Here is a 115,343-nt window from a genome sequence, read left to right on the forward strand (position 1 = left end):
GTCCGGGACGTTATTGGCCAAAATTGACGGCCACGCCGGATTGTGGGGATCAGCGAGGCCCGGGGCGCTGTGGCACTCCGGGCGCTGGCCGGGAGCTTCGGTGCTCCCACGGCATATCGCACTGATCACGGCCCCAGGCTATCTCGCCGCACCCCGGACCCGTCATGAACCGCATATGTACAAAAGAAGGGCGAGAAATTTGCCGGTCCGGCCAGTGACAAGTGGCGATCGGCTGTCGGTGACAGGTGGTCAGCGGGCGAGACTCTGAGCGAGGTCGACGGCCTCCGCTAGGCTGTCCACGACGGGAACTCCCGCCGCCTCCAGGCTCTTACGGCTGTGCGATCCCCCCGTGTAGAGGACCGCCCTGGCCCCCACATGGGCGGCGGCCAGGGCGTCGTCGACCGCGTCTCCGACCACCACCGTGTGCACGGGGGCTATCCGGCCCTCCTTGGCGAGCGCGGCCAGATGGCGCTCCATGTGCACGGCCTTCGTACCGCCGGACGGTCCCGTCCGGCCGTCGACCCGGACGAAGTGCTGGTGAATCCCGTAGTCCCGCACCACGGGCACCAGTTGTTCGTGCTCGTACATGCTGAGCAGCGACTGACTGCGGCCGGCCAGCACCCACTGCGTCAGCAGCTCCTCGACGCCCTCGGTGAGCCCGCACCCGACGCGCCGCTCCACGTAGTGCCGCTGGAAGGTCTCGTCCATGACGAGCCACTCGGCGTCCGTGGGCAGCCGGCCCATCAGACGCTCGTAGAAGACCGGGATCGGCATGCAGTACACATCCCGATAGCGCTCGGCGGTGATCGATTCGAGACCGATCTCCGCGAAGGCGGCGTTGGTCGCCCCGATGACCGCCTCGAAGTCGTCGAGCAGTGTGCCGTTCCAGTCCCAGACCAGATGCGTGTCGCGCTTCCCCATGCCGGAAACGTTACCGGGAGGGTCCGACAACGCGCCGCCGAACCCTACGCGACGATGCTCGGGATCTCCTGCACCCCGAACCAGAGCAGTTCGTGGTCCTCGGCCCCGTCCACCGTGAACTGCGCGTCGTCGTCGCCGTGGTCGGCCGCGCCCAGCGCCGCGGCGGCCGCGGACACGTCGCCCTCGGCGTCGTCGGAGTCGACGTGCACGGCGGCGGCCTTGGCCAGGGGGACGGCGGAGGCGATCCGCACCTCGCCGAGTCCGGCCGAGTCCACTCCTCGGTCGGGGTCGGCCGCGGCGTCCTTGTCCGGTACGTCGACGGCGACGACGACCCGGCGCCGCGGGGCCGACGGATCACCGGCGAGCTGCCGGAGCGAGGCGGCGGCGGCGCGGTTGAGGGCCGCGTACTCCAACTCCTCGATGTCGTCGGAGAGATACCACTCGCGCAGTCCGGGGGTCACCGCGTACGCGGTCAGCGGCCCCGGGCCCAGCTCGCCCGTCTTCTGCGCCTCGGCGAGACCGGGAAGGGTCAGAGGGACGTAGACGCGCATGCGATGACCGCTTTCGTAGTCGGGAGAGCCGTTCAAGGATACGTCCGGCGTATTCGGCCATTCCCTCGTCGGGGTGACACTGCGGAGCCGATTCACACCCTTCCGAATACGCAGAGTGACGCCTCCTGCCCCGGTCCGGCCTGCCCGGCCACTCGGACAGGTGACACCCGACACGGACACCGCCCGGGAATCCGGCCCTTGCGGCGATCCGGGATCACCCGTAGAAGATCCCCAACACAAGTTACCGCCCGGTAATGCAATAGGTGCCGGGCCGGCGGAACGGGGGCGATCTGCGTGAGCGGCACAGAGACCAGCAGGACGTACGACAGGGCGGCGGCCCGGACGGTCGCCGGCACCCGGCCACCGACCAGGCGCGACCCGCGCAGGCCGGGGCGGGTGGTCCCCCAGCGCCACCGGCCCTGGCTCCAGCCGCACGAGCGCTTCGCGGAGCAACTGCTCGCCGTTCTCAGCGGACTGCGCCCGGTCCACTCGATGCTCGGCCAGACGATCGGCGAGGCGTACGACCAACTCGTCCGCCTGGCCCCGACGACCCCGCTGCGGGCCCGCAACACCACCCCGGTGATCCGCACCTGCCGGGGCTTCCACCCCTGTCCGGGAGTGGTCGAGGCCTGGGCCAGCATCGCGGCGGGCGACCAGGTCCGCGCGATGGCGTTCCGACTGGAACAGGGCCCCGACCTCCGCTGGCGCTGCGCGGCGGTAGAAGTGGCCCCCCGCCCACCCAAACCCACTCGCCCCGCCCCCCACCCCGGCGCCTCCGGCGATTGAGGACACGCCCGGACGGGGCCGACACTCCACACCCGGCCGACACCCTTCGAGCCCGTCCGGACCATTCGAGCCCGTCCGGCGATTGAGGACGACCACCCACCGACCAGACCTCACCCAGCCCAACCGCAGCCAACTCCGGCCCGTCCGGCGATTGAGGACACCCCCGGACCGGGCCGACACTCCACACCCGGCCGACACCCTTCGAGCCCGTCCGGCGATTGAGGACGAACCGCCCGCCGGGCGGACCCGGCCGACACCCCGCCCGCGAACGGCGACGGCCGGGCCGGACACCTCGTGTCCGAACCCGGCCGTCCCAGCACGCAACAGATGGAGAGCGCGCGCGCCGCTTACTTCTTGCGGCGCCGCCCCCCACCCTTCTGCGCCTTGCGACGCTCCGCGCGAGTCGTCCCCGCCCCCGCCTCCGTACGGTCCGCCCCGCCGTTGCTCTCGAAGTCGCCCTCGACGACCCCGCCCTCACCGTCCACCGTCGGCGCGGAGAAGTGCAGCCGGTCCCGCCGCTGCGGAGCCTCCAGGCCCTTCGCCCGGATCTCCGGACGCGCGCCGCCCGCACGGGCACCCGCGTCCGCCTTCTCCAGCGACGTACGCTCCGCCGCGTCCTGCACCGGGACCTCCTCGACCTGCTGCTCGACCTGGACCTCCAGGTTGAACAGGTAGCCGACGGACTCCTCCTTGATGCCCTCCATCATGGCGGTGAACATGTCGAAGCCCTCGCGCTGGTACTCGACCAGCGGGTCCTTCTGCGCCATGGCGCGCAGGCCGATGCCCTCCTGGAGATAGTCCATCTCGTAGAGGTGCTCACGCCACTTGCGGTCCAGCACGGACAGCACCACGCGCCGCTCCAGCTCGCGCATCACGTCCGCGCCCAGCGACTTCTCGCGCTCGTCGTACTGCTCGTGGGCGTCGTCCTTGATGGACTCGGCGATGAACTCCGCCGTGATACCGGCACGGTCGCCCGTCGCCTCTTCCAGGTCCTCGACCGTGACCTTCACCGGGTAGAGCTGCTTGAAGGCGCCCCACAGCCGGTCCAGGTCCCACTCCTCGGCGAAGCCCTCCGCCGTCTCCTGGCGGATGTAGTCGTCGATGGTGTCGTCCATGAAGTGCCGGATCTGCTCCTGGAGGTCCTCGCCCTCCAGGACCCGGCGGCGCTCGCCGTAGATGACCTGACGCTGCCGGTTGAGCACCTCGTCGTACTTCAGGACGTTCTTACGCGTCTCGAAGTTCTGCTGCTCCACCTGCGACTGCGCCGAGGCGATGGCACGGGTGACCATCTTGTTCTCGATCGGGACGTCGTCGGGGACGTTCGCCATCGACATGACGCGCTCGACCATCTGCGCCTTGAACAGACGCATCAGGTCGTCACCCAGCGACAGGTAGAAGCGGGACTCGCCCGGGTCGCCCTGACGGCCGGAACGACCACGCAGCTGGTTGTCGATACGGCGCGACTCGTGACGCTCCGTACCGAGGACGTACAGCCCGCCGAGATCCACGACCTCGTCGAACTCCGCCTTCACCGCCTGCTCGGCCTTCTCCATCGCGGCGGGCAGCGCGGCGGCCCACTCCTCGACGTGCTCCACCGGGTCGAGCCCGCGCTGCCGCAGCTCCGCCTCGGCGAGGTCGTCGGGGTTGCCGCCGAGCTTGATGTCCGTACCACGGCCGGCCATGTTCGTGGCGACGGTCACCGCGCCCTTGCGCCCGGCCTGGGCGATGATCGGCGCCTCACGGTCGTGCTGCTTGGCGTTCAGCACCTCGTGCTGCACGCCCCGCTTCGAGAGCTGCTGCGACAGGTACTCGGACTTCTCCACGGAGGTCGTGCCGACCAGGATCGGCTGGCCCTTCTCGTGCTTCTCGGCGATGTCGTCGACGACCGCCGCGAACTTCGCGACCTCGGTGCGGTAGATCAGGTCGGGCTGGTTGACGCGGACCATCGGCCGGTTCGTCGGGATCGGCACGACGCCCAGCTTGTAGATCTGCTGGAACTCGGCGGCCTCGGTCATGGCCGTACCGGTCATGCCGGACAGCTTGTCGTAGAGGCGGAAGAAGTTCTGGAGGGTGATCGTGGCGAGCGTCTGGTTCTCGTCCTTGATGTCCACCCCTTCCTTCGCCTCGATCGCCTGGTGCATGCCCTCGTTGTAGCGGCGGCCCGCGAGGATACGGCCGGTGTGCTCGTCGACGATCATGACTTCGCCGTCGATGACGACGTAGTCCTTGTCGTTCTTGAACAGCTCCTTGGCCTTGATCGCGTTGTTCAGATAACCGACCAGCGGCGTGTTCACCGACTCGTAGAGGTTGTCGATGCCCAGCCAGTCCTCGACCTTCGCGACCCCGGACTCGTGGATGGCGACGGTGCGCTTCTTCTCGTCGACCTCGTAGTCGCCGGTCTCCTCGATGCCCTTGAGCTGGTTGCCCGCCTCACCCTTGGTGAGCCTGGTCACGAGCTTGGCGAAGTCGCCGTACCACTTCGTGGCCTGGTCGGCGGGACCGGAGATGATCAGCGGCGTACGGGCCTCGTCGACGAGGATCGAGTCGACCTCGTCGACGACCGCGAAGTTGTGACCGCGCTGAACGAGCTCCTCCTGGGACCACGCCATGTTGTCGCGGAGGTAGTCGAAGCCGAACTCGTTGTTCGTGCCGTACGTGATGTCGCGGTTGTACTGCTCACGGCGCTGCGCGGGCGACATGTTGGCGAGGATGCAGCCGACGGTGAGGCCCAGGAACTTGTGGACCCGGCCCATCATCTCGGAGTCGCGCTCGGCCAGGTAGTCGTTGACCGTGATCACGTGAACGCCCTTGCCGGACAGCGCGTTCAGGTAACAGGGCAGCGTGCCGACGAGAGTCTTGCCCTCACCGGTCTTCATCTCGGCGACATGGCCGAGGTGCAGCGCGGCACCGCCCATGAGCTGGACGTCGTACGGACGCTGGCCGAGCACCCGCTTCGCCGCCTCGCGGACGGTCGCGAAGGCCTCGGGGAGCAGGTCGTCCAGAGTCTCACCGTCGGCATAACGCTGCTTGTACTCGTCGGTGAGGGCCTGCAACTCGGCGTCGGAGAGGGCGCTGAAGTCCTCTTCGATGGAGTTGACCTGGTCCGCGATGCGGTGCAGTTTGCGCAGGATCTTGCCTTCGCCTGCACGCATGAGCTTGTTGAAGACGGACACTGAGGTTGGTCTCCTTGCCGGTCGGGCCTGGCACTGGGTCTGGTGAGGGACACTGGCGCGGGGGCGGCAGGCCGACCCCACCGCAACGGCCATCGTAAGCGAGGACCCGGCCGCCTCGGGAGGTCCACGTGACGCCCGGCCTCCTGTCACCCTCAAAGAGAACGCGCGGGACGCGTGGAAGGTGCCGGTGAGGTACGAAAAGCGCTCGCGCCGGCAAGCCCCGGTCACCACACTCCCCCCATGGAGCCACTCATCCCCCGGGCCGCCCCTCCGCAGACCTCCGCCACCTCCCTGATCACCGAGCGGCTGCGGCTGCGGCCCCTGGTGCCGCGGGACATCGACGCGGTGTACGCCGCCTGTCAGGATCCGGACGTCCAGCGGTGGACCACGATCCCCTCTCCGTACGAGAGACGGCACGCCGAGCACTTCATCGAGCGGATCGTCCCGGACACGTGGCGGGCCGGGACGAACTTCGTCTTCGCGGTCGAGCCGGTCGGCGGCGGCCCGCTGCTGGCCTCGGTCAACGCCCACGGCCACACCGGTGTGTGGGCGGTCGGTTACTGGACGGTCAAGGAGCACCGCGGCCGCGGCTACGCCACGGAGGCGCTGCGCGCCCTGACCCGCTGGATGTTCACGGAGCTGGGCGCCGATCGTGTCGAGTGGCGGGCCGAGGCCGGAAACGTGGGCTCACGGGCCGTCGCGCTGAGGGCCGGATTCGTCATGGAGGGCACCCTGCGCGCCGCCCTGCTCCTCAAGGAGACGACGCGTGACGCCTGGATCGGCGCGCTCCTGCCCTCCGATCTCGGCCTGCCCTCCAGGCACCCGTACTTGCCCGCGCGGCCCTGATGGCGGCGGCCGCCGGGCCCCGGTCCACTGTCAGTGGCGCCGTCTATCGTTCGGGGCATGACCACTGTGCCGCGCGCCGCCGCCGAGCTGTCCGCAGACGAAGCCCGCCGTATGGCGCTGCGCGCCCAGGGATTCCTCGGCGCCCCCGACCGCCGGGGCGGCGTGCGCGGTGTGCTGCGCCATCTCGGGGCCGTACAGCTGGACACGATCTCGGTGCTCGCCCGCTCGCACGAGCTGATTCCTTACGCACGGCTCGGCGCCGTGGGCCGCAAGACGGTCGAGGGGGCGTACTGGACACCGGCGGCCACCGCCGACGCCCCGCCCCGGCCGCACGCCTTCGAGTACTGGTCGCACGCGGCCTGCATCCTGCCGGTCGAGGAATGGCCGCATTTCGCCTTCCGGCGCCGCGCCTACCGCGCCCGCCCGCACTGGCACCACGAGCTGTCCGACGGGGCGTACGACGCGGTGATCAAGCAGCTGCGGGCCGAGGGTCCGCTCACGGCGACCGAGTTGGGCGGCGCCAAGAACGGCGGCGAGTGGTGGGACTGGTCCGAGGCGAAGGTCGCGGTCGAGCGGGCGCTGATGCACGGCGAGGTGGTGTGCACGGAGCGCCGGAGCTGGAAGCGGGTCTACGACCTCGCGGAGCGCGCCATTCCCGACGAGGTGCTGCACGACGATCTGGACGACACCGAGTGCCTGCGCCGGCTCGTACGGCTCGCGGGCCGGTCGCTGGGGGTGGGCACCCGCTCGGACATCGGGGACTACCACCGCATCAAGGGCGAGCAGGTGGACGCGGTGATCGCGGACTCGGGGCTGGTGCCGGTGACGGTCGAGGGCTGGGCCAAGCCCGCCTGGGCCGATCCGGAGGCGCTGGCGAGTGTCCCGCGCGGCCGGCACCGGACGACTCTGCTCTCGCCGTTCGACTCGCTCATCTGGGAGCGTGCGCGTACCGAGCGGGTCTTCGGCTTCACCCACCGCCTGGAGGCGTACGTGCCCAAGCCCAAGCGGATCTACGGGTACTTCGCGATGCCGCTGCTGTCGGGCGGGAAGCTGCTCGGCCGCGTCGACCCGGCGCGTGAGGGCACGACGCTCGTCGCCCGGCAGGTCTCGCTAAACACCCCCGCCGCCGTCGAGCCCATGGCGCGGGCGCTGCGGGAGGCCGCCGAGTGGGTGGGCTGCGACTCCGTACGGATCGAGCGCGTCGACCGCCCCGAACTGGCCGCGGCGCTGACGCGGGCCGTCATCTGATCGCCGGCGTCATCTGATTTCGAGGATCTTCTCCCGCATCGCGTAGACCACGGCCTCCATCCGGGAGTGCAGTTGCAGCTTCTCCAAAATGTTGCGGACATGGTTCTTCACGGTGTTCTCGGAGATGAACAACTCCTTGGCGATATCACGGTTGTTCATTCCCGTGGCGACCAGTTTGAGGACTTCGAGCTCGCGATCGGTGAGCTTCGGCGCCGGCACGAGCCTGCGCTCATCGGTGCGCTGAATCATCGACTTGAACTCGGTCAGAAGCTTGGAAGCCATGGAAGGGCTGATTTGTGACTGCCCGTCGGCCACCGCGCGAATCGCGGTGGCCACCTCGTCCGTCGAAATCTCCTTGAGGAGATAACCGGTCGCGCCCGCCTTGATCGCGTCGTAGAGGTCGGCCTCCTCGTCGCTGATCGTCAGCATGATGATCTTGGCACTGGGGGCCACCTCCTTGATGGAGGTGCAGGCCTCGATGCCGCCGCGCTTGGGCATCCGGACATCCATCAGCACGATGTCGGGGAGCAGGTCGGCGGCCTTGTCGACGGCCTCCGCGCCGTCCCCGGCCTCCCCCACGACCTGGATGTCCTCCTCCTGGGCGAGGACGATCTCCAGCCCCCGGCGAAAAAGGGCGTGGTCGTCCACGACGAGAACCCTGATCGGTTCCTTCCCGGGGTCGTCCGGGTCCGGGCCGGTGTCCGGTCCGGCACCGCCCGTCGTACCGCCGGCACCGCGCGCGTGGTGCACCGGCCCGAAGCTGTCCGCCATCGTTCCTCCCCCTGAAGGCCATGGGCCGATGTACATGCGAGCTACACCAACCGCTGGTCAGGGACCGGGGGTTGGCGTGCGTGGCCATGATTTCATGCCCGGCCGACAGAGCGGTGATCCAGTGGTCGCGCGGTGGTGCCCCCGCGGCCGGATCAGGGCCTGCGGGGGCACCACCGAGGGGTGTCTCTCTCAGTTGCCGAGCGCGCCACCAGCGCCCGCGGCCTCGGACTCGGCCAACTGGTCGGTCCTCAGATGGATGACGCCGTAGTCGTAGGCGTGGCGTCGGTAGACGACGCTCGGCTCCTTGGTCTCGGAATCCACGAACAGATAGAAGTCGTGTCCGACCAACTCCATCTCGTAGAGCGCCTGGTCGAGGGTCATCAGAGCAGCGGTGTGCGTCTTCTCGCGGACCACCAGCGGTCCTTCGCCCTGTACTTCGAGCGAGCCGATCCTGGTGGTGGGAATGCCGTTCGACGGCTCGTTCGCGGGGGCCGGACCCGATCCGTTCAGCTGGGCGACACCGGGGACGACGTCGACGACCTCGGCGGCCGAAAGCCTCCCGGCGCCACGGCGGTTGTGGCGCTTCTCGTGCTGCCTGCGCAGCCGCGCCTCCAACTTGCCGGTGGCCAGGTCGAGTGCTGCGTACGGGTCGGCGGCGGCGGCTTCCGCCCTGATGACGGGACCGCGGGAGCGGAGCGTGATCTCCACCCGGTCGCAACGGTCCGCCTGACGCGGGTTGTGCTCCTTGGACACCTCGACGTCGAGGCTGATCACCTTGCCGTCGAGCTTCTGGATCTTCTCCAGCTTCAGCTTCTCGGCCACGTGCTTACGGAACCGCTCGGGTACCTCTGTCTTGCGGCCCTTGACGACGATGTCCACGCAGAACTCCGTTCCCGGATTCGCTCCGCCGCGTTGCGGAGCTACTCCCTCTTGCACCAGACCTCGATGGGCACCGAGGCCTCGGACTTGGTGACTTTCACCTCCTCCTCCCCCGTGGGCAAGATCCCCATTCCCTCCGACTTCAAGGTCCTGGAAAACGCTCCCGCACACCACTGCATATCGACGAGGTACAGCTTTCGCTTTCCTCACAACCGAACATAGCTCGCTTGGACGGGTGTCGGCACCCGCTACCCGCGCGTACGTCCGTTCCGGTGTTTTACAACCCTCACCACCTGCAACGAAGCAAACTCGCGATCAGTTCCGGTTTATTTCGAAAGACAGCGGAGGTGCGGCGACCACGGCGGCGCTCACCTGTATGAATGCGGGGTACCCCGGTCTCGTCGCGGCATGCATCGCGCGGGACGCCTCGGCAAGCGAGGCACCGGTGGTCATGAGATCGTCCACCAGCACCACCCTGCCGCCCTCCAGGAGCCCCGCGCCCCCTGCGGCGACCTCCAGGGCCCCGGCCAGATTGGTGAGCCTCTGGCGGGCGTCCAGGCCCGCCTGATCGGCCACCACGCGCCGCTGCCGCAGCACCGGAAGCACCCGGGCGGAGCGCCCCGTACGCCGCAGTTCCCCGGCCGCCGCCAGAGCGATGCGCCGGGCGGCGTCGTGACCACGGGCGCCGACGGCACGCTTCGCCGACGGAACCGGCACGAGAATCAGCGGGCCGACACCCGTACCCGGCGGCACGGCGGCCCGCACCGCCCCGGCCAGCGCCCTGCCCAGGGGCGCGGCCAGCCCGAGGGCACCACGCTCCTTGTGCGCCAGCAGCACGGCCCGTACGGCGTCCTCGTACGGAGCGGCGGCATGCACCACCGGCAGCCCCACGGGCTCGGGAACCGGTCGCACCCGGCAGGGCCACGTCCCGTACAGCGCCCTTCCGCACGCGTCGCACAGCGGCGTCCTGGGACTCCCGCAGCCGCCGCAGGCGACCGGCAGCACCAGCCCGGTGATTTCCCGCCACCACGCCCGCATGTCACCCACTGTGCCAACGTCTCGGGTCCCCGGCCACCCCTGTGGATAACCGGGATCGAGATCCGGCCCGAATGCCGCCGCCGAAGGGCGTACGGGTGGAAGGCGACCAAGACAGGACCTAGCCGGGGTAGACCGGTGACGAGCCCTCTTGGACCATCGTCTGCCAGTTCGCACCGGTCGGCAGGCGCACGATGCCCGCGTCGTCCGAGTCGGCCACCAACGGCTGGTGTTCGTCGTCGGCCGCGGCGATCCCGGTGACCTGATTCAGACCTGGCAGCACGCCCGCCGCCGACGTCGAACCGTCCGTCTGGATGTAGCTCACCTGCTGCACCCCGCCGGCCTCCTTACCGACCACCACGAGCCTGCTGGGCCCCGCCCAGGACACGGCGGTCACCGTCTCCATACGAGGCGCCACGGCCTTCAGCTCCGTCACCGACACCGTCGGCTCCTCGGCCGGCCCGCGGCGCTCCACGCGGCCGATCTGGAGGGTCGTACGTCCGTCCTCGGTGAGCAGCAGCGCCACCCGTACTCCGTCGGCGGAGACCCGCAGCGCCTCGATGCGCACGTCGCCGAGCCCGTCGACCGTGACCTCCCGCGGCGCGTCGGCGCCGTCCGCCAGGCGCAGCAGCCGGGGCTCCTTCGGATCGCGGTCCGCTATCCACAGATCGCCGTTCCCGTCCCAACTCGGCGCCGACAGCCGGTCCTCCTTCTTCTCGGCCTTGCTGACGACGCGTGCGTCGCCCACCTCACCCGCCGAGATGATGGAGCCGACGTACAGGGACTTGCCGTCCTGCGAGACGCCCGCCGCGTACTTCTCGTCGCGCGCGACGGCGACTTGGCCGAGCGGCATCGTGCCGTCGCCGAACGGACCGCGCACACGCGGCGGGTCGATCGGCTCCTTGCTGCTCGCCGACAGCTGCGCGAGCCGGCCCTTGGCGTCGATGAAGTACGGGCTGTCCGAGCTGCCCGAGGTGCGGTCGGCGGCGAACTCCTCCGCCTGGTCCCCGCTCAGCACGCACAGCGAGGAGCCGTCCTGCCTGAGCAGTTCGACCTGTTCGCCCCGGGTGGACGTCAAGTCGCGGAGGGTGAAAAGCAGTTGCGCCGCCATTTTGCGGCACTGCTCCCGGCCGACGTTGTCGACCTTCGCGTTGAGCGGCACCTTGAGGGAGTTGCGGTCGTCGAATTCGAGGGTGCGGGTGCCGCGCTTCAGCTCCGTACCGGTCGGGAAGGGCGAGTCGACCACGGGCCGTATCCAGTCCGTCGGCCCGTCGAGCAGCACCTTGACCGCCTGGGTGACCGGATCCATCCGTGTCACCGGGTCTATGCGCTGCCTGATGTAGACGGGGTCGGCGACGAGCCAGCCCTGCCCGGAGGCGAAGTAGTACTTGTTCACGGCCCGGTAGTTGCGCTGGAAGTCGGACTCACCGAGGACGAGCCCCTGCGGGAGGTCGTCGATGCGCCACTCCTTGCCGTCCAGCACCTTCTCCTGGACGAGGCGGATGGCGCGGCTGTACGGCTCGGGCGCGACCGGCTGGTAGGCGTGCCCGGCGTCGACGGCGGCGATCTGCTCGCCGTAGAGCGGGTAGGTGAGGCCGGGGCCGTCGGGACCGGACGGCCCCTGGGGGTCGGCCGGGTCGGGGGCGGCGGCCAGCACCGTCGTACGGTCGGCCGGCCGCCAGTTCTGCGACGCCTGCTTCGTCAGATACTTCCTGGCCACCGCGAAGTCGGGGTCGTCGCTGGTCATCGCTTCGAGGAAGCCGTCGACGATCTCGTTCGGATCGGCCCCCTCGGCGGGCGCGACCGGGTACACCCGCACCTGGGAGTCCCCGCGTGGGGACGCCTTGACGGGCTCGACGTCCCCGCTGTCGGGGATCGAGGCGCAGCCGGTCAGCAGCAGGGCGCAGCACCCGAACACGACGGGCAGTCGCGGCACGCGTCCTCGGCCGTGACGAAGGCGGTCAACGCCCACGAGTCGTGTCCTCCCGCTCCGGTGCCTTGGGCGCGGACGTGACCGCGGAGGCAGTTGACGATGGTGTGTTCGGCGGCCGCGGCGGTTCCGAGGGCATGGCGGGGTCCTTCTCCGCGGGCTCCCCGGTGGAACGCGGCACCACCCGGGCACCGTTGCCGGGCAGCGCCGTCGGATCGACGACGCCCGCGGGCGGTGGCCCCGGCGCCCTGGCCGGCACCGGGAGGGACGTCCCCGACACGGACTGGGAGGGCACGCTCGTCAACCGGTGCGCGCTCTGCTTCGGGTCCCCGAAGGCGGAACGCTCCCGGCCGCGCCGCGAGTCCTCCGGCTCCAGCGGTATGGGCGAGCCCCGCAGCGGCTCGTCGGCGGTGCGCGGCAGCGTCAGCCGGAACTGTGACCCGCCGCCCGGCTCGCCCCACGCCTGGAGCCAGCCGCCGTGCAGGCGCGCGTCCTCGACGGCGATCGACAGGCCGAGGCCCGTACCGCCGGTGGTACGCGCCCGCGCCGGGTCGGCCCGCCAGAACCGGTTGAAGACCCGGGTCGCCTCGCCGGGCTTGAGCCCCACTCCGTAGTCGCGTACGGCCACGGCCACGGCTCCGCCCGCCACCGCCATCCGCACCACCACGTCCCGCCCCTCGCCGTGCTCGACGGCGTTGACGACCAGATTGCGAAGGACCCGCTCCACGCGCCGGGCGTCGGCCTCGGCGACGACCGGCTGTTCGTCCCCCATGACCCGGATCCGGGTGCCCTTGCGTTCGGCGAGCGGTTCGGCTCCGCCGATCACACGGCGTACGACCACCCGCAGGTCTATGGGCTCGGCCTCCAGGGCAGCGGCGCCGGCGTCGAACCGGCTGATCTCCAGCAGATCCGACAGCAGCGACTCGAAACGGTCGAGCTGGTCGCCCAGCAACTCCGCCGAGCGCGCCGTGACGGGGTCGAAGTCGACACGGGCCTCGTGGATGACGTCGGCGGCCATCCGGACCGTGGTCAGCGGGGTGCGCAGCTCGTGCGAGACGTCGGAGACGAAGCGCCGTTGCATCCTGGAGAGCTCCTCCAGCTGCTGAATCTTGAGCTGAAGATTCTGGGCCATCTTGTTGAAGGCCTCACCGAGGCGGGCGATGTCGTCCTCGCCGGTGACCTTCATACGTTCCTGGAGCCGACCGGTGGAGAGCCGTTCGGCGATCCCCGCGGCCATCCGCACGGGTGTCACGACCTGCCGTACGACGAGCCAGGCGATGGCTCCGAGCAGGACGACGACGAACAGCCCCGCCGTGGCGAGGGTGCCCTTGACCAGGTTGAGGGACTGCTCCTCCTGAGTCAGCGGGAACAGGTAGTACAGCTCGTAGGAATTGCCGTCGACATCGGTCAGCCGCTTGCCGACGACCAGGCCGGACTCGGACTCTCGGCCGTCCGTGTACTGGATCAGGGTGTAGCGCTGGAACGTGCCGGTGCCCTTGGTGACGGCCGACCGAAGATTCGCGGGGACGCTCGCGATGTGGTCCACGCCGCCGGAGGCGCGCGGGAAGCGGCTGCTGGAGCCCGCGCCGTTCTCGTCGGCGCTCAGCGCCACCACGTTGAACGCGCTCTGGCCGCCGCTGGCCAGCTGTACGACCAGGTCGGAGCGCCAGTTCACGGAGTTACGGCTCGACCTGCCGTCCCCCGAGCCGCCGTCCTGCCCACCCGGCTCGACCGGTGCGTCGGCCTTCTCCTTGGCGACGGTGAAACCACCGGCCGCCTGGCTCTGTGCCGCCTTCTCCTTGGCGTCCAGCAGACCGTTGCGCACCTGACCGATGACGACGAAGCCCAGCAGCAGCACGACGCCCAGCGACATCAGCAGGGTGGTGGTGACCACCCTGAGCTGGATGTTCCGCCGCCACAGCCGCACGGCGGGCAGCACCGGGCGCCTGGCCCAGCGCACGAGGAGCCGTGGCACGGGGCCGCCCGCCGCCCCGTCCTGGAGCAGCCGGCCACCCTGGAAGAGCCTGCCGAGGCGTGAGCCCCAGCGGCCCCGGTCGGCGGTCCGCCCCGTACGCGCTCCCGGCTCCCCGGGCTTCGGGGCAGAACTGCCGCTGGACATGTCAGCTCGGTCCGGCCTTGTAGCCGACACCGCGGACGGTCACGACGATCTCCGGGCGCTCCGGGTCCTTCTCGACCTTGGAGCGGAGCCGCTGGACATGCACATTGACCAGACGGGTGTCGGCCGCGTGCCGGTAGCCCCAGACCTGCTCCAGGAGCACCTCACGGGTGAAGACCTGCCACGGCTTGCGGGCCAGTGCGACGAGCAGGTCGAACTCCAGCGGCGTGAGGGCGATGGACTGTCCCTCACGCTTCACCGAGTGACCGGCCACGTCGATGACCAGGTCGCCGATGGCCAACTGCTCCGGCGCCGGCTCCTCGGACCTGCGCAGTCGCGCCCTGATCCTGGCGACCAGCTCCTTGGGCTTGAACGGCTTGACGATGTAGTCGTCGGCGCCCGATTCGAGCCCCACCACCACGTCGACCGTGTCGCTCTTGGCCGTCAGCATGACGATCGGTACACCCGACTCGGCCCTGATGAGCCGGCACACCTCGATACCGTCGCGGCCGGGCAGCATCAGATCCAGCAGCACCAGATCCGGCTTGGCCTCACGGAAAGCGGCGAGGGCCTTGTCGCCGTCCGCGACGAACGACGGCTCGAACCCTTCACCTCGCAGCACGATGCCGAGCATCTCGGCCAGTGCGGTGTCGTCATCGACGACAAGGACACGTCCCTTCATATCGACATCATCCCATTTTCATTTCCGTTACGTAGACTTGCGTGATCCAGCTCACTGACCTGGGACGACGTGGACGTATGCCCTTCACGGACCGTCGCGGCTCGTTGCTGTTGACGTCAACCACCGATGTCTCACCCTGCCTCGTTGACCGGGTCCTTGGACAGGAACCTTAGCGAGCCGCCCGCCCGGCGAATCCGACAGCGGCTCTCCCCCACCCCTCGCGCGCACGTCCCGTCAGCCCCGCCCCTCCTGCCGCGCCTGGGCGCACAGCTCCACGATCCCGTCCCGCGTCACCGGCGACAGCGCCCCGTACTCGGTGACCAGAGCCGTCACCAGTTCCGGCGGCGTCACGTCGAAGGCCGGGTTGTACGCCTGCGTTCCCAGCGGTGCCACCGGCATCCCACCGCCCACCTCCACGCCGGCCCCCGCCGCCTGCGGAGCCGTGAGCTCGGTCACCTCCTGCCCCGGCCGCTGCTCCACCTCGATCGACGCACCGTCCGGGGTGTCGAGGTCAAGCGTCGTCGTCGGCGCGACCACGATGAACGGCACATGGTGGTACCTCGCCTGCACCGCGAGCGGATAGCTGCCCACCTTGTTGGCCACCGAGCCGTCGGCGGCGATCCGGTCCGCCCCGATGAGTACGGCATCCACCTCGCCGGCCGCGAACAGCGAACCGGCGGCGTTGTCCGGGAGCAGCGTGAACGCCATCCCGTTGCGGGCCGCTTCGTACGCCGTCAGCCGCGCCCCCTGCAACAGCGGACGGGTCTCGTCCACCCACAGCCGCCTCAGCCGCCCCGCCCGGTGCGCCGACAGGGCCACGGCGAACGCGGTGCCCTCGCCGCCCGACACCAGTGCCCCTGTGTTGCAGTGGGTCAGAATCCGATGACTTCCGCCCGGCAGCAACTCGTCCAGGAGCGCCAGCCCCGATGCCGCCATCCGAGCGCTGGCGACAGCGTCCTCACGGTGCAGCTTCTTCGCCTCCGCCAGGGTGGCGACGGCCGCCTGCTCCTGATCGGCGCCTCCGGCGATCGCAGCCCGGTGCGCCTCCAGCGCCCGCCGTACCCCGTATCCGAGGTTCACTGCGGTGGGCCGGGCGGACTCCAGCAGCGCCGCCGCGTCGTCGACGTCGTATCCGCGTGCGGCGGCGAGGGCGACACCGTAGGCACCGGCGATGCCCAGGAGCGGCGCCCCGCGCACGGCGAGTGTCCGTATCGACTGGACCAGGGCCGGCACATCGGTGCAGACCAGCTCGGCCTCCTCGACCGGCAGTCTCGTCTGGTCGAGGAGCACCAGTACGGGCCCTTCCGGCAGCTCGTCCCAGCGCAGCGCGGGGGACATGGACGGCTCGGCCGTGAGCGGGGATGGTGCGTACTGATCAGTCATCCGCCCAGTCTGCCCGGTACCGCTCGGACTATGAAGGTGAGAAGGAGGTGGAGCACCCCGCCCACCGCTGGGCCACGCGTGGCACGATGGCTGCCAGCCTCCCGCTCTGCTCCGCAGACAGGCACCGTTGAAGCGCCGGCTCCCCGAGCCTGCCTCCGAAACCAATCCACGAGGTGGACGACCGTGAACGACACTCCGGGCTGGGCCTCGCCCGGATCTGCCCCGTCCGACGGCCAGGACGCCGGCGTGCCGCGGCCCGCCGAGCCCGCCGACGACATCGGCACGCCCTCGGACTCCCCCTCGAAGTGGTCCAAGACCCAGCCGCCGGCCGGACAGTGGTCCGCGCCCAGCGCGCCCGGTCCTGTTCCGCCCGCTCCCAGGTCCACACCGGGCTGGGGCGGCCCCGGACCCGGAGGACAGCATTCCGGCTGGGGACAGCCGCCCGTCGCGGCGAAGCCCGGTGTTATCCCCCTGCGCCCCCTGGGTGTGGGGGAGATCCTCGACGGCGCCGTGTCCACGCTGCGGGCCCACTGGCGCACCGTCCTCGGTGTCACCATCGTCGTCGCGGTCATCTCGCAGATCGGCGACATACTCGTCCAGCGCTATCTCCTGCCGGAGCCGGTGGACATCGACCCCAACGCGAGCCCGACGGAAGCGCTGAACCAGGCCGTCGACGCGATGCAGTCCAGCCTCCTCGCGCTCGCGCCGTCGCTTCTCATCACCATCATCGGCACGCTTTTCACCACCGCCGTGCTGACCGTGGTCATCAGCCGCTCCGTACTCGGCCGCGGCGTCACGCTGTCGGACGCCTGGGCGGAGGCCCGGCCCCGGCTGCTTCAACTCCTCGGCCTGACCCTGCTGTTGCCCGTCATGGGCGCCCTCGTCGTGACTGTGGGCATCCTCCCGGGACTGCTGATCGGTTCCGGTGCCGGGATCGCGCTGACGATGCTCGGCGGACTGGCCGCGCTCGTCCTGGTGATCTGGCTGATGGTCAGCTTCAGCCTCGCCTCCCCGGCCCTGATGCTCGAACGGCAGGGGATCGTCGCGTCGCTGCGCCGCTCCGCCAAGCTCGTGAAGGGCACCTGGTGGCGGATCTTCGGCATCCTGCTGCTCACGATGCTGCTGACCTTCGTGGTGTCCATGATCATCGCTGTGCCTTTCAGTCTCGTCGCCATGGCCGTGGACGGCGAAGGTGTCAGCGGGCTGTTCTCCGACAGCGGTCCGGACTTCGGCTGGCCTTTCCTGATCATCACCGGCATCGGCACGGTGATCAGCACCTCCATCACACTGCCGATCTCCGCGGGCGTCTCGGTGCTCCTCTATGTGGACCAGCGCATCCGGCGCGAAGCCCTGGACCTCGAACTCGCACGCGCCGCCGGCGTACCGGGCTACGACTCCGAGCGACCTGGCAACGACGCCCCCAGGGGCTGATGCGGTGTACGGAACGGGGGGCACGGCAACGGCGTGGCTGACGGCACGCACGAGCGACGACATACCGGTGGACACCTCGCGCGTCCCCGCCCGTGAGGCGGCCGAGGACGAGCTGTCCAAACCGATGTACCACGAGAACGACCCGAATCTGCTCCAGCGCGCGATGGACCGCTTCTGGGAGTGGATCGGAGATCTCTTCAACTCCGTGGCCGGTTCCGGAGTCACGAGTCCGGTCGGTCTCGCCGTCATCGCACTGATCGTCGCCGCGCTCGGCACCGCGCTCTGGTGGCGCCTCGGCACCCCTCGGCGCACCACCCGTCCCAAGGACGCGCTCTTCGACTCCGGACCGCGCGGCGCGGCCGAACACCGCGCCAACGCCGAGGAACACGCCGCGGCCGAACGCTGGAACCAGGCCGTCCAGGAACGGATGCGCGCCATCGTCCGCTCCCTGGAAGAGCGCACCGTGCTCGACCCGCGTCCCGGCCGCACAGCCGACGAGGCCGCCGCCGACGCCGGCCGGTCACTCCCGGAGCACGCGACCGCCCTGCGGGCAGCCGCCAGGGCCTTCGACGACGTCACGTACGGCGGACGCTCGGCGAACCAGCAGACATACCTGCGCCTGCGCGAACTGGACCTCGGCCTGGAGAACAGCAAACCCCAGCTGAGCGGCGCCACCCCGGGAGCCGCCGAATGACCGGCACCACCACGAACTCCCCGCCCCGGCCCGCGACCAGCTCCACCTCGATGTCGCCCAGCGCCCAGCAGGTCTGGAAACGTGTCCGTGGGCTGCTGATCGCACTCGCCATTCTTCTCGTGGCCGGGATCGCCCTGGCCGCCGTGCGCTCCGGCGACCAGCACGGCCGCCTCGACCCCCGCTCCGCCGGCCCGGTGGGCAGCCGAGCGGTCGCCGAACTCCTCAAGGACCGCGGTGTCACCACCCGAGTCGTCACGACTCTCGCCGGTGCGACCGAGGGGGCCGGCCCGGACACCACCCTGGTGGTCACCTCCCCCAACCTGCTGACCTTCCATCAGCAGCGCATGCTCCGAGACGCGACGGCGACCTCCGGGGGGCGTACGGTCCTTCTGTCGGCGGGACCGCCCTCCCTCGACATCCTGGCCACCGATGTCACCGCGGCCCCGGCTACATCGGTGGCAGCGCGAGAGCCCCGATGCTCCCTGCCCGCCGCCCGCAGCGCGGGCGCCGTCGACATAGGCGGAGTGCGCTACACCACGGACTCGCCGAACAGCCACGCCTGTTACCCGACCGGCGGGCTTCCGACCCTCCTCAGGGTCGATGCCACCGACGGCGGCGACACCGTCCTGCTCGGCTCCCCCGATCTCCTCTACAACGAGCGCCTCGCCAAACAGGGCAACGCCTCGCTGGCCCTTCAACTCCTCGGCTCGCGACCTCATATCGTCTGGTACCTCCCCTCGCTCAGTGATCCCTCCGCCACCGGATCCGGCAGCGGTAGTGGTAGTGGTGACGACAACAGCGGTGACAGCAGCGGCGACAGAGAGGAACAGGCGGGAGGCAACGAGTCGAGCTTCCTGGACCTGATCCCCTCCGGCTGGCTCTGGGGCACTCTCCAACTCGCCCTCGCCGCCGTACTCGCCGCCGTCTGGCGCTCCCGCCGACTCGGCCCCGTCGTCGCCGAACGGCTCCCGGTCGCCATCCGCGCCTCCGAGGCCACCGAGGGCCGCGCCCGCCTCTATCGCAAGGCCGACGCCCGCGATCGCGCCGCCTCGGTCCTCCGTACGGAGACCCGCACCCGCCTCGCTTCTCTCCTCGGTGTCCCACCGTCCGAGGCCCACACCCCGGAGGCCCTCGTCCCCGCTGTCTCCGCGCAACTCCCCGACAGCTCGCGGGACCCCCGCGCGCTGCTCTTCGGCCCGGCGCCGGCCGACGATGCCGCTCTCATCCGCCTGACGGATCAACTCGACGCCCTCGAAAGAGAGGTACGCACCTCATGAGTGCCCCGACCCCCGAGACCGCTACGAACTCGGACAGCGCCCGCGCCTCCCTGGAGGCCCTGCGCGCCGAGATCGCGAAGGCCGTGGTCGGCCAGGACCCCGCCGTGACCGGACTCGTCGTCGCCCTGCTCTGCCGGGGCCACGTACTCCTCGAAGGAGTCCCCGGCGTCGCGAAGACACTCCTGGTACGGGCCCTCGCCGCCTCTCTCGAACTCGACACCAAACGCGTCCAGTTCACCCCCGACCTGATGCCGAGCGACGTCACAGGCTCCCTCGTCTACGACGCGCGAACAGCGGAGTTCTCCTTCCAGCCCGGTCCCGTCTTCACCAACCTGCTGCTCGCCGACGAGATCAACCGCACCCCGCCCAAGACGCAGTCGTCGCTGCTCGAAGCGATGGAGGAGCGCCAGGTCACGATCGACGGAACACCCCGGATGCTCCCCGATCCGTTCCTGGTCGCGGCCACGCAGAACCCGGTCGAGTACGAGGGCACCTACCCCCTCCCCGAAGCACAGCTCGACCGCTTCCTGTTGAAGCTGACCGTGCCCCTCCCATCACGCGACGACGAGATCAGCGTCCTGACCCGCCACGCGGACGGCTTCAACCCACGCGACCTCCAGGCGGCCGGAGTACGGCCCGTCGCAGGCCCGGCCGACCTCGAAGCGGCACGCGCCGCGGTCGCCAAGACCTCCGTCTCCCCGGAGATAGCGAGCTATGTCGTCGATATCTGCCGTGCCACTCGTGATTCCCCCTCGCTCTCCCTCGGCGTCTCCCCCCGAGGAGCCACCGCTCTGCTCTCCACCGCCCGTGCCTGGGCCTGGCTCACCGGCCGCGACTACGTCACGCCCGACGATGTGAAGGCCCTGGCACTGCCCACCCTGCGACACCGCGTCCAGCTCCGCCCCGAAGCGGAGATGGAGGGAGTCACCGCGGACTCAGTCATCACCGCGATCCTGGCCCATGTCCCCGTGCCCCGATGAGGCGATGAACCATGGCCCTCACCGGACGAGCGGCTCTCCTCGCCGCTCTCGGCTCGATTCCCGTCGGCCTCCTCGCCCCCAGCTGGGCCGGGATGCTGGCGGTCAACGCGCCCCTCTCCCTCGCAATTCTGTGCGACTACTGCCTGGCCGCGCCAGTGCGAACGCTCCGGTTCACTCGAAGTGGTGATACGTCAGTTCGACTCGGAGAAAGTGCCGAGGTCCAGCTCACGGTCACCAATCCGGCGCGCCGCACGCTGCGCGCCCACATCCGGGACGCCTGGCCGCCGAGCAGTTGGCCGACCGGCACCGAACAGGCCGCATCCCGGCACGAGTTGACCGTCCCCGCCGGAGAACGCCGCCGGCTCTCCACGCTCCTCCGCCCCACCCGCCGAGGCGACAGGCGCACCGAGCGAGTGACGGTGCGGTCCTTCGGTCCCCTCGGCCTGGCGGCCCGCCAGGGAAATCACGACGTGCCGTGGACAGTCCGTGTGTTGCCGCCGTTCACGAGCCGTAAGCACCTGCCGTCCAGGCTCGCCCGACTGCGCGAACTCGACGGCCGGACAAGCGTGCTCACCCGCGGCGAGGGCACCGAGTTCGACAGCCTGCGCCCTTACATACCGGGGGACGACACCCGGTCCATCGACTGGCGCGCCACCGCCCGTCAGTCGGCGGTCACGATTCGTACCTGGCGCCCCGAACGCGACCGCCACATCCTCATCGTCCTCGACACCGGCCGCACCTCGGCCGGCCGCGTCGGCGACGTCCCCCGCCTCGACGCCGCGATGGACGCCACGCTTCTCCTCACAGCACTGGCCACCCGCGCGGGCGACCGGGTGGACCTGCTGGCGTACGACCGCCGGACACGCGCACAGGTCCGGGGCAGCGCGGCGAGCGACGTACTGCCCGCGCTGGTGAACGCGCTGGCCACGCTGGAGCCCGAGCTGGTGGAGACGGACGCGCGCGGCCTGGCCGCCACGGTCCTGAAAAACGCCCCGCGCCGATCACTCGTCGTCCTGCTGACCAGCCTCGAAGCGGCACCGGTCGAGGAAGGACTACTGCCTGTCCTCCACCAACTCACCCAGCGCCACACGGTGCTCGTCGCCTCGGTGGCCGATCCCCACACCCAGACCATGAGCACGGCCCGGGGCTCGGTGGACGCGGTCTACGAGGCCGCCGCCGGCTCCCAGGCACAGTCCCAACGACGCCGCACCTCGGAAAAACTCCAGCGCTACGGCGTCACAGTCGTGGACGCCGTGCCCGACTCACTGGCCCCGGCACTGGCGGATGCCTACCTGGCGCTGAAGGCCGCAGGTCGCCTCTGAATGGGTTGGGTGCGGAGAGGGAAACCGCTCCGTACCCGGAAAGGCCCCTGAACGCAGAAATGCCCCGCACCAGAGGTGCGGGGCATTCCCACAAAAATTGTTCGGCGGCGTCCTACTCTCCCACAGGGTCCCCCCTGCAGTACCATCGGCGCTGAAAGGCTTAGCTTCCGGGTTCGGAATGTAACCGGGCGTTTCCCTAACGCAATGACCACCGAAACACAATGAAACACATGAACAAACCGGATGTGAACACGGTCGTTCGTTGTCTCAGAACTAACACAGTGGACGCGAGCAACTGAGGACAAGCCCTCGGCCTATTAGTACCGGTCAACTCCACACCTCACAGTGCTTCCATATCCGGCCTATCAACCCAGTCGTCTACTGGGAGCCTTACCCCATCAAGTGGGTGGGAGTCCTCATCTCGAAGCAGGCTTCCCGCTTAGATGCTTTCAGCGGTTATCCCTCCCGAACGTAGCCAACCAGCCATGCCCTTGGCAGGACAACTGGCACACCAGAGGTTCGTCCGTCCCGGTCCTCTCGTACTAGGGACAGCCCTTCTCAAGACTCCTGCGCGCGCAGCGGATAGGGACCGAACTGTCTCACGACGTTCTAAACCCAGCTCGCGTACCGCTTTAATGGGCGAACAGCCCAACCCTTGGGACCGACTCCAGCCCCAGGATGCGACGAGCCGACATCGAGGTGCCAAACCATCCCGTCGATATGGACTCTTGGGGAAGATCAGCCTGTTATCCCCGGGGTACCTTTTATCCGTTGAGCGACGGCGCTTCCACAAGCCACCGCCGGATCACTAGTCCCGACTTTCGTCCCTGCTCGACCCGTCGGTCTCACAGTCAAGCTCCCTTGTGCACTTACACTCAACACCTGATTACCAACCAGGCTGAGGGAACCTTTGGGCGCCTCCGTTACTCTTTAGGAGGCAACCGCCCCAGTTAAACTACCCATCAGACACTGTCCCTGATCCGGATCACGGACCCAGGTTAGACATCCAGCACGACCAGAGTGGTATTTCAACGACGACTCCACCTGAACTGGCGTCCAAGCTTCAAAGTCTCCCACCTATCCTACACAAGCCGAACCGAACACCAATATCAAACTGTAGTAAAGGTCCCGGGGTCTTTCCGTCCTGCTGCGCGAAACGAGCATCTTTACTCGTAGTGCAATTTCACCGGGCCTATGGTTGAGACAGTCGAGAAGTCGTTACGCCATTCGTGCAGGTCGGAACTTACCCGACAAGGAATTTCGCTACCTTAGGATGGTTATAGTTACCACCGCCGTTTACTGGCGCTTAAGTTCTCAGCTTCGCCACACCGAAATGTGACTAACCGGTCCCCTTAACGTTCCAGCACCGGGCAGGCGTCAGTCCGTATACATCGCCTTACGGCTTCGCACGGACCTGTGTTTTTAGTAAACAGTCGCTTCTCGCTGGTCTCTGCGGCCACCCCCAGCTCAGAGTGCAAGACTCATCACCAGAAATGGCCCCCCTTCTCCCGAAGTTACGGGGGCATTTTGCCGAGTTCCTTAACCATAGTTCACCCGAACGCCTCGGTATTCTCTACCTGACCACCTGAGTCGGTTTAGGGTACGGGCCGCCATGAAACTCGCTAGAGGCTTTTCTCGACAGCATAGGATCATCCACTTCACCACAATCGGCTCGGCATCAGGTCTCAGACTATATGCACGACGGATTTGCCTACCGTGCGTCCTACACCCTTACCCCGGGACAACCACCGCCCGGGCTGGACTACCTTCCTGCGTCACCCCATCGCTTACCTACTGCAAGTCTGGTCCGACGGCTCCACCACTTCCCTTTGCCCGAAGGCTCCAGGACGGCTTCACGGTCTTAGCATCGCCTGGTTCGGTACTGGGCGTTTCAAAGCGGGTACCGGAATATCAACCGGTTGTCCATCGACTACGCCTGTCGGCCTCGCCTTAGGTCCCGACTTACCCTGGGCAGATCAGCTTGACCCAGGAACCCTTAGTCAATCGGCGCACACGTTTCCCACGTGTGTATCGCTACTCATGCCTGCATTCTCACTCGTGAACCGTCCACCCCTCGCTTCCGCGGAGGCTTCACCCGGCACACGACGCTCCCCTACCCATCCGCACGCCCGTTGGGGCTATGTGTACGAATGACACGACTTCGGCGGTACGCTTGAGCCCCGCTACATTGTCGGCGCGGAATCACTTGACCAGTGAGCTATTACGCACTCTTTCAAGGGTGGCTGCTTCTAAGCCAACCTCCTGGTTGTCTCTGCGACTCCACATCCTTTCCCACTTAGCGTACGCTTAGGGGCCTTAGTCGATGCTCTGGGCTGTTTCCCTCTCGACCATGGAGCTTATCCCCCACAGTCTCACTGCCGCGCTCTCACTTACCGGCATTCGGAGTTTGGCTAAGGTCAGTAACCCGGTAGGGCCCATCGCCTATCCAGTGCTCTACCTCCGGCAAGAAACACACGACGCTGCACCTAAATGCATTTCGGGGAGAACCAGCTATCACGGAGTTTGATTGGCCTTTCACCCCTAACCACAGGTCATCCCCCAGGTTTTCAACCCTGGTGGGTTCGGTCCTCCACGACCTCTTACAGCCGCTTCAACCTGCCCATGGCTAGATCACTCCGCTTCGGGTCTTGAGCGCGCTACTATACCGCCCTGTTCGGACTCGCTTTCGCTACGGCTTCCCCACACGGGTTAACCTCGCAACACACCGCAAACTCGCAGGCTCATTCTTCAAAAGGCACGCAGTCACGACTGACAGCACAAGTACTGCCAGCGACGCTCCCACGGCTTGTAGGCACACGGTTTCAGGTACTATTTCACTCCGCTCCCGCGGTACTTTTCACCATTCCCTCACGGTACTATCCGCTATCGGTCACCAGGGAATATTTAGGCTTAGCGGGTGGTCCCGCCAGATTCACACGGGATTTCTCGGGCCCCGTGCTACTTGGGTGTCTCTCAAACGAGCCGTTAATGTTTCAGCTACGGGGGTCTTACCCTCTACGCCGGACCTTTCGCATGTCCTTCGCCTACATCAACGGTTTCTGACTCGCCTCACAGCCGGCAGACTGTGAAAAAGAGATCCCACAACCCCGCATGCGCAACCCCTGCCGGGTATCACACACATACGGTTTGGCCTCATCCGGTTTCGCTCGCCACTACTCCCGGAATCACGGTTGTTTTCTCTTCCTGAGGGTACTGAGATGTTTCACTTCCCCTCGTTCCCTCCACACTGCCTATGTGTTCAGCAGCGGGTGACAGCCCATGACGACTGCCGGGTTTCCCCATTCGGACACCCCCGGATCAAAGCTCGGTTGACAGCTCCCCGGGGCCTATCGCGGCCTCCCACGTCCTTCATCGGTTCCTGGTGCCAAGGCATCCACCGTGCGCCCTTAAAAACTTGGCCACAGATGCTCGCGTCCACTGTGCAGTTCTCAAACAACGACCAACCACCCGCCACCCCACCGCATACACAGTGAGTTCACCGGGGCCGGCATCCCGAAGACACAGGCAGCTCACGCAGCCCGTACCCTCAGACACCCAACAGCGCGCCCGGCACCCTTCACCACCCCGTTCCCGTTCCACGCCCCGAAGAGCAGTACTGGAGAACCAAGCAGTCAAGAGTGCCGAATAGTCAACGTTCCACCCATGAGCAACCAGCACCGGACATTCGCCGGCGTACTGGCCCCTGACCAGACCCCCGAAAGGCTCTGGTGAGAAGTGCTCCTTAGAAAGGAGGTGATCCAGCCGCACCTTCCGGTACGGCTACCTTGTTACGACTTCGTCCCAATCGCCAGTCCCACCTTCGACAGCTCCCTCCCACAAGGGGTTGGGCCACCGGCTTCGGGTGTTACCGACTTTCGTGACGTGACGGGCGGTGTGTACAAGGCCCGGGAACGTATTCACCGCAGCAATGCTGATCTGCGATTACTAGCAACTCCGACTTCATGGGGTCGAGTTGCAGACCCCAATCCGAACTGAGACCGGCTTTTTGAGATTCGCTCCACCTTGCGGTATCGCAGCTCATTGTACCGGCCATTGTAGCACGTGTGCAGCCCAAGACATAAGGGGCATGATGACTTGACGTCGTCCCCACCTTCCTCCGAGTTGACCCCGGCGGTCTCCTGTGAGTCCCCATCACCCCGAAGGGCATGCTGGCAACACAGAACAAGGGTTGCGCTCGTTGCGGGACTTAACCCAACATCTCACGACACGAGCTGACGACAGCCATGCACCACCTGTACACCGACCACAAGGGGGGCACCATCTCTGATGCTTTCCGGTGTATGTCAAGCCTTGGTAAGGTTCTTCGCGTTGCGTCGAATTAAGCCACATGCTCCGCTGCTTGTGCGGGCCCCCGTCAATTCCTTTGAGTTTTAGCCTTGCGGCCGTACTCCCCAGGCGGGGAACTTAATGCGTTAGCTGCGGCACCGACGACGTGGAATGTCGCCAACACCTAGTTCCCAACGTTTACGGCGTGGACTACCAGGGTATCTAATCCTGTTCGCTCCCCACGCTTTCGCTCCTCAGCGTCAGTAATGGCCCAGAGATCCGCCTTCGCCACCGGTGTTCCTCCTGATATCTGCGCATTTCACCGCTACACCAGGAATTCCGATCTCCCCTACCACACTCTAGTCTGCCCGTATCGAATGCAGACCCGGGGTTAAGCCCCGGGCTTTCACACCCGACGTGACAGACCGCCTACGAGCTCTTTACGCCCAATAATTCCGGACAACGCTTGCGCCCTACGTATTACCGCGGCTGCTGGCACGTAGTTAGCCGGCGCTTCTTCTGCAGGTACCGTCACTTTCGCTTCTTCCCTGCTGAAAGAGGTTTACAACCCGAAGGCCGTCATCCCTCACGCGGCGTCGCTGCATCAGGCTTTCGCCCATTGTGCAATATTCCCCACTGCTGCCTCCCGTAGGAGTCTGGGCCGTGTCTCAGTCCCAGTGTGGCCGGTCGCCCTCTCAGGCCGGCTACCCGTCGTCGCCTTGGTAGGCCATTACCCCACCAACAAGCTGATAGGCCGCGGGCTCATCCTGCACCGCCGGAGCTTTCAACCGTCCCCCATGAGGGGCACAGTATTATCCGGTATTAGACCCCGTTTCCAGGGCTTGTCCCAGAGTGCAGGGCAGATTGCCCACGTGTTACTCACCCGTTCGCCACTAATCCACCCGAAGGCTTCATCGTTCGACTTGCATGTGTTAAGCACGCCGCCAGCGTTCGTCCTGAGCCAGGATCAAACTCTCCGTGAATGTATTCCCGACCCGAAGGTCAGGTGGACACCACGAGAGCGGAACAACCAGTCGGAATAAGACCAGTCGTTCACAGCGTCCTCGCTGTGTTTCTATCAAAGGAACCTCAACCCAATCCACAGAATGCGGACGAGGTCGGGGTATCAACATATCTGGCGTTGACTTTTGGCACGCTGTTGAGTTCTCAAGGAACGGACGCTTCCTTCGGTCCCGTCTCCGGGCCCCTCCGGGCTTTCCCTTCGGTCTTGCTGTCTTGCGTTCCCGACTCTATCAGAACCTTTTCGCGTCTTGCTTCTCATGGAGAAGCAGTCTCGATTAAGAGTCCTGATGGCCTTCGGAGTGGCCCTTTGCCTTTCGGCGAGCCCGACATTATCAGAAACATCCGGGCCGAACTAAATCGGCCGCTGCGATTCGGATGATGTATCGGAAAGCTCTGCGGAAATTCGATTCCCACTCAGAGCCGAGTAGACAAGCATGTCGCTCTCGAACATGTCCATATCCGAGGCAACCGTTCTAATCTACCTCCCCACGGGGACCGTGTCAATGATCGGCAGCGATCTTTGTGGGGCGGAGAGGAGACTAACAGGTCAGCGACACGTGACGCACATCAGGCTGCTGTGGGCAGTTGGGCGCTCTGGTCGGCGCTCTCCACGTCTCCCGTCTCGCCCGCGCGGGCCGCTCGGCCGCCGAGCACGTACACGTACACCAGGAAGGCCACCTCGGACAGGACGCCGATGGTGATGCGTGCCCATGTCGGCAGGCCGGACGAGGTGACGAAGCCCTCGATCAGGCCCGAGACGAAAAGGATCAGGGCGAGGCCGATGGCCATGCCCACGGCTGCCCGTCCCTGCTGGGCGAGCGCTGTCCGACGGGTGTGGGGGCCGGGATCGATCAGGGTCCAGCCGAGACGGAGGCCCGTACCCGCCGCGACGAACACGGCTGTCAGTTCGAGCAGACCATGGGGCAGGACGAGGCCGAGGAACGTGTCCAGGCGGCCGGCCGACGACATCAGGCCTATTCCTACGCCGAGGTTGAGCATGTTCAGGAAGAGGATCCAGATCACCGGGAAACAGAGGAAGGCGCCGAGGACGAGACACATGGCCGCCGCCTGGGCGTTGTTCGTCCACACCTGAGCCGCGAAGGACGCCGCGGGGTGACTTGAGTAGTAGGTCTCGTACTCACCGCCGGGCCGGGTCATCTGGCGGAGGTCCTCGGGCGCCGCGATCGCCGACTGGACCTCGGGGTGCGCCGATATCCACCAGCCGATGAGCGCGGCGACGAGCACCGAGAGCAGCGCGGTGGGTATCCACCAGTGCCGGGAGCGGTAGACGGCTGCGGGGAAACCGGCATAGAGGAAGCGGGCCGCGTCGCGCCAGCCCGCGCGGCGGGTGCCGGTGACCACCGAGCGTGCCCGCGCGACCAGCTGGGTCAGGCGCCCGATGAGCATGGGGTCCGGCGCGCTGGACTGGATCAGGGAGAGATGGGTCGCTGTGCGTTGGTAGAGGGCGACGAGTTCGTCCGCCTCGGCACCCGTGAGATGACGTCCTCGGCGCAGGAGAAGGTCCAGGCGGTCCCACTCGGGTCGGTGGGCCGTCACGAAGACGTCGAGATCCATGGTCGGCTGCTGCTCCAGGCACTGGGTGCGTACGGTCCGTACTACTGCGGCACGTTGCAGGCCAGCTTGGCAGACTGAGCGGTCCGGGGGCAGAGAAGGTCGGCGAAGGGTGGCACCGGTGAATGAGCTTGTGACGGGCGACGCGGTCGTACTGGGGCTGCGCCCCGCGAAGCTGCCGAGCCGGGCGTTGGCCGTCGTCATCGACCTGGTGGTGGTCTGGGCCGCGTACATCGCCGTCTCGATCGTTCTCGCCATCGCGACGGATTCGTTGGACACGGCCGCGGTGGCGGCGCTGGCCGTCGCGAGTTTCCTCTTGATACCGGTGGGTGTGCCGATCGCGGTGGAAACCCTCAGTCACGGGCGTTCGTTGGGGAAGCTGGCCTGTGGGCTGCGGGTGGTGCGTGACGACGGCGGGCCCATCCGGTTCCGTCACGCGCTGGTGCGTGGGGCGATCGGTGTGGTGGAGCTGCTGATGTCGTTCGGCGTCATCGCGTCCATCGCTTCGCTCGTGTCGGCGCGTGGGCGTCGGGTAGGGGACCTGTTCGCGGGGACGCTGGTCGTACGCGAGCGGGTGCCGGCGGATCGGGCCCCTGCCGTGCCGCCTCCGCCGCCGTGGCTCGTCGGTCGCTTCTCCGGGTTGGATCTGTCGTCGGTGCCCGACGATCTGTGGCTGGCGGTACGGCAGTACCTGACTCGGATGCGGCAACTCGACCCCGGCGTCGGCTGGTCGATGTCGGAGCGGCTGGCCAGTGATCTCGCGGCGCGTACGGGCGTGCCGCTCCCGCACGGCGTGCCGCCGGCGGCGTATCTGGCGGCCGTGGTGAACGAACGTCAGGCACGGGACGCGCGGCGGGCTTTCGGCACCGCCACGGCCGTCGGCGGGCCGCCGGTCGGATCGCCGCTTACGCGCCGCCCGGAGGTCACGCAGCCGCAGGGCACTCGGCAGCGGGACGCGCACCCGCAGGCAGTGCAACCGCACGACGTGCGGCACGACGCGGCCGAGGCGGCTGAGGCTGCGTCAACTCGCGTGCCGGGTCCGGCCGGTCCGCCGGCATCCGGGTTCGCGCCACCTGCCTGAGAGGCAGTTGATCCGGTGCTCCGACTCGGTGTCAGGACAGCGCCGAGGGCGGGGTTTCGAGATCTTCGAGCTCGATGCCCGGCGCCGCGAGCACCACGTCGCCGCTGATGTGGACGGTGTGCTGCTCACCGGTGTCCAGCGCGCTGACCTGGTACTCGTCCACGGTCAGGGGCCCATTGTCAGTGGCATGCGCTTCACTTCTCAGTAGCGCCCAGGACTGGTCGACAGTACGGGGGGCCAGTACAGGATCCGTGAAGGCCACGAGGCGGACGCGGGTCGCGGGGGACGCGGGAGTGAGGCGGAGCAGGCGGGTGATGGCGACGAGGAACGCGGGGGAAGCACCGGTGAAGGCGTGGGCGGGGACATTGCCTTCGGTGGCTTCGTCGCCGGTGGGGTCGGCACGGACCCAGGTGACGCCTTCGATTGCGGCGGCGCGCACCCGCCAGCTCGCGGCGTGCAGTTCGAGACGGATGGGACGGCCGAGCTCGTCGAGCGTGAGGTCGACGGAGCCGGAGTGCTCACCGGAGGGAGCGGTGATCTGGGAGACGTAGCGCCAGCCCGAGGGGCCCGGTGCGCAGTGGAAGTGTTCTTCGCCGAGGGGGGTGTGGTCGTGCGGGTCGTGGAGTGAGTAACGGCCACGGGGCATGTGCGGGAGTCCTTCGATGTCCTCGGAGCCCGTGCCGCCAGAGCGCCGGAGAGTGCCGCCCGCGTACACAGGGACCCCGCCGGGACCCGCCCGGACCGGAAACCGGTGGGATCAGGAGCCAGAGGCCGGGGCAGGCCCCCAACACGGGGGTGTGGGGGCCTGCCCGTTCCACTGGTGTCAGCGGCGGTGCCTGCGGGTCAGTAGCGGTAGTGGTCGGACTTGTACGGGCCTTCGACCTTCACGCCGATGTACGCGGCCTGCTCGGGGCGGAGCGTCGTGAGCTTCACTCCGAGCGCGTCGAGGTGGAGGCGGGCGACCTTCTCGTCGAGGTGCTTGGGCAGCACGTAGACGTCGGTCGGGTACTCCTCGGGCTTCGTGAAGAGCTCGATCTGGGCCAGCGTCTGGTCCGCGAACGAGTTGGACATCACGAAGGAGGGGTGGCCGGTCGCGTTGCCGAGGTTCAGCAGGCGGCCCTCGGACAGGACGATCAGCGTCTTGCCGTCGGGGAACTTCCAGGTGTGGACCTGCGGCTTGACCTCGTCCTTGACGATGCCGGGGACCTTCGCGAGGCCGGCCATGTCGATCTCGTTGTCGAAGTGGCCGATGTTCCCGACGATCGCCTGGTGCTTCATCTTGGCCATGTCCGCGGCCATGATGATGTCCTTGTTGCCCGTCGTGGTGACGAAGATGTCGGCGATGCCGACGACGTCGTCCAGCGTCGAGACCTGGTAGCCGTCCATCGCCGCCTGGAGCGCGCAGATCGGGTCGATCTCGGTGATGATCACGCGGGCGCCCTGGCCGCGCAGGGACTCCGCGCAGCCCTTGCCCACGTCGCCGTAGCCGAAGACGACGGCGACCTTGCCGCCGATCAGCACGTCGGTGGCGCGGTTGATGCCGTCGATCAGGGAGTGGCGGCAGCCGTACTTGTTGTCGAACTTCGACTTGGTCACGGCGTCGTTGACGTTGATCGCCGGGAAAAGAAGCGTGCCGTCGCGGTGCATCTCGTAGAGACGGTGGACACCGGTCGTGGTCTCTTCGGTGACGCCGCGGATCTCGGACGCCAGGAGGGTCCACTTCTGCGGGTTCTCGGTCAGGGTGCGGTTGAGCAGACGGAGGATGTAGCTGTACTCCTCGCTGTCCGCCGTGGCCGGATCCGGGGCCGCGCCGGCCTTCTCGAACTCGACGCCCTTGTGGACGAGGAGGGTGGCGTCGCCACCGTCGTCCAGGATCATGTTCGGGCCGCCGGTGGAGGCGTTGGGCCAGGTCAGGGCCTGCTCCGTGCACCACCAGTACTCTTCGAGCGTCTCGCCCTTCCAGGCGAAGACCGGGATTCCCTGCGGGTCGTCCGGAGTGCCGTTCGGACCGACGGCCACCGCGGCGGCGGCGTGGTCCTGGGTGGAGAAGATGTTGCAGGAGGCCCAGCGGACGTCGGCGCCGAGCGCGGCCAGCGTCTCGATGAGGACGGCGGTCTGCACGGTCATGTGCAGGGAGCCGGTGATGCGGGAGCCGGCGAGGGGCTGCGCCTCGGCGTACTCCCTGCGGATCGACATCAGGCCGGGCATCTCGTGCTCGGCGAGGGTGATCTCCTTGCGGCCGAAGTCGGCAAGCGAGAGATCGGCGACCTTGAAGTCCTGTCGGTTGGCGACAGTGGTCATAGCGAGCTGCTCCTCGTGAAGGGGTCGAGGGTGGGTACGGCTGACTCTGCGGCGGCGGGCATAGGAATGCCCGGACGTACGCAACGCAGTCCGTCGGAGGCCCTCTCTCCCTCGGCCGGTCCGCGCCGCAGACCGCCCGACCGCCATCAGCAGCGACGTCTGGCTCTGGTGACGAATCTACACCGATCGGCCCAGCGCCCTAAAGGGCGCCTGGGCACGGACCCCGTCCCCGACGGGCCCCGAAGGGGCCTCAACTCGGGCCTTACGGGCGTTTCGCCGTACGTCCTCGGTGTTGATCTGTCCGGAAACAGCTGAGGGCCGCACCGGGCTCAGATCCGTAAGGAGGCCCCGGCGCGAGATGCGCCGGGGCCTCCTTACGGATGTGAGCGGGTGATCAGTGGTCGTCCTTGTCGGAACCTGAGTCGGGACCGGGCTCGGTCTCCGTGCCGCCCGGCGACTTGGCCGGGTTGGTGCCCGCCGCCGCGGCGGCGGCGTTGAAGATGTCCGGCTCCAGATAGATCACGCGGGCGATCGGGACCGCGTCACGGATCCGGCCCTCGGCCGCGTTGATCGCCTGGGCGACCTCGGCCGCCGTGTCGTCGTGCTCGACCGCGATCTTGGCCGCCACCAGCAGTTCCTCGGGGCCGAGGTGGAGCGTACGCATGTGGATGATGCCGGTGACGACGTCGCCGTCGACGATCGCGGCCTTGATCTTCTCCACGTCCTCCCGGCCGGCGGACTCACCGAGCAGCAGGGACTTCGTCTCGGCCGCCAGGACCAGGGCGATGACGATCAGCAGGATGCCGATGCAGAGGGTGCCGATGCCGTCCCAGACGCCGTCGCCCGTGGCGAGCGCCAGGCTCACGCCCAGGAGCGCGAGGATCAGACCGACCAGGGCGCCGAGGTCCTCCAGCAGGACGACAGGGAGTTCGGGGGCCTTGGAGTGCCGGATGAACTCTTTCCACGAGCGCTTGCCGCGGGTCTGGTTGGACTCGACGATGGCCGTGCGGAAGGAGAACGACTCGGCGATGATCGCGAACACCAGGACGCCGACCGGCCAGTACCAGGCCTCGATCTCGTGCGGGTGCTTGATCTTCTCGTAGCCCTCGTAGATGGCGAACATGCCACCGACGGAGAAGAGCACGATGGAGACGAGGAACGCGTAGATGTAGCGCTCGCGGCCGTAACCGAAGGGATGTTCCGGGGTCGCTTCGCGCTTCGCCTTCTTGCCGCCGAGGAGCAGCAGCCCCTGATTGCCGGAGTCGGCGAGCGAGTGCACGCTCTCGGCGAGCATGGACGACGAACCACTGAAGAGGAACGCCACGAACTTGGCTACTGCGATCGCTAGGTTGGCGACGAGCGCCGCCACGATCGCCTTGGTTCCGCCTGACGCGCTCATGGGTGCGGTGGTTCCCTTCCTCGGTCTGCGGCCCTGGCGCCGCGGTACGGCGGCACATTGTTGCAGCCGCCGAGGCGGGCCGTGCGCGAAGTCCCGGTTCAGGCGATGACGGTGGCCCTGAAGACCCTGCCCGTACCGGTCAGTTCGGTCTTCTCGCCCGCGGGGACGAAGACCGAATCGCCCGGAGTCAGGTCGATTTCGTTGGCGCGCGGCGTGCCCGCCGTGCAGAGCAGGATCTGCGGGGTGTCTGCGGTGAGTTCGCGGGGTTCGGCGCCGGGGGCCAATCCGTAGGTGGACAGCCGGAATTCGTCGATCGGGGTCTCGTACAGCTCTTCGCCGGACGCCGACGCCTCGGGGCGGAGCACGGCGGGCTCGGCCGACTCGAAGCGCACGATGCGGAGCAGTTCCGGTACGTCGACGTGTTTGGGGGTGAGGCCGCAGCGCAGGACGTTGTCCGAGTTGGCCATGATCTCGACGCCCAGCCCGTTCAGATAGGCGTGCGGGACGCCGGCGCCGAGGAAGAGGGCCTCGCCGGGCTGGAGTTGTACGTGGTTGAGCAGCATGGCCGCGATGACGCCCGGGTCGCCGGGGTAGTGGTGCGCGATCGACACGTATGGCGAGTACTCGCCGCCGAGGCGTGCCGCGGCTTCGGCGGAGGAATGCACTGTGTGTGACATCTCGTCGGGGTCGGCGGTCAGCACGGCGGTGAGGACCTCGCGCAGCGCGGCTTCCTCGGGGTGTGCGCGCAGGAGGTCCACATAGGGCTTGAGCGAGTCGACGTCCAGCCGGGCGAGGAGGTCGGCGGTCTCGGCGGGTGCTCGGAAGCCGCACAGGCCGTCGAAGGGGGTGAGGGCGCAGATCAGTTCGGGCTTGTGGTTGGCGTCCTTGTAGTTGCGGTGCGGCGCGTCGATGGGGACGCCCTGGCGCTCCTCCGCCGCGTAACCCTCCTTCGCCTGGGCGAGGTTGGGGTGGACCTGAAGCGAGAGGGGGGCGCCCGCGGCAAGGATCTTGAGGAGGAAGGGGAGACGTGGACCGAATTTCTTGACGGTGGGGGCGCCGAGTTCCGCCTCGGGGGCGGCTGCGATGAGGTCGGAGAGCGGGTGGTCGACGGGGGTGGTGGCGCGGTTGATACGGGACGGGGCCCCCGGGTGGGCGCCCATCCACATCTCGGCCTGGGGTTCGCCGGTCGGGGCGGTGCCGAGCAGTTCCGGGATGGCGGTCGTGGAGCCCCAGGCGTAGGGGCGCACGGTGTTGGAGAGGCGGTCCATGGGTGCTTCCTTGTTCTTCCTTGTTCCGTGACGTACGGCGAAGTCGGTGGCGTACGGACGACGTGCGGAGACGCGTGAGAACGGAGGTGAGTGAAATCGGAGGGGGTGAGAGGCGGGCGCGGTGCTGAGTCTGCGGGGTGCGTGAGGTGTGCTCAGCGCGGGGGTCGGTCGGACGGGCCGGTGGGGGTCATTCGCGGTTGCCCGAGGCCAGGGCCAGGTAGACGGCCGTGAAGTCGGTGACGGCGACGAGTTCCGCGAGGGCTTCGAGTTCGCCGCCTTCCTGCGGCTCCAGCTCGCTGATGGCGGTCTCGTGGCTGGTGGCGAGTTCGCGGGCGGCGGGCGCCGCGGTCAGTCCGCCGACGGGGCGGTCACGGAGCAGTACGACTCGGGCGTGCAGCGGCTGGGACTCCTCGACGCGGTCGCGGAAGAAGTCGTCGGGGTCGGCGGCGCCGCCGGCGAAGTCTCCGCCCAGGAGGAGACCGTGTGCGGGCAGGGCGCCGGGGAGCTCGGCCGCGAGCGCGGGGCGGCCGGACAGCTCGGCCAGTACGGCGGCGAAGCGGCGTCCGGCGGGGGCGGCGACGGTGCCTTCCGTCCAGATCAGGGGGAGGCTGTCGGCCAGTTCGGCGGCGAGGGTCTTGGCCGGGTTGCTGTACGTCGCGATGGCCGGGCCGCAGCGTTCGGCCGCGCTGTCGAGACGGTCGGCGACGAGCTGAAGCGTCTCCGTGGACGCGGTGAGCAGCCCGACGCGGTCGAGAAGAGACAGGAGCGGGGTCAACAGCGCCCACAGCGCGCCCGGACTGGCGGCCTGGATCTCCTCGTACTGCTCCTGGGGTGTGGGCGCCATGGGCACGGCGAGACCGTGCGTGCCGCCTACGGCCTCGCTGAGCGGGGACGGGTGCGGGGCGACGGCGACGACGGTGCAGCCGCGGCGGTAGGCCTGCTCGGCGAGGAGGGCGAGGCCCGGTTCGCCGCCGTCGGTGGTGGCGATCAGGAGCAGGTCGACAGAGCCGGCCCAGCCGGGGAGCTCCCAGCGCAGGGCGCCCGCGGCGGGGGCGACGCCGGTGGGCCTCAGCAGGGTGACGGGCGCGGCGGTGCCGGCGAGTGCGCCGAGCAGGTCGGCGACGCCGAGTGCGGCGGTGCCGGAGCCGGCGAACAGCACGGCGCGGGGGCGGCCCTCGGGGTTGAGCTGTCCGATGCCCGCCTCGGCGGCGTGCCGGACGGCGGTGCGTACACGTGCCCCGGCCTCGGCGGCGCCGAGGAGCAGCCCACGGTGGTCGGCGCGAGCCAGCGCGTCCGGCGCGTCGAGCAAGGACTCGTCGAGCATGGGAGGTACGTCTCCGATCACCGGGCGCCGTGGACGGCGCGTGGGCACTGGCCTGTGGAAGCGGGGCTCCCTCAGGCGGGGCGGCGGGCCTCGTCCACGAGGAGTACGGGGATGTCGTCCCGGACCGGGTAGGCCAGGCCGCAGTCCGCGCCGGTGCAGATCAGCTCGGGCGTGTCGGCTTCGGTGCGGTCGCTGAGCGGCGCGTGACAGGCCGGGCAGGCGAGGATCTCCAGGAGGCCGGCTTCGAGCGGCATGTGGTGGTGTCCCTTCGAACGAGCTGAGGCGTACGGGGTGGTGCGGATTGAGCCACGTCAGCCTACCGCCGGAGGGTGGGGCCGGGCTCGTTGCGGGGGTGGGGTTCGGCAGGGCGCCGAGCGGGGCGAGCGGCGCTTCCCGCTGCTCGCGCTCTGCCGACGCTGCGGCGCGCCCCGGACCTCGTACCAGTCCCGGACCCGGCCCCGGTCCGGGATCCGACGCTGCGGCGCGGCCCGCAGTCAGGATCGGATCAGAGCCAGGGCCTCGTCTCTGATCTTGGCCATCGTCGGCTCGTCGCGGGCCTCCACGTTGAGGCGCAGCAGCGGTTCCGTGTTGGAGGCGCGGAGGTTGAACCACCAGTCGGGGGTGGTCACCGTCAGTCCGTCGAGTTCGTCGGTCGTGACGCCCTCGCGGTCAAAGAAGGCTTTCCGTACGGCGGCGACGCGTGCCGTCTGGTCGTCCACCGTGGAGTTGATCTCGCCCGATCCGGCGTACCGGTCGTATGAGGCGACGAGTTCGGACAGCGGTCCGTCCTGTCCGCCGAGCGCGGCCAGGACGTGGAGAGCGGCGAGCATGCCCGTGTCCGCGTTCCAGAACTCGCGGAAGTAGTAGTGCGCGGAGTGCTCGCCGCCGAAGATCGCCCCGGTGCGGGCCATCTCCGCCTTGATGAAGGAGTGGCCGACGCGTGTACGGACGGGGGTGCCGCCCTGTTCCCTGACCACCTCGGGGACCGACCAGGAGGTGATGAGGTTGTGGATGACCGTGCCGCCGGGGTGCTTGGCGAGTTCACGCTCGGCGACCAGTGCCGTGATCGCCGACGGTGACACGCCCCTCCCCCGCTCGTCGACCACGAAGCAGCGGTCCGCGTCGCCGTCGAACGCCAGGCCCAGATCGGCACCTTCGGAGAGCACGCGGGCCTGGAGGTCCACGATGTTCCGCGGATCGAGCGGGTTGGCCTCGTGGTTGGGGAACGTGCCGTCCAGCTCGAAGTACATCGGGACCAGGTCGACGGGCAGCCCCGCGAAGACCGTGGGGACGGTGTGGCCCCCCATGCCGTTCCCCGCGTCGACCACGACCTTCAGCGGGCGGATCGCCGAGAGCTCGACCAGGGACAGCAGATGGGCGGCGTAATCCGTCAACGTGTCACGCTGTGTGATCGTTCCCGGTTCCGCGGCCGGCTCCGGGGGTCCTTCGGCGAGCCACTTCTCGACCAGGGCGCGGATGTCCGCCAGTCCGGTGTCCTGCCCCACCGGCGCCGCTCCCGCGCGGCACATCTTGATCCCGTTGTACCGGGCGGGGTTGTGCGACGCGGTGAACATCGCGCCCGGCAGGTCCAGTGCCCCGCTGGCGTAGTAGAGCTGGTCCGTCGAGCAGAGCCCGATCAGCGTGGCGTGCGCCCCTCGCCGGACGGCGCCCTTGGCGAAGCTCGCCGACAGATGGGGCGAGGAGGGCCGCATGTCGTGACCGACGACGATCGCCGTGGCGCCCGTGACTTCCACGAAGGCCGCCCCGAAGAGCTCGACGAGCCGGTCGTCGAGCTGGTCCGGATACACGCCACGTACGTCGTACGCCTTCACGATCTGGCCCAAGTCGGCCACGGCCACCCCTCCTGAGGTCTGTGCGGACAGTCATCACAAACTACCCGCCCCCGGAAGGGGCCCCGAGGACACGTCCCCGGGTCGGCCGCGGCGCGCCTACGGCAGCATCCACCCCAGTACGAAGGTGCTCTGCCCCACCACGATCAGGCACATCACCAACAGCAGCCCGAGGCTCCATGGCAGGACCTTCCTCAGGAGGTCGCCTTCCTTCCCCGCGAGACCGACCGCGGCGCACGCGATGGTCAGGTTCTGCGGGGAGATCATCTTGCCGAGCACACCGCCGGAGCTGTTCGCCGCGGCCAACAGCTCCGGCGACAGCCCGGATTCACGCGCCGCCGTCACCTGGAGCGCTCCGAAGAGCGCGTTGGCCGAGGTGTCGGAGCCCGTGACGGCGACGCCGAACCAGCCCAGCACGGGCGAGAGGAACGCCAGTCCCGCGCCCGCCGCCGCGACGAAGTGGCCGATGGTGGCCGCCTGTCCGGAGAGGTTCATGACGTACGCGAGGGCCAGCACCGACACGACGGTGAGGATGGCGTAGCGCAGTTCGTGCACCGTGGCGGCCCACTCCTTCAGCGCGTCCTTCGCCTTGAGGCCGATCACCGCGGCCGTCAGGAGGCCTGCGATCAGGACGAGTGTGCCGCCGGTCGAAATGAGCGGCAGCGAGAAGACGTTGGCCCCGACCGGCTTCCCCTCGGAGTCCGCGACGTCGAGGAACGGCCAGTCGAAGGACTGGGTCGCCCTGGCCAGCAGGTCTTTGACCGGCGGGATCTGCGCGAGGGAGAAGATCACCACGATCAGGCCGTACGGCGCGTAGGCGCGGACGATCTCGCGGCGGTCGTCCTCGACGTCGAGGTCCTCGCTGCGTACGCCTGTCAGTACGGAGGTTCGCACCGCCTCGTCGGCCGGCTTGCGCGCGCTCGGCACGGCGAGCAGCGCGGCGGCGCCCACCAGCGCGGCCCCGATGTCCGCGAGTTGGGCGGAGACGAAGTTGGCGGCGACGAACTGCGCGACACCGAAGGCGAATCCGCACGCCAGGGCGGGCGCCCAGGTTTCTCGCAGGCCCCGTTTGCCGTCCACGAGCCCGACGAGCACGAGCGGGACGACAACGGCCAGCAGCGGGGTTTGGCGGCCGACGACGGAGGCGACGGTGTCCAGCGGCAGCCCGGTCACCTGGGCCAGGGTCACGACCGGCGTACCCATGGCGCCGAAGGCGACGGGCGCGGTGTTGGCCACGAGGGCGACGACGGCCGCCTTGACGGGGTCGAAGCCGAGCGCCACGAGCATCACCGCGGAGATGGCGACCGGTGCGCCGAAGCCGGCGAGCGCTTCGAGGAGCGCGCCGAAGCAGAAGGCGACGACGAGTGCCTGGATGCGCGGGTCGTCGGAGAATCGGCCGAACGAGCGGCGCAGGATGTCGAAGTGCTGGGTACGGACCGTCATCCGGTACACCCACAGGGCGTTGACGACGATCCACATGATCGGGAAGAGGCCGAAGACGACGCCCTGCGCGCCTGCGGAGAGGGTCTGGCCGATCGGCATTCCGAAGGCCAGCCAGCCGACCAGAACCGCGACGGCCAGACCTATCAGTCCGGCGCGATGAGCCTTCATACGGACGGCGCCGAGCAGCACCAGCACGGTGACCAGGGGAAGCGCGGCGACGAGGGCGGACACGCCGAGTGAATCGGCGACGGGTTCCAATTGCTGTTCGAACACGACGGGGGCCTCCGTATTCCGCGATGCGGAAAGTGATCTCTCACGGCTGGGAGGCATGATCGTGTGCACGACAAGCAAGGTCAATGGCCCGTGCAGGATCCGTCACCGAAAGCCGGAGAAGGAGGCGGCGGTGCGGCCGGGGAGCGGCCGGAGGTGACCGGGAGGTCAGGAATCGGGGGAACGCAGCACCCGCAGATGCCCGCGGCGCCCGGCTTCCGTCTGATCCGCCCCGCGCGGCCCCTTCACACCGGGTCCGGCCACTCTCTCCGGAGGGCGCGCCGCCTCGCGGACGGCGTTCGCCAGAGCTTCGAGATCGTCACCGCTGGGCCGGGCCGGTGCCGAACCGTCCGTGAGCCGGACGACCTCCCACCCGCGCGGCGCGGTCAGTCTCTCGCTGTGTTCGGCGCACAGGTCGTAGCAGTGGGGCTCGGCATGCGTGGCGAGCGGGCCGAGGACCGCGGTCGAATCGGCATAGACGTACGTCAGTGTCGCGACGGCGGAACGGCCGCACGCGGTGCGCGAACAGCGACGTACAGGGCTCACGATGTTGGACGGTACCGCACTCTTGAGCGGGCCGCGACGACTCCGCCTCACGTCACTCCGCCGTGTCGTGACAGGGAATTCGCCCCGCCCGGCACGTACACAACTGCCCTGACCTGCACGGAAAGATGAGCAACCGGTCGATTACCATCGGTGATTCAGTCATCACTTGGGGCAAATCCCGTCATTGAAGGCGAGGGCCACGATCCGGCCGACGTAGCGAAACGAGCCCAAGCTTGGCCGGAATGCTCAATTTGCGACATGCCGTCCGGTGGCCCGGCAGGCCGTCGCGGCATGCCGAATGAGAGCTACCCTGCGTCAGTGATGGACAGTCCCGTACCGCCGAACCCGACCGAGCCGAGACCGCGCCGCCGTGACCGCCACGGACGCGGGATGCGCGGGCCCGTCGCCCCTCCGCAGGTCCCACTCTCGGCGAGCCGCTCGGATTCGTTCCGCGATCTCGTACAGGACTCCGTGGAGCGGTTGGAGCGGCGCTGGCCCCAGCTGGCGGAGATCGATTTCCTCGTCATCGACGTCCCCGACGTCGAGGGCGATTCGGTACCACTCGGCCGCTCGGTCCCCGAGGGCAAGAACCGGCCCGCGCACATCGTGGTGTACCGGCGGCCCGTCGAGATCCGTACGAAGAACCGCGAGGAGCGCGCCATGCTCGTCCACGAGGTGGTGGTCGAGCAGGTCGCCGAACTGCTGGGGCTCGCACCGGAATCCGTCGATCCGCGGTACGGCCAGGACTGACCGCGAGGGCCCCCGCGGTCCCGTCCCCGGCCTCACTTCAGTACGGAGAGGCCATCCTTACGTCACTTCAGTACGGAGAGGTCTTCCTTCGTCGCCGGCACGGACACCATGCCCCGGTCGTCCGGCATCGTCTGCACCGTGAACATCGGTACGCCGTCCTGGGTCAGCGCCAGCGTGCGCGCCGCGTGGACCGGGCCGCCCGACTCGGGCTCCACCGTCAGCGCGTACGAGCCCTTGAGGCCCTGCGGCACCGGCGGCGTGACGGCCTGGGTCGTGCCGCCCTTGACCGTGTAGGTCTTGACGACCTGCTCGCCTCCCCCGCTGCCCGCCGAGGCCGTGACCTTCACCTTGCCGGTGCCGTCCGGCGCGGCCAGTGACAGCGTCGAGCCCTTGGCACGGTTGTCGGCGGCCGTGGCGCGCTCCGTCACCGGGCCGGTCGCCGGGATGAAGGCGACCTCCTGGTCGGTGCCCTTGCCCCGTACGACGCGCAGCGCGGCGACCACCGGGGTCTCGCCGGCGCCCTCCGCCGGGCCCAGCAGCACCGAGCCGGCCTCGCCCTTGGTGACGTCCCCCAGGTCGAGCGAGGCCGTCATGCCCGACTTGACGTTCAGTGTCTCGGCGGCGGTGGCCGGGACGATCGTGCCGCTCTTGCCGGCCAGCCGCACCTTCAGTTCGGCGTCGTCCTCACCGGGTGCGAAGACCACCAGTCGTACGGAGGTGGCGTCCGAGGGGATTCCGGGGAGCACCACGCTCGGGGCCGGATCGGCGGAGGCGGCAAGCCAGTCGCCGCCGAGCTTCTCGTCGGCGGCGTTCACCACGGCGCCCACGCGGCCCGTGCGGGTGCTGACGTGGACGGTGACGTCCGGCTGGGCCTCTGAGGTGAGGGTCGACAGCAGGACGGGGACGCTGGAGCGCGCCGGTACCGGAATGCCCTCGCCCGTATCGGACTTGAGCGTGCCTTCCTTGCCGTAGAGCGCGACGTCGGCGACGGCCGCCGTGTCGTCCGGGTTGGTGAGGTGGACGTAGTCCTGGCGCGCCTTGTCCGTGGAGGCACCGGGGAACCAGAAGTCGGTGTCGGGCGGGGTGCAGGTCGTACCGAACAGTCCGCGTCCGTCGCCGCCCGTGACCGTGGTGGTCTGCTGGGTGGTCCAGCCGGGCGCGAGACGGCCGGTGGCCGTGCCGACGAGTGCGGGGGCGTCCGAGGTGTTCTTCGTCCCGGAGACGGGCTTGCCGGGCTCCTTGACGGCCAGGAACGGTTTGACCTCGGCGTCCGCCGCGGGCTCCTTCGCCTTGTCGTCCTCGGCCGTGTCGCCCGTCTGCTCCCCGTCCTTCTCGTCGTCCTGCTCGTCCTTCTTCTCGTCGTCGGCGGCCACGTCGTCCAAGGGCGCGGCGGAGGGCGCCAGTTCGGCCGCGCCGCCCGTGCCCGCGCCGTCCGTCCCGGCCGGTGTGAAAGAGGTGTACGCCGTCTCGGCCAGCTCCGACGTGCTGGGCGCGGGGCAGAGCAGGCTGCTGCGCTCCACGGGGAGCCGCGCGGGCGACTTCGCCGTCGCCGTCGTGTCGGCGCTGTCGGGCGCGCTGACCGCGGCGAAGCCGGTGACCGCGGCGAGTGCGGTGGCGGCCGCGATGAGGGAGAGGGTCGTGCGGTTCACTTGTTGCTGCTCCCGTCGGGACGCTGCTCGTTCTCATTGCCGTCGGTGTAAGGCGGTTGAGGCGCGGTGTAGGGCTGCTGCCCCTCGGCGTACGGCTGTTGGACGACGTATCCGTACTGGTCGTACTGGACCGGCGCCTGCTGCTGGTACTGGTCCGCCGGATACTGCTGGTACTGCTGGTATCCGTCGGCGTCGTACTGAGGAGCGCCCTCGTACTGCTGCGTCCCGTCGTACTGCTGCCCGCCCTGATGGGGGGCGCCTTCGTACTGCTGCTGTTCGTCCTGCCCGCCCTGGTACTGCTGTTCGTTCGTGTACGAGCCGTAGTCCGCGCCCTGGTGGGACGACCGGCCGTCCCACTCCCCGTACGACTGCTGCTGCGGAACAGCCGCGGCGGCGTACGGGGCCTCCGCCGGGGGCGGCGGGACGGTCGTCACGCTGTCGTCGCCACCACTGTCGGCTCCTTCCGCGGTCTCCGCCTCCGCCTGGGCCGCGGCCCGCAGCCTGCGCGCCCGGCGGCCCTCACCGGAGACGGGCTGTGCGGGCACATCGGCCCGCTCGTCGGGCAGGTCGTCGTCGATCTCCCGGCGCCGGCCCGGCAGGGCGAGCACGAGCAGTACGACGCCGAGCGCGGCCTGCGCCCAGACCCACGCGGTGTGGGCGAACGAGTCCTCGTAGGTGAGGTCGAGCCTGCCGCCCTCGGCGGGGAGCTCGAAGCCCTGCGCCCAGCCGTCGACGGTCGTCTTCTCGAGGAGGCGGCCGTCGAGCGTGGCCTGCCAGCCCTCGGCGGCCCGGTCGGCGATCCGCAGCACACGTCCGGCCTTGCCGGCCGGGATGTCGGTGTGCGCCTCGACCGTGGACGATCCGACGGGCAGCGGCTCGGCGTCGCTCTCGCCCTCGACGATCGTGGCCCGCGAGATCTGACGGTCGACGCGCCACAGCGCACTGCCGTCGAGCTGGCTGAGCCGGCTCAGGCCCGGGGTGGCGTCGAGCACGCGCGACATCTGCGCCGGGGCGCCGTCCCGGACGAGGACGTAGCGGATCGCGAAGCCGCTGAGCTGGTCGGTCTGGTCGGCGCCGGAGCCCGCGACCAGACGGCCGACGACCTTGTCGAGCCCGGGGTCGCTGCCGCCGGACTCGGTCAGCTCGGCGTCGCCGAGCCGGCCGCCGGAGCCGCGCACGAGCGAGTACGAGACCTCCGCGGGCGACGTACCACCGAGGATCAGTGTGCGCGGCTGGTCACGGGTGATGCTCTCCTCGGCGACGAACGCCGGTACCTGCACCGGGTCGCGCAGCTCCAGCGGGCCCGACGCGCCACTGAGCATCCAGCCGCCCGCGGCGAGCAGCGGGGCCGCCCCGGCCGCGACGGCGATGAGCGCGGCGACGGGCTGGCGCCAGCCGAAGCTCTGGCTCGCGACGCGTTCCCTGGCGCCGTCGGCGCCGAGGACGGCGGCCGCGATGAGCGCGAGGCCGTACAGGAGCGTGGCGGGGCCGGCCCAGCCGGAGTTGTTCGCGAGAACGGCGAAGACCAGCGCCACCAGGGCGGTCACCCAGGCCGCGCGCACGGCGAACTGCCGCTCGCCGCGCAGCAGCGCGGCCAGCGCCGCCAGGACGACGCCGATCAGCAGCACCCCGCCCGCGGCCTTGGGGCCGCCGGGGCTCATGCCGAGCAGATCGAGCGCGGTCGCCTGTCCGGTACCGAACTCCAGCCCCGCCTCATGGAAGAGGTTGGACGGTGACGTCAGCAGCGAGAGCGACCAGGGGGCCAGGACGAGCAGCGGGGTGCCGACCACGGCCAGCAGGCGCAGCCCGTACGCCACGATGTCGTCGCGGCGCAGGGCCAGGACGGCGAGGCCGAGGACGAGCGCGATCGGCCAGACGATCGGGGTGAACGCCATCGCGAGGGTGAGCAGGAAGGTGTACGCCCAGGTGGCGCGCCAGCTCCCTCGTGCGGCGCCGGTGGCGCCTTCCTTCGGCTCGGCGCGGATCCCGTACGCGGCGACGGCCGCCCGCGCGATCAGCGGCAGCAGGACGGCCAGCACGGCCGTGCCGAGCCGTCCGGTGGCCAGGGCGCCGGTGGCGGCGGGCAGGAAGGCGTACGCGACGCTCGCCCAGGCCCGCAGCAGCTTCGATTCGACGAGCGGCCGGGAGGCGAAGTACGCGGTGACTCCGGCCAGCGGCACGGAGCAGACGAGGAGCAGGGTCAGCGCGAAGCCGGTCGATCCGAGGAACAGCGCCGACAGGGCCGCGAGGACCGCGAGGTAGGGCGGCGCGGTCTGGGTGCCGCCCGTGCCGACGGGGTGCCAGCCGTCGGCGTAACGGGACCAGAGGCCCGCCACGTCCGGCGGCGCGGGCAGCAGCGCGCCGCCCGCGAGGGCGCCGCCGCCGAGCAGGGCCCGGCAGGCGACGAGTGAGACGACGAGCAGTACGGCGAAGAGGACGGGGCCCGGCTTGTGCGCGAGGCGCTTCAGCCTGGCGAACTGCTCGATCTCCAGAAAGTCCGCGTCGTCCCCGCCGGGGCCCGACTCCACCGCGCCGTGGCGTGAGCCACCGGCTTCGGTCTCAGAGCCGCCACCGAGGCTTCCAGCTACTTGCTCGACCGTTGCCCGGACGGTGGCGCCGGGTGGCGGGAAAAGCGCGCGGAGTTCACTTGCCTCGACGACGCCTTTGCCGCGTCGTTTTCGCGCGCCGATGATTCTGCCGGGCCGCAGGAGCGTGCCGGACAGGCCCATGACCTCGTCGACGGCCTGTCCCGGCGCCTTGCCCACCAAGTAGGCGACGGTGCGCAGGAGTGTGCCGACGACGAGTCGCAGTAGTACGTAGGGCAGGACGGCGCCGCGCGAGTTGACGAGCATCGTGTAGACGGCGCCGGCCTTGTCGACCCGGTGCGGGTTGACGACGGAGCGGCCCGCGCAGTCGACGGTGCGGCGCTCGCGTGCTGCGGCCTCGGCGTGCCTGAGGACGGCGTCGGGCGCGACGAGCACCCGGTGTCCCGCGGCGTGCGCGCGCCAGCACAGGTCCACGTCGTCGCGCATCAGCGGGAGTCTGCGGTCGAAGCCGCCGAGCTCCTCCCACACGTCCCGGCGGATGAGCATGCCCGCGCTGGAGACGGAGAGGACGGTGCGGACCTGGTCGTGCTGGCCCTGGTCCTGTTCGCGCCGGTCCAGCCCGGTCCAGCGGCGCCCGCTGTTGGCGATGGAGACACCGACCTCCAGGAGCTGCTTGCGGTCGTACCAGCCGCGCAGCTTGGGGCCGACGATCGCGGCGTGCGAGTCGGTGTCGACGACGCGCAGCAGTTCGGCGAGGGCGTCGGGCTCGGGCGCGCAGTCGTCGTGGAGCAGCCACAGCCACTGCACGGGCTCGCCGTGGGGCAGGTCGGGCATGTCGTACGCCTCGTCGTGCCAGGTTCTGGTGACGGGGTCCCAGCCGCTCGGCCGTTTCAGATACGGCAGGTCGTCGGGTGTCAGCGCGCCGGCGGTGCGGACCGCCTCCTCGACGGCCGTACCGAAGCTGGTGCGGCGGGCGAGGTGGACGACGCGGTCCGGGCCGAGCGATTCGGTGAGCAGCGTGGCCGATTCGTCGGCGCTGCCGGTGTCGGCGGCGATGACGTTCTGTACGGGGCGTTCCTGGCCGATCAGCCCGGTGAGGGCGTCGGGGAGCCAGCGGGCACCGTCGTGGGAGACGAGCACGGCGGTGACGACGTGCCGCGGGTACTCCGGTGCGGTGGCTGAATCGAACGCGGCTGTGGTGGCGGACATCGAGGTAGGGGCCCTCCGGCCGGGGGGTCGCCCCGACGGGGCGTTGGGGCGTCTCGGACGGGGCCCCACACTAACGGTACGAACAAGCACCGGATCGCCGAGCGCCTGGACAAAGCGGACGACGCGGGAGACAGCGCCGGGCCGGGCGGCGCGTGCCGGTCACGACAACGGTCCGCCGCCTGCGAAGAGGACGCAGATGACGGACCGTTCGGAGATCGCCTCGCGAGGTCTCGCGCGGGCTATCGCGCTGGGCGCGTGCGGAGATTGGCTGGAACTGTTCAAACCGCGGCCTTCTTGAGACGCCTGCGTTCGCGCTCGGAGAGACCGCCCCAGATACCGAACCTCTCGTCGTTGGCGAGGGCGTACTCCAGGCATTCGGAGCGGACCTCACAGGCGAGACAGACCTTCTTCGCCTCCCGGGTGGAGCCGCCCTTCTCGGGGAAGAAGGACTCGGGATCGGTCTGGGCGCACAACGCGCGCTCCTGCCAGCCGAGTTCCTCGTCCGCGTCCTCGACCAGCAGTTGTTCGAACAGCTCGGTCATGTGCGCCCCTCGTCTGTCTTTACGTCCCCGTGCTTGCGGCCGCTACCGTTTTCGGCCGAACGACACGAGTGAAATTACAAGTGTGCGGATACGAGCCAGTCAAGCCGAGATCTGCTATTGGTCCCGGTATTCACTCTGCGGAACCAAGGCTATGCGGAAAGTGTTCAAATCACCAAAAACCTGACACATGCCACCGGCCTGTGCGCATCCACTCCTCCCCGAGGGAGACGTCGGGAGCCGTGTCGATGTTGCGATCCAGCCACCGAAGCGATTCGAATCACAGTCCGGTCACGAGAGTGCGACGGTGTTTGCGAGCCCGGCTGCAGCGCCATGTCTCCCCGTCAGCGACCGCACAAACCTTTCCGCTGACTCAGCAACCGGATGAGGTGAAAGATTGCCGCCAAATCGGTCATTGAGTTGACAAGTGGGAACCGTTCCCGCCACCTTTGAATGCATGCCGGTCACCTCAGCGACGCACGCGACCCACACCCGTGGATTCCGCTCTGCTGTCCAGGCCCGCTGTTGCTGTTCCTGCTGTCCGTGCTGTTGAGCCACTGAAGCTCCGGCCGTACGTCTCCTTCCCCACCCTTTTTCGCGCACTTGCCCCGCGCCCCCCACGCACGCCTTCTGCCGAGGAACCTCCACACCCATGAACAGCGACAGCGACCTTCAGATCGCAGGCGATCTCCTTGAGGTGCCGCACCTCCTCCAGCCCGCCCGTGAGCACCCCGCCACCGTGGCCGAATTCGCCGGTCTGGCCCGTACCATCGCCGCCGACCGCGCGCGGTGGGCCGTACTCGTCGAGTACGACGCGGCCAGCCGCTGGTACCACCGGCTGGGCACCGGTCCCGGCTACGAGGTGTGGCTGCTCTCCTGGGTGCCCGGCCAGCGCAGCGGACTGCACGACCACGGCCGCTCCTCGGGCGTACTGACCCTCCTCGAAGGCGAACTGACGGAGCGTACGCGGACGGCCGGCCGCAGACTCCTGGGCGGCGCGCAGCGGGTCTTCGCCCCCGGATACGTCCACGAGGTGGTCAACGATTCGCTCGAACCGGCCGTGAGTCTGCACATCTACTACCCGGGTCTGACCGAGATGCCGATGCACTCCGCCCGGTGCGCCCCGGCGGCCCAGGATGTCGTACCCGCCTGACAAACTGCACGGCATGCGCATTGTGGTTCTGGCCGGCGGTATCGGCGGTGCCCGTTTCCTGCGTGGCCTCAAACAGGCCGCGCCGGACGCGGACATCACGGTGATCGGCAACACCGGTGACGACATCCATCTGTTCGGGCTGAAGGTCTGTCCGGACCTCGACACGGTGATGTACACCCTCGGGGGTGGCATCAATGAGGAGCAGGGCTGGGGACGTTCCGACGAGACGTTCCAGGTCAAGGCGGAGCTTGCGGCGTACGGCGTGGGGCCCGAGTGGTTCGGCCTCGGCGACCGCGACTTCGCCACCCATATCGTCCGTACACAGATGCTCGGCGCCGGTTACCCCTTGAGCGCGGTGACCGAGGCGCTCTGCGCGCGCTGGAAGCCGGGAGTCCGGCTGCTGCCGATGTCCGACGACCGCGTCGAGACGCATGTCGCGATCGATGTGCCGGACAGTCCCACGGGCGAGCGCAAGGCCGTGCACTTCCAGGAGTACTGGGTGAAGATGCGGGCCTCTGTGGAAGCGCACGCGGTCGTGCCCGTCGGCGCCGACCAGGCGAAGCCGGCGCCCGGTGTGCTGGAGGCGGTCGCCCAGGCCGACGTCATCCTCTTCCCGCCGTCCAACCCCGTCGTCAGCATCGGCACGATCCTGGCCGTGCCGGGGATCCGCGAGGCGATCGCCGACGCCGGGGTGCCTGTCGTCGGGCTCTCGCCCATCGTCGGGGACGCGCCGGTGCGCGGGATGGCCGACAAGGTCCTCGCGGCGATCGGCGTCGAGTCGACGGCCACCGCCGTGGCGCAGCACTACGGCTCGGGGCTGCTGGACGGCTGGCTGGTCGACACCGTGGACGCGGCATCCGTCGCCGAGATCGAGGGCGCGGGGATCCGCAGCCGGGCCGTACCACTGATGATGACCGATCTGGACGCGACGGCCGCGATGGCGCGTGAGGCGCTGGCGCTGGCCGAGGAGGTGCGGGCATGACGACGCCCGACGGAAGCGGAAGCGAAGACGGGCGCGAAGGCTCAGGAGTCGAGGCGGGGGCGCGCGCCGACGCGGGCGTCCTGTCCTACAGCGTGCGGGCGCTCGACGGTCTGCCCGAGGTCCGCGCGGGCGACGACATCGCGAAGCTCGTCGTCGCGGCGGGACCGGGTCTGGCCGACGGGGACATCCTCCTCGTCACCTCGAAGATCGTGTCCAAGGCCGAGGGCAGGATCGTCGAGGCGCAAGACCGTGAGCCGGCGATAGACGCCGAGACCGTCCGCGTCGTGGCGCGGCGCGGACCGCTGCGGATCGTGGAGAACCGGCAGGGTCTGGTGATGGCCGCGGCCGGCGTCGACGCGTCCAACACCCCACCGGGGACTGTGCTGTTGCTGCCCGAGGACTCCGACGCCTCGGCCCGTGCGATCCGGGAGGGGCTGCGGGACGCGCTGGGCGTGGACGTCGGCGTGATCGTCACGGACACCTTCGGCCGGCCGTGGCGCAACGGGCTGACGGACGTCGCGATCGGCGCGGCGGGAGTGCGGGTCCTGGACGACCTGCGCGGCGGTAGGGACGCGCACGGCAATCCGCTGGGCGCGACGGTCGTCGCTCTCGCCGACGAGCTGGCCGCCGCGGGCGACCTGGTGAAGGGCAAGGCCGCCGGGCTGCCGGTGGCGGTCGTGACCGGCCTCGGGCGGCTGGTGGGCGACCCGGCGGACGGCGAATCGGCGGACGGCGCACGGGCGATGGTGCGGGTCGCGGCCGACGACATGTTCCGGCTCGGGACGTCCGAGGCGGTACGGGAAGCGGTCACCCAGCGCCGTACGGTCCGGGAGTTCACCGACGAGCCGGTCGACGCGGGCGCGGTCCGCCGCGCGGTCGCCGCGGCCGTGACGGCCCCGGCGCCGCATCACACGACGCCGTGGCGGTTCGTCCTGCTGGAGTCGCCCGAGTCGCGTCTGCGGCTCGTCGACGCGATGCGGGACGCGTGGATCGCGGACCTGCGACGCGACGGCAAGTCGGAGGAGTCGGTCGCCAAACGCGTACGGCGCGGGAACGTGCTGCGCGACGCGCCGTATCTGGTGGTGCCGTGTCTGGTGGCGGACGGCGCGCACACGTACGGGGACGCGCGGCGCGACACGGCGGAGCGCGAGATGTTCGTGGTCGCGACGGGCGCCGGTGTGCAGAACTTCCTGGTGGCGCTGGCCGGGGAGCGGCTCGGCTCCGCGTGGGTGTCCTCCACGATGTTCTGCCGCGACGTCGTACGGGACGTGCTCGAACTGCCCGCGAACTGGGACCCGATGGGCGCGGTGGCGGTCGGTCACGCGGCGGTACCGCCGAAGAGCCGGCCGGGGCGGGCGCCGGAGGACTTCATCGAGGTGCGGTGAGCCAAGGGGTGTCTTCCCGATCCGGCCCGCTCGGAAAGACACCCCTGGGGTGTGCCCGGAATGTCCCGCCCGGCCCACGACGCCCGGCACGGTGCCTCTCCCCCCGTAGCCCCCGCGGGGGCACGGGAGGTGCCCCCGGCGTTGTTCGGAGTCGGCGAGTACGGCCGATTCATCCACCACACCGGTCCTCCGCCTCGCGATGCACCGCGCCGTCCGCCGCGGGCCCCGCCCCTCCAGGCGGACGGCGCTACATTCCGGACGCCCCCTAGAGGTGGGCGATCCTGCCGACGGGCATGCGTGGGGCGCGGCGTGGTGGTGTGCGGCCGCTGAGGAGGATGAGCCGTACGGCGCGGTGGCGCTGCCCGGCGTACGGCTCAAGCAGTTCGAGCATCCCGGCGTCGTCGGTGTCGGGGCGGCCGGCGAGCGCGTAGCCGACGATGCCCGGCAGATGGAGGTCGCCGACGGTGACGGCGTCCGGGGCGCCGTTCGACCGCTGAAGGACCTCGGCGGCGGTCCACGGCCCGATGCCGGGGATCAACTGGAGCCGGACGGCGGCGGGTTCGGGCTCCATGCCGACGGCCTCCTCCAGCCGGCGGGCGACGCGGGCGGCACGTACGACGGTGTCGGAGCGTTTGGCGTCGACACCGGCCTTGTGCCACTCCCACGACGGGATCATGGTCCACGCGCGGGCGTCGGGCATGACGTACATCCGGCTGTCGCGACGGCCGTCGGGCGGGTCGCCGTACGGGCCGGGGGCGGGCTCGCCGTACTTGCGCACGAGATGGCGCCAGGAGCGGTTCGCCTCGATCGTCGTGACCTTCTGCTCCAGGATCGACGGGATCAGCGACTCCAGGACGAGGCCGGTACGGCACAGGCGCAGGCCGGGGCGGCGGCGCCGGGCCGCGGCGAGGAGTCTGTGGCGCGGAACGAAGGCGGCGGGATCGTCGGAGGCGCCGAGCATCTCGGGCAGCCGCTCCAGCAGCCAGTCCGCGCCCGGGCCCCATGCCTCGGCGTGCACGGTGCCGTCGCCTGCCGCCCTCACCCGCAGGGTGCCGGGCCCGGCGGGCGTCCGGGTGGCGCGGACGGCGGAGCCGTCGGGCGCGGTACGGAAGGTGGGGTCGGCGGGGCCGCGGCGCAGGGGGCCGAGGACGAGGCCCAGTTCGAACGCGTCACCCGGCGGGGTCCAGGTCCGGGTCCTGGCGCGGGTGGCGCCGGTCCCGGTGCCGTCTCCGCGGGTGCTCGGTCCGGGGGCGGGGACGGGGCCGGTGGGGGTGCGAGGGGCGAAGCGGCCTGCCACGGGGAGGGTCCTTGGGGTCGGGGTCTGTGACGAGGGTAGGCGGTCCGCCAGCGGGGCCTCTCCCCCGGCCCGCCCCTCCCCGAAACCGGGGGCCCGGGGCCCCCGGGCCCCCGGCCTCCGACGGACCAAGGCTGTGTCCTCGATCGCCGGACGGGCTCGATGTGCCCGTCCGGCGACGGAGAACGAGCGACGGGCCGGCCCAGAGTGCCCGGCGGGCTACTCGTCCGAGGAGAAGCGGATCGAGGCCGGCGGGAGCGTCGTGTCGCACCAGACGCGGGCTCCCTCCCGGAGTTCGTTGTCCGGGCCCACCGTCGCGCCGTCGCCGATCACCGTGCCCGACAGGGTCGTACGCGCGCCCACCCGCGCTCCCGCGCCCACCAGGGAGTCCGTGATGACCGCCCCGGGCCCGATCACCGCGTTGTCCAGGATCGCGCTGCCCGAGATGCGGGCGCCCTCCGCGACCACCGCACCCGCGCCGATCACCGTGCCCGCCGTGAGCTTCGCGTCCGGGGCGACCGTGGCCGACGGGAGGACGAGGCGGTCGCCGCAGCGGCCGGGGACCGCCGGGGACGGCGCCACACCCATGACCAGGTCCGCCGAGCCGCGGACGAACGCCTGTGGCGTGCCCAGGTCCAGCCAGTACGTGGAGTCGACCATGCCGTGCAGATGCGCGCCCGACTCCAACAGACCCGGGAACGTCTCGCGTTCGACCGACACGGGGCGCCCCGCCGGGATGGAGTCGATCACCGAGCGGCGGAAGACGTACGCCCCCGCGTTGATCTGGTCGGTGACGATCTCCTCCGGGGTCTGCGGCTTCTCCAGGAACGCCGTGACCCGGCCGCTGTCGTCCGTCGGCACCAGCCCGAACGCCCTCGGGTCGTCGACCCGTGTCAGATGCAGCGAGACGTCCGCCCCGGCCGACGCGTGGGTGTCGACCAGCGCGCCGATGTCCAGGCCCGTCAGGATGTCGCCGTTGAAGATGAGCACCGGGTCGTCCGGACCGGAGTCCAGCCGGGAGGCGACGTTGCGGATCGCCCCGCCGGTGCCGAGCGGCTCGTGTTCGGTGACGTACTCCAGCCGCAGGCCGAGCGACGAGCCGTCGCCGAAGTACGGCTCGAAGACCTCGGCCAGATAGGACGTCGCGAGGACGATGTGCTCGACACCGGCCGCCCGCGCCCGCCCCAACTGGTGTGCGAGGAACGGGACACCGGCCGCCGGGACCATCGGCTTCGGCGTGTGCACCGTGAGCGGCCGTAGCCGGGTGCCTTTACCGCCGACCAGGAGGATCGCTTCAGTCACCTTGTTCGTCTCTGCTTCCTGCTGGGGCCGGCGGTCCCCCCGTCCGGGGGGTGACCGGCCAGTCTAGGAGCGTCCCTGGTACTTCGCGGCGGACACACGGACCGAGCCGAGTTTGCTGTAGAGCTTGTTGCCCGGACAGTCGGTCACGAACCCGTCCCGATGACCGGACACCGCGTTCATGGCGACCTTCTGGCCCTTCTTGTACTTGTTGCTGCCGCCGGACGTCAGCGTCACCTTGCCCCGCGGGTTGATCCCGTGCAGGCCGAGCTTCCAGGCGCTGAGCTTGGCGACGGCGGTCGTGACGGCCGCGGGCGGGCTGGTGCTGGAGTACGAGCCGAGAACCGCGATGCCCGTGGTGTTCGTGTTGAAACCGAGGGTGTGAGCACCCATGACCGGCTTCGTGACGCCCCCCGCGCGCCCCTCGTAGATGTTTCCGCACTTGTCGACGGCGAAGTTGTAGCCGATGTCCCGCCAGCCGCTGCTCGTCACGTGGTAGCGGTAGATACCGCGAATGACGGAGGGCGCCTGCTTGCAGGTGTAGTTGTTGCCGGTCGCGCTGTGATGGACGAAGGCGGCCTTCACCGTCTTCGTGTAGCCGAACTGCTTTTCACGCAGCTTCTCGTTGGCGCCCCAGCCCTTGCGCGAGATGATCCTGGGGCGCGGCGCGGTGTGCGGCCTGGCGGCGACGCCGGTGTCCGCGACGGTGCCGTCGTCGGTCTCCGTGACCGTGCCGTCGTCCGGGTCCGTGGCGACGCTGTCCCCGGTCTCCGGGGCGGCGCCGTCCTCGGCGTCCTGGTCGGTCCCTGCGGGGTCCGGATCGGCGGCGATCGCCTGGCCGCGCGAGGCGTCGGCCTCCGTCACCGGCAGTTGTTCCGGTGCCTCCCCCGGGTCGACCAGTTCCAGGCTCAGTCCGCTGGGCAGCGACGCGCGGGCCGGGCCGCCGTCCGGGTCTTCGTCCGCCCGGACCCGTGCCTCGACACCGTCCGACGCCCCGACCCACAGGGGTGCGGTCGAGCCCCGTACGGTGCCGGAGTCGCGTTCCGACGTACCGAGGTCGGCGCCGTGTTCGGCGTTGTGCGTCTCCAGGTCCTGCCAGCCGGACCAGGCGCCCGTCCCGGCGGACCGGTTTCTGACCTGGACCGAGCCGTGGAGTTCGGCGTCGGCGTCGTCCCAGACGACACCGACGAGCGAGAAGGGTTGGACGTCCCGCTGGGGCAGCCCCTGCTCGGTGGCGACACCGGAGGAGCGTTCCGACCCGAGCGGGACGAGTGGCAGCGACTCGGTGGAGCCCGGAACGGATGTGCCCGCTCCGGTGTCCTGGGGAGCCGCCACAGCCCCGGAGGGCAGAGAGAGCGGGAGTACGAGAGCCGCGGCACACGCGACACCGATCGAGGATGACAGGAATACACGCATGTCCCGATCGTGCGGTCGGCCGGCCGTCGCCGCCTTCCGGGAGCACCCCGGGGAAACTGACGGTCCATCGGACCAACCGGTGGACGGCGTCACCGGTACGGCGGTGTGCGCCCGGCGCCCCGGCGTACCCTTGCCCGCGTGAACGCCAGCGACCGCACCCCCGCCGACCTGCTGCGATCCGCTCTCACCACGGATCCGGCCCGCCCCTTGGTCACCTTCTACGACGATGCCACCGGTGAACGCGTGGAATTGTCCGTGGCCACCTTCGCCAATTGGGCGTCCAAGACCGCCAATCTCCTCCAGGGCGACCTCGCCGCCGCGCCCGGCGACCGGCTCGCGCTGCTGCTGCCCGCCCACTGGCAGACGGCCGTCTGGCTGCTCGCCTGTTCCTCGGTGGGGGTGTGCGTCGAGATCGGCGGCGACCCGGCCGACGCGGATGTCGTCGTCAGCGGCCCGGCCCCGGACGACCTCGCCGCCGCCCGCGCCTGCCGGGGCGAGCGGCTGGCCCTCGCGCTGCGTCCGCTCGGGGGCCGCTTCCCCCAGGCGCCCGACGGGTTCGCCGACTACGCGGTCGAGGTGCCCGGCCAGGGCGACCGCTTCGCCCCGTTCGCCCCGGTGGACCCGGACGCGCCCGCGCTCGCCGTCGCCGGTACGGAGCTGACGGCGGCCCAGGTCGTCGAGCGGGCCCGCGCCGACGCCAAGGCCCTCGGTCTGACGGCGCCCGGCGCCCGGCTGCTGTCCGCCAGGCCGTACGACTCCTGGGAGGGGCTCTCGGCCGGGCTGTTCGCGCCGCTCGCCGCGGGCTCGTCGGTGGTGCTGTGCCGCAACATGGATCAGTTGTCGGCGCAGGGGCTGGCCAAGCGGATCGAGAGCGAGCGCGTCACCGGCACGGCGCAGGGCGACACGGTGAGCTGATGGCCGGACGGGTTCCGGCGCGGAGCGCCGCCTGCGGTAGATGATCGTCGGTAGATCCAGTTCAGTGCACAACCAAGCGTGCGGTTCAGCCGTCTACCCCTGAAACCGGCGGAGCCGTGCGCCGCCGACGCCATGAAGGATGGACTCGCCCGTGACCGACAGTGCTGGCACGCCGCCCGAACCGGACCCCCGGGCCGACGACGAGCCGCCGACCGCGTCGCCCGGATCCGACGGCGGCGACACCTCGGCGGAGAGAGCCGGCGCCGCGGAAGCCGGAGCCGAGAAAACCGGTGCGGAGGAAGCCGCCGAAGCCGTACCGGACGGAGCGACGGCCGAGACCAGGGCCGACGCGGAAGCCTCAGGGGAGGCCGAGACGTCCGACAGCCCGGACGCGCCTGCCGCCCCTCCCGCCGACGGCGACGACCCCGGCACCGACGACGCCCCGCGCAGACGCCACTGGCTCCGCTGGGCCGCCCTCGGCACCTCCGTCGCCGTCCTCGCCGCCTCCGGTGTCGGCTGGTGGTTCTACCAGAAGCTCGACGGCAACATCACCACCGACACCACCGCCGAAGCCGAGCTGCGGACGTACGAGAAGGAACGCCCCAAGCCCATCGCCGTCGACGCGAAGAACATCCTGCTCATCGGCTCCGACACCCGCTCCGGCGAGGGCAACGGCAAGTACGGCCGCGACGACGGCGGTTCGCAGCGCTCCGACACCACGATCCTGCTGCACCTCGCCGCCGACCGGCAGAGCGCTACCGCCGTCTCCATCCCGCGCGATCTGATGGTCGAGATCCCGAGCTGCCAGACCTCGGACGGCAAGCGCTCACGCGAGCAGTCCGCGCAGTTCAACTGGGCTTTCCAGTTCGGCGGTACGGCGTGCGCGGTACGTACGGTCGAGAAGCTCACCGGTATCCGCGTCGACCATCACATGGTGGTCGACTTCAGCGGGTTCAAGGACATGGTGGACGCCGTCAACGGCGTCGAGGTCTGCCTCAAGAAGCCCGTCGACGACAGCGACGCGCATCTGAAGCTGCCGGCGGGCAAGCAGACCCTCACCGGCGAGGAAGCCCTCGGTTTCGTACGGGCCCGCAAGACCATCGGTGACGGCAGCGACACCGAACGCATGGAGCGCCAGCAGCAGTTCCTGGGGTCGCTGGTCAAGAAGGTGCAGAGCAACGGCGTTCTGCTCAATCCGACCCGGCTGTATCCGGTGCTGGACGCGGCGACAAAGTCGCTGACGACGGATCCCGGACTGAACACGCTCAGGGATCTGTACGACCTGGCACGCGGTCTGCGGAACGTACCGACGGAAAAGGTGCAATTCCTTACCGTACCGCGACAGCCTTATGTCAATGACCCGAACCGTGACGAGCTGGTACAGCCCGATGCGGGGGAGCTGTTCACGCAACTGCGCAAGGACGAGCCCGTCTCGGTCGTCCCCGCGGGCCAGGAGCGGAACAGCGGAAACGAACAGGGGGACACCCAACGTGACGACGAAAGTGCGAAGACGGACGGAAAGCCGGACGACACGGGATCGTCGAGCGCCACTCCCACTCCGTCTTTCCCGGGCACAAATGCCGCCGCCGGGCTGTGCGAGTAAAAGCAATACCAAGTAGAGGTCGGCACTCTATGACGATTGGGCAGATTGCCCCCTTGTAAGAAGAGTCGAATTTGTCACTGACGTCGCTCGACGCTGAACTGGGCGGATAGTGTGACGCGATCCGGTACATCGGGCCGCAGTGGTCGCGCACACCGCCGGATCGAAAGACCGAGCGCTTTTGGGGGATGAAGCGCTTCGCGTGGCACCGACGGAGGACTCAAGCAACCGTGGATGCGCAAGGCCGTGGACAAGGCGACGGGATCGATCCCGCCGACCAGTGGGTACTCAACCCGCAGACCGGCAATTACGAATTGCGACTGAACCACTCCGAAGGGCAGTCGTCCGCCCCTTCCCGTGACGCGGGAAACGGGCACGACGCTCCTCGTCGGTCGAGAAACGCGCCGCACACGGAAGGGTCGCCGCAGGGGCGTTCGGCCAGGGAGCGCAGAGCCCCCGGCGCCGCGGGCACCGGGGCGGGCGTCGGCGCGGCCGACGAAGCCGGCGCGAGCATCCCGCGCGCCCGTAACTCCTCCGGCTCCACCGGCACTTCGGGTACCTCCCGCCGCGACGTACCCGCCCAGCGAGGGCGCCGCGACGCGAACAACGCCGACGCGGCGGGCGCCGCAGCGGGCCGTCGCAAGCGCAAGGCGCCGCCCGCGTCCCGCAAGAAGAAGGTCCTCGGCTGGACGGGCGGCATCACGGCGTTCATCCTCATCGGCGGGGCGGGAGCCGCCTACTACGCGTACCAGGAGCTCAACGGCAACATCAGCACGATCGATGTCGAGGGAGCGGGCAGCGGAGGGTTCAAGAAGGACCAGGCCGTCAACATCCTGGTGATCGGTACCGACAAGCGCACCGGGTCGGGCAACGAGGGTTACGGCGACAAGGACAGTGTCGGCCACGCCGACACCACGATCCTCTTCCATGTCTCCAAGGACCGGACGAACGCGACCGCGCTCTCCATCCCCCGCGACCTGATCACCGACATCCCGGACTGCGAGACGAACACCGAATCCGGTAAGAAGATCGTCCCGGGTGAGCAGGGCGTCCGCTTCAACACCAGCCTCGGCCAGTCGGAGCGCGACCCGGGCTGCACGATGCGTACGGTCAAGGAGCTGACCGGGCTGACGGTCGACCACTTCATGATGGCCGACTTCAACGCGGTGAAGACACTGACGACCGCGGTCGGCGGTGTCGAGGTGTGCGTCGCCAAGGACGTCGACGACCCCGACTCGCATCTGAAGCTGAGCAAGGGCAAGCACGTCATCAAGGGCGAGCAGGCTCTCGCCTTCGTACGTACGCGCCACAGCTTCGGCAACGAGAGCGACCTGGACCGCATCCAGACCCAGCAGCAGTTCCTGAGCGCCATGATCCGCAAGATGAAGTCCAGCGAGACCCTGACCAGCCCTTCGAAGCTGTGGGACCTGGCATCGGCGGCGACCGACGCGCTCACGGTCGACACGGGTATCGGCAGCATCGAGAAGCTGCGCGACCTCGGTACGGAGCTGGCCAAGGTCAATCCCAAGAACATCAGCTTCACCACGCTCCCCGTCATAGACAACCCGGCGGAGGTCGTGAAGGCGACGGTCGTCGTGAACGAGGCGAAGGCCAAGCCGCTGTTCGCCATGATGCAGAGCGACACCTCCCTCACCGAGGTGAAGGAGCAGGAGAAGGCCGCCAAGAGCAAGCAGGCGGCGCTCCTCGAGGGAACCAAGGCGGCACCCGCCGATGTCAGGGTCGATGTGTTCAACGGCGGCGGGCCGCAGGGTTCCGCCCAGGAGACGCTCGCCTGGCTCCAGAACGAAGAAGGCGTACCGAAGTCCACCAACAAGGGCAACGCGCCCGAGGAACTGGACAAGACGTCGCTGGATTACGCACCGAACCAGGCAGACCAGGCCCGCCGTCTCGCGGACATGATGGGCCTGCCCGCCGCGGCGATGAAGCCGGGCAAGGAGGACGCCGAGGGGTTGCAGGCGATGACCCTGACTCTCGGTGCGGACTTCAAGGGTGCGGGCGTGCCCATCGCCGGACCGGCGAAGGCGCCGGACGGCGTGCAGAAGGTGGAAGCCGACAAGCAAGTGTGCGCCAAGTGAGCCAGGCCCCGGTACGCCCGGAGCGCCTGCTCGCGCTGAGCGCTTGAGCGACAGGGGCAGGGGGCACGGGGTGGAACAGAGCACGCGCAGACAGAGGTCACGGCAACACGTCCCGCATGCCGACGAGTTGGGCTGGGACGACAGTCTGTACGAGGACGGTGCGGGAGCGGACAGGCCCGCGGGCGCACCCGATGCCGCGTCGGGCGACGGCTCCGGCGACGCCGCCGGCAGTGGTGACGGATCGGGCGGGGCGAGAAGGAGCGGTCCCCGCCGCAACGGCGCGCGCCCGCGCAACCGGCGCGGCAAACGCCGAATACTGCGCTGGGTCTCCTCAGTCGTCGCCCTGCTGATACTCGGCACGGCCGGCGCCGGATACCTCTACTACCGCCATCTCGACGGCAAGCTCAAGAAGGAAGACCTGACGCTCGGCGACAAGCCGATGGCCGACCACAAGGCCAACTCCGCGGGCCAGACCCCGCTCAACATCCTGCTCATCGGTTCCGACGCCCGCGACTCCAAGGCGAACCAGAAACTCGGCGGCGCCAAGGAGACCTTCGGCGGCCCGCCTCTGGCCGACGTACAGATGCTGCTCCATGTGTCGGCCGACCGCAGCAACATGTCGGTGGTCTCCATGCCGCGCGACACCATGCTGAAGATGCCCAAGTGCACCGACCCGGAAACCGGCAAGGTCTACCCGGCGAGCACGGGCAACGTGCAGACCAACGAGAGCCTGGGACGCGGGGGTCCAGGCTGCACGGTGGCCACGTGGTACGAGCTCACCGGCATCACCATCGACCACTTCATGATGATCGACTTCGCCGGTGTGGTGTCGATGGCGGACGCCATCGGCGGCGTACCGGTCTGCGTCCAGGAGAACGTCCACTCGCGCAACGCCGAGGGCAAGGGCTCGGGGCTGAAGCTGGAGAAGGGCGAGAACGTCATCCAGGGCGAGGAGGCGCTCCAGTGGCTGCGTACGCGTTACGGCTTCGAGGACGGCAGCGACCTCGCCCGCACCCACGCCCAGCACATGTACATGAACTCGATGGTCCGGGAGCTGCGCAAGGGCGCCAAGCTGACCGACCCCGGAAAGCTGATGAGCCTCGCGGAGGCGGCCACCGACGCGCTGACCGTCGACAAGGGCCTCGGCGGCGTCAAGAAGCTCTACGACCTGGCGGAAGAGCTCAAGCAGGTGCCCACGAACCGCATCACGATGGCCACGATGCCGAACGTGTACGGCGAGGGCTCCGAGTCCGGGCGGGTGTTCCCGAAGCCGGGCGACGCCGAGCAGCTGTTCGACATGGTCCGCGACGACGTGCCGCTGGACGGCAAGGCGTCGAAGCGCAAGCCCCCGGCCGAGTCCAAGGACCCGGCGGCGGCTCCCGCCGAGACCGCGGTGCTCGTACGCAACGGCACCGGCAGCGACACACAGGCGCCGACGCCGCAGCGGGCCACGGCGGTCGCGGGGCTGCTCAACTCCGAGGGCTACACGAAGGCCGTGGCGGACGTGACGCCCGACGCCACCGCGCGCACCGAAGTCCTGTTCCCCAGCGCGGACTTGGAGGGTGACGCCCAGGCGATCGCCAAGTCGCTCGGTATTCCGGTGAGTTCGGCGAAGAAGTCGACGGACGTGTCGGGTGTGACGCTGGTCGTGGGCGCCGACTGGCGTACGGGTGACACGTACCCGAAGTCGGCGGCGAAGGACGAGGGCAAGACGCCGGACACGGCGCGTGCGCTCAACGGCGCCGACGACACCGAGTGCATGGAGATCCAGCCCGGCTTCACCTTCTAGCCGGGCCGGTCTCGTCCGTAGGGACCACAGACGGAGAAGGAGCCCCGGGGCGATGCGCCCCCGGGGCTCCTTTCCGTACGTATCCGCCCCGCTCAGGCGGACTGCTGGACCGCCGGGCGGCGGCTCGCGATGACCTTCTTGGCGAGCGAGCGCGGGCTGGTCAGGAAGCCGACCCCCCACGACATGTGCATCGTGGCGAGCGCGAGCGGGATCTGGAGCCGCGCCTTGAGGGGCAGGCCCTTGCCCGCAGGTACGGAGCCCGCGACGATCGCCGCGAGGTAGCCGCCGGGGACGATGAGCGCCCAGGGGGTGAAGGCCAGGCCGACGACGACGCCGAGGACGTTGGCGCAGACCGCGACCGGCGGGGCCAGGTAGCGCAGATTGATCGAGCCCGAGTGGAAGCGGGCGACGACATGGCGCCAACGGCCGTAGTTCCTGTACTGCTTGGCGAGCTCCCGGACGGACGGCCGCGGCCGGTACTGGACGCGCAGCTCGGGCGAGAACCAGATCCGGCCGCCGGCCTCGCGGATCCGGAAGTTCAGCTCCCAGTCCTGGGCCCGGATGAACTCCTCGTTGTAGCCGCCCTGTTGCTCCAGCGCGGCCCGCCGGAAGACCCCCAGGTAGACGGTCTCGGCGGGGCCCGCCGAGCCGCCCGTGTGGAAGGCCGCGTTACCGACCCCTATCTTGGAGGTCATCGCCGCGGCGACGGCGTGCTCCCAGTCGTTCTCGCCCTCGGCGTTCATGATGCCGCCGACGTTCTGCGCGCCCGTCTCCTCCAGGAGCCGTACGGCGGTGGAGATGTAGTTCGGCGAGAGCATTCCGTGGCCGTCGACGCGCACGACGACGGGGTGCTTGGACGCCTTGATGGCCGCGTTGAGCGCCGCCGGCGTGCGGCCGGTCGGATTGGGCACGGTCTGCACGCGGGCGCGGTCGCTGTCCGCCGTCTCGCGCACGAGTTCGGCCGCGATCTCGTCGGTGCGGTCCGTGGACGGGCCGAGCGCGATGACCACTTCCATCTCGCCGTCGTACTCCTGCTCCAGGATGTGCTGGACGGAGTTCCTCAGATGCCGTTCCTCGTTGAGCACCGGCATGATCACGGAGACGGCGGGGGGCTGGGCAGGCATGTGGTCCTTCGGGCGTCAGGGAGAGGGGTTCACCGAACGCCACGTTACCGCGAATGGGGGACTGCGACGCGCGTCGGGCGGGCTCAGCGCAAGGCTGCTGATCGTATGGGCCTACGTTGCGTCCCCTGTCCCCCTTCGCCCGTCACCCGGTAGTCCAGCCGTCCCCGTCACCCGCGGAGGTGTCCCCCGTGCCCACACCACCCCGCTCCCCCCGGCCCCGCCCGGCCGGTCGGCCGAGACCGCCGCAGACCGGCGTACGGAGCGCGCGGAACGTACGGAACGCGAGGAACGGCCGGAAGGCGCGCGGCGGACGCGACGGACGGCCCCGCTGGGGAATGCGGGTGGCGACCACCCTCTCGGTGCTCGTCCTCTGCGCCGGCGGCATCGGCCACGCGCTGGTGACCAGTCTCGACACGGGGATCGACCGGGTCGACCCGTTCAAGGACATGAAGAACCGGCCGGACGCGGGTCACGGCATGAACATCCTCCTCGTCGGCACCGACGGCCGCGACAAGATCACCGAGGAGGAGCGGCAGAAGTACCGGCTCGGCGGCGCCCCCTGCCGCTGCACCGACACGATCATGCTCGTGCACATCTCGGAGGACCGGGAGCGGGCGAGCGTCGTGAGCCTGCCGCGCGACAGTTACGCGGAGCTGCCCTCGCACACCGACGGGACCACCGGCGACAAGCACGGACCGCACCCGGTGAAGCTCAACGCGGCGTACTCGGAGGGCGGTCCGCATCTGACGGTCCGGACCGTCGAGAGCATGACGGGCGTGAAGATCAATCACTATCTGGAGATCGACTTCACCAGCTTCATGAAGACGGTCGACGCGCTCGGCGGGGTGGAGATCTGCACCGCCAAGCCGCTCAAGGACTCGCACACCGGCCTCGATCTGACCGCCGGGACCCACGAACTGGACGGCGGTCAGGCGCTCCAGTACGTACGGTCCCGCCATCTCGACGGCTCCTCCGACCTCGGTAGGATGCAGCGCCAGCAGCGCTTCATGGCGGCGCTGGTCAAGCAGGCCACCAGCAGTGGTGTGCTGCTGAACCCGGTGAAGCTGCGCGGTGTGACCTCGACCATGCTCGAATCGGTCCGGGCGGACAAGGGCTTCGGTACGGAGGAGATGCTCACGCTCGGCAAGGCGATGCGCGACTTCACCCCGGCGTCCTCGGAGTTCACTTCGGTGCCGGTCACCACCGGGGGCTTCCCGGTCAAGGGCATCGGATCGACGCTGAAGTGGGACCCGGTGAAGTCGAAGAAGCTCTTCCGGGCACTGCGCGAGGACAAGCCGCTCACCCCGTCGGCCCCCGAGGGACCGCGCGGGCCGCGGGGACCGGGGCAGCCCCCGGCCTCGATGGTCGAGGTGTCACCGGAGCAGATCAGGGTGCAGGTCTACAACGTGACGCGGCAGGACGGTCTGGGCCAGCGGGTCGACGGCGCCCTGCGCGGGACCGGCTTCGACACGACGCGGGCCCCGCTGAACCACACGGGGCCCGAGGCGGAGCGTACGCAGGTGCTGTTCGACCCCCGCTGGGACCGCTCGGCGAAGTCGCTGGCGGCGGCCCTGCCGGGCTGTGAGCTGCGGCCGGTGCCCCGGCAGGGCGCGACGCTGAAGGTGATGGCGGGGAAGGACTACGAGACGGTTCGGCCGGTGCGGGCGGAGAACGCCCACCAGGGAGAGTTCGGGGCGGTGACCGGCGACCAGGTGGTCTGTCCGTGACACCGCGGGGCGGCTCCCGGGCGGCCCCGGTCAGTCGTCGATGCCGTCCGCCGCGCGCTTCTCGCGCAGTTCCTTGATCGCCCGGCGCCGGGCGAGCCGGTGCGTGCGCCGGATCTGCGCCTCCTGGTAGCGCCGCTTGTCGCGCTCCGTCTCGGGGACCACCGGCGGTACGGGGCGGGGCCTGCCGTCCGCGTCGACGGCGGCGAAGACGAGATAGGCACTGCCGACCTGCTGGGCGGGGGTCGACTCGTTCCAGCGCTCGGCGAGTACGCGCACGCCGACCTCCATGGAGGACCGGCCCGTCCAGTTCACCTGGGCCTTCACATGGACCAGGTCACCGACCCGTACCGGCTCGAGGAAGACCATCTCGTCCATGGACGCGGTGACCGCGGGCCCTCCCGAGTGCCGGCCCGCGACCGCTCCCGCCGCGTCGTCGACGAGCTTCATGATCACGCCGCCGTGCACCGTGCCGAGAAGGTTGGTGTCACTCCCGGTCATGATGTGGCTGAGCGTGGTGCGGGACGCCGAGGTGGGCTTACCCGGAATATCTGTCTCGGGGCGGACGGCCTGGTCTGTCATGCCCTCCACCCTATGCGGGGGTCCGTCACGGCCCGCATTGCATCAGCTTGGCAACAGGGAGGCTGTGATTTTCCTCCACCCCTGTATGCGCGACGCGTCCGAGCCGCACACTGGTCGGCATGAACGATTGGCCTGATGGATGGAACGGCGACCGCGCTGACCGTGGCGGCGAGCGTTACGGACGCGGCAGCACGGGCGCGCAGCCCGAGGGAGCGCGGGCCATGCCGCACGTGCAGCGGCGCGCCGTCCCCCAGCAGCCGTCGCAGGGATACGACGGGGGTTACGACCCGCCGCCGTACAACAGTGACTACAACACCGGACAGGTCTACGGCTCCCCGGCCGACCGGGGTCAGGGCGGACCGCCGCGGGTGCCCCCGCAGGGCTCGTACAACAACGGCGGGGGCTACCCCCCGGACCACGCACCGGACTGGCGGCGCCGTATCAAGATCACCGCGATATCCCTCGTCGTCGTCATGCTGGCGGTCTCCATAGGTACGTACTTCTGGGCCGACTCCAAGCTCAAGCGCGAGGTCGACCTCGCGAAGGTGATCGAGCGCCCGGAGTCGGGCGACGGCACGAACTATCTGATCGTGGGTTCCGACAGCCGCGAGGGCATGTCCGACGAGGAGAAGAAGAACCTCCACACGGGCAGCGCCGAGGGCAAGCGCACGGACTCGATGATGATCCTGCACGACGGCTCGAACGGGCCGACGCTGATCTCGCTGCCGCGTGACTCGAACGTGGTGATCCCGTCGTTCCGCGGCTCGGAGTCCGGGAAGATGTTCCCGAACCAGGGCCGGGAGACGAAGCTCAACGCTGCGTACGCGGAGGACGGGCCCGAACTCCTCGTCCGTACGGTCGAGTTCAACACCGGTCTGCGCATCGACCACTACGTCGAGATCGGCTTCGCGGGCTTCGCCAACATCGTGGACGCGATCGGCGGTGTGGAGCTGGACATCCCGAAGGCCTTCAAGGACAAGAAGTCGGGCGCCGACTTCCAGAAGGGCAAGCAGACGCTGGACGGCGAGCAGTCCCTGGCGTTCGTCCGTACCCGGTACGCGTTCGCGGGCAGTGACCTGGACCGCACGAAGAACCAGCAGAAGTTCCTGGCGGCCCTGGCCTCCCAGACGGCCACGCCGGGCACGATCCTCAACCCGTTCAAGCTCTACCCGACGCTGGGCGCGGGCCTGGACACCCTGATCGTCGACAAGGACATGTCCCTCTGGTCGCTGAGCCAGATGTTCTTCGCGATGAAGGGCGTCACGGGCGGCGACGGCACGTCGATGAACATCCCGATCTCGGGCAACAAGGGCGGGAACCTGGTCTGGGACAAGGCCAAGGTCAAGCAGCTCGTGGAGCAGCTGAACAACGACGAGAAGGTCACCGTCACCTCGAACTGAGCCGGCGGGCGATCCCGTCACGCGGGGAACACAGCAGGGGGCACCGACGGCGCCCCCTGCTTTTCCACAGGTACCCCGGCCCCCGTGGGGGGCGGGCCGGGGTGGTCGGGTCGGTCCGGCCGGTCCCGGTCCGGTCCGGTTCCGCGTTACGGCAGGTTGCGCGCCATCACGATGCGCTGGACCTGGTTGGTGCCCTCGTAGATCTGGGTGATCTTGGCGTCGCGCATCATCCGCTCCACCGGGTAGTCGCGCGTGTAGCCGTAGCCGCCGAGGAGCTGCACCGCGTCCGTCGTGATCTCCATCGCCACGTCGGAGGCGAAGCACTTGGCCGCCGCGCCGAAGAAGGTCAGGTGCTCCTTGTCGCCGCCGTCGGAGATGCGCTGCGAGCGGGCCGCGGCGGAGTAGGTGAGCTGGCGGGCCGCCTCCAGCTTCATCGCCATGTCGGCGAGCATGAACTGCACGCCCTGGAAGTCGCCGATCGGCTTGCCGAACTGCTTGCGCTCCCGGACGTAGCCCGTCGCGTAGTCGAGCGCGCCCTGGGCGATCCCGAGCGCCTGGGCCGCGATGGTGATGCGGGTGTGGTCCAGGGTCTTCATGGCCGTCGCGAAGCCGGTGCCCTCGGCGCCGATGAGGCGGTCGGCCGGGATGCGGACGTTGTCGAGGTAGACCTCGCGGGTCGGTGAGCCCTTGATGCCGAGCTTCTTCTCGGGGGCGCCGAAGGAGACGCCCTCGTCGCCCTTCTCGACGACGAACGCCGAGATGCCCTTCGTGCGGAGGCCGGGGTCGGTGACGGCCATCACCGTGTAGTACTCGGAGACGCCGGCGTTGGTGATCCAGCGCTTCACGCCGTTCAGTACGTAGCTGTCGCCGTCCCGTACGGCCTTGGTCTTCATGCCGCCCGCGTCCGAGCCCGCGTCCGGCTCGGAGAGGCAGTAGGAGAACATCCCGTCGCCCTTGGCCAGCGGACCGAGGTACTTCTTCTTCAGGTCCTCGCCGCCGGAGAGCATGACGGGCAGCGAGCCGAGCTTGTTCACGGCCGGGATCAGCGAGGACGACGCGCAGACGCGGGCGACCTCCTCGATGACGATCACGGTGGCCAGGGCGTCGGCGCCCGCGCCGCCGTACTCCTCGGGGACATGGACGGCGTGCAGATCGGCGGCGACCAGCGCGTCGAGCGCCTCCTGCGGGAAGCGGGCGTCCTCGTCCACCGCGGCGGCGAACGGCGCTATCTTCGCCTCGGAGAGCGCGCGCACGGCGTCACGGAGCATGTCGTGCTCCTCGGACGGGCGGTACAGGTCGAAATCAGCTGATCCGGCCACGGTCTTCCACTCCCCTGAATGCTAACTACCGTTAAGTAACCCCAATTTTAGAGGCCCGGAGCACGAGGGCGTACGTGAGTTTCCCGACAGCTCCCGCACCTTGCCCCGAGGCGCCCGAAAAGGGGTCCGGACGGCGCGGCTATGCTCGGGCACCGCACTCGCGGTGCGATCGCAGCCGCGATCGCACCGGGTGCGACGCATCCCGACCGCACTCCCTGGAGCACCCATGGCCCTCAAGATCACTGTGATCGGTACCGGCTACCTCGGCGCCACCCACGCCGCGGCCATGGCGGAGCTGGGCTTCGACGTGCTCGGGCTCGACGTCGTCCCCGAGAAGATCGAGATGCTGACGGCGGCCAGGGCCCCGATGTACGAGCCCGGCCTCGAAGACCTGCTGCGCAAGCACGTCGCCGGCTTCGAGGGGTCGACCGGCCGGCTGCGCTTCACCTCCTCCTGGGAAGAGGTCGGCGCCTTCGGCGACATCCACTTCGTCTGTGTGAACACCCCGCAGAAGCACGGCGAGTACGCGTGCGACATGAGCTATGTGGAAAGCGCCTTCGACTCACTGGCCCCGCGGCTGGGCCGCTCGGCGCTGGTGGTCGGCAAGTCGACCGTCCCGGTCGGCAGCGCGGAGCGCCTCGCCCGGCGGCTCACCGAGCTGGCACCGGCGGGCGTCGACGTCGAGCTGGCCTGGAACCCGGAGTTCCTGCGGGAGGGCTTCGCCGTACAGGACACGCTCCACCCGGACCGGATCGTGGTCGGCACGGCGAGCGAGCGCGCCGAGAAGCTGCTGCGCGAGGTGTACGCGACACCGATCGGGGAGGGATCGCCGTTCGTCGTGACGGACTTCCCGACCTCCGAGCTGGTGAAGACCGCGGCCAACTCCTTCCTCGCCACCAAGATCTCCTTCATCAACGCGATGGCCGAGGTCTGCGAGGCGGCCGGCGGCGACGTCGTGAAGCTGGCGGAGGCCATCGGCTACGACGAGCGCATCGGGAAGAAGTTCCTGCGGGCCGGGATCGGCTTCGGCGGCGGCTGTCTGCCCAAGGACATCCGGGCGTTCATGGCGCGGGCGGGCGAGCTGGGCGCGGACCAGGCGCTGACGTTCCTGCGCGAGGTCGACTCGATCAACATGCGGCGCCGCGGCCACATGGTGGAGCTGGCGCGCGAGGCCGTCGGCGGCGACTCGTCGTTCCTCGGCAAGCGGGTCGCGGTCCTGGGCGCGACGTTCAAGCCGGACTCGGACGACGTACGGGACTCCCCCGCGCTGAACGTCGCGGGCCAGATCCATCTCCAGGGCGGTCAGGTGACCGTGTACGACCCCAAGGGCATGGACAACGCGCGCGGGATCTTCCCGACGCTCGGATACGCCGGGTCCGCGCTGGAGGCCGTGCGCGGCGCCGATGTCGTACTGCACCTGACCGAGTGGAGCGAGTTCCGCGAGCTGGACCCGGCGGAGCTGGGCGAGGCCGTGACACGGCGGCTGATCCTCGACGGGCGCAACGCGCTGGACCCGGCGGTGTGGCGCGGGGCGGGCTGGACGTACCGGGCGATGGGGCGGCCGAGGGCCTGACCGGGCCCGGCGGAAAGGGCCTCGTGGAGAAGGCCTTTTGGAAAACGCCCCGGCTCTCGACTACCGGCGGGAGTCGTCCAGTTCCTCGATCGTCGCCGTCGACGGGCCCCGCTCCGATTGCAGTCCGCGGGCCACGTCCTCCGCCGCGCGCAGCACCCGTACGGCGTTGTGCCAGGTCAGCTTGGAGAGGTCCTCGGGGGACCAGCGGCGGGCGAAGAGTTCGGCGATCAGGTTCGGGTAGCCCGCCACGTCGCGAAGGCCCTCCGGCGTGAACGCCGTGCCGTCGAAGTCGCCACCGATGCCGATGTGGTCGATGCCCGCGACCTCGCGCATGTGGTCCAGGTGGTCGGCGACGGTCGCCGCCGTGGCCGTCGGGCGCGGGTGCTCCTCCTCGTAGGCCCGGTGGATCTTCATCCCGGCCTCGGTGGTGTCCAGCGGGTGCGCGCCGTGCGCGCGCATGTTGTCGTCGGCGGCCTTCGTCCAGGCGATCGCCTCGGGAAGGATGAACTTCGGTACGAAGGTGGCCATCGCCACGCCGCCGTTGGCCGCGAGCCCCGCCAGTACGTCGTCGGGGATGTTGCGCGGGTGGTCGCAGACCGCCCGCGCGGAGGAGTGCGAGAAGAGGACCGGCGCGGTGCTCGTGGCGAGCGCGTCGCGCATGGTCGTGGCGGCCACGTGCGAGAGGTCGACCAGCACGCCGGTGCGGTTCATCTCGCGTACGACCTCGTGGCCGAAGGGCGACAGGCCGCCCACGCCCGGCTCGTCGGTCGCCGAGTCCGCCCACGGGAGGTTGTCGTTGTGCGTGAGCGTCATGTAGCGCACGCCGAGGGCGTGCAGGGCGCGCAGCGTGGCGAGGGAGTTGTTGATGGAGTGGCCGCCCTCGGCGCCCATCAGGGAGGCGATCCGGCCGGTGCGGCGGGCGTTCTCCATGTCGTCGGCGGTGCGGGCGGCGGCGAGGTCGTCGGGGTAGCGGGCGATCATGCGCCCGACGACGTCGATCTGCTCCAGGGTCGCGCTGACCGCCGTGTCGCCGGCCATGTCGGAGCGTACGTACACGGACCAGAACTGCGCCCCGACGCCGCCCGCCCGCAGCCGGGGGATGTCGGTGTGCAGATGCGCCGACTGGTCGTCGGCGATGTCGCGGCGGTCGAGGTCGTAGCGGACCTGCTCGCGCAGCGCCCACGGCAGGTCGTTGTGCCCGTCGACCACGGGGAAGTCCTCAAGCAGTTCGCGTGCCTGCTCCAGATAGTCCTCGGCGCCCATGGTGGTCCTCACTTCCCGAAGCCGAAGGCGTCGTGACCGGCGACCTTCGCGCGCAGGCGTTTGCCCTTGTCCGTGGCCTGCTCGCCGAGTTGCCGCTGGAAGTCCTCCATGCGGGCCAGCAGCTCCGGATCGTGCGCGGCGAGGATCCGCGCGGCCAGCAGACCGGCGTTACGGGCTCCTCCCACGGAGACGGTGGCGACCGGCACCCCGGCGGGCATCTGGACGATCGACAGCAGCGAGTCCATGCCGTCCAGGTACTTCAGCGGTACGGGGACCCCGATGACCGGCAGCGGCGTGACCGAGGCGAGCATGCCCGGCAGATGGGCCGCGCCGCCGGCGCCCGCGATGATCGCCCTGAGTCCGCGTCCGGCGGCCTCCTCGCCGTACGCGATCATCTCGCGCGGCATCCGGTGCGCGGAGACGACGTCGACCTCGTAGGGGATCTCGAACTCGTCGAGCGCCTGGGCGGCGGCCTCCATGACGGGCCAGTCGGAGTCCGACCCCATGACGACGCCGATGAGGGGAGAGCTCATGTGGTGATCGTTCCTCGGAGGTATCCGGCGGCGTGGCGGGCGCGCTCCAGCACGTCGGCCAGGTCGTCACCGTAGGTGTTGACGTGGCCCACCTTGCGGCCGGGCTTCACGTCCTTGCCGTACATGTGGATCTTGAGCTGCGGGTCGTGGGCCATGCAGTGCAGATACGCCGCGTACATGTCGGGGTAGTCGCCGCCGAGCACGTTGCACATGACCGTCCACGGGGCGCGCGGTCGCGGGTCGCCCAGCGGCAGGTCGAGCACGGCCCGTACGTGGTTGGCGAACTGCGAGGTGATCGCGCCGTCCTGGGTCCAGTGGCCGGAGTTGTGCGGGCGCATGGCCAGCTCGTTGACGAGGATCCGGCCGTCCGCCGTCTCGAACAGCTCGACGGCCAGATGACCGACGACGCCCAGCTCGGCGGCGATGCGCAGCGCGAGCTGCTGCGCCCGGCCGGACAGTTCCTCGGAGAGACCGGGCGCGGGTGCGATGACGGTGTCGCACACACCGTCGACCTGGCGGGACTCCACGACGGGGTAGGCGACGGCCTGGCCGTGCGGTGAACGCACGATGTTGGCGGCCAGCTCCCGGACGAAGTCGACCTTCTCCTCGGCCAGCACGGGGACTCCGGCAAGGAAGGGCTGCTCGGCGTCGATCTCCGACCGGGTGAACCACACGCCCTTGCCGTCGTAGCCGCCGCGCACCGTCTTCAGGATGACGGGGAAGCCGCCCACCTCGGCGGCGAAGACCGCGACGTCGGCGGCGTCGGTGACGACGCGATGGCGCGGGGCGGGCACGCCGAGTTCGGTGAGCCGTGCGCGCATCACGCCCTTGTCCTGCGCGTGGACGAGGGCGTCGGGGCCGGGGCGTACGGGAATGCCGTCCGCCTCCAGGGCGCGCAGGTGCTCGATCGGGACGTGCTCGTGATCGAAGGTGATCACGTCACAGCCGCGCGCGAAGGCGCGCAGCGTCTCCAGATCGCGGTGGTCACCGACGACCACGTCGCCCACCACCTGCGCGGCGGAGTCCTGAGGGGTCTCGCTGAGGAGCTTGAATCTGAGGCCGAGGGGGATGCCCGCCTCGTGGGTCATACGGGCGAGCTGACCGCCGCCGACCATGCCGACTACCGGGAACGTCACACACCCAGGGTATCCGGCGCCCGGCCGGGGTCCCTCGTCCGGACCGGGCCGGGTCGGACCGGGTCGGTGACAGCGGCTCCGGGGGACGCGGGCCCGACAAGATCCGGACGGGGGACTCCGCGCCCGGTCCGGTGGTTAGAGTGGGTCGGTCGGTGGCGTCGCGGCGTCGGGGGGATTCGACCGACGAGACCGCGTCGTCGCCGTCATGGACGTCTTCGACGGAACACCGACCGGACGGGGCTGAGCGGCCACATGACTCCCGCGCCTTCGCGGCGACAGACCCCACTGGAGCGGCTGTCCCTGCTCACCCGTGAGATCGCCAAGTTCGGCGCGGTCGGCGGGGTGGGCCTGCTGGTCAATCTGGCGGTCTTCAACCTCGTACGGCACACGACCGAGCTCCAGGTGGTCCGGGCCAGCATCCTGGCGACCGTCGTCGCGATCGCCTGCAACTACGTGGGCTTCCGCCACTTCGCCTACCGGGACCGCGACAAGAGCCGCCGTACGAAGGAGCTGACGCTCTTCCTGCTGTTCAGCGCGGTCGGGCTGGTCATCGAGAACGGGGTGCTCTACACGGCGACCTACGGGTTCGGCTGGGACGGGCCGTTGCAGAGCAACGTGTTCAAGTTCCTCGGCATCGGCGTGGCGACGCTGTTCCGCTTCTGGTCGTACCGCACCTGGGTGTTCCGCAGGCTCCAGCCGGAGCCCGAGCCGGCCCCGGTGGCGGACGGACGGCGCGAGCCGGAGCCCGGCCGGGTCAACGGACGGCGCGAGCCGGAGCCCGGCCGGGTCATCTGACGGTCTTCTTCGGCTCCTTGCGCTCCCGTACCTCACGGCTCAGGAACAGCGCGAAGACCGGCGGCTGCTGCTGGAGCAGTTCGAGCCGCCCGCCGTCCGCCTCCGCCAGGTCGCGGGCGACCGCGAGCCCGATGCCCGTCGAGTTGTGCCCGCTGATCGCGCGCTCGAAGATCCGCGACCCGAGGTCGGCCGGTACGCCGGGGCCCTCGTCCGTCACCTCGATCACGGCCTGGTTGCCGGTGATCCGGCTGCGCAGGGCGACGGTGCCGCCGCCGTGCATCAGGGAGTTCTCGATCAGCGCGGCGAGGACCTGGGCGACGGCGCCGGGGGTGCCGACGGCCCGCATGTGCTGGGTGCCGGAGCAGACGATCGCGCGGCCGGCGCTGCGGTAGGCCGGGCGCCACTCCTCGATCTGCTGCTGCACGACGTCGTCGAGATCGAAGACGATCGCCGAACCGGTCCGGACGTCGCGCGAGTTGGTGAGCAGCCGCTCCACCACGTCGGTCAGCCGCTCGACCTGTGTGAGCGCGATCGTCGCCTCCTCCTTGACGATGTCCGGGTCGTCGGTGGTGGAGATCTCCTCCAGGCGCATGGAGAGCGCGGTCAGCGGAGTACGGAGCTGGTGGGAGGCGTCGGCGGCGAGCCGGCGCTCGGCGGTGAGCATCCGCGCGATCCGTTCCGCGCTGGCGTCGAGCACGTCGGCGACCCGGTCCAGCTCGGGCACGGCGTACCGCTTGTGACGGGGGCGCGGGTCCCCGGAGCCGAGGCGTTCGGCGGTCTCGGCGAGGTCGGTGAGCGGTGACGCGAGCTTGTTGGCCTGGCGTACGGCGAGCAGGACGGCGGCGACGACGGCGAGCAGCGCCACCGCGCCGATGATCAGCAGAGTGCGGCCGAGTTCGCGGGTGACGGACGCGCGGGACTCCTCGACCGTGACGGTCTCGCCCTGCTCGCCCTCGGCGCTGCCCCGGATGACACCGCCCTCGGGGGGCGCGCCGATCTCGACGGTCGGGCGGCCCGGGATCTCGACCTTGGCGTACCGCTCGCCGTTGATCTGCTCCCGCAGGATCGCCTCGGTGACGCGCTCGCCGCCGAGCAGCCGGCTGTCGACGATGCTGACCAGCCGTACCGCCTCCAGGTCGACGCTCTCCTGGGCGCTGCTGCTGATGGTGCGGGTCTCGACGATGACGAGCGAGACCCCGAAGACGGCGATGACGACGAGCACCACGGCGAGCGTGGAGTTGATCAGACGACGGCGCACTGTGCCCTACTCTGCTCGGCCGGTCCTGCGCGGTGCCCGGTCCTGCCGGATCACCGGGCTCGGACCGGACCGGACCTGCCCGGCCCGGCTCAGCTCTTCTCGAAGCGGAATCCGACGCCCCGGACCGTCGCGATGTACCGCGGGTTCGCCGCGTCGTCGCCCAGCTTCTTGCGGAGCCACGAGATGTGCATGTCGAGGGTCTTCGTGGACGACCACCAGGTGGTGTCCCAGACCTCGCGCATCAGCTGGTCGCGGGTGACGACCCGGCCCGCGTCCCTGACCAGGACCCGCAGCAGGTCGAACTCCTTCGCGGTGAGCTGGAGCTCCTCCTCGCCCATCCAGGCCCGGTGCGACTCGACGTCGATGCGGACGCCGTGCGTGGCGGGCGACGCGGCCGGTTCGCTCGCGCCGCGCCGGAGCAGGGCCCGTACCCGGGCGAGCAGCTCGGCCAGCCGGAACGGCTTGGTCACGTAGTCGTCGGCGCCGGCGTCGAGGCCGACGACGGTGTCTACCTCGTCGGCGCGGGCGGTCAGCACCAGCAGAGGTACGGAGTGGCCCTCGGAGCGCAGTCTGCGGGCCACTTCGAGGCCGTCCATGCCGGGCAGCCCGAGGTCGAGTACGACCAGGTCCACGCCGCCCTGGAGGCCGGCTTCGAGCGCGGTGGGACCGTCTTCGCGTACCTCCACCTCGTAGCCCTCCCTGCGCAGGGCGCGGGCCAGCGGCTCAGAGATGGACGCGTCGTCCTCGGCGAGCAGTACACGGGTCATGAGGTGATGGTAGTCCGCGCGGCGGAGCGGCCGGGCGGTGATCGCCGATGCCTGTGGCTCCGGCAGGTGATTGGGCCGGCTGCCTTCGAAAGTGGTTCGTGGTTCCTGAGGGCACCTGTGATCCATCACTCAAGTCCTTCCATATACCCCTCTGTCGTCCCGAATACCGCACTGTCATGCCGTATGGTGGCCTGGCTCTTCGTACGACCGGTTGGGGACCTTTGGCGGCTTGAGAGCCGAAGGTCCCCTTTTCATGAACCCGAGCAAGCAAGGATCCCCCCATGGCGTCCAGCCTCACCGAGGACTCCCCCGAACCACCCGGCGGTCCCCACGCCCCCGGCCCCCGCACCAGCCCCGAGAAGACGTTCTTCGGCCACCCGCGCGGTCTGGCCACGCTCTTCATGACGGAGATGTGGGAACGCTTCAGCTTCTACGGCATGAGGGCTCTGCTCACGATCTATCTGCTCTCCGGCGGCCCCGACGCCTCGAAGGGGCTCCAGGAGGGCGGTCTGGGGCTGACCCTGGCCACCACGACCGCGATCTACTCGATCTATCTGTCGATGGTCTATCTGCTGGCCATGCCCGGCGGCTGGCTCGGCGACCGGGTCTGGGGCCCGCGCAAGACCGTGACGATCGCGGCCTGCACCATCATGGTGGGCCATCTGACGCTCGCACTGCCGGGCTCGGGCACCTTCTTCGCCGGTCTGGCGCTGGTGGCGCTCGGCTCGGGGCTGCTGAAGTCCAACATCTCCACGATGGTCGGCCATCTCTACGACGGGCCGAACGACCCGCGCCGCGACGGCGGGTTCACCATCTTCTACATGGGCATCAACATCGGTGCCTTCTTCGCGCCGCTGATCATCGGCACGGTCGGTGAGAAGTACAGCTGGCACCTCGGCTTCGCGCTCGCGGCCCTCGGCATGGGAATCGGTCTGATCCAGTTCCTGGCCGGTACGAAGCACCTGGCGCCGCGCAGCAGTGTCGTCCCGATGCCGCTATCGCGCGAGGAGCGCGCGAGCTGGCTGACCAAGGGTCTGACATGGCTGCTGATCGGCTCGGTCTTCTACGGAGGCGTCGTCTTCACCGGCAACTTCACCCTGAACTGGGCGATGGTGCCGCTGACGCTCGCGGGCATCGTCATCCCGGCCGGGGTGCTGATCCGGATAAGGCGCGACAAGGATCTGACGCCGGTCGAGCAGACCAGGATGTCCGGGTACATCTGGTTCTTCGTCGCGGCCGCGGTCTTCTGGATGATCTACGACCAGGGCGGGTCGACGATCCAGGCGTTCGGTACGACGAAGGCCGCCGACCACGTCTTCGGTATCGGTTTCCCGACGTCCTGGTACCAGTCGCTGAACCCCGTGTTCATCATGGCGCTGGCCCCGGTGGTCGCCTGGTTCTGGCTCTGGCTGAACCGGCAGGGCAAGGAGCCGAGCACGGTCGTGAAGTTCGCCGCGGGGCTGCTCTTCGTCGGCGTCTCGTTCTTCTTCTTCCTGATCCCGCTGGTCCTGGCCGCCGACGGCACCCTGGTCAGTCCGGTGTGGCTGGTGGGGATCTATCTGATCCAGACCGTCGGGGAGCTGTGCGTCTCGCCGGTGGGCCTGTCGGTGACGACGAAGATGGCTCCGGCCAAGTACGCCAGTCAGATGATGGGCGTCTGGTTCCTGGCGGTGACGGCCGGCGACTCGGTGACGGGGATGCTCTCCATCGCCGGTGTCGATCTGAGCCGTACGGGGGTGGTCGCCGTGGAGGCGCTGCTGGCGTCGCTGGCGGGCTTCGCGATCTTCATGTACCGCAGGAAGGTGCGGGCACTGATGGGCGACGTGCGGTGACACACCGCCGAGCCGGGCGGGCCGCACGGAGTCGGGCGGGCTCCGAGGGAGCCCGCCCGGCGGTCGAGGGCGCGCGCGGCGCCCGGAGAGAAGGGTCGTGCGTTACGCCGGGGCCGCCAGGACCGCCCAGACCGTCTTGCCGGGGGCTCCCGGCGTACGGGCCACTCCCCAGTCCAGACAGAGCCGCTGCACGATGAACATCCCGTGCCCGCCCGGCCGCCCGGCGCGGTGCGGGGTGCGGGGCGCGGGCTGGCCCGTACCCCGGTCGGTGACTTCGAGGCGCAGGACCTTGGTGTCGGAGGAGACCCGCAGCTCCTCGGGGCCCTCGGCGTGCAGGCACGCGTTGGTGACCAGCTCGGAGACGACGAGCAGCACGTCTTCGGCGGCGGCGCGGCGGTCCGCGGTCGCGGCCGGCAGCCAGCCCCAGTCGTAGAGCGCCTGGCGGGTGAAGTCGCGGGCCATCGGAACGATACCGCTGGCGCTGCCCAACGCCAGGGTGCGTACCCGGCTTTCGGACCCGGCGGAGGTGGTACCCGCGCCGTCCGGCTCGGAGCCGAAATCGCCCGGCGGAAACTGCCGGGTGGTGCTCATCAGCGCTTCACCTCACCGATTCACCGGTTCGCCAATAGGTCGTTACGTCGTTACGTCGCCGCGGTGTGACAGAGAGTGCCTTGTCTGTCCCGACCGGCCGCCCGGGACTCTTCTGCCCGGCGTAATCGTGACAACACCCACAAGACCTACGCGGGTGACGTGACACTTGCAACATCTGGTTCGCGCGGAGCCTTCGTACCGGCTCCGGGATCAGTCGGCAAGAGCCGCTTCCAGCGACTCGTGCACGGTGAAGACCGCGTCGGCGCCCGTGATCTCGAAGACCCTGGCGACCACCGGCAGCATCGCGGCCAGATGGACGGCGCCGCCGGCCGCTTCGGCCTTGAGACGGGCCCCGAGCAGCACGTTCAGCCCGGTCGAGTCGCAGAACTCAAGCTGCGAGCAGTCGACCACCAGGCGCACCCGCCCCTCGTCGATCGCTTCTTCCAGAGGTACGCGCAACAGTTCGGCGGTGTGGTGGTCCAACTCACCCGCCGCTGTCACGACCTCGCTTCGGCCCTCGGTCCGAACTTCGACCCGAAGCCGGCCCCGGTTCGTGCTGCCGACCGTCTGCCGGTCCATGCCCGTCCGTCCCTCTTCCGCAGTGTCGTGCGCCGTCGTCAGATGTCTCGATGCTTTGAAAGGTGTCGCCGGAAGTGCCGTGATCGCACCCCCGTTCACGCCCGACGCTGTGCCACGCGCCGTTGGCGTTCGCCGAAACATTACGCCTTTCACGCGTTCTCCGGTAGCCAATCTCCCACGCAATGCGGACATATGTGCGATATGACACTTGCACGTGTCCGCTCCGAACCGATAGGGCTAGTAAAGACACAACCGACCTGACCGACGCGACCGGCTATGGAGGCGCCGCAAACCGCAGCAGCGCGTATTGGCATCGGCAGCCATATGCCGAGAACGTATGGAGGAGACCCATGTCACCCCGGCTCGACGAACCGCGTACCCACGACGCGCCGTCGACAATCCCGTCCGACCCTGACGAGACCGGCGCCACACTCGCGTCCGGTTTCCCGGGCCTCGATGACATGCCAGAGATCCCGCCCTTCGACGAAGTGGGCGCGCTGGATGCCCGGTCCCTGTCGAAGACCCTCTTCGGCCGCCTCGAAGGTCTGGAAGAGGGCACCCATGAGCACGCTTATGTACGCAACACCCTGGTCGAGCTGAACCTCGCCCTCGTCAAGTTCGCCGCCTCCCGGTTCCGCTCCCGCAGCGAGCCCATGGAGGACATCATCCAGGTCGGCACGATCGGCCTGATCAAGGCGATCGACCGCTTCGAGCTGAGCCGGGGCGTCGAGTTCCCCACCTTCGCGATGCCGACGATCGTCGGCGAGATCAAGCGCTTCTTCCGCGACACGTCGTGGTCGGTGCGGGTGCCGCGTAGGCTCCAGGAGCTCCGCCTCGAACTGGCCAAGGCGGGCGACGAGTTGTCCCAGCTGCTGGACCGCGCACCGACGGTTGCCGAACTCGCGGAGCGGCTCGGCCTCACCAACGACGAGGTCGTCGAGGGGATGGCGGCGAGCAACGCGTACACGGCGAGTTCGCTGGACGCCCAGCCCGAGGAGGACGACACCGAGGGCGCGCTGGCCGACCGCATCGGCTACGAGGACCACGGGCTCGAAGGCATCGAGTACGTCGAGTCGCTGAAGCCCCTGATCGCGGGCCTGCCGGCGCGCGACCGGACGATCCTGTCCCTGCGCTTCGTCGCCAACATGACCCAGTCGGAGATCGGCGAGGAGCTCGGCATCTCACAGATGCATGTCTCGCGGCTGCTGTCGCGCACGCTCGTCAAGCTGCGGAAGGGCCTGACGATCGAGGAGTGACAGGCCCGCCTTCGGCGGGAAATCCTCCACGTGGCCCGGCGGTCGTCTTCGGACGACCACCGGGCCACACGCGTTGTACGCACCTGGCGTCGGGTGGCGCGGGCCGGCGCCACCCGGTGCCATTCGACGTCACCGCGGCACCATCTGGCGCCATCCGGTGCCATCCGGTGCCACTTCACGCCCCCAGGAGCACGTTGGCGCACATGGTGCCACAGTGAAACAGAGAGATGCCAGTACGTTTCCCCAGGTCAGAGCCGCCTCACGGACTGACGCTCCAGTGACGCCAACGTGGCGCTTGCAGATGGGGCCATAGTGGTGCCATGATGGCGTCATGGACCTCACCCCGTACGTCGACAACCTCCGCCGTGAACTCGCGGTGGCCGCCGAGGCCGCCAGTGACGAAGCCCGCGAGCTGGCCGAGAGGCTCACCGCTCCACTGGAGTCGGCGACCCGGCTGACCATGCTCAGCGTGCTCTCCGCCGCGATGGACGAGATCACCCGCGAACTCGCCCCCGGCTCGGTCGACGTACGGCTGCGCGGACTCGACCCCGACTTCGTGGTGACCCTGCCGCCCGCGGACACCGGCGCCCACGCGGAGCCGGCCGCGCCCGTCGAACCGCTCAGGACCCCGGCCCCGGCCGAGGGCGACGAGGGCGGCACCGCCCGCGTCAACCTGCGCCTGCCGGCCCACCTCAAGTCCCGCGCCGAGGAGGCCGCGGCCCGCGAGGGGTTGTCGGTCAACGCCTGGCTGGTGCGCGCCGTGTCGGCCGCGGTCGACGGCGGCACCCGGCCGCGTACGACGGAGAAGACCCAGACCGTCGGACAGAGCTTCACCGGCTGGGTGCGCTAGCCGCGCGTCCGCCCCATCACGTCACCCACACCACGTCACCCACACCACGTCCCTCACCTGCGGGGACGATCCGAAGACCCAAGAGGACGGGACAGCCATGCCTTCTTACGACACTCCCGAACCGATCTCGGTTACCGCCTACGTCTACTCCGGTTCCATCTGGTTCACCACGGGCGACCGCCCCGACACCGTGGTCGAGGTGCGGCCCCGCGACCCGAAGAAGGACCAGGACGTACGGACGGCCGACCAGACCGAGGTCACCTGCTCGGGCGGCTCACTGACCGTCAGGACGCCGAAGGCCAATCTGCTGGGGCGCGGCGGCACCGTCGACGTGACGGTCGAACTGCCCACCGGCTCAAGCATCGACATGACCGGCGCCGGGGCCAACGTGTTCGGTGAGGGCCGGCTCGGCGAGGTCCGCGTGAAGACCTCGGCCGGCGACGTACGCCTCGACACCACCGGCCCGCTCCAGCTCAAGGCGTCCCACGGCTCGATCACCGTGGACCGGGTCGAGGGCATGGCCGAGATCACCAGCAGCACCGGCAATGTGCGCGTCGGCCTCGTCGACGGCCCCGCCGTCCTGAAGAACTCGCACGGCGCCACGACCGTCGGCGCCGTGACCGGCGAGCTGCGGATGAGCGGCGCCAACGGTGCCATCGACATCGAGCGCGCCGAGGGTTCGGTCACCGGCACCACCACCAACGGCGGCCTTCGCGTCGCCGAGGTCGCCTCCGGCACCGTCCAGTTGGAGACCGCCAACGGCTCCATCGAGGTCGGCGTCCGCGAGGGCACCGCCGCCTGGCTCGACGTCAGCTCCAACCGCGGGCAGGTGCGCAACACGCTCGCCGCCTCCCAGGCCCCGGAGCAGAGCGAGGACACCGTCAAGGTCCGCGCCCGGACCAACTGGGGCAACATCGACATCCGCCGCGCCCGCGCCCGCGCCTGAGGGTCCCTCGCGCCCGAGAGCCCGCGTCTCCTCTCACTCCATTCCCGTCACTTCATTCCAGCCTTCGAACGGGAGGGCCCATGCCTTCATCTGTCATGCCCACATCCAGTCGCAGCAACGGTCAGGAGTCGCCCCCCGCCGTCTCCGCCATCGGGCTGCGCAAGTCCTACGGGGACAAGCTCGTCCTCGACGGCATCGACCTGCGCATCCCGGCGGGCTCGGTGTTCGCGTTGCTGGGACCGAACGGTGCCGGGAAGACCACCGCCGTGAAGATCCTGTCGACGCTGATCATTGCCGACGGCGGACAGGCGCGGGTCGGCGGTCACGACCTCGCCGCCGATCCGCAGTCGGTGCGCGCCGCGATCGGTGTCACCGGGCAGTTCTCCGCGGTCGACGGTCTGATCACCGGCGAGGAGAACATGCTGCTGATGGCGGACCTGCACCACCTCTCCCGCGTGGAGGGGCGGCGGGTGACCGCCGGGCTCCTGGAGCGGTTCGACCTGGTCGAGGCCGCGAAGAAGCCCGCGTCGGCCTACTCCGGCGGTATGAAGCGGCGCCTGGACATCGCGATGACGCTGGTCGGCAGCCCGCGGATCATCTTCCTCGACGAGCCGACCACCGGCCTCGATCCCCGCAGCCGCCACAACATGTGGGGCATCATCCGCGGCCTCGTCGCCGGCGGGGTCACCGTCCTCCTCACCACCCAGTACCTGGAGGAGGCCGACGAACTCGCCGACCGCATCGCGGTGCTGAACGACGGGAAGATCGCCGCCGAAGGCACCGCCGACGAGCTGAAGCGCCTCGTCCCGGGCGGCCACGTACGCCTGCGCTTCACCGACCCGTCCGCGTATCGGACCGCCGCCTCCGCTCTGACCGAGGTCACGAGGGACGACGAGGCGCTGGCGCTCCAGATCCCCAGCGACGGCAGTCAGCGCGAACTGCGCTCCATCCTCGACTGGCTCGACTCGGCAGGCATCGAGGCCGACGAACTCACCGTCCACACCCCCGACCTCGACGACGTGTTCTTCGCCCTGACCAGCACCACCGGCCCCACCACCGCCACCAACTCCACCGCCACCAACTCCGGCGCCGTCCCCGGCCAGTCCAAGGAGAACGCCCGATGAGCACCTTCGCCCTCGCCGTACGCGACTCCCGCACGATGCTGCGCCGCAACCTCCTGCACGCGCGCCGCTACCCGTCCATGACGCTGAACCTGCTGCTCACGCCGATCATGATGCTGCTGCTCTTCGTCTACATCTTCGGCGACGTGATGAGCGCGGGCATCGGCGGCGGCGGCGCGAACCGCGCCGACTACATCGCCTACCTCGTCCCGGGCATCATGATGATGACCATCGGCGGGACCACGATCGGCACCGCGGTCTCCGTCTCGATGGACATGACCGAGGGCATCATCGCCCGTTTCCGCACGATGGCCATCCACCGCGGCTCGGTGCTCGTCGGGCACGTCGTCGGCAGCGTCCTCCAGTGTGTGATGAGCGTGGTCCTCGTCGGCGCCGTCGCCGTGGCGATCGGCTTCCGCTCCGCGGATGCCACGGTCCTGGAGTGGCTCGCGGCCTTCGGCCTGCTCGCGCTCTTCGCCATGGCACTCACCTGGATCGCCGTCGGCATGGGCCTGGCCAGCCCGAACGCCGAGGCCGCCGGCAACAACGCGACTCCGCTGATCCTGCTGCCGTTCCTCTCCAGCGCCTTCATCCCGGTCGGGACCATGCCGGGCTGGTTCCAGCCCGTCGCCGAGTACCAGCCCTTCACACCCGCCATCGAGACCCTGCGCGGACTGCTCCTCGGCACCGAGATCGGCAACAGCGGCTGGCTCGCCCTCGCCTGGTGCCTGGGCCTCGCGGTGCTCGGATACTTCTGGTCGACCTCGAAGTTCAACAGCGACCCGAAGTAACGGACATGACGGCACCGGCCGCCTCCCGCGACCCGTCCGCCCCGGGGCGACCGCCGCCTGGGCGGGCGGGCCTTCCACCGTGGACGACGCGGCGACCGTATTGACGGGAGCATCCCCAAAGGCCACATTGATCCGGGGGCAGGGGGAAACGGTATGGCTCTTGGGGAGGGCTGCCCGACGCCGTACGCCGCGCTGGAATCGCTCATGCGGCGCCGTCTTGGCAGAGAGTGTCTGTACGTGCCGTCGTGCCGGCTGGGGCTCTACGTGGCGCTGCGCCACTGGTGCCCGCCCGGCGGCCGGGTGCTGATGTCGCCGGTCAACGACGACGTGATCATGTTCGTGGTGCTCGCCGCCGGACTGCGCCCCGCCCAGGCGCCGTTGAACGCACGGGACGGTTCGATCGACCCGGCTGCCGTCCCGGAGTCCGACTGGCGTGGGCTCTGCGCCGTACTGACCACGAATCTGTACGGGAACCCCGACCCCTCGCCCGAACTGCGTTCCCGCTGCGACGCGTTGGGGATCCCGTTGATCGAGGACGCGGCCCACGCCATCGGCTCCGAGGTGGCGGGCCGCGCCGTCGGGACCTTCGGGGACGCGGCCGTGTTCAGCCTCTCCAAGCATGTCGGCGCCAAGACCGGCGGCTTCCTCGCCATGGCCGATCCCGCGCTCCGTACGGAGCTGGCGGCGGCCCGCGACGCGCTCCTCGAACCGGCCGCGCTCACCGCCGAACTCGCCTACGCCCTGCGGCCGTACGCCGAGGCGGGGGTGCGCGGGCTGCGGCTGGTCCGGGCCGCGCGCGGGCTGCTGCGGGCGGTCGGCGCCGAGGAGCGCCGTGGCATCCGCATGGAGCTGCGCCCCGGTGAGCTGAAGGAGGCGCTGGCCGAAGGGCCGGGGCTCGGCGGCTTCGAGTCGTGGGTACGGGTGGACATGCGCCGGTACCGCATCACGCCGGGCCGGCTGCGCCTCGCCCGCACCGAACGGCTGCTGTCCGGGCTCGATCCGCTGCTCGCCGCCCACCGGGCGGGCACGGAGCGGCTGTTGGCGACCCGGTGGGCGACGCCCGCGCCGCCGGGGCCCGTCCGGCCGCTGTTCCGGGTGCCGTTGCTGGTCGCCGACCGGGACGCGGCGGTCGCCGCCCTCGCCCGGCGCCGGATCACCACCGGCTATCTCTACGACCCGCCGCTCGACGTGTACGCGGGTGACGTCTTCACCGACACGTCACCGCGTCCCGCTCCCGCCGCCTGGTTCGCCCGCCACGCGCTGCCCGCCGACCCGTTACGGGCCCGCCAAGTCATCTCGGCGCTCACCGAGTTGGGGGCCGAGCCCGCGCTACCCCCCGAGCACGACGGTGGCTGACACGGTGCGCACGGACTCGGCGACGAAGGACGCGGCCACCGGCCACGGCGGCGCCGACAGCGGCGGCGACTCGATGTTCCGCAACGCGTACGCGCTGATGCTCTCCACCGGCGTCTCCGCCGCCCTCGGTCTCGGCTTCTGGCTGGTCGCCGCCCGCCACTACACCGAGGAGGCCGTCGGCCAGGGCTCCGCCGCCATCGCCGCCATGCGGCTGCTCGCGTCCCTCACCGCGACCACCATGATCGGCGCGGTGGTGCGTTACGTGCCACGGGCGGGGCGGGCGACCGGCGCGCTCGTGTGGCGGGCGTACGCGCTCAGTTCGGCCGTCGTCTGCGTCGCCTGCGTGGTCTTCCTGCTGACGCTCGACCTGTGGGGCCCCTCGTACGCGCCGCTCGGCGGCGTCAGTGCCGGGCTCCTCTTCACCGGCGCGTGCGTCGCCTGGGCGCTGCTCACCCTCCAGGACGGGGTGCTGACCGGGCTGCGCGAGGCGATCTGGGTGCCCGTCGGCAACGCCGTCTTCTCGCTCGGCAAGCTGCTGCTGCTCGTCGCGTTCGCCACCGCGCTGCCGGTCCTCGGCGTCTTCGTGTCCTGGGCGGCGGCCATCGCGCTGTCCGTACTGCCGCTCGGCTGGCTGGTGTTCCGCCGTCTCATCCCCCGGCAGGCCGCCGCCGACCGGGACCGCGAGCCACCGCGTCCGGCGGACATCGGGCGGTTCCTGGCCGGTGACTCGGTCGGCGCCCTGTTCAGCCTGGCGATGATCAATCTGCTGCCGGTGATGGTCGCCGTCCGCTTCGACGCGGCGCACAACGCGTTCTTCTACACCGCCTACACCGTCGGCGGGACGATGGAGTTCATGGCCATCAACATGGCCTCGTCCCTGACCGCGCACGCCTCGCACTCCCCCGAGCGGCTGGCCGACGGCGTACGGGGCGCGCTGCGCCGGATGACGGTGCTGCTGGTGCCCGTGGTGCTGGTGCTGGTGGTCTTCGCGCCCCAGGTCCTCGCGCCCTTCGGCGCCGACTACGCCGAGCACGGCTCGACGGTCCTGCGCCTGCTGGCCGCCGCCGCCCTGCCGCGTGTCGTCGTGGAGCTGTACATCGGCGTGCTGCGCGTCCAGGGCCGTACGGGCATGCTCGCCGCCCTTCAGGGCGCCATGTGCGTGTCCGTCCTCGGCAGCGCGGTGCTGCTGCTCGGGCCGGCCGGGATCTCGGGTGCCGGGCTGGCGATGCTGCTGTCCATGACGCTCATCGCGCTGGTGGCGGCGCCGGGGCTGCGGTCGGCGCTGAGCGGTCGCGGTCGTCGGCACGGACACGGGGAGCGGGACACCGCGTACGGGACGACCTGGGCGCGCGAGACGGCGGAGCGGCGGCGGCGTACGGGAGGGGCCCCCGCCGACGCGGTGGAGGAGGCCGAGTACCGGACGGCCTGGGCGCGGCAGACGTCGTATCTGCACGGGGTCCACGACACGGCGACTCCGGCGTTCGGGATCCCGGTCCGGGAACCGAGGTCCAGGGCCCGTCCACAGCAGGCGGAGCCCGTCGCACCGTCCGCGGCGGTCTCGCGCCCACGCGGGAACGGTCACGCGTCCGCCGTGGTCCTGTGGCTGCTCCTCGCGCTGGCCGCCGGGCTCCTCCCGATCCCGGCGCGGGATGCCGCCGGTCTCGGCGGCGACCGGCTGTCGGGCGCCCAACTCCTCGCCGTCCTGCCGCCGTTGACCGTGGGTGCCGGTGTCGTGCTGATCGTCGTCCAGTGCGCGTCCCTGGCGCTCGTACGGTCGCGGCCCCTCCTCCTGACGGCCGCGCCGCTGGCCCTGTTCGGCGCGCTGCACGGAGTGCCGCCGCTTCTCGGCGTACAGCCCGAGGCCGCGTCCGGTCCCTGGCACCGGCCGGTCGCGGACGCTCTCGCGCAGCTGACCGGTCCGGCACTGGCGCCGGAGCTGCTGCCCGTCGTCCTGCAACTGCTCTGTCTGGGGATGGCCGCCGTCGTGCTGCGGGTGTCGCATGCGAAGGGGCCGCTGGACGGGCGGGTCGTCTCGGCGGCCGTCTGGGTGCTCGTGGTGTGCGGCTGGGCTGCGCAGCGCGCCTTCGCGGCGGTCGCCGTCCCGGTGACCACGGGGCTTCTGGCGCTGGCGCTCACCGCCCTGCTGGCGCGGATCGCCCGAGCGGCCCACGCCCGTAACTGAGCGTTTGCACGCGTCCGATATGCGAGTTGAACTCATTTATGTCCAAAAAATCAGCTTCCTTCTGAGGGGATGATGGCATGTCCACCGAGACCAACGCCCGTGTCGTTACGAAGGGCTTGGACGTCGACATCGACGCGGTCCTGAGCCCGAGCGAGGCCGAAGGCACCTACCGCGACAGCCGGGAGTGCGCCGCGCTGGCGCTGGCCGCCGGTGCAGGCGCGGTCCTGCTCTCGCCGCCGACCCCCCGCCCAAGAAGGGCTGACGGGAGACGTCGAATGGAGCAGTCAGGTACCTCTCCCCGCCTGGCGGGTGTGGTGCATGACCTGGCTTCAGAGGTGGTCTCCGTCCTCCGGGACGGGGGCCACTCCTCTGTGGTGGGCGGCACCGTCGGCACCCTCGCGGACGACCGGCTGAGTCTGGCGGCGGTGCGCGTACTGGGCGCCGACGTCCTGCTGCCGAGCGTCCTGACCTGATGGCCGCGTTCGCCGCCACGCTGGCCGACGCCCGCCTGGCACCCGTACAGGAAGGCGTCGCATGACGACGGACAGCACCGACGACACCGCCGGCACCGGCGCCGGTCACACGAAACTCATCCACGGTGTCGGCGCGCGGGCGATGGAGTGGCTGTACATCAACCGCGCCGGTTTCCGGCTCGAACCCGACGCCGACCCCGAAGTGGGCTTCCTGGAGCGCTTCAAGCCGATCGGCGAAGCCGCCATGATCTGCAAGATCCTCTTCCGGGAGGGCGTGGCGGGCTCCCGGCAGGCGTCCCTCGCCCGCGGGCTGATGGACCATCTGTGGCGCGAAGCCCTCGACGGCGGGCGGATGCTGGCGCGCGGCCAGCGGCAGGAGCCGATCTCGCCCATTCCCTTCGAGGTCTATCTGCCGTTCAAGGAGATGGGCTACGAGGAACCGGAGACCGAGCGCGCCGTACGCCTGAACCACCGGCTCGGCAGCTGGGCCGCCCTGGAGGTGCTGCCCGTCCGGCGCCTGGGCATCTCCACGTACGAGCGGCGCTTCGGGCTGGCGCCGGGCACACCGGTGGAGGACGCCGCCCGGCACACCTGGCTGGCCCGTACGCCCGAGCCGTGGACCGTGGAGGGCCACATCGGGTACGACATCACCCACACGGTCTTCCACCTCACCGACTGGGGCCGGAGACCGGCCGGGCTGCCCGCCGACATCGCCGACTATCTCGCGCTCTGGCTGCCGGTCTGGCTGGACGACTGGCTCGACCTGAAGCGCTGGGACCTGCTGGGCGAACTGCTCGTCGTGGACGCCTGCCTGCCCGAACCCACCCTCGACGAGCGGGTGTGGCGCGGCTTCGCCGCCGCGCAGCAGCCCGACGGGGCGATGCCCGTGACGGACGAGATGCCGGAGGGGAGCGCGGACGACGTCTTCGACATCGTCTACCACCCGACCCTGGTCGCCGCGCTCGCCTCCGTACTGGCCACCTCGCGCGCCATGGCGCGCCTGACGGCCCCCGTCGCGTCATGAGCGGGAGCGAACTCACCGGCGACGTCACCCGGGTCGCCCGCGCCGCGCTCGCCGGTACGCCGCACGACCGGCTCGACGCGGCGGTGCGCGCGGTCGACGCCCCGGACGTCGTCTTCGCCGTCTCCGTGCACGGGCACCGCACCGTCCGCGCCTCGCCGGGCGCGGAGGGGCTGCGGTACGAGATCGGGTCGGCGTCCAAACCGTTCGCGGGGCTGCTGCTGGCCCGGCTCGCGACGGCCGGCCGGGTGGCGTACGACGACTCGGCGGCGTCCTGCTTCGGGACCCGGCCGCCGCGCCTCGTCGCGCCGATCACCCTGCGGCATCTGGTCACCCACACGTCCGGACTGCCCGCGCTGCCGCGCGACTTCTACCGGCAGGCGCTGCCGCACTGGACGACCAACCCGTTCGCCGGCTATCCCGCGCACCGCCTCGTGGACGCCTTCCTGGGCGCGCGCCCCCGCCACCGGCCCGGCACTCGCTGGCACTACTCCAACTTCGCCGTCTCCGTGCTCGGTCACGCGCTCGGCGCGGCGACCCGGACGGGCTGGGACGCGCTGATGGAGGAGCAGGTGCTCGCGCCGCTGGGGCTGAAGGGCACGACGACGCGCGGGGCCGGGGCCGTGGCCGGGGCCGGTTTCGACACGACCGACGCCGTCGGGCACGCCAGGGACGGGGTGAACCAGGTGCCCCCGCTGCGCATCGGCGGCTTCGCGGCGGCGGGGGCGGTGCGGGCCACGCCGCACGACCTGCTCACCTTCCTGGAGGCGCATCTGCGGCCGGAGCGCACGCCGTCACTGGCGGACGCGCTGCACGCGGTCCGCCGCCCCGTGCTGCGGCGCGGCCTCGGCAAGGCGCACACGCACACCCTGACGTGGTTCCAGCACCCGACGGAGGACGGCCCGGCGTACTTCCACTGCGGGGCGACGAGCGGGCAGCAGGCGTTCCTGGGGTTCTGCCCGGGGACGGGCACCGCGGTGGCGGCGGTCGCCTCGCGGCGGTTCCGGCGTTCCGACGCGTTCGTCCCGACGGCGTACGGGGTGCTGTTCGGCGACTGAGGACACCAGGGCGTGTCCGCAAAGCAGCGCCGTCCGCCCGCGGGGCGGGGCCCGCGGCGGTCGGCGCGGTGCATCGCAAGGCGGAGGATCGGTGTGGTGGATGAATCGGCCGAACTCGGTCGGCTCCGACAACGCGGGGGCACTTCCCGTGCCCCCTCGGGGGCTACGGGGGAGAGGCACCGCGCCGGGCGTCGCGGGCCGGGCGGGACTTTTCGGACACGACCTAGGGCAGCGGCTGGTCGAAGTACGGGGCCCCGCCCGCTTCGCGGTAGCCGTCGAGGGGCGGGCCCTCGTTGACCGTCAGGTCGCAGTCGTCGCCCGGGATCGGCCTGTTCCAGTGGACCAGCGCCTTCACCGCCGGCATCGTCCGCACCGACTCCGGGATCCGCGTGTACCAGTCGCGCTGCCGGTCGCGGTCCGCCGGATCCGGCACCGTGCCGAACTCCGCGAGCATCAGCGGTTTCGCGGCGGAGATGTTCTCCCGCAGCCAGTCGTACGTGGGGCGCTGACTGCGGTCGAAGTCCTTCCAGTCGGTGGTGTCGTGGCAGAGGTAGTAGTTGTACTGGTCCATGCCGATCCAGTCGACGTAACTGTCCCCCGGATACAGCGCCTTCATCTCGTCCGCGCTGCCCAGATAGCCGGAGACCGTCCACACCCACACCACGTTCTCCACCCCCAACTCCTCGAAGCGGTCACGCAGATGGCGGTACGCGGCGACGTACTCCCCCGGCGTGCCCGCGCCCTCCTTGATCCGGGCGTCGACCTCCTGGTCGAAGGAGAGGAAGATCCGCTTGCCGTGCTCCTCGCCGTACTCCTTGATGCGCCGCGCCTGGGGATCGATGATCTCCTCGTCGTACTTCCCGGCGGCGACGTTCGCCCAGCCCAGTTGGTCCTCGGTCCAGTTCTCGTGGTGCGGTTCGCGCCAGACGGTGGACTCCCAGGCCAGCATCAGCATCCGGTCCTCGCCCAGCTCCCGCTCGTCGGGGGTGAGGAGCTGCCCGTCGAGTTCGCTGTTCGACATGTCGTGGTAGTTGTGGACGAGGTCGAGCCTGCGGCCGATCTTCTTCTCGAAGGCGTACACCGCCCGGGTGAGCGAGCCGTCCGCCGGGCCGTCCTCGGCGTACGGGACATACGCTCCCCACCAGGCGCCGCACGGCGGCTCCAGCAGCTCCGTCGCCGCGCAGCCGTCGTCCGCGTGCCCGTCCGACTCGGTGGCCCAGATGCCGATCCCGGCGATGAGCAGCCCGACGGCGACCAGGACGATCACGGTGTACGCCTGCTTCTCGACGTCGCTGAGCCGGGCCGCCATCAGCGTCCCCGCCTCCCGTCGCCGCCGACCGCGCCCCGCGTCGCGGCGGGCAGCGGCAGTCCCGGCAGGGCGGCGGCGACGGTCGTGACGGCCGCGAGCGTCACCAGCAGGGCCGTCGCCGAGAAACCGCGCACCAGAAAGAGCGTCGTGGCGACGGTGACCGCGAGGGAGAGGCTGAGCGGCGCGGCGAGCGCGACGGCCTCGATCCTCGCGGCCGGGCGCAGCGTGCCGCGCTGCGGGTGGAGGAGCGCGAGGCCGGGTCCGAAGCAGACGAACAGCAGGACCGGGATCCAGCGCAGTGGTGAACCGCCGGGCAGCTCGGTCGCCGCCACCGCGCCCCAGCCGGCGAGGGCCAGCGGTACTCGGAGCCGTAAATGATCCAAGGTCATGGGCGTTCGCTCCCCGGGGCGGTGGTGCCCGTGCGCGGCCGGTACTCCAGGACGATTCCGTACGGATGCTCCTCCACGACCCGGAACAGCGGTGAGGCCGTCAGCCGCGACCGCAGTGCGTCGAAGCCGCCCGGCGGCAGCAGTCCTTCGCCCGCCGCGTAGATGTCCTGCGTACGTGTGAGGATCACGTAGGCGTCGGTGCCGGGCGGGATGCCGTCCGCCAGATAGCGCGCGGGGTCCGCCAGCATCCGCTCGTTCTCGGGGAGTTCCTGCTCGGCGAAGAACCAGTGGCCGACGTGGTCGTAGCGGTGCAGCGCCTGCGGGAAGGAGCCGGTGGTGGCGAGGATCAGGGCGTCCTCGGGCGCCCGGTCGATGGCGCGGGTGACGAGCGCGGTCTCCGCGGGCGGGGTGTAGTACATCTTCTCCTTGCCGTAGTACGAGGGCAGAAAACCTGCGAGCAGTACGAGAAGGGCGACGGGCAGCGCGCCGTGGAGGGTGAGCGCCCCGGCCCGTCTTCGGAGCGGTCCTCGCGCACCCCCGGCGGCGGGCACGAGCGTCGCCGCCGCGAAGAACGCGGCGCCGGGCAGCCCGAACAGATAGACGCGGAAGAGCATTTCGCCGCCGTAGTCGTTCACGACGAACAGCGGGACCGGCGCCAGCGACACGAGCAGCAGGGGCAGCGCGGCGCGGACCAGCCGACGGCGCAGGAGCAGCGCCGCGCCCGCCAGCGCGGCGACGACGAGAACCATCAGCACATTGGCGAGGCCGGCCAGTTCGGGTCCGGGACCGGTGAGTTCACCGGCGTATCCGGCGCGGGAGTTCTCGGTGAGCCGGCCGAGCGAGTCGCGCAGGGTGCCCAGCGTCTCGACGAACAGCGGCCGTCCCATCGTCAGGTCCCAGGCCAGCATGATGAGCGCGGCGACGGCCAGCAGACCGTAGTTGCGGTAGCGGCGGGTGAGCGTGAGGGCGAACAGCGAGACGCAGAGCATCACCGGTGTGAGCTGGTGCGAGGCGTTGACGGCGAGGATCAGCGGCGCGAGGACGGCCACGCCCACGGCGCGCTGCCCGGTGCCGGTGGGGGGTGGCACGGCGGCGGACGCCGGGTCCAGGAACGACCGGTCGCGCAGCCTGCCCGCCGATCCCGGCAGCACGAAGTGCCGGAGGACGACGGCGATCACGGACAGATGCAGCAGATACGCGAAACCCTGCGGCGCCAGATAGTCCTGACCGACCCAGTTGGCGAGCTGGAAGATCCAGACGGCCGTCCACACCAGCCGCCAGTCCTCGGTGAAGGTGCGGTAGAGCAGCACGAGCACCGGCATCATCAGCGCACCGAGCGCGATCGGCGCCCAGTTGAGGAACACGGCGGCGCTTTCCACACCGAAGGCGCGCACCAGCCCGCCGGTGAGCGTGAAGAAGCCGGGCCACTGGTCGTAGGCGGACATGTTGCCCGACAGGGCGGCGTTCGGGCGCAGTTCACCATTGAGCAGGAGCTGGTTGACGACGGCGTCGTGCTTGGACGCCCAGGGGTAGCGCACGGAGTCGTACAGCACGGCCGGTGGTGCCTTGATGGCCACGAGAAGGGCGGCGCAGTAGCCGGCGGGCCACCACGGCGCGGTCCCGGCGCGGCGCAGCGCGACCAGGAATCCGCAGGTGAGAAGGAGGAGCGCGGCGTAGAACGCGGCGGGGAAGCGGTCGAGGAGCCCGTAGTCGCCCATGGACCGGAACCCGACGCGCGGCAGCGAGTGCGTCCAGAGTGCGGCCGCCGCGAGCAACGGGAGCCAGGTGAGCAGCAGTTGGGGGCGTAAGAGCCGCCGGGGCCCTGGCGGCGCGCGGCGGGGCAGAGGGGACGGCGGCGGGTGTGTCGGCGCCGGGGACTCGCTGCGATTCGGAGCCCCGGCCGGACGGGTCCCGAAGTCCTGTGCGGGCACGCGTGGTTGCACGGTGCGACTCCCCCCACCCCTGTGTGGTCGCGGCCGTCACGCCGCTGTCCCCTTCAGCGAATTATAGGAACTCTCTGCGCTTTTGCGTGGCTCTCGTACATGTCTGTCGAACTGTCGCGCGTGGGCCCGGTGCCGGCCCTCGGAGCCCCCGCCGGGACGGACCTAGGCCATGTCCGGCGGACCTAGCCCGCGAACCGCGGGCCCTTCACCAGCGCGCGGGTCCTGCGGTAGAGGCGCCAGCCCACCGTCGCCGCCGAGTCGGGGAACGGCGCCGCTCTGGCGCCCTCCCCCGCCATCCACGTCGCCACGTCGGCGACCGTGTGGCCACGGCGCACGATGAGGCGCGCGATGCGGTACGGCTCGTCCGTCCCGGAGCTGAGAGCGTGGCGTACGGCGACGGCCGAGGCGTATCCGGCCCGGCGGGCGGCCGCGCGTACGGCGCGGCTGTTGTAGCCGTGCGGGTAGGCGAGATGGGTGATCCCGTGGCCGAGTGCGTCTTCGAGCACCGCCTTGGACTCCCGCAGTTCCCGGTCCAGTTCGGGTGGGCGCAGGGTGTCCAGCTGCGCGTGCGTCACCGTGTGCCCGCCGATCTCCAGGCCGTGCCGCTCCAGGGACGGCGCCTGAGCGAGCGTCATCATCGGCGCGGGCGGCAGCAGGCTGCGGTGGCCGGGGGTGATGGCGCCGGTGGTCAGGTAGGCGGTGGCGGGCAGACCGCGTGCGGCGAGCGCTTCGGCCGTCGGACCCGGCAGATCGGCGAATCCGTCGTCGAAGGTGAGGACGACGGGGCGCGGCGGCAGCGGGGCGCCGCCGGTCAGCCGGCCGGCGAGCGCTCCGACGGTGACGGGGGTACGGCCGCCGGCCACCACCGCGTCCAGGTGGGCGGCGAACTGCCTCGGTGCGACGGTGAATTCGGCGATCCAGTCGGGCGGGTCGGCCATGACCGCGTGGTAGAGGAGGACGGGGATGCGCGGCGCGTGGTCTCCCGGCGGCGTCATCGGCTCCCCCAGCGCGCCCTGGCGTAGCCCAGCGGGCCGTACAGCATGCCCCTGCGCTCCAGCCGGGACAGCGAGAGCGGCCACGGGTGGCCGTGGGTGCCGTGTGCGCCGGGGGTGCCGGGGGTGCCGGGGGTGCCGGGGGGCTCCGCCCCGGTCTCCGCCGGCCGGTGGGCGGTGATGGCGCGGGCGTGGGCCAGGCCGCGCGGGAGCTTGGCCAGCAGCGCGGGCAGGAGGGAGGGGCGGCGGCAGAGGACGGCGGTGAGGTACGCGGTGAGGCCGGCGCCGTACCCGTACGCCTGGTCCCGCAGGTCCTGCCAGGTCTCGCGGTGGTGGTGCCAGACGAGCGCGTCGGGTGTGTAGCGCAGCCGGTGACCGGCGGTCAGGATCCGGACGAACGCGTAGAGGTCGTCGCCGCCCCTGGCGGGTGTGCCGGTGCCGGTGGCGGGGTCGAAGCCGCCGACGGCGCGCAGCGCGGAGGTGCGGAACGCCATGTTGGCGCCGGAGCCGAAGCTGCCCGCGGTGAACGGGAAGAGCGGTTCGCCGGCGGGCGGTGCGGCCGGGTCCCAGAGACGGGGGGCGAAGCCTTTCGCGAAACCTCCGTGGCTCTCCAGGAGTACCTGCGCGGGGGTGGTCAGCCGGGCGGGGAGGATCAGGCCCGTGACGCAGCCGGTCCGGGGGTCGGCCGCGAACGGCACGGTGAGCGCGGAGAGCCAGCGCGGGTCGGCGACGACGTCGTCGTCCGTGAAGGCGACGACGGGGCTGTCGGTGGCGGCGACACCGCGGTTGTGGGCGGCGGCCAGTCCGGGCACCGGTTCGCGGACGTATGTGACGCGGCCCGCGTAGACCTGGGCGACCAGTTCGCGCGTGGCGGTGGTGACGGGCGCGTTGTCGACCACCACGACGCGGAAGTCCGGATGGTCCTGGGCGAGGAGCGAGTCGAGCGCCCGGCCGAGCCGGTCCGCGCGCTCGCGGGTGGCGACGACGACGGTCGTACGCGGTGGTGTGCCGCGCAACGTGCTTGCCTCAGAGGGGCGTTGGGCGCGCTGCCCGTACTGGGCACGGAAGGCCGCGACGAGTACGTCGGCGGGGTCCGCGCCGTCCGGGACCGTGGTGAGGATTGTGGCGACGGGGCGGCCCCGGAGCCGTACGAGAGCGAAGAGGGCGCCGGCGCGCAGGGGCGGACCGCCGGGGGCTGGGGTCAGCGACCGCACGTGCGGCACGCCGCCGGGATCGGGGCCGGGCGCCGGGGACGGGGCCCGCTCCAGGTCGAGATCGAGGTCGAGGTCTGCCACGCCGATGTGGCGCAGCGGCGAACGCGACACCGGCCCCGGCTCTGGCCCCGGTCCTGGCCCTGGCCCTGGCGTCGAGGTTGATCGTGGGGACGTGCTCGGAGTGTGCGGCATCATGCCTCCGCTCGTGTGCGCTTGGGGACGGCTCGCCGGTCACCGGTCCCGGAGCCGGCCCACCTGATTCAGGGCGCTCTGCGCGTATCCGGCCAGCTTCGGCCGGTTCCGTACGAAGCTGTGCGCGCGGCGCGACGGTTCGCGGCCGAGCCGGTACAGGGCCGCCCGTGGCCCCGGCCGTACGGAGGCGCCCTCGCGCACCCGCAGGTTCCCGGTCTTGAGCGCGTCCTTGTACTCGGCGGCGCCGCGCCCGAGGTCGAGCAGGCCGATCCCGGCGCCGGCCGCCGCCTCGGCCATCCTCAGATGGAGGATCAGGCCCGGCGAGTACTTGGCGAACTCGGTGTCGTACGCGGGGAACCAGCAGGACAGGACGGTGCGCGAGCGGAGCCCGAAGTGCGCGGCGACCGGGCGGTCCGCGACGTACAGGACTGAAAGCACGCCCGAACAGCCGGGCGTGCGGCCGGGAGTGTGGTCGGCAGCAAGCCGCCGCACCAGCGCGCTGATCCACTGCTTCGCGAAGCGGTCGCGGCGGCCCGTCCTGCGGTACTGCGCCGACTTCCACTCCATGAGCGTGCGCAGCGCCGCCGGATCGCGCTCGTCGAAGACGAACCTGACCTCGCCGGCCTGCCGGGCCAGTCTGCGTTCCTTGGCGGTCGTCGTGCGGAAGAACTTGGGCGATCCGGCGCGCAGGGCTCTCTCGTACGCCGGGTATCCCCGGCCGATGTCGATGACGGGGGAGTCGAACTCCTCGGCGGCGTCCGGGGCGAACAGCGTCTGTCCCGCTTCGAGGTTGTCGAACTCCCAGCTGGTGAGCGAGCAGGCGCGCAGCAACTCGGCTGCCGTGAGACCGAGTTCGGGGTCGAGGGGGCCGAGCACCGGCCCCTGGCAGTCGGACACGCCGAACCCGATCGCCCGGCCCTGGCCCAACGGCCCTCTCTCGTACGGGAAGAAGCCGACGACCGCCGTACCTCCCCCCTCGACGACCGCGACGCGGGCGCCCGGCCGGACGCGTCCGACCGCCCGGGTGAACTCCGGCTCCATGAACGGATTGGCGGGCACGCCGGACAGCGCCCGTAACTCCCGCCAGCGTTCGATGTGGCCCGCGTCCAGCTCCCCCGGCCGCATCACCCGGATGCGGGCACCGGCCCCACCACGTACGCGTACGTCGCTCAACCCGACCCCCCGGTCATCACTCGAACAGGACGGTACCGGGCCAAATCACTGCGGTACAGGGCCAGTCGCCCATGTCATGACGGATACGAAACGCGAACCGACACGGCGGGTGGACCTGTACATGGGGCGGGTGAGGACGGGGATACCGGTGAGCGGGGTGGGTTCACGCTCCCGGCCAGCGCGTATGCCCGGCGGACCGGGGGTCCGCACGTGTGCGGATGGTGCCCGTCCTGTGCCGCCGAGTGACAGGAGTTGCGCAACTCCTGCCCTAATCCAGCTCATTGCTCGTAGTATCTGGGTGCTCACGATCACGCGAGTCGATCAAACCGCTCGCAACCCCTACGTGTCCGACGAGTCCTGGAAGAGGCCCGGTCCCCGTGTCAGCCCTATCCACGCCTGCCATGTCGGGGTCACTGTGTTGAGCCGGCAGCCGAACAGACGGAAACAACAGGCGCTGTGGTGGCTGGGGGCCCTGGTGGCCGCAGCCGTCGCCGCGGTGCTCATCGGACAGGCGTCCACGGCGGAGTGGAGCCAGGCACTCGCGAGCGGCTGCGCGGCCCTGGCGGTACTGCTTGTGGCCTGGGTCCTGGTGCTGCACCGGCGGTTGGGCGCGGAGCGCGCCGAGCGGGACCGGGAGCGGCGGACCGCGACCGCGCGGGGCGCCGAAGTCGCCCATCTGGCCGCCGTACGCGTCCCCGCCATCGCCGAACGGGTGCGTGCGGGGCGGCGGTTGGACGGCGTCCCCGGACCTGTCGCCCCCGAGGCCGACACCGGCGAGGACTTCGCACGGGCGCTGGCCGCGGTGGTCGCCGCGCTCGGCTCGGACGAGGGGGTACGGCGCGAGCGCGGGCTGCGCGACTCGGTGCAGACGGCCTTCGAGTCGGTCGCCCGCAACATGCACGCGATGGCCACGGTGCAGCAGCAGGTGCTCGACCACGTGGAGCGTGCCATCGACGACCCGCGCCTGATGGCGGACGTGATGAAGGCCGACCACGCGGCCTCGCAGATGACCCGCAAGGCCCAGACGCTGCTGGTGATGTGCGGGATCTGGCCGGCCAGGCGCGAGTCGCAGCCGGTCTCGCTGTACGACTGTGTGCGCGGCGCGATGTCGCGGATCGTGGAGTTCGGGCGGGTGGAGGTGCACGGCGGGCAGACGCTGTTCGTGGTGCCGCCGGCCGTCGAGGGTCTGATGCACGCGATCGCCGAACTCCTGGAGAACGCGACCGTGTTCTCGCCCTCGCGCACCCAGGTCGTGGTGACGATCCGCGAAGTGGGCGCGGGGGCCGTCGTGGAGATCGACGACGCGGGCCTCGGTATGCCGCCGGACGTACTGCACCAGGCGATGTCACAGCTCAGGGACGAACTGGACCTGACCAGGCTCGGGGCCGTACCCCGGCTGGGGCTGGCGTGCGTGGGGCGCTGGAGCCGGGAGATGGGCTTCAACGTGGAGCTGACGGGGACGTCGGCGTACGGCGGGACGCGGGCCGTCACCTTCGTACCGCACCGGCTGCTGACCGAACCGCTGTCGCACTTCCCGGCGGAGCCGGTGCCGGTGCGGGAGACGGCGTCCGCGACGGCGGGCACCTCGGCGGTGGGCGAATCCTCGGCGGACGGCTCGACGGCGGGCGACCCGTCGGCGGACGGCGAGCGTGAGCACGAGCGGTCGACCGCCGCGGTGAGCGCGGAGGACGGGCCCGGCGCGCTGCCGCGCCGCCGCAGCAGGCGCCGGAGCCCCGCCACCGAGGCGGGCCAGGACCGGGCCGAAGACCGGGCGCCGCGGCAGCAGCCCCCACCGCAGGCGCGGCCCGACCGTCCCTGGACCCCCGAAGCGGCACGCGCGTCGATCACCAGCGTGCTCTCCGGCTCGCGTCGTGGCCGCGCGGAGGCCGTCCAGGACACCGAAGTGCCCGACCAACACGACGGAGGCCGGCAGTGACCGGAAGAGTGACCGGAACGATCTCCCGACTGCCCGACCTGGGATGGATGCTCCGCCCGTTGACCGACATCCCCGGGGTCCGGCACGCGGTGGTCGTCTCCGAGGACGGTCTGCGGCTCGGCCACGCGTCCGCCGCCGATCTGGCGGGCCCGGTGGCCGAACTGAGCGTGGCCGAGGCCGAATCGCTGGCCGCCGCGTCCGCGGCGCTGACCATGACCGGCCGGTCGACGGCGGGGCTGCTGTTCGGGAGCGGCGCGGGCGTACGGCAGTTGATGCTGGAGTCCGACCACGGCTTCATCCTCTTCACGTCGGCCGGAGTGGGCGCCCAGTTGGGCGCCGCGACCGAGACCGACGCCGATGTGGGTCTGGTGGCTCAGCAGATGCAGCTCCTGATCGTGAAGATCGGCAGCCACCTGAGCAGCCAGCCCCGGGATCCGGTGAGCCCGTCGTCATGACGGAGCGCTCCGACGACCGGGCCACCACCTCGGCGGTACGCCCGTACGTGATCACGGGTGGAAGGGCGGACGCCGGAGGCGAGCCACTGTCCTGGGAGTCGCTCGTGGTGGCCAGGGAAGGCGACCAGCCGGCGACACTCCAGCCGGAGCACCGGACGATCCTGACGCACTGTCAGGGGTTGCTGTCGGTGGCCGAGGTGTCGGCCCATCTCGGTCAACCGCCCTCCGTCGTCCAGGTGTTGCTCGCCGATCTCATCGACTGGGGACTGATCGTCACCCGTCCGCCCATACCGCCGGCCGAACGAGCCGATGTGACCATGCTGAGAAAGGTCCTCCATGGCCTCGAAAGCCGCCTCTGAGGCCGAGGCGTCCGCGCTGAACACGCCCGGCGACGACGCCTCCGGCAAGGACGCCACCGGCAGGGGCGACGCAGCCGCCGGCAAGTACGTCAGGTCCAGCGTCGCCGGCGCGGCCAAGATCATGGTCGTCGGGCCGCTGGGCGTCGGCAAGACGACGTTCATCGGTACGGTCTCCGAGATCAAACCGCTCAGCACCGAGGCCGTCATGACCAAGGCCGGCGCCTCCGTCGACGTGACGGTCGACCAGGCCAAGGCCACCACCACCGTCGCGCTGGACTTCGGCCGTATGACGATCGACGGCGAGCTGGTCCTCTACCTCTTCGGCACACCGGGGCAGCAGCGCTTCCTGCCCGCCTGGCGCGATCTGGCGCGGGGCGCGCTCGGGGCGCTCGCCCTCGTGGACACCCGCGATCTGACCTCTTCGTTCGACGCGCTCGGCCATCTGGAGGACCTGGGACTGCCGTTCGCGGTCGCCGTCAACGTCTTCCCGGGCAGCCCCACGCACAGCGACGCCGAGCTGCGCGCGGCGCTCGACCTGCTGCCGGACACACCGCTGGTGTCCTGCGACGCGCGGGACGAGCGGTCCTCGGTCATGGCGCTCATCGCCCTCGTACGCCATCTAGTCCTCGCCGCCGAGTCCTCATGACGACGGAGCCCGTATGACCACGGAGTGCAGATGACCACGCCCACACCGACGCCCGCGCCCGGGCACGGGCCCATGTCGGCGCCCTTGCCGCTGTCGGCACACTCGCCCGCGACGCCGATCTACGGCGAGCAGCTCGACGGTGACGGGATGCCGCGCCTGTACGAGCGGCTGCGCGCCGAGTACGGCCCGGTGGCCCCCGTCACCGTCGCGCCCGGCATCGAGGCGTGGCTGGTGATCGGGCACCGCGAGGTGCTGCGGCTGACCCGTGAGGAGCAGGACTTCTCGCACGACCCGCGCCGCTGGAGCCTGCTGCGCGAGGGCCGGGTGCCCGCGGACTCGCCGATCCTGCCGATGGTCGGCTGGCGGCCGGCGCTGCTGTTCGCGGACGGTCAGCAGCACCGCCGGATGCGGGCGGCCGTGTCGGACGCGCTGGGCCGGATCAACGGGCACGAACTGCGGCGCGGCGTACGGGCGACGGCCGAGCGCCTCATCGCGGAGTTCGCCGACGGCAAGCGGGCGGATCTGGTCTCCGACTACGCGCGCAAGCTGCCGCTGATGGTGATCACCGGTCTGCTCGGGCTCGACGAGCAGACGGGGCAGAAGCTCGTCCAGGCCATCGCGGGGCTGGTGGTGGCGAACGCCGACTCCGCCGACGCCAGCAAGCGGATGGGCGCGATCCTGCTCGCCCTGATCGAGGAGAAGCGGCACCGCCCCGGCAACGACGTGACGTCCGCGCTGCTGCACCATCCGGCGCGGCTGACGGACGAGGAGGTGCTGCACAACCTGGTCGTGATGTTCGTCGCGGGCAACCAGACCACGGTGAACTGGATCGCCACCACCCTGCGCATCCTGCTGTGCGACCCGGCGTTCCGGTCCTCGCTCAGCGGCGGTCATCTGAGCGTCGACGACGCGCTGGACCTGGTGCTGTGGCGCTTCCCGCCGACGCAGAACTTCCCCGCCCGGTACGCCACCCGCGACCTGCGGTTCGGCGGCCGGGAGATCCGGTCCGGGGACATGCTGATCCTCGGTCTGGCGGCGGCGAACGCCGACCCCGGCATCCTGCCGGAGGACGGCACGCCCGTCGTCGGCAACCGGTCCCATCTGGCGTTCGGGGCCGGGCCGCACACCTGCCCGGCCCAGGACCCGGCCAGGCTGATCACGCGTACCGCGGTCGACACGATCAGGCACCGGCTGCCGGATCTCGAACTGGCCGTGCCGGAACACGAGTTGGCCTGGATCAAATCGCCCTGGAGCAAGGGCCTGGCGGCCCTGCCCGTCCGCTTCACCGAGCCGCAGTTGCCCCGTGACGCGCGGGCGACGCGGAGTTGAGGAGAGCCTGTTGAGCCCCGAGCCGAGCACCACCCCCGAGACGTCCGGCACCGCACCGCACCGGATGGACCCGTCCGGCGGCTGCCCGCACGCCGCGAACGCGCGCCTGCTCGCGCGGGGCGCGGTGGCCCCCGTCGTACTCCCCGGCGACGTCGGGGCCATGGCCGTCATCGGGCACGACGCGCTGAAGGAGTTCCTTTCCCACCCCGATGTCGCCAAGGGCGCCACGCACTTCACCGCGCTCCAGGACGGGCTGATCCCCGACGGGTGGCCGCTGAAGACGTTCGCGACCGTGCAGGGCATGACGACGGCGGACGGCGACGACCACCGGCGGCTGCGCTCGCTGGTGAGCAAGGCGTTCACGACGCGGCGGGTGGAGGCCCTGCGCGGCCGGGTGGAGGAGGTCACCGCGGAGCTGCTGGACGCCCTGGAGGCGGCGGGCGACGGGGAGCAGGCGATCGACCTGCGCGAGCACTTCGCGCTGCCGCTGCCGATGGGCGTGATCTGTGAACTGCTGGGCGTGGACGCGGAGTACCAGGACCGGCTGCACCATCTGTCGAACCAGATCGTCGCGACCGACATCGCCCCCGAGGACGCGATGGCGGCCAACCGGGAGATCGTGGCCGTCCTGGGCGCGGTGGCCGCCTCCCGTACCGAGAAGCCCGGCGAGGACCTGACGAGCGCGCTGATCGCGGTGCGCGAGGAGGACGGCGACCGGCTGAGCGGGCACGAACTCATCGGCACGCTGCTCCTGATGATCATCGCGGGGCACGAGACGACGCTGAATCTGATCACCAACGCGGTGCGCGCGCTGTGCCGCCACCGCGATCAGCTCGAACTGGTCCTGTACGGCAAGGCGAGCTGGTCGGACGTGGTCGAGGAGACCCTGCGCTGGGACAGCCCGGTGAGCTTCTTCCCGTTCCGCTACCCGACCCGTGACCTGACCGTGGACGGCACGGTGATCCCGCGGGGGACGCCGGTGCTCGCGGGCTACTCGGCGGCGGGCCGCGACAAGGCCGCGCACGGCGAGGACGCGGACGTGTTCGACCTCACCAGGCACACGGGCCCGACCGCCCGCCATCTCTCGCTCGGGCACGGCGCCCACTTCTGTCTCGGGTCCTCGCTCGCCCGGATGGAGGCGACGATCGCGCTGGAGCGGCTGTTCGCGCGCTTCCCGAACCTCGACGTCGCGGTCACGGATGCGGAACTGCCGCGCCACGCGAGTTTCGTGGGCAACAGCGTGCAGCAACTGCCGGTCACATTGCGGTAGTTGCCCAGGGGCGGTGGAGGCCGCACCAGGGGAGGTCGGGTGACGGGCAGTCAGGAACTTTGGTCCATACCAACGCCTTGACGGCCCCTCCCGCCCTCCCTTAAATCAAGTATTGAAATAACCGGGTTCAACCCCGCGTTCCATCGCCCCGAATGCCATGCTCATGCCTCCACAAGAAGTGAAGTGATGACCTGTGCGAACCCCCCTGCGGCGTCGTGTGACGCTGTACGCCCTGGCTCTTCTCTGCTGTACGAGCGTGGCCACCGCCGGGCCCGCCGGAGCGGCGCCCACCCCCGAGCCCCGCGTCGACGCCGCGAGCGCCGCGCCCATGGCCGTGACGTTCGACGAGAACTTCGACGGACCCGCCGGATCGGCCGTCAACGGCAGTAGATGGCAGATCGAGACCGGCGACAACGTCAACAACCACGAACGGCAGTACTACACGGCGGGCAACAACAACGCCGCCCTCGACGGCCAGGGCAATCTCGTCATCACCGCCCGCAAGGACAACCCCGGCAACTACCAGTGCTGGTACGGCCGTTGCGAGTACACCTCCGCCCGGCTCAACACCGCGGGCAAGTTCACGGCGCAGTACGGGCGGGTCGAGGCCCGGATGAAGATCCCGCGCGGCCAGGGCATGTGGCCCGCGTTCTGGATGCTCGGCAACAACATGGGCCAGGTCGGCTGGCCCAACAGCGGCGAGATCGACATCATGGAGAACGTCGGCTTCGAGCCCGGCACGGTCCACGGCACGCTGCACGGCCCCGGTTACTCGGGCTCGGGCGGCATCGGCGCCGGCTACACCCTCCCCGGCGGCCAGGCGTTCGCCGACGCCTTCCACACCTTCGCGATCGACTGGTCGCCCAACTCCATCCGCTGGTCGGTCGACGGCAACGTCTTCCAGACCCGTACGCCCGCCGATCTGGGCGGCCGGGAGTGGGTGTTCAACAAGCCGTTCTTCCTGATCCTCAACCTCGCCGTGGGCGGCTACTGGCCCGGTGACCCCAACGGCAGCACGCCCTTCCCGAGCACCCTGACCGTCGACTACGTGCGGGTCACCACCGACGGCGGCGGAGGCACCGGTGGCTCGATCACCGGCCTCGGCGGCAAGTGCCTGGACGTGGCGGCGGCGAATCCGGCCAACGGGACGCCTGTTCAGCTCTACGACTGCAACGGCTCGGCCGCGCAGCAGTGGAGCCGGGGCGCCAACGACTCGCTGCGGGCGCTCGGCAAGTGCCTGGACGTGAAGGACAACAGCACCGCGAACGGCGCGCAGCTCCAGCTCTGGGACTGCGCGGGCACGGGCAATCAACGCTGGGCCGTGTCGGGTGCGAACGATGTCGTGAACATCCAGGCGGACAAATGCATGGACGTGACCGGCGGCGCCGCGACCAACGGGGCACGGGCCCAGCTCTGGACGTGCACGGGCGCGGCCAACCAGAAGTGGTCGGTGAACGCGTAGCGGTGACGTACTCCTGATCGGGCGGCCCCGGCAGCGCGGCAAGTCCCTTGCCCGCCACCGGGGTTCGCGCGTTCCGGATGCGTTCCGACGGACCTAGGGCCTGTCGTTTGGATCAGGCCGGATCAGGGAGCGGGGTCCGGTGCGTGCGACCGCAAGGCGGAGGAGGGAGGCATGGCGGAGCCATGCCGACCGACGACAACGCGGCGGGCGTGCGTGCCGGGGACCGCGAGCCCGGAATGATCCAAACGACAGACCCTAGGGCACGCGTTCGCCGGCCCGCCAGACCGCGTGGGTCAGCGGGACTCCCGGCCGGTAGGCGAGATGGACATGGCTCGGGGCGTCGAGCAGGACGAGGTCGGCGCGGGCGCCGGGTGCGAGGCGTCCGACGTCGGTGCGGCGCAGCGCGGCGGCGCCGCCCGCCGTGGCCGACCAGATCGCCTCGTCGGGCGTCATCCCCATGTCGCGTACGGCGAGGGCGATGCAGAAGGCCATCGACGAGGTGAAGGACGAGCCGGGGTTGCAGTCGGTGGACAGCGCGACGGTGGCGCCCGCGTCGAGCAGGCGGCGGGCGTCCGGCCACTGGGCGCGGGTGGAGAACTCGGCGCCGGGCAGCAGCGTCGCCACCGTGCGCGAGTGGGCGAGCGCGTCGACGTCCGCGTCGGTGAGGTGGGTGCAGTGGTCGGCGGACGCGGCGTCCAGCTCGACGGCGAGCTGGACGCCGGGGCCGTACGACAACTGGTTGGCGTGGACGCGCGGAACCAGACCCTTCGCCGCGCCCGCGGTGAGGATCGCGCGCGCCTGGTCGCCGTCGAAGGCGCCCTTCTCGCAGAAGACGTCGACCCAACGGGCGTACGGGGTGCAGGCGTCGAGCATGTCACCGGTGACGAGGGCGACGTAGGCGGCGGGGTCGTCGGCGAGTTCGGGGGCGACGATGTGGGCGCCGAGGTAGGTGACCTCGTCCGTGTGCCGGGCCGCGACGCGCAGCGCGCGTGCCTCGTCGGCGACGGTGAGGCCGTAGCCGGACTTGGTCTCCTGGGTGGTGGTGCCCTGGCGGAGGCCCTCCGCCAGGTACTTCTCGACGTTGGCGCTCAGCTCGTCGTCGGTGGCGGCGCGGGTCGCGGCGACGGTGGTGCGGATGCCGCCGGCGGAGTAGGGGCGGCCCGACATGCGGGCGTTGAACTCCTGGGTGCGGTCGCCGGCGAAGACGAGGTGGGAGTGGGAGTCGACGAAGCCGGGGACGGCGGCCCGGCCGCCGGCGTCGACCGCGTTGTCAGTGGCGGGTGCTTTGCTTGATTCACCGACCCAGACGACGCGGTCGCCGCCGATGACGACGGTCGCGTCCTGGATCAGACCGATGGGGGATCCGTCACCGAGGGAGGGGTCGTTGGTGACCAGAGCGGCGATGTTGGTGACGGCGGTGGTGGGTGTGCTCGCGGGCGTGTTCGCGGGTGTGGTGTGCGCGTTCGTGGACGTCATCGTGGGGATGCTCTCCTTCAGCCGCGTACGGCCGCGATCGACCGGGCGAGTGCTTCTGGCACGTCGGGGATCAGGGTGTGCGCACCGTCGCGTACGAGATGGCGGCCGGCCACGACCGTGTGGCGCACGTCGGCGGCTGTCGCGGCGAATACGGCGATCTCCGCGCCCAGTCGGGGTACTTGCCCCGCTGTTCTGACGGAGTCCAGGGCGACGGTGACGAGGTCGGCGAGCGCGCCGCGCTCGATCCGGCCCCCTTCGGGTCTGCCGAGGGCCGCGTGACCGTCGGCCGTGGCGGCGGTGACGAGCGCGGCGGCCGTCCAGTGGCCGCGTGTGCGGGAGCGCAGGCGTTCGTTGAGTTCCAGCGCGCGGGCCTCTTCGAGAATGTCGATCACGGCGTGGCTGTCGCTGCCCAGCGACAGCGGGGAGCCGGCGAGCTGGAGGCGCGCCGCGGGGCCGATGCCGTCGGCGAGGTCGCGTTCCGTGGTGGGGCACATGCAGGTGCCGGTGCGGGTGGAGCCCAGCAGGGTGATGTCCTCGTCGGTGAGGTGGGTGTTGTGGACACCGGTGGTGCGGGGGCCGAGGACGCCGTGGTCGGCGAGGAGACGGGCGGGGGTGCGGCCGTGGGTGGCGAGGCAGGCGTCGTTCTCGGCGGTCTGTTCGGAGAGATGGACATGGAGCGGGGCCTGCCGCGCCTCGGCCCATTCGGCGACGGTGGACAGCTGTTCGGCGGGCACGGCGCGTACGGAGTGGATGGCGGCGCCGATCCGGACGTGGCCGTCGTCCTTGGCGTACCGGGCCGCGAGGTCGGACACGCGTTCCGCCCAGGCGTGCGCGGTGCCGTCGGAGAAGCGGACCTGGTGCCGGTCCGGGGGCTTGCCGCCGCGGCGTTTGGAGATGCCGGAGGAGAGATAGGCGGTGTCGAGGAGGGTGATCCGGATCCCGGCGTCGGCGGCGGCGGCGATCAGCGCCTCGCCCATCGCGTTGGGATTGTCGTAGGGCGTTCCCCCAGGGGCGTGGTGCAGATAGTGGAACTCGCCGACGGCGGTGATACCGGCGAGCGCCATCTCGGCGTACACGGCGCGGGCGAGCGCGTGGTAGTTGTCCGGGGTGAGCCTGGCCGCGGCCCGGTACATCATCTCGCGCCAGGTCCAGAAGGTGCCGGAGCCGACCTGGACCTTGCCTCGCAGCGCGCGGTGGAAGGCGTGCGAGTGCGTGTTGGCCAGGCCGGGGAGTGTGATCCCGCGCAGGGCCGTGGCGCCGGGCGGCGGGGTGTCGTCCCCGGTGCGGACGTCGGTGATCCGGCCGTCGGCGACGGTCACGGTCACGCCTGGTTCGACGTGCGTGCCGAGCCAGGCGTGCTCCAGCCAGTACGTGGTCACGTGCACGCCAGCCCTTCCAGTACGTCGGCGAGTGCGAGGACCCCGGCCACGCAGTCGTCCTCGGCCGCGAATTCGGCCGGGGAGTGCGAGACGCCGGTGGGGTTGCGTACGAACAGCATGGCGGTCGGAATGGATCCGGACAAAATACCCGCGTCGTGACCGGCGCCCGTGCCGAGCACGGGGAGCCGGCCGCCGAGGATCCTGCCGAGCTCGTCGCGCAGGGCGTGCGCGAATTCGACAACGGGCGTGAAGGATTCCCGTACGACCCGCAGCTCGATGCCCGCGGCCTCGGCGTGCTCGTGGGCCGCCGCCTCGATCGCGGTGACGACGGTGTCCAGGGTGGCCTGGTCGGCGGCTCGGGAGTCGAGCCAGCCGCGCACGAGGGAGGGGATGGCGTTGACGCCGTTGGGCTCGACGGCGATCTTGCCGAAGGTGGCGAGCGCACCGGCGAGTTCCGCCTCGCGGCGGGCGGCGAGGACGGTCTGCGCGTAGCTGAGCATCGGGTCCCGGCGGTCGGCGAGGCGGGTGGTGCCGGCGTGGTTGGCCTCGCCGTGGAAGTCGAAGCGCCAGCGGCCGTGCGGCCAGATGGAGGAGGCGATACCGACGGGATCACCGGTCAGGTCGAGCGCGCGCCCCTGCTCGACGTGCAGTTCGACGAACGCGCCGATCCGGGCGAGGCGTTCGGGGTCGGGCCCGATGGCGTCCGGGTCGTACCCGGCCGCCTCCATGGCGCGCGGCAGCGGGACACCGTCGCCGTCGCACAGGGCGTGCGCCTGCGCGACACCGAGTTGTCCTGCGGTGAGCCGGGAGCCGACACAGGCGAGCCCGAACCGGGCGCCCTCCTCGTCACCGAAGTTGGTGACGGCGACCGGCCGGGTGAACTCCGCTCCCCTGCGGCGGAGTTCGTCGAGCGCGGCGAGGGAGGAGACCACGCCGAGCGGCCCGTCGAAGGCACCGCCGTCGGGCACGGAGTCCAGGTGCGACCCGATGACGACGGCGTCCCCGCCGTGGGGGTCACCGAGCCACCCCCACTGGTTGCCGTTGCGGTCGGTCTCGTACACCAGCCCCCGCGCCTCGGCCTGCCCCCGGAACCACTCCCGGCAGTCCCGGTCGGCGCCGCTCCAGGCGTACCGCCGGTACCCCCGGCTGCCGGCGTCCCGCCCGATGGGCGCGAGCTCCCGCCACATCTCCTGGAAGGAGAGCTGGCGGTCCGGGTCCGGGTTCCGGTCCGGGGTCGGGGGGTGGGTCATTCGCCCTCCCGCATCGGGACGCGGACGCCGCGATCGGTGGCGGCCGACTCCGCGAGGTCGTAGCCGGCGTCGACGTGGCGGATGACGCCCATGGCCGGGTCGTTCGTCAGGACGCGGCGGATCTTGTCGCCGGCCAGTTCCGTTCCGTCCGCGACCGTCACCTGGCCGGCGTGGATCGAGCGGCCCATGCCGACGCCGCCGCCGTGGTGGATGGAGACCCAGGAGGCTCCGGAGGCGACGTTCACCATGGCGTTCAGCAGCGGCCAGTCGGCGATCGCGTCCGAGCCGTCGAGCATCGCCTCGGTCTCGCGGTACGGGGACGCCACCGACCCGGCGTCCAGGTGGTCGCGGCCGATGACGACCGGCGCGGCGAGTTCGCCGCTCGCGACCATGTCGTTGAAGCGCTCACCCGCCCTGTCGCGCTCGCCGAGGCCGAGCCAGCAGATACGCGCGGGCAGGCCCTGGAAGTGGACGCGTTCGCCGGCCATCTTGATCCAGCGGTGCAGGGACGCGTTCTGGAGGGAGTCGCCCTCGGGAAAGAGCTCCAGGATCGCCTTGTCGGTCTTGTGGATGTCCGACGCCTCGCCGGAGAGCGCCGCCCAGCGGAACGGCCCCCGGCCTTCGCAGAACAGCGGCCTGATGTAGGCGGGTACGAATCCGGGAAAGGCGAACGCCCGGTCGTATCCCGCCAGTTGGGCCTCGCCCCGGATGGAGTTGCCGTAGTCGAAGACCTCGGCGCCCGCGTCCATGAAGCCCACCATCGCCTCCACGTGCCGCGCCATGGACTCGCGGGCCCGCAGCGTGAAGTCGGCCGGCTTCTCGGCGGCGTACGACGCCATGTCGTCGAAGTCGACGCCGAGCGGCAGATAGGCCAGCGGGTCGTGCGCCGACGTCTGGTCGGTGACGATGTCGACCGGCGCGCCTTCCGCCAGCATCCGGGGCAGGAGTTCCGCCGCGTTGCCGAGCAGCCCGATGGAGAGCGGCCGGCGCGCGTCACGGGCCTCGGTGGCGAGCTGGAGCGCGTGCTCCAGGGAGTCGGCGCGCACATCGAGGAAGCGGTGCTCGATACGGCGGTCGATGGCGCGCGGATCGCAGTCGATACAGATCGCGACACCGTCGTTCATGGTGACGGCCAGCGGCTGCGCGCCGCCCATCCCGCCGAGCCCGGCGGTGAGCGTGATCGTCCCGGCGAGCGTGCCGCCAAAACTCCTCGCGGCGACGGCGGCGAACGTCTCGTACGTGCCCTGGAGGATGCCCTGCGTGCCGATGTAGATCCAGGAACCGGCGGTCATCTGGCCGTACATGGTGAGGCCGAGCTGTTCCAGCCGACGGAACTCCTCCCAGTTGGCCCAGTCGCCGACAAGGTTGGAGTTGGCGATCAGCACGCGCGGCGCCCACTCGTGGGTCTGCATCACACCCACCGGGCGGCCGGACTGGACGAGCATCGTCTCGTCCTGCTTCAGCGTCCGCAGCGTGCGCGTCATCGCGTCGAACGAGCGCCAGTCCCGCGCGGCCTTTCCCGTGCCGCCGTAGACCACCAGCTGGTCGGGGTGTTCGGCGACCTCGGGGTCGAGGTTGTTCTGGAGCATGCGGAGGGCGGCCTCCTGGTGCCATCCCAGGGCGCTCAGTTCCGTACCGCGCGGTGCCCGTACGGGTCGGGGTCCTGACATGGCGGTGCCTCCTCCGTCGCTGCTCCACTGTTGGTCAAACTATTCACATCCTCGCCGGGTGAATAGATGTAGTCAACAGTGGAGTAACCGGCGGCCGGATGATTGGCTGACACGCATGGTCGAGGACATCCGCAAGGACGAGGAAGCCGGCAACGACTACGAGGGGCAGGGGCGCGCGGACGCCGCAGGCAGGCGCGGGTCCCTGCCCGCGGACGCCGCCGGCAGGCGCGATCTCGCCGTACGGGCCGCCGTCGAACAGGGGCTCCTCACCGAGGCCGCTCCCGTCGTCGCGCTCCTCGACGTGGCGGGCATCCGCGCATCCGCCGCCGCGCTGCACGCCGCGTTCGCGGCCGTCGCCGCCCCCGGCACCCGCGTGCTGCACGCGTTCGCCGTGAAGGCGGCGCCGCTCGTGCCCGTCCTGCGCCTGCTGCACGCCGAGGGCATCGGCGCCGAGGTCGCGAGCCCCGGCGAGCTGGGGCTGGCGCGCGCCGCCGGGATACGCCCCGACCACACCGTCCTCGACTCGCCCGCCAAGACGCCCGCCGAACTGCGCGAAGCACTGGCGCTCGGTATCGCCGTCAACGCCGACAACCCACAGGAACTCACCCGTCTCGACGCGCTCCTCGCGCTCCTGCCCTCGGCGCCCACCGGCTCCCCGATCGGTCTGCGGGTCAACCCGCAGACCGGCAGCGGCTCCATCGGCGCCCTGTCCACGGCGACCGCCACGTCGAAGTTCGGCGTCGCGCTGCGCGACGAGGGTGCCCGCGCATGGGTCGTACAGGCGTTCCTGGACCGGCCCTGGCTGACCCGGCTGCACGCCCACTCCGGCTCCCAGGGCGTCCCGCTCGCCCTGATGGCCGAGGGCGTGCGGACCGTTCACGACCTGGCCGAGGAGATCAACACGGCGGCCGGCCGGCAACAGGTCGACACCATCGACATCGGCGGCGGCCTCCCGGTCAACTTCTCCTCCGACGAGGAGACCCCCACCCACGCCGAGTACGCCCGGCTGCTGAGGTCCACCGTCCCCGGCCTGTTCGACGGCCGCTACGGGCTCGTCACCGAGTTCGGCCGCTCCCTGCTCGCCAAGCACGGCACGGTGCTGGCCCGCGTCGAGTACGCGAAGTCCGCCGGCGGCCGTCCCATCGCCGTCACCCACGCGGGCGTGCAGGTCGCCACCCGTACCGTCTACAACCCGGAGTCCTGGCCGCTGCGGATCGCCGCGTACGACGCCGGGGGCCGGCCCAAGGACGGCCCGGACGTCGCCCAGGACATCGCGGGCCCGGCGTGCTTCGCGGGTGACGTCCTGGCCACCGACCGGCCGCTGCCGCTGCTGGAACAGGGCGATCTCGTCGCGGCCCTGGACACCGGCGCGTACTACTTCGCCAACCACTACGCGTACAACAGCCTTGCCCGGCCCGGCATCCACGGCTTCACGACGCCGGGGACGGACCCGACGGCGCACGGCGTGCGGTTCGCCACCGTACGGGCGCCGCAGACCGTTGCGGAGATCGTCGCCGAGTCGGGCGGCGGGCACCCGGACGCCCTCGTCCGGGACTGACCACCGCCCCCGGACGAAGCGGAAGAGGGGCGGAGCGGGACCGGAGAGGAATCAGCCCGGCCGCACAGGGCAGAACACTTCCCACCATCGATCGGGGGAGGTCATTCCATGCCCGCATCTCAGACACCGACGGCGTCGGACACACCGGGACCGGCCGGGGACGCACCCGAACTCAAACGCGCCCTCGGCCCCAAACTGCTGATCCTCTTCGTCATCGGCGACATCCTGGGCACCGGCATCTACGCCACCACCGGCCAGGTCGCCGGCCGGGTCGGCGGCGCGCTCTGGCTGCCGTTCGCGATCGGCTTCGTCGTCGCGGTCCTGACGGCCGCCTCTTACGTGGAACTCGTCGGCAAGTACCCGAAGGCGGCCGGCGCCGCGCTCTACACGCAGAAGGCGTTCAAGGTCCCGTTCCTGACCTTCATCGTCGCCTTCATGGTGATGTGCTCGGGCCTGTCGTCGGCGAGCGCCGCGGCCCGCGCGTTCAGCGGCGACTATCTGGCCGAGTTCACCGACGCGGTGCCGCCCACCCTGATCGCGATCCTGTTCATCCTCGCGCTCGCCGCGCTGAATCTGCGCGGCGTCTCGGAGTCCGTGAAGACCAACGTGGTCCTGACACTGGTCGAGCTGAGCGGTCTGGCGATCATCCTCGGCATCGGCGCGTACGCCGTCATGTCGGGTGACGGCGAGCCGGCGCGGCTGACCGACTTCGAGGCGAGCGGCACCGGCTTCTCGCTGATGACCGGGGTGCTCGGTGCGACAGCCCTCGCCTTCTTCGCCTTCGTCGGCTTCGAGGACTCGGTCAACATGGCCGAGGAGACCAAGGATCCGAGCCGTACGTTCCCGCGCGCCATCTTCATCGGCGTCACGGTCACCGGCACCATCTACGTCCTGGTCGCCCTCGTCTCCTCACTCCTGGTGGACCACAAGACCCTGGAGGGCTCCAGCGGACCGCTGCTGGAGGTCGTGAAGGCCGGCGGCGTCGACTTCCCGCCGAAACTCTTCGCGCTGATCGCGCTGTTCGCCGTCACCAACTCCGCGCTGATCAACATCATGATGGCCTCGCGGCTCTGCTACGGGATGGCCAACGAACGCATCCTGCCCAAGGCCATGGGCCGGGTCCTCCCCGCGCGCCGTACGCCCGTCGTGGGCATCGTCTTCGTCTCCGTCCTGGCCATCGGGCTGGTGTCGACCGGCGAGATCCAGGGACTCGGCGACACGACCTCGTTCCTGCTGCTGTGCGTGTTCTTCGTGGTCAACGTCGCCGCGCTCGTGCTGCGCCGCGACCCGGTCGCGCACAAGCACTTCCGCGCGCCGACGATCGTGCCCGTGCTGGGCGCGGTCACCGCGCTGATCCTGGCCAGCCCGCTCGCCGACCGCGCGGCCGACGTCTACGTCCGGGCCGGTGTGCTGCTCGCGATCGGTATCGCGCTGTGGGCGGTCAACAAGCTGGTGCTCAAGGCACGTTCGGAGGAGCACGCGAAGACCGGCGGCGAGTTGGAGAAGTAGGGCGCGCGCAGCACACCGCACGGGGCGCCGGCACGGGCGCTCCGTGCGCCGACCCTATCCGCGCGGGGCATGTTCCAACGGAAAATGCCAGAAATCCCTTCCGGAGTAGGGACGTTGCGTAATCTCGCCGTCACTGCCGCACGACGGTGCCTTACGCACGACCGGCTGGGAGGGGAGTCCGCGTGCCCGGAATCGACGCATGCCTGCACGAGATCATGGCCCTGCCCGGCGCCCGCGGAGCGGCGATCGTCGACTGGACCAGCGGCCTGGCGCTCGGTACGGCGGGCGAGTCGCCGGGCGGTGACCACGAGACGACCGCGACCGAGACCGCCGAACTGGCGCGGGCCGCCGCGGAGTACCCGGCGTTCGCCCCGGCCGCCGAGCCGGTCGCGGGGCCGGCCGGCGCGGACGCGACACGGGAGGCCGCGGGCGACGGCAAGGGCCCGCCGGTCGAGGACCTGATCGTCACCAGCCGTACCGGCTACCACGTCCTGCGGTTCGTCGAGACGACCTTCGACAGCAGCGTCTTCCTCCATCTGTGGCTCGACCGGGACACCGGGAATCTCGCGCTCGCCCGGCTCCGGCTCCAACAGCTCGCCGAACGGCTGGTACTGGCATGAACGCCGAAACGGCGGCCACCGTCGCACCGCACGTCTCCCCCGTCTCGCCCATGCTGGTCCGGCTGGCCGACGAGCGCGCCACCGGCGCCCTCCTGCGCGACCACGGCACCCTGTATCTCGCCGAAGGACGCGTCGTGCACGCCGAGAGCCCCGCCGCGCCGGGCATCGACATCCTGCTGACCACGGGCGGCCGGCTGCCGCCCGAGGGCTGGCAGCAGGCGATCGACGAGGCCGGCGCCAGGCGCGAGGTCGGGCGGTTCCTCGTCGACAGCGGCCGGATCGGCGGCGGCGAGCTGGAGATCTGCCATCTCGGCGCGCTGTACGACGCCGCGTTCTTCGCACTTGCCCCGGGCAGCGGCCCCACCCGGTTCCGCTACGGCGTCGGGCACTGGATCGGCCCGGTGCGCCCCGTCCCGGCGGCGGCGGTCGAACGCGAGACGCTGCGCCGCCGCGAACTGCTCGACCAGGTCTGGCCGTATCCGGCGGTCGACAGCGCGCCGGTGGTGCCCCGCACGCCCGCGCCCGGCCAGTCGGTCACCCGCCGGCAGCGCGCGCTGCTGGAGCTGGCCGACGGCGTACGGACCCCGGCGGCCATCGCCTGGGCCCTGGGCCGCCCGGCGTTCCACACCCTGCTGGAGGTTCGGCGGCTGGCGGCGGCCGGGCTGGTCGACACGCCTCCCGATCCGCCGCCGGGGTCCCGCTCCGGGCACGGGGGCCGCCCCGTACGCCCCGCCCTTCCCGCCTGGATCGCCGAGGTCTCGGCCGACCCGGACATCGCCCTGCTCCGCCGGCTCCGTGACGCGTTGGAGGCAAACCTGTGAGACGCGCCCTGCGGCTGCGCAGCGAGAGGAGACAGCTGATGACGGCGGAGGCCGAAGTCCTGGGGGAGCTGCGGCGCCTGCGGGCCCGTCTCCCCCAGCTCACGGGCGCGCTGGCCGCGAGCACCGACGGTCTGGTCCTCGCCGAGGAACTGACCGGCGGGGGGCCGGGCGCGGGAGCCTCCGGCGCGGACCCCGAGGGCGTCGCCGCCCTGACCGCCGCCGCGCTCGGCGTCTCCCTGCGGCTGACCGACAGCACGGGACAGGGCGGCTTCCGCGAACTGCTGATCAGGGGCGAGCGCGGCTATGTGGCCACGTACGCGGCGGGCGGCTCCGCCGTCCTCACCGTGCTCGCCGAGCCGCGCATCAACGTCGGCCGGCTCCATCTGGAGGCCCGCCGGTCCGGCGCCCGGATCGGCGCCCTGGTCGACAGCGCCCTCGAACGACCGGAGAACACCTGACCCATGGCCTCCAGCGGAACACCCGCCCGAACGGCGCGGACCCCGACGACCCGGACCCCGGCGACTCAGACCCGAATACCTCAGAGACGAATACCTCAGAGACGAAAAGGAAGTGCGACGTCCATGGCCAACACCGAAGCGGCTCTCAAAGAAGCGACGACCTCCATCGAAGGCGCCGTCGGGGCAGCCCTCGTCGACTACACCAGCGGCATGGCCCTCGGCACCGTCGGCGGCGGCAAGGAGCTCGATCTGACGGTCGCCGCCGCCGGTAACACCGATGTGGTGCGCGCCAAGGTGCGCACCATGGAGATGCTGGGCCTCAAGGACGAGATCGAGGACATCCTGATCACCCTCGGCAGCCAGTACCACCTGATCCGGCTGCTCAAGGGACGGGGGAACACCGGTCTGTTCCTCTATCTGGCGCTGGACAAGCAGCGGGCGAACCTGGCGATGGCCAGACACCAGCTCAAGAAGATCGAGAACGAACTGGAGGTGTGACGGGGGTCCCCTCCCCCTCGGCCTTCGCGGGCGCGGTCGCCCTGCCCCCCTTGCCCGCTCCGGCCGCCTTGCCCGCTCCGGGCTTGGCGTCCTTGGCCGGCCCGGCGCCCTTGGCCTTTTTGACGCGCGGTCGCCGCGCCCCACCGGGCGCGGCGTCCCCGGCTTCGAGCCCGGTCGTACGGAAGCCCCTGACCTTCTCGCCGACGGGGCTGCCACGCCCGGCCCAGTCGGTGCGGACCCACAGCAGTTCCTCACCCGCGCGCTCGCGGCGGCCGAGCAGCAGGGCCTTGAGCCACAGCCCGGCGCCCGCGCCCGCGAGAACCGCGCCGCCCGCCACCGGTACGGCGAACGAGAGGGCCACCGCCGCGAGGAACCCGCCGGCCAGCCACCACACCCGGGCCCGCCGCCAGACCCGCAGCGTCACCGAACGGTCCTGGAGATAGTCGAACTTCCCTGCGCGCGACGCGGCTTCTGCCCAGCCGTCGTACCGCCGGCGCCGTACGACCGCGACGACCGCCGCGGTCAGCACGAACAGCGCCGCCCCGATGTACAGCCCGACCCAGCGGCCGGTCGGTCCGGGGATCAGCGCCCCGGCAGCGGCGGCAAGGATCCCCAGCCACCACATCGGGGCCGCACCGGCCCTCACGATCACCGTCACCCGTGCCAGCGACTGCTGTCCTGCGCGCCCCACGGCCGCCTCCTCTTCACAGAACCTCACAGAAGTTTTGGCGGGCAGACTAATGCCGTTCCCTGAGCATTTCCTGAGAACGCCGAAGGCGGAGGGCCCTATTCGACGAACAGGCCCCGGGCGGCGGCCCGTACGTCGAAGTCCTCCAGGCGCGCCTGCGCGTCCGGCAGACCGTCGCACATCGCCTCCAGCAGCACCCGTCCCAG

91 protein-coding genes, 3 rRNA genes and 2 pseudogenes (1 of these 96 only partly in view) are annotated in these 115,343 nt (G+C 70.4%); 45 read left to right on the top strand and 51 right to left on the bottom strand.

What is annotated here, in order from left to right; all coding sequences use genetic code 11:
- Positions 1-249 precede the first annotated feature (249 nt).
- Together SSPS47_RS11785 and SSPS47_RS11790 are read right to left on the bottom strand one after the other, a co-directional pair.
- Positions 250-921 carry an HAD hydrolase-like protein gene (locus tag SSPS47_RS11785; RefSeq protein WP_164250840.1) on the bottom strand — a complete coding sequence of 224 codons (672 nt, stop codon included), beginning with the start codon at positions 919-921 and terminating at the stop codon, positions 250-252.
- Positions 922-965: 44 nt separating this feature from the next.
- Positions 966-1,472 (bottom strand): hypothetical protein, encoded by a 507-nt coding sequence (locus SSPS47_RS11790; RefSeq protein WP_164250842.1) that lies wholly within the window; start codon positions 1,470-1,472, stop codon positions 966-968.
- Between the two features lie 294 nt (positions 1,473-1,766).
- On the opposite strand from SSPS47_RS11790, the gene SSPS47_RS11795 reads away from it, so the two are divergent.
- Positions 1,767-2,258 (top strand): Rv3235 family protein, encoded by a 492-nt coding sequence (locus SSPS47_RS11795; RefSeq protein ID WP_164250844.1) that lies wholly within the window; start codon positions 1,767-1,769, stop codon positions 2,256-2,258.
- A gap of 347 nt (positions 2,259-2,605) precedes the next feature.
- Here the strand turns inward: SSPS47_RS11795 and secA are convergent, their stop codons facing one another.
- Positions 2,606-5,431 (bottom strand): preprotein translocase subunit SecA, encoded by a 2,826-nt coding sequence (gene secA, locus SSPS47_RS11800; protein WP_164250845.1) that lies wholly within the window; start codon positions 5,429-5,431, stop codon positions 2,606-2,608.
- Between the two features lie 240 nt (positions 5,432-5,671).
- Here secA and SSPS47_RS11805 point away from each other — a divergent pair, with 240 nt between their 5' ends.
- Positions 5,672-6,277, top strand: coding sequence for a GNAT family N-acetyltransferase (locus SSPS47_RS11805; protein ID WP_164250847.1), 606 nt, complete (start codon positions 5,672-5,674; stop codon positions 6,275-6,277).
- Positions 6,278-6,334: 57 nt separating this feature from the next.
- Complete coding sequence (locus SSPS47_RS11810; protein ID WP_164250849.1) at positions 6,335-7,525, top strand: crosslink repair DNA glycosylase YcaQ family protein; 1,191 nt, start codon at positions 6,335-6,337, stop codon at positions 7,523-7,525.
- Positions 7,526-7,534: 9 nt separating this feature from the next.
- On the opposite strand, the gene SSPS47_RS11815 is transcribed toward SSPS47_RS11810, so the two are convergent.
- The 7 genes from SSPS47_RS11815 to mtnA all read right to left on the bottom strand — a co-directional run bounded on the left by SSPS47_RS11815 (position 7,535) and on the right by mtnA (position 16,321).
- Complete coding sequence (locus SSPS47_RS11815) at positions 7,535-8,296, bottom strand: response regulator transcription factor (protein ID WP_187280171.1); 762 nt, start codon at positions 8,294-8,296, stop codon at positions 7,535-7,537.
- Between the two features lie 189 nt (positions 8,297-8,485).
- Positions 8,486-9,175, bottom strand: coding sequence for an HPF/RaiA family ribosome-associated protein (gene raiA, locus SSPS47_RS11820; protein ID WP_343234874.1), 690 nt, complete (start codon positions 9,173-9,175; stop codon positions 8,486-8,488).
- A 315-nt stretch (positions 9,176-9,490) separates the two neighbouring features.
- Positions 9,491-10,213 (bottom strand): ComF family protein, encoded by a 723-nt coding sequence (locus tag SSPS47_RS11825; RefSeq protein WP_164250853.1) that lies wholly within the window; start codon positions 10,211-10,213, stop codon positions 9,491-9,493.
- 118 nt (positions 10,214-10,331) lie between these two features.
- Positions 10,332-12,146, bottom strand: a complete 1,815-nt coding sequence (locus tag SSPS47_RS11830) for an LpqB family beta-propeller domain-containing protein (protein WP_239064860.1) — start codon at positions 12,144-12,146, stop codon at positions 10,332-10,334.
- A 25-nt stretch (positions 12,147-12,171) separates the two neighbouring features.
- Positions 12,172-14,259: an MtrAB system histidine kinase MtrB gene (mtrB, locus tag SSPS47_RS11835; protein WP_164250857.1), complete on the bottom strand. Its 2,088-nt coding sequence runs from the start codon at positions 14,257-14,259 to the stop codon at positions 12,172-12,174.
- A 1-nt stretch (position 14,260) separates the two neighbouring features.
- The gene (gene mtrA, locus SSPS47_RS11840; RefSeq protein ID WP_005486885.1) at positions 14,261-14,938 is read right to left on the bottom strand and encodes a two-component system response regulator MtrA; all 678 of its coding nucleotides are present in this window, start codon (positions 14,936-14,938) and stop codon (positions 14,261-14,263) included.
- A gap of 234 nt (positions 14,939-15,172) precedes the next feature.
- Positions 15,173-16,321, bottom strand: coding sequence for an S-methyl-5-thioribose-1-phosphate isomerase (gene mtnA, locus SSPS47_RS11845; RefSeq protein ID WP_147875576.1), 1,149 nt, complete (start codon positions 16,319-16,321; stop codon positions 15,173-15,175).
- A 183-nt stretch (positions 16,322-16,504) separates the two neighbouring features.
- Here mtnA and SSPS47_RS11850 point away from each other — a divergent pair, with 183 nt between their 5' ends.
- From SSPS47_RS11850 to SSPS47_RS11870, 5 genes are read left to right on the top strand one after another with little or no spacing between them, the layout of a single operon-like run.
- Positions 16,505-17,752, top strand: coding sequence for a hypothetical protein (locus SSPS47_RS11850; protein ID WP_164250859.1), 1,248 nt, complete (start codon positions 16,505-16,507; stop codon positions 17,750-17,752).
- Positions 17,753-17,756: 4 nt separating this feature from the next.
- A complete protein-coding gene (locus SSPS47_RS11855; protein WP_239064861.1) occupies positions 17,757-18,446 on the top strand; it encodes a DUF4129 domain-containing protein in 690 nt (229 codons plus the stop codon).
- Entirely contained in the window at positions 18,443-19,723 is a 1,281-nt protein-coding gene (locus tag SSPS47_RS11860; RefSeq protein WP_164250862.1) for a DUF4350 domain-containing protein, read from the top strand. The genes SSPS47_RS11855 and SSPS47_RS11860 overlap by 4 nt, the downstream gene beginning before the upstream one ends.
- Complete coding sequence (locus tag SSPS47_RS11865) at positions 19,720-20,703, top strand: MoxR family ATPase (protein WP_164250863.1); 984 nt, start codon at positions 19,720-19,722, stop codon at positions 20,701-20,703. The genes SSPS47_RS11860 and SSPS47_RS11865 overlap by 4 nt, the downstream gene beginning before the upstream one ends.
- Positions 20,704-20,714: 11 nt before the next feature.
- On the top strand, positions 20,715-22,025 hold the full coding sequence (locus SSPS47_RS11870; protein WP_147875581.1) for a DUF58 domain-containing protein: 1,311 nt from the start codon (positions 20,715-20,717) through the stop codon (positions 22,023-22,025).
- Positions 22,026-22,124: 99 nt separating this feature from the next.
- Here the strand turns inward: SSPS47_RS11870 and rrf are convergent.
- From rrf to SSPS47_RS11890, 4 genes are all read right to left on the bottom strand, one after another.
- Positions 22,125-22,241, bottom strand: a 5S ribosomal RNA gene (gene rrf, locus SSPS47_RS11875).
- An 81-nt stretch (positions 22,242-22,322) separates the two neighbouring features.
- Positions 22,323-25,446, bottom strand: a 23S ribosomal RNA gene (locus tag SSPS47_RS11880).
- Between the two features lie 325 nt (positions 25,447-25,771).
- A 16S ribosomal RNA gene (locus SSPS47_RS11885) occupies positions 25,772-27,295 on the bottom strand.
- Together the 16S, 23S and 5S rRNA genes form the textbook arrangement of a ribosomal RNA operon.
- A gap of 607 nt (positions 27,296-27,902) precedes the next feature.
- Positions 27,903-28,910 carry a stage II sporulation protein M gene (locus SSPS47_RS11890; RefSeq protein WP_164250865.1) on the bottom strand — a complete coding sequence of 336 codons (1,008 nt, stop codon included), beginning with the start codon at positions 28,908-28,910 and terminating at the stop codon, positions 27,903-27,905.
- Positions 28,911-29,028: 118 nt separating this feature from the next.
- Here SSPS47_RS11890 and SSPS47_RS11895 point away from each other — a divergent pair, with 118 nt between their 5' ends.
- Complete coding sequence (locus SSPS47_RS11895; RefSeq protein WP_164250867.1) at positions 29,029-29,988, top strand: RDD family protein; 960 nt, start codon at positions 29,029-29,031, stop codon at positions 29,986-29,988.
- Between the two features lie 31 nt (positions 29,989-30,019).
- Here the strand turns inward: SSPS47_RS11895 and SSPS47_RS11900 are convergent, their stop codons facing one another.
- From SSPS47_RS11900 to SSPS47_RS11940, 9 genes are all read right to left on the bottom strand, one after another.
- A complete protein-coding gene (locus SSPS47_RS11900) occupies positions 30,020-30,634 on the bottom strand; it encodes a hypothetical protein (RefSeq protein ID WP_164250869.1) in 615 nt (204 codons plus the stop codon).
- Positions 30,635-30,831: 197 nt separating this feature from the next.
- Positions 30,832-32,289, bottom strand: coding sequence for an adenosylhomocysteinase (ahcY, locus tag SSPS47_RS11905; protein WP_147878849.1), 1,458 nt, complete (start codon positions 32,287-32,289; stop codon positions 30,832-30,834).
- A gap of 394 nt (positions 32,290-32,683) precedes the next feature.
- Positions 32,684-33,688, bottom strand: a complete 1,005-nt coding sequence (locus SSPS47_RS11910) for a cation diffusion facilitator family transporter (RefSeq protein WP_147878850.1) — start codon at positions 33,686-33,688, stop codon at positions 32,684-32,686.
- Positions 33,689-33,786: 98 nt separating this feature from the next.
- Positions 33,787-34,956 carry a mannose-6-phosphate isomerase, class I gene (gene manA, locus SSPS47_RS11915; RefSeq protein ID WP_164250871.1) on the bottom strand — a complete coding sequence of 390 codons (1,170 nt, stop codon included), beginning with the start codon at positions 34,954-34,956 and terminating at the stop codon, positions 33,787-33,789.
- 187 nt (positions 34,957-35,143) lie between these two features.
- Entirely contained in the window at positions 35,144-36,280 is a 1,137-nt protein-coding gene (locus tag SSPS47_RS11920; protein ID WP_164250873.1) for an SIS domain-containing protein, read from the bottom strand.
- Positions 36,281-36,351: 71 nt separating this feature from the next.
- On the bottom strand, positions 36,352-36,534 hold the full coding sequence (locus SSPS47_RS11925) for a Trm112 family protein (protein WP_078077031.1): 183 nt from the start codon (positions 36,532-36,534) through the stop codon (positions 36,352-36,354).
- A 240-nt stretch (positions 36,535-36,774) separates the two neighbouring features.
- Positions 36,775-38,133, bottom strand: a complete 1,359-nt coding sequence (locus tag SSPS47_RS11930) for a phosphomannomutase/phosphoglucomutase (protein ID WP_147878853.1) — start codon at positions 38,131-38,133, stop codon at positions 36,775-36,777.
- 96 nt (positions 38,134-38,229) lie between these two features.
- Positions 38,230-39,846: an L-lactate permease gene (locus SSPS47_RS11935; protein ID WP_164250874.1), complete on the bottom strand. Its 1,617-nt coding sequence runs from the start codon at positions 39,844-39,846 to the stop codon at positions 38,230-38,232.
- 165 nt (positions 39,847-40,011) lie between these two features.
- Positions 40,012-40,440, bottom strand: a complete 429-nt coding sequence (locus SSPS47_RS11940) for a DUF3499 domain-containing protein (protein ID WP_164250876.1) — start codon at positions 40,438-40,440, stop codon at positions 40,012-40,014.
- 270 nt (positions 40,441-40,710) lie between these two features.
- Between SSPS47_RS11940 and SSPS47_RS11945 the strand changes: the two genes are divergently transcribed.
- Positions 40,711-41,139: a metallopeptidase family protein gene (locus SSPS47_RS11945; protein ID WP_147878856.1), complete on the top strand. Its 429-nt coding sequence runs from the start codon at positions 40,711-40,713 to the stop codon at positions 41,137-41,139.
- Between the two features lie 62 nt (positions 41,140-41,201).
- Here SSPS47_RS11945 and SSPS47_RS11950 read toward each other — a convergent pair whose 3' ends face one another.
- The 3 genes from SSPS47_RS11950 to SSPS47_RS11960 form a co-directional block, all read right to left on the bottom strand.
- On the bottom strand, positions 41,202-42,788 hold the full coding sequence (locus tag SSPS47_RS11950; protein WP_164250878.1) for a DUF5719 family protein: 1,587 nt from the start codon (positions 42,786-42,788) through the stop codon (positions 41,202-41,204).
- A complete protein-coding gene (locus SSPS47_RS11955) occupies positions 42,785-46,543 on the bottom strand; it encodes a glycosyltransferase (protein WP_164250880.1) in 3,759 nt (1,252 codons plus the stop codon). The genes SSPS47_RS11950 and SSPS47_RS11955 overlap by 4 nt, the downstream gene beginning before the upstream one ends.
- Before the next feature lie 278 nt (positions 46,544-46,821).
- Positions 46,822-47,085, bottom strand: a complete 264-nt coding sequence (locus SSPS47_RS11960; protein WP_023541320.1) for a WhiB family transcriptional regulator — start codon at positions 47,083-47,085, stop codon at positions 46,822-46,824.
- A gap of 649 nt (positions 47,086-47,734) precedes the next feature.
- On the opposite strand from SSPS47_RS11960, the gene SSPS47_RS11970 reads away from it, so the two are divergent.
- The 3 genes from SSPS47_RS11970 to SSPS47_RS11980 are packed head-to-tail and all read left to right on the top strand — an operon-like array spanning position 47,735 to position 50,602.
- The gene (locus tag SSPS47_RS11970) at positions 47,735-48,235 is read left to right on the top strand and encodes a cysteine dioxygenase family protein (RefSeq protein WP_164250882.1); all 501 of its coding nucleotides are present in this window, start codon (positions 47,735-47,737) and stop codon (positions 48,233-48,235) included.
- Between the two features lie 13 nt (positions 48,236-48,248).
- Positions 48,249-49,217: a 2-phospho-L-lactate transferase gene (gene cofD, locus SSPS47_RS11975; protein ID WP_147878860.1), complete on the top strand. Its 969-nt coding sequence runs from the start codon at positions 48,249-48,251 to the stop codon at positions 49,215-49,217.
- On the top strand, positions 49,214-50,602 hold the full coding sequence (locus SSPS47_RS11980) for a coenzyme F420-0:L-glutamate ligase (protein ID WP_164250884.1): 1,389 nt from the start codon (positions 49,214-49,216) through the stop codon (positions 50,600-50,602). The genes cofD and SSPS47_RS11980 overlap by 4 nt, the downstream gene beginning before the upstream one ends.
- Before the next feature lie 265 nt (positions 50,603-50,867).
- Here SSPS47_RS11980 and SSPS47_RS11985 read toward each other — a convergent pair whose 3' ends face one another.
- The 3 genes from SSPS47_RS11985 to SSPS47_RS11995 all read right to left on the bottom strand — a co-directional run bounded on the left by SSPS47_RS11985 (position 50,868) and on the right by SSPS47_RS11995 (position 54,611).
- A complete protein-coding gene (locus tag SSPS47_RS11985) occupies positions 50,868-51,761 on the bottom strand; it encodes a DNA-3-methyladenine glycosylase 2 family protein (protein WP_239065250.1) in 894 nt (297 codons plus the stop codon).
- Between the two features lie 354 nt (positions 51,762-52,115).
- On the bottom strand, positions 52,116-53,198 hold the full coding sequence (locus SSPS47_RS11990) for an NDP-sugar synthase (RefSeq protein ID WP_164250887.1): 1,083 nt from the start codon (positions 53,196-53,198) through the stop codon (positions 52,116-52,118).
- A 63-nt stretch (positions 53,199-53,261) separates the two neighbouring features.
- A complete protein-coding gene (locus tag SSPS47_RS11995) occupies positions 53,262-54,611 on the bottom strand; it encodes a peptidoglycan recognition protein (protein ID WP_164250889.1) in 1,350 nt (449 codons plus the stop codon).
- Between the two features lie 138 nt (positions 54,612-54,749).
- Here SSPS47_RS11995 and SSPS47_RS12000 point away from each other — a divergent pair, with 138 nt between their 5' ends.
- The 4 genes from SSPS47_RS12000 to SSPS47_RS12015 all read left to right on the top strand — a co-directional run bounded on the left by SSPS47_RS12000 (position 54,750) and on the right by SSPS47_RS12015 (position 61,011).
- A complete protein-coding gene (locus SSPS47_RS12000; protein WP_164250891.1) occupies positions 54,750-55,526 on the top strand; it encodes a TIGR03089 family protein in 777 nt (258 codons plus the stop codon).
- Between the two features lie 139 nt (positions 55,527-55,665).
- Positions 55,666-57,129, top strand: coding sequence for an LCP family protein (locus tag SSPS47_RS12005; protein WP_164250893.1), 1,464 nt, complete (start codon positions 55,666-55,668; stop codon positions 57,127-57,129).
- Positions 57,130-57,356: 227 nt separating this feature from the next.
- Positions 57,357-59,222: an LCP family protein gene (locus tag SSPS47_RS12010; RefSeq protein WP_164250895.1), complete on the top strand. Its 1,866-nt coding sequence runs from the start codon at positions 57,357-57,359 to the stop codon at positions 59,220-59,222.
- Between the two features lie 70 nt (positions 59,223-59,292).
- Entirely contained in the window at positions 59,293-61,011 is a 1,719-nt protein-coding gene (locus tag SSPS47_RS12015) for an LCP family protein (RefSeq protein ID WP_239064862.1), read from the top strand.
- Between the two features lie 92 nt (positions 61,012-61,103).
- Here SSPS47_RS12015 and SSPS47_RS12020 read toward each other — a convergent pair whose 3' ends face one another.
- A complete protein-coding gene (locus tag SSPS47_RS12020) occupies positions 61,104-62,135 on the bottom strand; it encodes a glycosyltransferase family 2 protein (RefSeq protein WP_164250896.1) in 1,032 nt (343 codons plus the stop codon).
- 335 nt (positions 62,136-62,470) lie between these two features.
- Between SSPS47_RS12020 and SSPS47_RS12025 the strand changes: the two genes are divergently transcribed.
- A complete protein-coding gene (locus SSPS47_RS12025) occupies positions 62,471-63,862 on the top strand; it encodes an LCP family protein (RefSeq protein ID WP_164254526.1) in 1,392 nt (463 codons plus the stop codon).
- Positions 63,863-63,892: 30 nt separating this feature from the next.
- On the opposite strand, the gene SSPS47_RS12030 is transcribed toward SSPS47_RS12025, so the two are convergent.
- A complete protein-coding gene (locus SSPS47_RS12030) occupies positions 63,893-64,441 on the bottom strand; it encodes an acyl-CoA thioesterase (protein WP_147878869.1) in 549 nt (182 codons plus the stop codon).
- A 119-nt stretch (positions 64,442-64,560) separates the two neighbouring features.
- Between SSPS47_RS12030 and SSPS47_RS12035 the strand changes: the two genes are divergently transcribed.
- A complete protein-coding gene (locus SSPS47_RS12035; protein WP_164250898.1) occupies positions 64,561-65,841 on the top strand; it encodes an LCP family protein in 1,281 nt (426 codons plus the stop codon).
- A gap of 146 nt (positions 65,842-65,987) precedes the next feature.
- On the opposite strand, the gene SSPS47_RS12040 is transcribed toward SSPS47_RS12035, so the two are convergent.
- The gene (locus tag SSPS47_RS12040; RefSeq protein WP_164250900.1) at positions 65,988-67,160 is read right to left on the bottom strand and encodes an acyl-CoA dehydrogenase family protein; all 1,173 of its coding nucleotides are present in this window, start codon (positions 67,158-67,160) and stop codon (positions 65,988-65,990) included.
- 226 nt (positions 67,161-67,386) lie between these two features.
- On the opposite strand from SSPS47_RS12040, the gene SSPS47_RS12045 reads away from it, so the two are divergent.
- Complete coding sequence (locus SSPS47_RS12045) at positions 67,387-68,733, top strand: UDP-glucose/GDP-mannose dehydrogenase family protein (protein WP_164250902.1); 1,347 nt, start codon at positions 67,387-67,389, stop codon at positions 68,731-68,733.
- Between the two features lie 60 nt (positions 68,734-68,793).
- Here the strand turns inward: SSPS47_RS12045 and SSPS47_RS12050 are convergent, their stop codons facing one another.
- From SSPS47_RS12050 to SSPS47_RS12060, 3 genes are read right to left on the bottom strand one after another with little or no spacing between them, the layout of a single operon-like run.
- A complete protein-coding gene (locus SSPS47_RS12050; protein ID WP_164254527.1) occupies positions 68,794-69,996 on the bottom strand; it encodes a dipeptidase in 1,203 nt (400 codons plus the stop codon).
- An 8-nt stretch (positions 69,997-70,004) separates the two neighbouring features.
- Positions 70,005-70,529, bottom strand: a complete 525-nt coding sequence (purE, locus tag SSPS47_RS12055; protein ID WP_164250904.1) for a 5-(carboxyamino)imidazole ribonucleotide mutase — start codon at positions 70,527-70,529, stop codon at positions 70,005-70,007.
- Entirely contained in the window at positions 70,526-71,665 is a 1,140-nt protein-coding gene (locus SSPS47_RS12060) for a 5-(carboxyamino)imidazole ribonucleotide synthase (protein WP_164250906.1), read from the bottom strand. Before SSPS47_RS12060 ends, purE begins: the two co-directional genes overlap by 4 nt.
- A gap of 252 nt (positions 71,666-71,917) precedes the next feature.
- On the opposite strand from SSPS47_RS12060, the gene SSPS47_RS12065 reads away from it, so the two are divergent.
- Positions 71,918-72,460, top strand: a complete 543-nt coding sequence (locus tag SSPS47_RS12065) for a GtrA family protein (RefSeq protein ID WP_239064863.1) — start codon at positions 71,918-71,920, stop codon at positions 72,458-72,460.
- On the opposite strand, the gene SSPS47_RS12070 is transcribed toward SSPS47_RS12065, so the two are convergent.
- Together SSPS47_RS12070 and SSPS47_RS12075 are read right to left on the bottom strand one after the other, a co-directional pair.
- Entirely contained in the window at positions 72,453-73,718 is a 1,266-nt protein-coding gene (locus SSPS47_RS12070; RefSeq protein WP_147878878.1) for an ATP-binding protein, read from the bottom strand. The genes SSPS47_RS12065 and SSPS47_RS12070 overlap by 8 nt on opposite strands.
- Positions 73,719-73,807: 89 nt before the next feature.
- Entirely contained in the window at positions 73,808-74,485 is a 678-nt protein-coding gene (locus SSPS47_RS12075) for a response regulator transcription factor (RefSeq protein ID WP_078077002.1), read from the bottom strand.
- 281 nt (positions 74,486-74,766) lie between these two features.
- On the opposite strand from SSPS47_RS12075, the gene SSPS47_RS12080 reads away from it, so the two are divergent.
- Positions 74,767-76,317 (top strand): oligopeptide:H+ symporter, encoded by a 1,551-nt coding sequence (locus SSPS47_RS12080; RefSeq protein ID WP_164250908.1) that lies wholly within the window; start codon positions 74,767-74,769, stop codon positions 76,315-76,317.
- Between the two features lie 102 nt (positions 76,318-76,419).
- On the opposite strand, the gene SSPS47_RS12085 is transcribed toward SSPS47_RS12080, so the two are convergent.
- On the bottom strand, positions 76,420-76,908 hold the full coding sequence (locus SSPS47_RS12085) for an ATP-binding protein (protein WP_078077000.1): 489 nt from the start codon (positions 76,906-76,908) through the stop codon (positions 76,420-76,422).
- A 210-nt stretch (positions 76,909-77,118) separates the two neighbouring features.
- Complete coding sequence (locus SSPS47_RS12090; RefSeq protein WP_164250909.1) at positions 77,119-77,487, bottom strand: STAS domain-containing protein; 369 nt, start codon at positions 77,485-77,487, stop codon at positions 77,119-77,121.
- Positions 77,488-77,837: 350 nt separating this feature from the next.
- Here SSPS47_RS12090 and SSPS47_RS12095 point away from each other — a divergent pair, with 350 nt between their 5' ends.
- The 10 genes and pseudogenes from SSPS47_RS12095 (at position 77,838) to SSPS47_RS12140 (ending at position 88,541) form a co-directional block, all read left to right on the top strand.
- Positions 77,838-78,743: an RNA polymerase sigma factor SigF gene (locus SSPS47_RS12095; RefSeq protein ID WP_147878882.1), complete on the top strand. Its 906-nt coding sequence runs from the start codon at positions 77,838-77,840 to the stop codon at positions 78,741-78,743.
- A gap of 331 nt (positions 78,744-79,074) precedes the next feature.
- The gene (locus SSPS47_RS12100; RefSeq protein WP_164250911.1) at positions 79,075-79,593 is read left to right on the top strand and encodes a toxin-antitoxin system HicB family antitoxin; all 519 of its coding nucleotides are present in this window, start codon (positions 79,075-79,077) and stop codon (positions 79,591-79,593) included.
- A gap of 97 nt (positions 79,594-79,690) precedes the next feature.
- On the top strand, positions 79,691-80,539 hold the full coding sequence (locus tag SSPS47_RS12105; RefSeq protein WP_147878884.1) for a DUF4097 family beta strand repeat-containing protein: 849 nt from the start codon (positions 79,691-79,693) through the stop codon (positions 80,537-80,539).
- An 80-nt stretch (positions 80,540-80,619) separates the two neighbouring features.
- Positions 80,620-81,663: an ATP-binding cassette domain-containing protein gene (locus tag SSPS47_RS12110; protein WP_203557824.1), complete on the top strand. Its 1,044-nt coding sequence runs from the start codon at positions 80,620-80,622 to the stop codon at positions 81,661-81,663.
- Positions 81,660-82,451 carry an ABC transporter permease gene (locus SSPS47_RS12115; protein WP_164250914.1) on the top strand — a complete coding sequence of 264 codons (792 nt, stop codon included), beginning with the start codon at positions 81,660-81,662 and terminating at the stop codon, positions 82,449-82,451. Before SSPS47_RS12110 ends, SSPS47_RS12115 begins: the two co-directional genes overlap by 4 nt.
- Positions 82,452-82,655: 204 nt before the next feature.
- Positions 82,656-83,807 (top strand): DegT/DnrJ/EryC1/StrS family aminotransferase, encoded by a 1,152-nt coding sequence (locus tag SSPS47_RS12120; RefSeq protein WP_164254528.1) that lies wholly within the window; start codon positions 82,656-82,658, stop codon positions 83,805-83,807.
- A 4-nt stretch (positions 83,808-83,811) separates the two neighbouring features.
- Positions 83,812-85,989, top strand: coding sequence for a lipopolysaccharide biosynthesis protein (locus SSPS47_RS12125; protein WP_164250915.1), 2,178 nt, complete (start codon positions 83,812-83,814; stop codon positions 85,987-85,989).
- 77 nt (positions 85,990-86,066) lie between these two features.
- A pseudogene (locus SSPS47_RS12130) lies at positions 86,067-86,246 on the top strand (hypothetical protein); the annotation flags it as partial.
- Between the two features lie 277 nt (positions 86,247-86,523).
- Positions 86,524-87,486, top strand: coding sequence for a hypothetical protein (locus SSPS47_RS12135; protein ID WP_164250917.1), 963 nt, complete (start codon positions 86,524-86,526; stop codon positions 87,484-87,486).
- A complete protein-coding gene (locus SSPS47_RS12140; RefSeq protein ID WP_164250918.1) occupies positions 87,483-88,541 on the top strand; it encodes a serine hydrolase domain-containing protein in 1,059 nt (352 codons plus the stop codon). Before SSPS47_RS12135 ends, SSPS47_RS12140 begins: the two co-directional genes overlap by 4 nt.
- Before the next feature lie 223 nt (positions 88,542-88,764).
- Here the strand turns inward: SSPS47_RS12140 and SSPS47_RS12145 are convergent, their stop codons facing one another.
- The 6 genes from SSPS47_RS12145 to SSPS47_RS12170 form a co-directional block, all read right to left on the bottom strand.
- Entirely contained in the window at positions 88,765-89,850 is a 1,086-nt protein-coding gene (locus tag SSPS47_RS12145; protein ID WP_203557825.1) for a glycosyl hydrolase, read from the bottom strand.
- Positions 89,850-90,239, bottom strand: coding sequence for a hypothetical protein (locus SSPS47_RS12150; protein ID WP_164250920.1), 390 nt, complete (start codon positions 90,237-90,239; stop codon positions 89,850-89,852). The genes SSPS47_RS12145 and SSPS47_RS12150 overlap by 1 nt, the downstream gene beginning before the upstream one ends.
- The gene (locus tag SSPS47_RS12155; RefSeq protein WP_239064864.1) at positions 90,236-92,182 is read right to left on the bottom strand and encodes a hypothetical protein; all 1,947 of its coding nucleotides are present in this window, start codon (positions 92,180-92,182) and stop codon (positions 90,236-90,238) included. The genes SSPS47_RS12150 and SSPS47_RS12155 overlap by 4 nt, the downstream gene beginning before the upstream one ends.
- A 182-nt stretch (positions 92,183-92,364) precedes the next feature.
- Positions 92,365-93,177 carry a polysaccharide deacetylase family protein gene (locus SSPS47_RS12160; RefSeq protein ID WP_164250928.1) on the bottom strand — a complete coding sequence of 271 codons (813 nt, stop codon included), beginning with the start codon at positions 93,175-93,177 and terminating at the stop codon, positions 92,365-92,367.
- A complete protein-coding gene (locus tag SSPS47_RS12165; RefSeq protein ID WP_239065252.1) occupies positions 93,174-94,397 on the bottom strand; it encodes a glycosyltransferase in 1,224 nt (407 codons plus the stop codon). Before SSPS47_RS12165 ends, SSPS47_RS12160 begins: the two co-directional genes overlap by 4 nt.
- Before the next feature lie 222 nt (positions 94,398-94,619).
- Positions 94,620-95,705: a GNAT family N-acetyltransferase gene (locus SSPS47_RS12170; protein ID WP_164254531.1), complete on the bottom strand. Its 1,086-nt coding sequence runs from the start codon at positions 95,703-95,705 to the stop codon at positions 94,620-94,622.
- A 466-nt stretch (positions 95,706-96,171) separates the two neighbouring features.
- On the opposite strand from SSPS47_RS12170, the gene SSPS47_RS12175 reads away from it, so the two are divergent.
- From SSPS47_RS12175 to SSPS47_RS12205, 7 genes are all read left to right on the top strand, one after another.
- Positions 96,172-97,689: an ATP-binding protein gene (locus SSPS47_RS12175; protein WP_239064865.1), complete on the top strand. Its 1,518-nt coding sequence runs from the start codon at positions 96,172-96,174 to the stop codon at positions 97,687-97,689.
- Positions 97,690-97,697: 8 nt separating this feature from the next.
- On the top strand, positions 97,698-98,144 hold the full coding sequence (locus SSPS47_RS12180) for a roadblock/LC7 domain-containing protein (RefSeq protein ID WP_147877042.1): 447 nt from the start codon (positions 97,698-97,700) through the stop codon (positions 98,142-98,144).
- Positions 98,141-98,503, top strand: coding sequence for a DUF742 domain-containing protein (locus SSPS47_RS12185; RefSeq protein WP_147876824.1), 363 nt, complete (start codon positions 98,141-98,143; stop codon positions 98,501-98,503). The genes SSPS47_RS12180 and SSPS47_RS12185 overlap by 4 nt, the downstream gene beginning before the upstream one ends.
- A 121-nt stretch (positions 98,504-98,624) precedes the next feature.
- A complete protein-coding gene (locus tag SSPS47_RS12190; RefSeq protein WP_239065253.1) occupies positions 98,625-99,149 on the top strand; it encodes an ATP/GTP-binding protein in 525 nt (174 codons plus the stop codon).
- A 72-nt stretch (positions 99,150-99,221) separates the two neighbouring features.
- Positions 99,222-100,478, top strand: coding sequence for a cytochrome P450 (locus SSPS47_RS12195; RefSeq protein ID WP_164254533.1), 1,257 nt, complete (start codon positions 99,222-99,224; stop codon positions 100,476-100,478).
- Positions 100,479-100,542: 64 nt separating this feature from the next.
- Complete coding sequence (locus SSPS47_RS12200; RefSeq protein WP_164254532.1) at positions 100,543-101,748, top strand: cytochrome P450; 1,206 nt, start codon at positions 100,543-100,545, stop codon at positions 101,746-101,748.
- A 193-nt stretch (positions 101,749-101,941) separates the two neighbouring features.
- The gene (locus SSPS47_RS12205; protein ID WP_203557826.1) at positions 101,942-103,210 is read left to right on the top strand and encodes a family 16 glycosylhydrolase; all 1,269 of its coding nucleotides are present in this window, start codon (positions 101,942-101,944) and stop codon (positions 103,208-103,210) included.
- A 255-nt stretch (positions 103,211-103,465) separates the two neighbouring features.
- Here SSPS47_RS12205 and hutI read toward each other — a convergent pair whose 3' ends face one another.
- From hutI to hutU, 4 genes are read right to left on the bottom strand one after another with little or no spacing between them, the layout of a single operon-like run.
- Entirely contained in the window at positions 103,466-104,686 is a 1,221-nt protein-coding gene (gene hutI, locus SSPS47_RS12210; protein ID WP_164250932.1) for an imidazolonepropionase, read from the bottom strand.
- Between the two features lie 17 nt (positions 104,687-104,703).
- On the bottom strand, positions 104,704-106,071 hold the full coding sequence (locus SSPS47_RS12215) for a formimidoylglutamate deiminase (RefSeq protein WP_164250934.1): 1,368 nt from the start codon (positions 106,069-106,071) through the stop codon (positions 104,704-104,706).
- Positions 106,062-107,315, bottom strand: a complete 1,254-nt coding sequence (locus SSPS47_RS12220; protein WP_164250936.1) for an allantoate amidohydrolase — start codon at positions 107,313-107,315, stop codon at positions 106,062-106,064. Before SSPS47_RS12220 ends, SSPS47_RS12215 begins: the two co-directional genes overlap by 10 nt.
- Entirely contained in the window at positions 107,312-108,985 is a 1,674-nt protein-coding gene (hutU, locus tag SSPS47_RS12225; RefSeq protein ID WP_164250938.1) for a urocanate hydratase, read from the bottom strand. Before hutU ends, SSPS47_RS12220 begins: the two co-directional genes overlap by 4 nt.
- A 115-nt stretch (positions 108,986-109,100) precedes the next feature.
- Between hutU and SSPS47_RS12230 the strand changes: the two genes are divergently transcribed.
- From SSPS47_RS12230 to SSPS47_RS12255, 6 genes are all read left to right on the top strand, one after another.
- On the top strand, positions 109,101-110,543 hold the full coding sequence (locus tag SSPS47_RS12230) for a diaminopimelate decarboxylase (protein WP_164250940.1): 1,443 nt from the start codon (positions 109,101-109,103) through the stop codon (positions 110,541-110,543).
- A 108-nt stretch (positions 110,544-110,651) separates the two neighbouring features.
- Positions 110,652-112,052 (top strand): APC family permease, encoded by a 1,401-nt coding sequence (locus tag SSPS47_RS12235; RefSeq protein WP_164250942.1) that lies wholly within the window; start codon positions 110,652-110,654, stop codon positions 112,050-112,052.
- Positions 112,053-112,234: 182 nt separating this feature from the next.
- Complete coding sequence (locus tag SSPS47_RS12240; RefSeq protein ID WP_164250944.1) at positions 112,235-112,672, top strand: hypothetical protein; 438 nt, start codon at positions 112,235-112,237, stop codon at positions 112,670-112,672.
- Entirely contained in the window at positions 112,669-113,493 is an 825-nt protein-coding gene (locus SSPS47_RS12245; RefSeq protein WP_164250946.1) for a transcriptional regulator, read from the top strand. The genes SSPS47_RS12240 and SSPS47_RS12245 overlap by 4 nt, the downstream gene beginning before the upstream one ends.
- The gene (locus SSPS47_RS12250) at positions 113,490-113,951 is read left to right on the top strand and encodes a roadblock/LC7 domain-containing protein (RefSeq protein ID WP_164250948.1); all 462 of its coding nucleotides are present in this window, start codon (positions 113,490-113,492) and stop codon (positions 113,949-113,951) included. The genes SSPS47_RS12245 and SSPS47_RS12250 overlap by 4 nt, the downstream gene beginning before the upstream one ends.
- A 123-nt stretch (positions 113,952-114,074) precedes the next feature.
- Positions 114,075-114,449 (top strand): hypothetical protein, encoded by a 375-nt coding sequence (locus SSPS47_RS12255; protein WP_164250950.1) that lies wholly within the window; start codon positions 114,075-114,077, stop codon positions 114,447-114,449.
- Between the two features lie 124 nt (positions 114,450-114,573).
- Here SSPS47_RS12255 and SSPS47_RS12260 read toward each other — a convergent pair.
- A pseudogene (locus SSPS47_RS12260) lies at positions 114,574-115,107 on the bottom strand (hypothetical protein); the annotation flags it as partial.
- A 128-nt stretch (positions 115,108-115,235) separates the two neighbouring features.
- Positions 115,236-115,343, bottom strand: the 3' end of a protein-coding gene (locus SSPS47_RS12265) for a MurR/RpiR family transcriptional regulator (RefSeq protein WP_164250952.1). 729 nt of this gene lie beyond the right edge of the window; only the last 108 of its 837 coding nucleotides appear in the window; the start codon falls outside the window, past its right edge; the stop codon is at positions 115,236-115,238.

The sequence above is a fragment of the Streptomyces sp. S4.7 genome (genome assembly GCF_010384365.1).
GTDB lineage: Bacteria > Actinomycetota > Actinomycetes > Streptomycetales > Streptomycetaceae > Streptomyces.

Coding starts and splice junctions, on each gene's coding strand:
- SSPS47_RS11785 (WP_164250840.1), bottom strand. CDS start 921: ATGGGGAAGCGCGACACGCATCTGGTCTGGGACTGGAACGGCACACTG.
- SSPS47_RS11790 (WP_164250842.1), bottom strand. CDS start 1,472: ATGCGCGTCTACGTCCCTCTGACCCTTCCCGGTCTCGCCGAGGCGCAG.
- SSPS47_RS11805 (WP_164250847.1), top strand. CDS start 5,672: ATGGAGCCACTCATCCCCCGGGCCGCCCCTCCGCAGACCTCCGCCACC.
- SSPS47_RS11810 (WP_164250849.1), top strand. CDS start 6,335: ATGACCACTGTGCCGCGCGCCGCCGCCGAGCTGTCCGCAGACGAAGCC.
- SSPS47_RS11815 (WP_187280171.1), bottom strand. CDS start 8,296: ATGGCGGACAGCTTCGGGCCGGTGCACCACGCGCGCGGTGCCGGCGGT.
- SSPS47_RS11825 (WP_164250853.1), bottom strand. CDS start 10,213: ATGCGGGCGTGGTGGCGGGAAATCACCGGGCTGGTGCTGCCGGTCGCC.
- mtrB (WP_164250857.1), bottom strand. CDS start 14,259: ATGTCCAGCGGCAGTTCTGCCCCGAAGCCCGGGGAGCCGGGAGCGCGT.
- mtrA (WP_005486885.1), bottom strand. CDS start 14,938: ATGAAGGGACGTGTCCTTGTCGTCGATGACGACACCGCACTGGCCGAG.
- mtnA (WP_147875576.1), bottom strand. CDS start 16,321: ATGACTGATCAGTACGCACCATCCCCGCTCACGGCCGAGCCGTCCATG.
- SSPS47_RS11860 (WP_164250862.1), top strand. CDS start 18,443: ATGACCGGCACCACCACGAACTCCCCGCCCCGGCCCGCGACCAGCTCC.
- SSPS47_RS11865 (WP_164250863.1), top strand. CDS start 19,720: ATGAGTGCCCCGACCCCCGAGACCGCTACGAACTCGGACAGCGCCCGC.
- SSPS47_RS11870 (WP_147875581.1), top strand. CDS start 20,715: ATGGCCCTCACCGGACGAGCGGCTCTCCTCGCCGCTCTCGGCTCGATT.
- SSPS47_RS11890 (WP_164250865.1), bottom strand. CDS start 28,910: ATGGATCTCGACGTCTTCGTGACGGCCCACCGACCCGAGTGGGACCGC.
- SSPS47_RS11900 (WP_164250869.1), bottom strand. CDS start 30,634: ATGCCCCGTGGCCGTTACTCACTCCACGACCCGCACGACCACACCCCC.
- ahcY (WP_147878849.1), bottom strand. CDS start 32,289: ATGACCACTGTCGCCAACCGACAGGACTTCAAGGTCGCCGATCTCTCG.
- SSPS47_RS11910 (WP_147878850.1), bottom strand. CDS start 33,688: ATGAGCGCGTCAGGCGGAACCAAGGCGATCGTGGCGGCGCTCGTCGCC.
- manA (WP_164250871.1), bottom strand. CDS start 34,956: ATGGACCGCCTCTCCAACACCGTGCGCCCCTACGCCTGGGGCTCCACG.
- SSPS47_RS11920 (WP_164250873.1), bottom strand. CDS start 36,280: ATGCTCGACGAGTCCTTGCTCGACGCGCCGGACGCGCTGGCTCGCGCC.
- SSPS47_RS11925 (WP_078077031.1), bottom strand. CDS start 36,534: ATGCCGCTCGAAGCCGGCCTCCTGGAGATCCTCGCCTGCCCGGCCTGT.
- SSPS47_RS11945 (WP_147878856.1), top strand. CDS start 40,711: ATGGACAGTCCCGTACCGCCGAACCCGACCGAGCCGAGACCGCGCCGC.
- SSPS47_RS11955 (WP_164250880.1), bottom strand. CDS start 46,543: ATGTCCGCCACCACAGCCGCGTTCGATTCAGCCACCGCACCGGAGTAC.
- SSPS47_RS11960 (WP_023541320.1), bottom strand. CDS start 47,085: ATGACCGAGCTGTTCGAACAACTGCTGGTCGAGGACGCGGACGAGGAA.
- SSPS47_RS11970 (WP_164250882.1), top strand. CDS start 47,735: ATGAACAGCGACAGCGACCTTCAGATCGCAGGCGATCTCCTTGAGGTG.
- cofD (WP_147878860.1), top strand. CDS start 48,249: ATGCGCATTGTGGTTCTGGCCGGCGGTATCGGCGGTGCCCGTTTCCTG.
- SSPS47_RS11980 (WP_164250884.1), top strand. CDS start 49,214: ATGACGACGCCCGACGGAAGCGGAAGCGAAGACGGGCGCGAAGGCTCA.
- SSPS47_RS11995 (WP_164250889.1), bottom strand. CDS start 54,611: ATGCGTGTATTCCTGTCATCCTCGATCGGTGTCGCGTGTGCCGCGGCT.
- SSPS47_RS12005 (WP_164250893.1), top strand. CDS start 55,666: ATGGACTCGCCCGTGACCGACAGTGCTGGCACGCCGCCCGAACCGGAC.
- SSPS47_RS12020 (WP_164250896.1), bottom strand. CDS start 62,135: ATGCCTGCCCAGCCCCCCGCCGTCTCCGTGATCATGCCGGTGCTCAAC.
- SSPS47_RS12025 (WP_164254526.1), top strand. CDS start 62,471: ATGCGGGTGGCGACCACCCTCTCGGTGCTCGTCCTCTGCGCCGGCGGC.
- SSPS47_RS12030 (WP_147878869.1), bottom strand. CDS start 64,441: ATGACAGACCAGGCCGTCCGCCCCGAGACAGATATTCCGGGTAAGCCC.
- SSPS47_RS12035 (WP_164250898.1), top strand. CDS start 64,561: ATGAACGATTGGCCTGATGGATGGAACGGCGACCGCGCTGACCGTGGC.
- SSPS47_RS12045 (WP_164250902.1), top strand. CDS start 67,387: ATGGCCCTCAAGATCACTGTGATCGGTACCGGCTACCTCGGCGCCACC.
- SSPS47_RS12050 (WP_164254527.1), bottom strand. CDS start 69,996: ATGGGCGCCGAGGACTATCTGGAGCAGGCACGCGAACTGCTTGAGGAC.
- purE (WP_164250904.1), bottom strand. CDS start 70,529: ATGAGCTCTCCCCTCATCGGCGTCGTCATGGGGTCGGACTCCGACTGG.
- SSPS47_RS12065 (WP_239064863.1), top strand. CDS start 71,918: ATGACTCCCGCGCCTTCGCGGCGACAGACCCCACTGGAGCGGCTGTCC.
- SSPS47_RS12075 (WP_078077002.1), bottom strand. CDS start 74,485: ATGACCCGTGTACTGCTCGCCGAGGACGACGCGTCCATCTCTGAGCCG.
- SSPS47_RS12080 (WP_164250908.1), top strand. CDS start 74,767: ATGGCGTCCAGCCTCACCGAGGACTCCCCCGAACCACCCGGCGGTCCC.
- SSPS47_RS12085 (WP_078077000.1), bottom strand. CDS start 76,908: ATGAGCACCACCCGGCAGTTTCCGCCGGGCGATTTCGGCTCCGAGCCG.
- SSPS47_RS12090 (WP_164250909.1), bottom strand. CDS start 77,487: ATGGACCGGCAGACGGTCGGCAGCACGAACCGGGGCCGGCTTCGGGTC.
- SSPS47_RS12095 (WP_147878882.1), top strand. CDS start 77,838: ATGTCACCCCGGCTCGACGAACCGCGTACCCACGACGCGCCGTCGACA.
- SSPS47_RS12100 (WP_164250911.1), top strand. CDS start 79,075: ATGGACCTCACCCCGTACGTCGACAACCTCCGCCGTGAACTCGCGGTG.
- SSPS47_RS12105 (WP_147878884.1), top strand. CDS start 79,691: ATGCCTTCTTACGACACTCCCGAACCGATCTCGGTTACCGCCTACGTC.
- SSPS47_RS12110 (WP_203557824.1), top strand. CDS start 80,620: ATGCCTTCATCTGTCATGCCCACATCCAGTCGCAGCAACGGTCAGGAG.
- SSPS47_RS12115 (WP_164250914.1), top strand. CDS start 81,660: ATGAGCACCTTCGCCCTCGCCGTACGCGACTCCCGCACGATGCTGCGC.
- SSPS47_RS12120 (WP_164254528.1), top strand. CDS start 82,656: ATGCGGCGCCGTCTTGGCAGAGAGTGTCTGTACGTGCCGTCGTGCCGG.
- SSPS47_RS12135 (WP_164250917.1), top strand. CDS start 86,524: ATGACGACGGACAGCACCGACGACACCGCCGGCACCGGCGCCGGTCAC.
- SSPS47_RS12140 (WP_164250918.1), top strand. CDS start 87,483: ATGAGCGGGAGCGAACTCACCGGCGACGTCACCCGGGTCGCCCGCGCC.
- SSPS47_RS12145 (WP_203557825.1), bottom strand. CDS start 89,850: ATGGCGGCCCGGCTCAGCGACGTCGAGAAGCAGGCGTACACCGTGATC.
- SSPS47_RS12150 (WP_164250920.1), bottom strand. CDS start 90,239: ATGACCTTGGATCATTTACGGCTCCGAGTACCGCTGGCCCTCGCCGGC.
- SSPS47_RS12160 (WP_164250928.1), bottom strand. CDS start 93,177: ATGACGCCGCCGGGAGACCACGCGCCGCGCATCCCCGTCCTCCTCTAC.
- SSPS47_RS12170 (WP_164254531.1), bottom strand. CDS start 95,705: ATGCGGCCGGGGGAGCTGGACGCGGGCCACATCGAACGCTGGCGGGAG.
- SSPS47_RS12185 (WP_147876824.1), top strand. CDS start 98,141: ATGACGGAGCGCTCCGACGACCGGGCCACCACCTCGGCGGTACGCCCG.
- SSPS47_RS12190 (WP_239065253.1), top strand. CDS start 98,625: ATGGTCGTCGGGCCGCTGGGCGTCGGCAAGACGACGTTCATCGGTACG.
- SSPS47_RS12195 (WP_164254533.1), top strand. CDS start 99,222: ATGTCGGCGCCCTTGCCGCTGTCGGCACACTCGCCCGCGACGCCGATC.
- SSPS47_RS12200 (WP_164254532.1), top strand. CDS start 100,543: ATGGACCCGTCCGGCGGCTGCCCGCACGCCGCGAACGCGCGCCTGCTC.
- hutI (WP_164250932.1), bottom strand. CDS start 104,686: ATGACGTCCACGAACGCGCACACCACACCCGCGAACACGCCCGCGAGC.
- SSPS47_RS12220 (WP_164250936.1), bottom strand. CDS start 107,315: ATGACCCACCCCCCGACCCCGGACCGGAACCCGGACCCGGACCGCCAG.
- hutU (WP_164250938.1), bottom strand. CDS start 108,985: ATGTCAGGACCCCGACCCGTACGGGCACCGCGCGGTACGGAACTGAGC.
- SSPS47_RS12230 (WP_164250940.1), top strand. CDS start 109,101: ATGGTCGAGGACATCCGCAAGGACGAGGAAGCCGGCAACGACTACGAG.
- SSPS47_RS12235 (WP_164250942.1), top strand. CDS start 110,652: ATGCCCGCATCTCAGACACCGACGGCGTCGGACACACCGGGACCGGCC.
- SSPS47_RS12245 (WP_164250946.1), top strand. CDS start 112,669: ATGAACGCCGAAACGGCGGCCACCGTCGCACCGCACGTCTCCCCCGTC.
- SSPS47_RS12255 (WP_164250950.1), top strand. CDS start 114,075: ATGGCCAACACCGAAGCGGCTCTCAAAGAAGCGACGACCTCCATCGAA.